The following is a 114,571-nucleotide window of genomic DNA, read 5'->3' as shown; positions in this document are numbered from 1 at the left end:
AAGCTGGGCGCGTCACTACCAGCAGATCGCCCGTGAAGAGAAAGAGGCAGAACTGGCAGACGACATGGAAAAAGGCCTGCCCCAGCACCTGTTTGAATCGCTATGCATCGATCATTTGCAACGCCACGGGGCCAGCAAAAAAGCCATTACCCGTGCGTTTGATGACGATGTTGAGTTTCAGGAGCGCATGGCAGAACACATCCGGTACATGGTTGAAACCATTGCTCACCATCAGGTTGATATTGATTCAGAGGTATAAAACGGATGAGTACAGCACTCGCAACGCTGGCAGGGAAGCTGGCTGAACGTGTCGGCATGGATTCTGTCGACCCACAGGAACTGATCACCACTCTTCGCCAGACAGCATTTAAAGGCGATGCCAGCGATGCGCAGTTCATCGCATTGCTGATCGTCGCCAACCAATACGGCCTTAATCCGTGGACGAAAGAAATTTACGCCTTCCCTGATAAGCAGAACGGCATCGTTCCGGTGGTGGGCGTTGATGGCTGGTCCCGCATCATCAACGAAAACCAGCAGTTTGACGGCATGGACTTTGAACAGGACAATGAATCCTGTACATGCCGGATTTACCGCAAGGACCGTAATCATCCGATCTGCGTTACCGAATGGATGGATGAATGCCGCCGCGAACCATTCAAAACTCGCGAAGGCAGAGAAATCACGGGGCCGTGGCAGTCGCATCCCAAACGAATGTTACGGCATAAAGCCATGATTCAGTGTGCCCGTCTGGCCTTCGGATTTGCTGGTATCTATGACAAGGATGAAGCCGAGCGCATTGTCGAAAATACTGCATACACTGCAGAACGCCAGCCGGAACGCGACATCACTCCGGTTAACGATGAAACCATGCAGGAGATTAACACTCTGCTGATCGCCCTGGATAAAACATGGGATGACGACTTATTGCCACTCTGTTCCCAGATATTTCGCCGCGACATTCGCGCATCGTCAGAACTGACACAGGCAGAAGCAATGAAAGCTCTTGGATTCCTGAAACAGAAAGCCTCTGAACAGAAGGTGGCTGCATGACACCGGACATTATCCTGCAGCGTACCGGGATCGACGTGAGAGCTGTCGAACAGGGGGATGATGCGTGGCACAAATTACGGCTCGGCGTCATCACCGCTTCAGAAGTTCACAATGTGATAGCAAAACCCCGCTCCGGAAAGAAATGGCCTGACATGAAAATGTCCTACTTCCACACCCTGCTTGCCGAGGTTTGCACCGGTGTGGCTCCGGAAGTTAACGCTAAGGCGCTGGCCTGGGGAAAACAGTACGAGAACGACGCCAGAGCCCTCTTTGAGTTCACTTCCGGCGTGAATGTTACTGAATCCCCGATCATCTATCGCGACGAAAGTATGCGCACCGCCTGCTCTCCCGATGGTTTATGCAGTGACGGCAACGGCCTTGAACTGAAATGCCCGTTTACCTCCCGGGATTTCATGAAATTCCGGCTCGGTGGTTTCGAGGCAATAAAATCGGCTTACATGGCCCAGGTGCAGTACAGCATGTGGGTGACGCGAAAAGATGCCTGGTACTTTGCCAACTATGACCCGCGCATGAAGCGTGAAGGCCTGCATTATGTCGTGGTTGAGCGGAATGAAAAGTACATGGCGAGTTTTGACGAGATGGTGCCGGAGTTCATCGAAAAAATGGACGAGGCACTGGCTGAAATTGGTTTTGTATATGGGGAGCAATGGCAATGAAGCATCCTCACGATAATATCCGGGTAGGCGCGATCACTTTCGTCTACTCCGTTACAAAGCGAGGCTGGGTATTTCCCGGCCTTTCTGTTATCCGAAATCCGCTGAAAGCCCAGCGGCTGGCTGAGGAGATAAATAATAAACGGGAGAGTGTATGATTCATTTTCACGGTGGTCCAATAACTCCCGATACCTGTGCGTTGAAAGCCTGGAAAGGCAGACACGCATTCATCAGTTTTGCTAATCCAGCTCAGATTGATCTGGCTTCCGAAGTCACCCAATCATTTGCTCTTGATAATGGTGCATTCACATTCTGGACAAAAAACAAGGCCATAGACTGGAATGAATATTACAGATTTGTTGAACGCTGGGGTAATCACCCTCGTTTCTCATTCGCGGTTATCCCGGATGTTATCGGCGGAACCAGTGAAGAGAATGACGCCCTGATTGCGGCATGGCCTCACGGTAAATTTATTGGTGCTCCGGTGTGGCACATGAACGAACCGGATGAGCGATTTATTCGTCTGTGCCATGAGTTTCCCCGCGTCTGCATCGGCTCGATGGGGGAATACGATGCAAAACGACCGAGAGCGTGTCGGGCTAAACTACGCGATCTTATACGTCATGTTGTAGATCAGTACGGCTACCCAATCACCAAGATTCATGGGTTACGGATGTTAAATAAAGACATTTTTACTCATGTACCGCTTTCGTCTGCAGACAGCACGAACGTCGCAAGAAATATAGGCATCGACAAATCCTGGGTAGGTTCGCCATATGCTCCCGCAAGTAAAGAAACCCGTACGCAAGTTCTTGTGGAACGCATTGAATCATTCAACAGTGCCAGTTCACTTAATTACAACGCTGAACGGGACGTCTTTACCCCTCAACTGGCATTCGAAGTGTGAGGCCAATATGACAATAGAACATAATAACGCCCTTCGCAGCATTGCCCGTCAGGCTAATTATGAAATCAAAAAAGCCAGACAGCAGTTTCCGGATAAAAACGTCAATGACATTTGCCGTAGCGTACTAAAGAAGCACCGCGAAACGGTAACGCTGATGGGATTCACACCGACTCATTTAAGCCTGGCGATCGGCATGTTAAACGGCGTCTTTAAGGAACGGTGAACATGAAAAACAAAATCATCATGGAGCTACAGGCTCCTTTTTTATTATTCGCATTCACCCTCAAGCGTATTAACCAACAATTCAGGGATTAATGAAAGATGGCAGACATCATTGATTCAGCATCAGAAATTGAAGAATTACAGCGCAACACAGCAATAAAAATGCGCCGCCTGAACCACCAGGCTATATCTGCCACTCATTGTTGTGAGTGTGGCGATCCGATAGATGAACGAAGACGCCTGGCCGTTCAGGGTTGTCGGACTTGTGCAAGTTGCCAGGAGGAGATCGAACTTAAGAACAAACAATGGGGACTGTGATGGCCTCAAAGCAGCAAATTTTAACATCGTCCAATTGAGGTGTAAAAATGTTCAGAATCATTTTTCCTAACACCTGGTACGTCGATCACCACGGCACTCCCTGCAAAATCCTGCGTTCTACCCACAACAAAGTTCACTACATCCGAAAAGGCAGAACATGTATCGCCAGCATGTTCCGCTTTAATCATGACTTTGAACCTGTGAATAAAGCTGATGCAGATCGGATAGCAGAAGAGATCGAAACGGCAGAACACATTAAGAAGTTACGTGCCATACGCAGGAAATAGAAAAATTGATAAATTCAATACTGCATTTCTCAGCATTAAATTTATCTCTATGACCAGTCAAGAGATGTACCTGCCATAAGCTTAATATCATGTCAGATATATCGGTCACAAACTCCCTCAGCAGCTAAGAGGAGGACAAATGTCTCGACTAATCACTTTACAGGACTGGGCTAAAGAAGAATTTGGGGACTTAGCACCAAGTGAGCGAGTTCTGAAAAAATACGCGCAAGGGAAAATGATGGCCCCACCCGCTATAAAAGTTGGTCGCTACTGGATGATTGACCGAAATTCCCGTTTTGTAGGAACGCTTGCAGAACCGCAACTCCCAATCAACGCAAACCCAAAACTCCAACGGATAATCGCTGATGGCTGCTAGACCCCGATCTCACAAAATCTCTATACCCAATTTATATTGCAAATTAGATAAGCGAACCGGAAAGGTATATTGGCAATACAAACATCCACTATCCGGTCGTTTTCATAGTTTAGGAACTGATGAGAATGAAGCAAAACAGGTTGCTACTGAAGCAAATACCATTATTGCTGAACAACGTACCCGACAAATATTAAGCGTCAATGAGCGTCTGGAAAGAATGAAAGGCAGGCGCTCAGACATTACGGTGACAGAATGGCTTGATAAATATATTTCTATCCAGGAGGACAGGCTGCAACATAATGAACTAAGACCCAACTCCTATCGGCAAAAAGGCAAACCCATTCGTCTCTTCCGTGAGCATTGTGGAATGCAACACCTCAAGGATATTACCGCACTTGATATTGCCGAAATAATTGATGCTGTAAAGGCTGAAGGTCATAACAGGATGGCGCAAGTCGTGAGAATGGTGTTGATCGACGTCTTCAAAGAAGCACAACACGCAGGACATGTTCCGCCAGGATTTAACCCAGCGCAGGCAACAAAACAACCGCGAAATCGAGTAAACCGCCAAAGATTATCACTGTCCGAATGGCAGGCAATATTTGACAGCGTAAGCAGACGGCAGCCCTATTTAAAATGCGGGATGCTACTTGCTCTTGTCACTGGACAACGTTTAGGCGATATCTGCAATTTGAAATTCTCTGATATATGGGACGACATGTTGCACATTACTCAGGAAAAAACCGGTTCAAAACTTGCTATTCCGCTTAGCCTGAAATGCGATGCTCTGAATATTACCCTTCGTGAAGTTATATCTCAGTGCAGGGATGCTGTTGTTAGTAAATATCTGGTCCATTACCGTCACACTACCTCTCAAGCAAACAGAGGAGACCAGGTTTCTGCAAATACTCTTACAACGGCTTTTAAAAAGGCCAGGGAAAAATGTGGCATAAAATGGGAGCCAGGAACTGCGCCCACATTTCATGAGCAGCGATCTCTGTCAGAACGGTTATATCGGGAACAGGGGCTGGATACGCAAAAGTTGTTAGGTCATAAATCCAGAAAAATGACCGACCGATACAATGATGATCGTGGTAAAGACTGGATTATCGTAGATATCAAAACAGCATAGAAAATAGCCAGTTTTGGGGAAGGGTTTTGGGGAAAGTTTTGGGGAAGATTTTACATCATCATAAAACAACGGGCGTGTTATACGCCCGTTTCAATATTTAACACATGTAGTGATTACATATTCTTGATGATCGCGTCACCAAACTCTGAACATTTCAGCAGTTTAGCGCCTTCCATCAGACGTTCGAAGTCATAGGTTACAGTCTTGGCGTTGATCGCGCCTTCCATACCTTTAACAATCAGGTCAGCAGCTTCAGTCCAGCCCATATGGCGCAGCATCATCTCCGCGGAGAGAATGATAGAGCCTGGGTTTACTTTGTCCTGACCGGCATATTTCGGTGCTGTACCGTGGGTGGCTTCAAACAGTGCGCATTCGTCACCGATGTTTGCACCAGGGGCGATACCGATACCGCCAACCTGTGCTGCCAGTGCGTCAGAAATGTAGTCACCGTTGAGGTTCATACAGGCGATAACGTCGTATTCAGCCGGACGCAGCAGGATCTGTTGCAGGAATGCGTCAGCAATCACGTCTTTAATGACGATCTCTTTGCCGGTGTTCGGGTTTTTGACTTTCAGCCACGGGCCGCCGTCGATCAGTTCACCGCCAAACTCTTCACGCGCCAACTGGTAACCCCAGTCTTTAAACGCGCCTTCGGTGAACTTCATGATATTGCCTTTGTGCACCAGGGTCACTGAGTCACGGTCGTTGGCAATTGCGTATTCGATTGCTGCACGTACCAGACGTTTGGTGCCTTCTTCAGAACACGGCTTAATGCCGATACCGCAATGTTCCGGGAAGCGAATTTTCTTCACCCCCATCTCTTCACGCAGGAATTTGATCACTTTCTCAGCGTCAGCAGAGTCAGCTTTCCATTCGATACCTGCATAAATGTCTTCCGAGTTTTCACGGAAGATGACCATATCAGTCAATTCAGGGTGTTTAACCGGGCTTGGAGTGCCCTGGTAGTAACGAACCGGGCGCAGGCAGATGTAGAGATCCAGTTCCTGGCGCAGTGCTACGTTCAGAGAACGAATACCGCCACCAACCGGAGTAGTCAGCGGGCCTTTGATGGCAACGCGATATTCACGAATCAGATCAAGGGTTTCAGCAGGTAGCCAGACGTCCTGACCATAAACCTGGGTGGATTTTTCACCGGTGTAAATTTCCATCCAGGAGATTTTACGCTCGCCTTTATAGGCTTTCTCGACTGCAGCGTCGACCACTTTCAGCATGGCTGGGGTTACATCTACACCGATTCCATCACCTTCAATGTAAGGGATAATCGGATTTTCAGGAACGTTGAGTTTGCCGTTTTGCAGGGTGATCTTCTTGCCTTGTGCCGGAACAACTACTTTACTTTCCATTCACCTCTCCTTCGAGCGCTTCTGGTTTGCTCGTCTGCCACCACGTTGCACATGCGTTTGCGTCCTGCCACACGGATGCATTAGAGCAATTTTTTGTTAATGATTTGTAATTGGCTTGTCAATACTACCCTATTGTTTGTCGTCATGAAAGATGCGCGTTATTAGGCTATAATGCGGCAATTCATAAACCCTGAAAATACCATGCAAAAAACTTCTTTTAGAAATCACCAGGTTAAGCGATTCAGCTCGCAACGTTCCACCAGGCGCAAACCTGAAAACCAGCCCACGCGCGTGATCCTGTTCAATAAACCCTACGATGTTCTTCCGCAGTTCACCGATGAAGCCGGGCGCAAAACATTAAAAGAATTCATCCCTGTTCAGGGCGTTTATGCGGCAGGTCGTCTCGACAGAGATAGCGAAGGGTTACTGGTGCTGACGAATAATGGCGCGTTACAGGCGCGTTTAACCCAGCCGGGCAAACGCACCGGAAAAATCTATTATGTGCAGGTGGAAGGCATTCCCACGCAAGACGCACTTGAAGCCTTGCGCAATGGCGTAACCTTAAATGATGGCCCTACCCTGCCCGCAGGTGTGGAACTGGTTGAAGAACCGGAGTGGTTATGGCCACGTAATCCACCAATTCGTGAGCGTAAAAGTATTCCTACCTCCTGGCTTAAGATCACCTTATATGAAGGACGTAATCGCCAGGTGCGCCGCATGACCGCCCATGTTGGTTTCCCCACGCTGCGACTGATTCGCTATGCGATGGGTAATTACACGCTGGATAATCTTGCCAATGGCGAATGGCGAGAAGCGACAGAATAAGGACGCAAAATGTTTAAACCGCACGTTACCGTTGCCTGCGTGGTGCACGCAGAAGGCAAATTTTTAGTCGTTGAAGAGACGATTAATGGTAAAGCGTTATGGAACCAACCCGCCGGGCATCTGGAGGCGGATGAAACATTAACAGAAGCAGCGGCGCGTGAGCTGTGGGAAGAAACCGGCATCAGCGCGCAACCGCAATATTTCATCCGTATGCATCAGTGGATTGCGCCGGATAAGACGCCATTTTTGCGCTTCCTGTTTGCCATTGAGCTTGAGCAAATATGCCCAACACACCCTCATGACAGTGATATCGACTGTTGCCGTTGGGTCAGTGCAGAAGAGATTTTACAGGCACCAAATCTGCGCTCGCCATTAGTGGCAGAAAGTATTCGTTGTTATCAAAGCGGGCAACATTATCCGCTGGAGATGATTGGCGAGTTTAACTGGCCTTTTACAAAGGGTGTCATCTAAAAGGCTGCGTGATAGAATACGCCGCCTTGAAGTTCAATGTCGTGAGTAATCCAATGTCTGAAACCGCAAAAAAAGTGATCGTCGGCATGTCCGGCGGCGTCGATTCCTCCGTTTCTGCCTGGCTGTTGCAACAACAGGGATATCAGGTCGAAGGCCTGTTTATGAAGAACTGGGAAGAAGACGACGGTGAGGAATATTGCACGGCGGCAGCGGATCTGGCTGATGCCCAGGCTGTCTGCGATAAGCTCGGCATTGAACTGCACACTGTCAACTTTGCAGCCGAGTACTGGGACAACGTCTTTGAACTGTTCCTTGCTGAATATAAAGCGGGTCGCACGCCGAACCCGGATATTCTGTGCAACAAAGAGATCAAATTTAAAGCCTTCCTCGAATTTGCCGCCGAAGATTTAGGTGCCGATTATATTGCTACCGGCCATTACGTTCGTCGTGCAGATGTCAATGGCAAGAGCCGCCTGCTGCGTGGTCTGGACAGCAACAAAGACCAGAGCTACTTCCTTTATACACTTAGCCATGAGCAGATAGCGCAAAGCCTGTTCCCGGTTGGCGAACTGGAAAAACCGCAGGTACGTAAGATTGCGGAAGATCTCGGTCTGGTCACCGCGAAGAAAAAAGATTCTACCGGGATCTGCTTTATCGGTGAACGTAAATTCCGCGAGTTTCTTGGCCGTTATCTCCCGGCGCAACCGGGAAAAATCATTACTGTCGATGGTGATGAGATTGGCGAGCACCAGGGGCTGATGTATCACACCCTCGGACAGCGTAAAGGCCTGGGCATCGGTGGCACCAAAGACGGCACTGAAGAGCCGTGGTACGTGGTGGATAAAGACGTCGAGAACAACATTCTGATTGTTGCGCAGGGTCATGAACACCCACGTCTGATGTCTGTCGGATTGATTGCCCAGCAACTGCACTGGGTCGATCGCGAACCTTTCACCGGCACTATGCGTTGCACGGTGAAAACCCGCTACCGCCAGACTGACATTCCATGCACCGTCAAGGCGCTGGATGATGATCGCATTGAAGTGATTTTCGATGAGCCGGTTGCGGCCGTCACTCCAGGTCAATCCGCCGTCTTCTATAACGGTGAAGTGTGCCTCGGCGGCGGCATCATTGAGCAGCGTCTGCCGCTGCCAGTCTGATTATTTTCTTACTTAAAACAAGGAAGCAGTGAACGTGGCAAAGAATTACTATGACATCACCCTCGCCCTGGCCGGTATTTGTCAGGCGGCACGCCTGGTACAACAGCTTGCTCACCAGGGGCATTGTGATGCCGATGCGTTACACGTCTCACTCAACAGTATTATCGATGTGAACCCCAGCTCCACGCTGGCGGTTTTTGGCGGCAGCGAAGCCAACCTGCGCGTCGGGCTGGAAACCCTGCTCGGCGTGCTCAATGCCAGCAGTCGCCAGGGTTTAAACGCTGAGTTAACCCGCTACACCCTTAGCCTGATGGTGCTTGAGCGCAAACTCTCGTCTGCCAAAGGTGCGCTCGACACTCTGGGTAACCGGATTAACGGCCTGCAACGCCAGCTCGAACATTTCGATTTACAGTCGGAAACGCTGATGAGCGCAATGGCTGCTATTTATGTTGATGTTATCAGCCCACTTGGCCCACGTATTCAGGTCACCGGTTCCCCTGCCGTACTGCAAAGCCCACAGGTGCAGGCGAAAGTTCGCGCTACCCTGCTGGCAGGCATTCGCGCCGCCGTGCTCTGGCACCAGGTTGGCGGCGGACGTCTACAACTGATGTTTTCTCGTAATCGCCTGACCACTCAGGCAAAACAAATTCTTGCTCATTTAACCCCGGAGTTGTGATCTATGGAATTATCCTCACTGACCGCCGTTTCCCCTGTCGACGGACGCTACGGCGATAAAGTCAGCGCGCTGCGCGGGATTTTCAGCGAATATGGTTTGCTGAAATTCCGTGTACAAGTTGAAGTACGTTGGCTGCAAAAACTGGCCGCGCACGCAGCGATCAAGGAAGTTCCTGCTTTTGCTGCCGACGCAATCGGTTACCTTGATGCAATCGTCGCTAATTTCAGTGAAGAAGATGCGGCGCGAATCAAAACCATTGAGCGTACCACTAACCACGACGTTAAAGCGGTTGAGTATTTCCTGAAAGAAAAAGTGGCTGAGATCCCAGAACTGCACGCAGTTTCTGAATTTATTCACTTTGCCTGCACCTCAGAAGACATCAACAACCTCTCCCACGCATTGATGCTGAAAACCGCGCGTGATGAAGTGATCCTGCCGTACTGGCGTCAACTGATTGACGGCATTAAAGATCTGGCTGTTCAGTATCGCGATATTCCGCTGCTATCCCGTACCCACGGTCAGCCAGCGACACCGTCAACCATCGGTAAAGAGATGGCTAACGTCGCTTATCGTATGGAGCGCCAGTTCCGCCAGCTTAATCAGGTGGAAATCCTCGGCAAAATCAACGGCGCGGTCGGTAACTATAATGCCCACATCGCCGCGTATCCGGAAGTTGACTGGCATCAGTTCAGTGAAGAGTTTGTCACCTCACTGGGTATTCAGTGGAACCCGTACACCACCCAGATTGAACCACACGACTACATTGCCGAACTGTTTGATTGCATCGCGCGCTTTAACACCATTCTGATCGACTTTGACCGTGACGTCTGGGGTTATATCGCCCTTAACCATTTCAAACAGAAAACCATCGCCGGTGAGATTGGTTCTTCCACCATGCCGCACAAGGTTAACCCAATCGACTTCGAAAACTCCGAAGGTAACCTGGGGCTTTCCAACGCGGTGTTGCAGCACCTGGCCAGCAAACTGCCGGTTTCCCGTTGGCAGCGTGACCTGACCGACTCTACTGTGCTACGTAACCTCGGAGTGGGCATCGGTTATGCGCTAATTGCTTACCAGTCCACCCTGAAAGGCGTGAGCAAACTGGAAGTGAACCGTGACCATCTGCTGGATGAACTGGATCACAACTGGGAAGTGCTGGCTGAGCCGATCCAGACAGTTATGCGTCGCTACGGCATCGAAAAACCGTACGAGAAGCTGAAAGAACTGACTCGCGGTAAACGCGTTGACGCCGAAGGCATGAAGCAATTTATCGACGGTCTGGCGCTGCCGGAAGAAGAGAAAGCGCGCCTGAAAGCGATGACCCCTGCTAACTACATTGGTCGCGCCATCACAATGGTGGATGAGCTGAAATAACACCCATATCAATGCCGGATGGCGATGCTGTCCGGCCTGCTTCTTAAGCTGATCTTTTCCCGTATTATCTCCCCTACCCGCTGGTTTAATTAATGTTTACTCCCATAAACACATAATCGCGTTACACTATTTTAATAATTAAGACAGGGAGAAATAAAAATGCGCGTACTGGTTGTCGAAGACAATGCGTTGTTACGTCACCATCTTAAAGTTCAGATTCAGGACGCTGGTCATCAGGTCGATGACGCAGAAGATGCCAAAGAAGCAGATTATTATCTCAATGAACATTTGCCAGATATTGCAATTGTCGATCTCGGTTTGCCTGACGAAGACGGTCTGTCACTGATCCGCCGCTGGCGCAGCAATGATGTTTCACTACCGATTCTGGTATTAACCGCCCGTGAAAGCTGGCAGGACAAAGTCGAAGTATTAAGCGCCGGCGCTGACGATTACGTGACTAAACCGTTTCATATTGAAGAGGTGATGGCGCGGATGCAGGCATTAATGCGTCGTAATAGTGGTCTGGCTTCACAGGTTATTTCGCTGCCACCGTTTCAGGTTGATCTTTCCCGCCGTGAACTGTCGATTAATGACGAAGTGATCAAACTGACCGCGTTTGAATACACCATTATGGAAACGTTGATTCGTAATAATGGCAAAGTGGTCAGCAAAGATTCGTTGATGTTACAACTCTACCCGGACGCCGAATTGCGGGAAAGCCATACCATTGATGTACTCATGGGGCGTCTGCGCAAAAAAATTCAGGCGCAATATCCGCAAGAAGTGATTACCACCGTTCGCGGCCAGGGTTATTTGTTCGAATTGCGCTGATGAAAAAATTACTGCGTCTTTTTTTCCCGCTTTCGCTGCGGGTACGTTTTCTGTTAGCGACGGCGGCGGTAGTACTGGTGCTTTCGCTGGCCTACGGAATGGTCGCGCTGATCGGTTATAGCGTCAGTTTCGATAAAACCACGTTTCGCCTGTTACGCGGCGAGAGCAATTTGTTCTATACCCTCGCAAAGTGGGAAAACAATAAGTTGCATGTCGAGTTACCAGAAAATATCGACAAGCAAAGCCCCACCATGACGCTAATTTATGATGAGAACGGGCAACTTTTATGGGCGCAGCGTGACGTTCCCTGGCTGATGAAAATGATCCAGCCTGACTGGCTGAAATCAAATGGCTTCCATGAAATCGAAGCGGATGTTAACGACACCAGCATCTTGCTGAGTGAAGATCATTCGATACAGCAACAGTTACAGGAAGTACGAGAAGATGACGACGACGCAGAGATGACCCACTCGGTGGCGGTGAACATCTACCCGGCAACGTCGCGGATGCCGAAGTTAACCATTGTGGTGGTGGATACTATTCCGGTGGAGCTTAAAAGTTCCTATATGGTGTGGAGCTGGTTTGTCTACGTGCTCTCAGCCAACCTGCTGTTAGTGATCCCTCTGTTATGGGTCGCCGCCTGGTGGAGTTTACGCCCCATCGAAGCCCTGGCAAAAGAAGTCCGCGAACTGGAAGAACATAACCGCGAATTGCTCAACCCAGCCACGACACGAGAACTGACCAGTCTGGTGCGTAACCTGAACCGGCTATTAAAGAGTGAGCGTGAACGTTACGACAAATACCGCACAACGCTCACCGACCTGACGCACAGCCTGAAAACACCACTGGCGGTACTGCAAAGTACGCTGCGTTCTTTGCGTAGTGAAAAGATGAGCGTCAGTGATGCTGAGCCGGTAATGCTGGAACAAATCAGCCGTATTTCACAACAAATCGGCTACTACCTGCATCGCGCCAGTATGCGCGGTGGAACGCTGCTTAGCCGCGAACTGCATCCCGTTGCCCCGTTACTGGACAATCTCACCTCGGCGCTGAACAAAGTGTATCAGCGTAAAGGGGTCAATATTTCTCTCGATATTTCGCCAGAAATCAGTTTTGTTGGCGAGCAGAATGACTTTGTCGAAGTGATGGGCAACGTACTGGATAACGCCTGTAAATACTGTCTTGAGTTCGTGGAAATTTCAGCGAGGCAAACCGAAGATCATCTCTATATTGTGGTCGAGGATGACGGCCCGGGAATTCCATTAAGCAAGCGTGAAGTCATTTTCGACCGCGGCCAACGTATAGATACTTTGCGTCCCGGACAAGGTGTTGGTCTGGCTGTCGCCCGTGAAATTACCGAGCAATACGACGGAAAAATCATCGCCGGAGAGAGTATGCTCGGCGGCGCACGAATGGAGGTCATTTTTGGTCGCCAGCATTCTGCACCAAAGGGTGAATAAATATGCCCTTTCTTCACGCATTACGTTAAGCATCCGTTATAATCGGTTGCAGATACCCGCCTATGGACGCTTAATATGGAATACCAACTTACCCTTAACTGGCCCGATTTTCTTAAACGCCACTGGCAGAAACGTCCGGTGGTGTTAAAACGCGGCTTTAATAATTTTATTGACCCGATCTCTCCAGACGAGCTGGCAGGTCTGGCAATGGAAACGGAAGTCGACAGTCGGCTGGTCAGTCATCAGGATGGCAAATGGCAGGTCAGCCACGGTCCATTCGAAAGCTACGATCATCTCGGTGAGACCAACTGGTCATTGCTGGTGCAGGCAGTGAATCACTGGCATGAGCCAACCGCCGCGCTGATGCGTCCGTTCCGTGAATTACCAGACTGGCGCATTGACGACCTGATGATCTCATTTTCCGTACCTGGCGGCGGCGTCGGTCCACATCTCGATCAGTACGACGTTTTTATTATTCAGGGCACCGGTCGTCGTCGTTGGCGGGTGGGTGAAAAGCTGCAGATGAAGCAACACTGCCCGCATCCGGATCTGCTACAGGTCGAGCCGTTTGAAGCAATTATCGACGAAGAACTGGAGCCAGGCGATATTCTTTATATTCCGCCAGGATTCCCGCACGAAGGCTACGCGCTGGAAAATGCGATGAACTATTCTGTCGGTTTTCGTGCACCGAATACGCGGGAGCTGATCAGCGGTTTTGCCGATTATGTTCTGCAACGTGAGCTGGGCGGTAATTATTACAGTGATCCGGATATCCCTCCTCGCGCCCATCCGGCGGACGTTCTGCCGCAGGAGATGGATAAACTGCGTGAGATGATGCTTGAATTGATCAACCAGCCAGAACACTTTAAACAGTGGTTTGGCGAGTTTATCTCCCAGTCACGGCATGAACTGGATATCGCTCCGCCAGAACCGCCTTATCAACCGGATGAAATATACGACGCGCTGAAACAAGGTGATGTACTGGTACGTCTGGGTGGTCTACGCGTGTTGCGTATTGGTGATGAAGTATATGCTAATGGTGAAAAGATCGATTCTCCACACCGTCCGGCGCTGGAGGCACTCGCCAGCAATATTGCTCTGACCGCCGAGAATTTTGGCGATGCGCTGGAAGATCCCTCGTTCCTCGCGATGCTCGCGGCGCTGGTCAATAGCGGGTATTGGTTCTTCGAAGGATAAGTTTGAATCTAAGCCGGATGCGGCATCACATGCCGCATCCCTTTTCGCTTACTTCCGTTGCGCCGTTAACTCGGCAATACGCACGATCACCTGCACCGCTTTTTCCATTCCTTCCAGGGTCACAAACTCATGTTTACCATGATAGTTATAACCGCCGGTAAACAGGTTCGGGCACGGCAATCCCATAAATGACAACTGTGCACCGTCGGTGCCGCCACGGATCGGTTTCAGATCCGGTTCAATATCGCAATCGCGCATCGCCTGCTGGGCGATATCAAGAATATGTGGATGCTCAACGATTTTCTCGCGCATATTGTAGTAGCTGTCTTCAATCACCAGTTCAATGTAGCAGTCAGGGTGTAGCCCTTTGCCCACTTTCTTGGCAATTTCCATCATCTTACGTTTACGCGCTTCAAACTGTTTACGGTCGAAATCACGAATGATGTAGTGCATATCGGCACGCTCAACGGTGCCTTTCATGCTCGTCAGGTGATAAAAACCTTCATAACCTTCGGTAGTTTCCGGGGTTTCATCCGCCGGAACTTCCGCATGAATGCGTGCTGCCAGTGACAGCGCATTAACCATCACGCCTTTTGCCGAGCCAGGGTGAACGTTGTTGCCGACTATTTTGATATTCACCGATGCGGCATTAAAGTTTTCAAACTCCAGTTCACCTACGCCACCGCCATCAACGGTATAAGCCCAACGAGCATCAAAGGCTTCAACATCAAAGTGTTTTGCCCCTTTGCCCACCTCTTCATCTGGCGTAAAGGCGATGCGAATATCGCCGTGTGGAATGTTTTTCTGCTGCAATACTGCCAGCGCGGTCATGATTTCTGCGATACCCGCTTTATCATCTGCACCTAACAAGGTTTTACCATCGGTGGTGATCAACGTCTGCCCCAATAGTTGATGCAGAACCGGGAACATCACCGGTGATAAGACTTCATCACCGATACCCAGCGCGATGTCACCACCGCGATAGTTTTCAACAATTTGCGGATTTACATTTTTACCGCTGCAATCCGGAGAGGTATCCACATGAGAAATAAAGCCAATCGCCGGAATATCGCCTGGAACGTTAGCCGGTAACGTCGCCATCAATGTGCCCTTCTCACTTAAGGTCACATTGATAAGCCCCATCTCTTCAAGCTGATCTTTCAACAGATGCAATAACTTCCACTGGCCTTCCGTGCTGGGAACCTGTCTCACCCCCGCTTTTGATTGGGTATCCAGAGACACGTAGTTCAAAAAACGCTCAAGTAGTTTATCCATGTAGTCACCCTCACTTTTCGTGACAACATTATTAAGAAGCAAGAAAAGACAAATATTGCGTCAGGTCACTTTTACCCCTGCAAGCGGGAATATTTATCAACATTACCTTAATCAATATAAAGCTAAGCCAGTAATTCACAACAAGGATTGGCGATTACGATGGTTTGCCGTAGAATTACCGCCCTCATTAAGAGTCACCAAGGTGGTTAACCACAAACCCCGCATCGGTAAGCCATCCGTTGCGTTTACATGGGACAGAGTAAAAAATTGAATAAACAACCGAGTTCGCTTTCACCGCTGGTGCAATTGGCGGGAATTCGCAAATGCTTTGATGGTAAAGAAGTCATTCCCCAGTTGGATCTGACTATCAACAATGGCGAGTTCCTTACGCTGCTTGGCCCTTCTGGCTGCGGTAAAACAACCGTTCTTCGCCTGATTGCAGGTCTGGAAACTGTTGATTCTGGACGCATCATGCTGGATAACGAGGACATCACCCACGTTCCGGCGGAAAACCGCTATGTGAACACCGTTTTCCAAAGCTACGCGCTATTCCCCCACATGACCGTGTTCGAAAATGTGGCCTTTGGCTTGCGTATGCAAAAAACTCCCGCTGCTGAAATTACGCCTCGCGTGATGGAGGCTCTGCGGATGGTGCAACTGGAGACCTTCGCTCAACGCAAACCTCATCAACTCTCTGGCGGTCAACAGCAACGCGTAGCCATTGCCCGCGCGGTGGTTAACAAGCCTCGCCTGTTGCTGCTGGATGAATCGCTCTCCGCGCTGGATTACAAACTGCGTAAACAGATGCAGAACGAGCTGAAAGCTTTACAGCGTAAGCTTGGCATTACTTTCGTTTTCGTCACCCACGATCAGGAAGAAGCGCTCACCATGTCGGACAGAATTGTGGTGATGCGCGATGGTCGCATTGAACAAGACGGCACGCCGCGTGAAATTTACGAAGAGCCGAAAAACTTGTTTGTTGCCGGATTCATTGGCGAAATCAATATGTTCAACGCCACGGTGATCGAGCGTCTTGACGAACAACGCGTACGAGCCAACGTTGAAGGCCGCGAATGTAATATCTACGTTAACTTCGCTGTTGTACCAGGGCAAAAGTTGCATGTTTTGCTGCGCCCGGAAGACTTACGCGTTGACGAAATCAACGATGACAACCACGTCGAAGGGCTGATTGGCTACGTTCGCGAACGCAACTACAAAGGTATGACGCTGGAATCAGTTGTCGAACTGGAAAATGGCAAGATGGTGATGGTCAGCGAATTCTTTAATGAAGACGATCCTGACTTTGACCACTCTCTCGACCAGAAAATGGCCATTAATTGGGTAGAAAGCTGGGAGGTTGTACTGGCTGATGAAGAACACAAGTAAGTTCCAGAATGTAGTGATTGTCACTATTGTCGGTTGGCTTGTGTTGTTTGTCTTTCTGCCCAACCTGATGATCATTGGCACCAGCTTTTTGACCCGCGACGACGCCAGTTTCGTCAAAATGGTTTTTACGCTGGAGAACTACGCCCGTCTGCTCGATCCGCTCTATTTTGAAGTGCTGCTGCACTCACTGAATATGGCGCTGATCGCGACTATAGCCTGCCTGGTGCTGGGCTACCCGTTTGCCTGGTTTCTGGCTAAACTGCCACACAAGGTGCGTCCGCTGTTACTGTTTCTGTTGATTGTGCCGTTCTGGACCAACTCACTGATTCGTATCTATGGCCTGAAAATTTTCCTCAGCACCAAAGGCTATCTCAACGAGTTCTTGCTGTGGCTGGGCGTTATTGATACCCCAATTCGCATCATGTTCACCCCCAGCGCGGTGATTATCGGTCTGGTATATATCCTGTTGCCGTTTATGGTGATGCCACTTTATTCCAGTATTGAAAAGCTGGATAAACCATTGCTGGAAGCGGCTCGCGATCTCGGTGCCAGCAAGTTGCAGACTTTTATCCGCATCATCATCCCACTGACCATGCCGGGGATTATTGCCGGATGTCTGTTGGTGATGCTGCCAGCAATGGGCCTGTTCTATGTTTCTGACCTGATGGGCGGTGCGAAAAACCTGCTGATCGGTAACGTCATCAAAGTGCAGTTCCTCAACATTCGCGACTGGCCGTTTGGTGCCGCGACCAGTATTACCCTGACTATCGTAATGGGTCTGATGCTGCTGGTTTACTGGCGCGCTTCTCGTTTGCTGAACAAGAAGGTGGAACTCGAATGATCGGTCGACTGCTCCGCGGCGGTTTTATGACCGCTATCTATGCGTACCTGTATATTCCAATCATCATTTTGATTGTGAACTCCTTTAACAGCTCGCGCTTTGGCATCAACTGGCAGGGTTTTACCACCAAATGGTATAGCCTGCTGATGAACAACGATAGTCTGTTACAAGCAGCGCAACATTCACTGACGATGGCGGTGTTTTCAGCGACATTCGCTACGCTTATTGGCTCACTGACGGCTGTTGCGCTGTACCGCTATCGCTTCCGCGGTAAGCCGTTCGTTAGCGGGATGCTGTTTGTGGTAATGATGTCGCCAGATATCGTAATGGCGATTTCCCTGCTGGTGCTGTTTATGCTGCTGGGTATTCAGCTTGGCTTCTGGTCGCTGCTGTTCTCACACATTACCTTCTGCCTGCCATTTGTAGTGGTGACGGTGTATTCGCGTCTGAAAGGCTTTGATGTGCGGATGCTGGAAGCAGCGAAAGATCTCGGTGCCAGCGAGTTCACCATTCTGCGGAAAATCATTCTGCCACTGGCAATGCCAGCGGTGGCGGCGGGTTGGGTGTTAAGCTTTACCCTGTCCATGGACGATGTGGTAGTTTCGTCGTTTGTCACCGGGCCGAGCTATGAAATTCTGCCGTTAAAAATTTATTCGATGGTCAAAGTCGGCGTATCGCCGGAAGTTAACGCGCTGGCAACCATTTTACTGGTGCTGTCGCTGGTGATGGTGATTGCCAGCCAGCTTATTGCTCGTGATAAAACGAAAGGTAACACAGGGGACGTTAAATGAAAAAATGGTCACGCCACCTGCTCGCGGCGGGTGCTCTGGCACTGGGCATGAGCGCCGCTCACGCCGATGACAACAACACGCTGTATTTCTACAACTGGACCGAGTACGTACCGCCAGGACTGCTGGAACAGTTCACTAAAGAAACCGGCATTAAAGTTATCTATTCGACTTATGAGTCGAATGAAACCATGTACGCCAAGCTGAAAACGTACAAAGACGGTGCTTATGACCTGGTGGTTCCTTCAACCTATTACGTCGATAAAATGCGTAAAGAAGGGATGATCCAGAAGATCGACAAGTCGAAGTTAACGAACTTCAGCAACCTCGATCCAGAAATGCTCAACAAGCCATTTGACCCGAATAACGATTACTCCATTCCGTATATCTGGGGCGCGACGGCGATTGGCGTTAACGGTGATGCGGTTGATCCGAAATCCGTGACGAGCTGGGCCGATTTGTGGAAACCTGAATACAAAGGCAGCCTGCTGCTGACCGACGACGCCCGTGAAGTGTTCCAGATGGCACTGCGTAAGCTGGGTTATTCTGGCAACACCACCGATCCGAAAGAGATTGAAGCCGCGTATAACGAGCTGAAAAAGCTGATGCCAAACGTAGCGGCGTTTAACTCCGATAACCCGGCTAACCCGTACATGGAAGGCGAAGTTAACCTCGGCATGATCTGGAACGGTTCTGCTTTCGTTGCCCGTCAGGCAGGCACGCCAATTGACGTGGTCTGGCCGAAAGAAGGCGGCATTTTCTGGATGGACAGCCTGGCTATTCCGGCAAATGCCAAAAACAAAGAAGGCGCGCTGAAACTGATCAACTTCCTGCTACGTCCGGATGTGGCAAAACAGGTTGCGGAAACTATTGGTTATCCAACACCAAACCTCGCCGCACGTAAACTGTTAAGCCCGGAAGTGGCGAACGACAAGACCCTCTACCCGGATGCCGAAACCATCAAAAATGGCGAATGGCAGAGTGACGTTGGCTCAGCCAGCAGCATTTATGAAGAGTATTATCAGAAGCTGAAAGCAGGACGTTAATTCAGCAAGCGGGCGGAGTTATTACCGCCCGCTTTTTTATTAAGCAAGGATGTTGCTTATGAGTCAGGACAATCAAATTTTATCCCGCGTTTTCCCTGGAGTCGGTCTGATACTCCTCCTTATTTCTATTGTTATCTTTTATAACCAGTTCACCTACAGCAAAAATACTGTACATACCGAAGGGATCATTGTTGATACCGTCTGGCACAATTCACGCCAGATCGGTAATGATGGTTCATGGCATCCTGTTGTCGCATTTCGTCCTACGCCAGACTACACGCTCATTTTCAATTCGAGTATCGGTAGTACTTTTTATGAAGACAGCGAAGGCGATAAAGTTAATGTTTATTATCCTCCAGGACATCCTGAAAAGGCTGAAATAAATAACCCGTGGGTTAATTTTTTCAAATGGGGATTTATCGGCATGATGGGCGTTATTTTTATCGCCGTCGGTTTATTAATCAGTATGCCCTCCTCTAAAAAGACGCGCAGGAAAAGGAAATCCCGCCAATGAAAAAGTTATTTATATTGCTTTACTTACTGATTTTTCTGCCACTGGCGGGAATAAGCCAGCCTGTAATACCCGTAATGAAAACATTCTTTACGGATACCACTGGCACCGTTCCCGATGGCGAGGATATCGCGCGTAAAGCGGAGATCTTTCGTCAACAAACCGGGATTGCGCCATTTATCGTGGTTGTTCCTGACATTAATGAAACCAGTCTCAGGAAAAATGGCAAAGCGATGCTGGTGCATGCGTCATCTTCATTGACTGATGTAAAAGGGAGTGTTCTGTTAATCTTTACTACCCGGGAGCCACGGTTAATTGTGATAACCAACGGCCAGGTTGAAAGCAGTATGGACGATAAACATCTGGGACGGCTGATAGAAAATTACACACTGGCTTATTTAAATGCTGATCTCTGGTATCAGGGTATGAATAATGTACTGGATATTTTACAAGCACAGATATTAAAACAACCGACGCCGCCACTGACATATTATCCGCATCCCGAACAAAAGCATGAGAGTGATCCGCCAGGCAGCACCTCGACATTAGGTTTTATCTCCTGGGCTGCAGCGTTTGTCTTATTTTCCAGGATCTTTTACTACACGACACGTTTTATTTATGCGCTAAAATTTGCAGTAGCTATGACTGTTGCCAATATGGGCTATCAGGCTTTATGCCTGTGTATCGATAATAGCTTTACGATTGCCAGAATATCGCCGCTCTGGGCGGTGCTGATTGGTGTCTGTACGTTTTTTGCCGCGCTGTTATGGCCGAGTAAAAGTTAAAAGAGGTCGGTAAAATGCGCGTGTATTATGCCGGATGCGGCGTGAACGCCTTATCCGGCCTACAAAACCCACAAATTCAATTAATTGTGCCCTTTTATAGGCCTGATAAGCGTAGCGCATCAGGCAATGACTTCTGCTTTATAAGCCCTTCAGCAACTTCTCAACAAACTCTGGCACGACCTGACTTGCCGGGCCGTAATATTTCTCGGCAAACTCATTGCCAACCTGGCTCGGTTCAAGGTTCAGTTCAACCGTATGCGCGCCATGCAGCTTCGCTTCGTGGACAAATCCTGCTGCCGGATAAACATGCCCGGACGTGCCAATAGCAATGAAAATATCCGCCATCGATAACGCCATATAGATTTCATCCATACCGAACGGCATTTCACCAAACCACACCACGTGTGGGCGCAGCGGTGCCGGAAACTGGCAGCAATGGCATTTATCTTCTGCCGTGACATCGCCCGTCCAGTCGAGCACCTGCCCGCTTTGCGTACAGCGTACTTTCAGCAATTCCCCATGCATATGAATCACATTGGTATTGCCCGCGCGTTCATGCAGGTTATCGATATTCTGCGTCACCAGCAAAAAGTGATCGCCCAGGGCGTCTTGCAGTTTTGCCAATGCAAGATGCGCAGCGTTAGGTTGAATTTCTGGCTGCTGTAGTTGACGGCGACGGGCGTTATAAAATGCCTGTACCAGTTCAGGATCGCGGTTAAAGCCTTCTGGCGTCGCGACATCTTCTACACGATGTTCTTCCCACAGGCCGTCTGCAGCGCGAAAGGTACGAATACCTGATTCCGCAGAAATGCCTGCCCCTGTCAGTACGAGTACTCTTGGTTTTTCCATTGCTTCCGGCACCACTTTATCTCTGAAAAAAATACGCTGACGCAAACGCTCGTGCAGGCGGCGTTTGTTTTTACGAAAACGACTTAACCGATGACCCCGACGCGACAGCATAGCAACCTCTATTGATTAATCGGTAAGATGTAAGAAGGCAGCTCCACGCATTCCTCCTGCATTCCCGTGACGCGCACGCTCAATGCGTGGGACACGAGCTACAGGTAAGAGATGACGAGGCAACCTGTCCGTTAGTTGCGTTGTGATTGCCGGGAAATTGGATAACCCGCCACCAATGACCAGCAAATCAGGGTCAATGATAGTCAGGATATTTCCCAGACAAACCGCTAATAAATCCAGATAACGCTCAACGTGCGCCCTTGCCTGCTCATCGCCTTGATCGTAAAGCGCAATAATCTCTGGAGCCTGCAACGGTTGATGATAATAATGTTGATACAGCCACGCAAAACCGCGACCAGAAAGATAATTCTCGATACAGCCATGCTGGCCACAACCGCAACGGCGTAACGGGAAATCCAGTCCCATCATGGTTAACGCATCGACCGGCAGACGCATATGCCCAAACTCGCCGGTAATATAGCGTTTTCCCGTCACCGGTTTACCGTTGAATACCAGCCCGCCACCAACGCCAGTACCAAGAATTAACCCCATCACCAACGGATATTGGGTAAATTCCTCATCCCAGGCTTCAGAAAGGACAAAACAGTTGGCATCGTTATTAAGGCGCACATCGCGATCAAGACGTGCGCTCAGGTCGGCACGCAGCGGTTTACCGCTGGCAGCAGGAACATTGACGGCATACAAAGTGCCATCTTCCGTTTCCGGCATTCCAGGAATGCCAATGCCAACAGAACCTTTACAGCCAAAACGCAGGTCAGCTTCGGTCACCAACTCGCACACCGCATCTAAAAATGCGTCATAGCTGTCACGCGGCGTCGACACCCGCTTTTCCCATTGCAGTTGCCGATTGTTATCAAACACGCCAAGCGCAATTTTCGTCCCACCAATATCAAACCCGTAATACATTGCCACTCCTTGTTTTAATGTACTGCCTTACTGGCCGCTAAGGACTCGCGCAGGGTCAATATTACTGGCGCGCCGCGCCGGATACCAACTTGCCAAAAGACTCAGCAACAATGCTGTGACCAGTACGTAGAAGACGTCCAGCCAGTGTAATTCCGATGGCAGAAAGTCAATAAAATAGATGTCACTGGAGAGGAACTGATGACCGATCAGACCTTCAATCCACTCAATAATCGGAGTAAGTTGCAGCGAAACCACCACGCCGATAACCACGCCACACAGGCTGCCAAACAGCCCCGCCAGTAGTCCATACCAGACGAAAATAGCGCGAATTAAACCGTCTTTAGCACCCAGCGTTCTCAATACTGCGATATCGCCGCTCTTGTCTTTCACCGCCATCACCAAGGTGGAGACGATGTTGAAACAGGCTACGCCAATCACCAGTACCATTGCCAGATACATAATGGCGCGGATCATCTGGATATCCCGATACATATAGCCGTAAGTACCGATCCAGCTCTTGATATAGACATAGCTGTTGGTCACTTCACCCGCATCGCGTACCAACTTGTTGGCGTTAAAAACATCCGTCATTTTAAGGGCAATACCTGACACACTGGAACCCATATCAAGATATTGTTGAGCGTCCGTCAGCGGGATCATGGCAAAACTGTGATCAAGTTGACCGCTTAGCTGCAAAATTCCGGTAATTTGCAAGCGCACACGTTTCGGCTGCATCAGCTTATGCTCAGGGTTTGAGTTCGGGATCATGATCGACACCCAATCGCCCTGCTTCACTTTCAACGCATCCGCCACGCCTTTGCCGATAATAATCTGCTGTTCACCGGCTTTAAAATTGTTCCAGGCATCTCCCTGGACAAACGATGGCAGCGCGCTCAGTCGCTGTTCCTGCTGTGGGTCAACACCTTTTACCTGCAGAGCGCGCAAATTTGCACCGCTCTCCACCAGCCCCGTGAAATTGATATATGGCGCAGCGGCGGCAATACCCGGCACTTTCTGCACTTTATCCAGTGCTTCTTGCCAGTTCGTCCACGGCTGATTCACCGCTTCAATTTCACCATGCGGCACCACTGCCAGAATGCGGTTGTTCAGTTCACGTTCGAAGCCGTTCATCGCACTTAAACCGACAATCAATACTGCCACGCCCAGGGCAATGCCAATGGTAGAAATAACGGAGATCAGCGACACCATGCCGCCGCGTCGCCGTCCGCGACTAAAACGCAAGCCAATTAATAACGATAAAGGCATCGCCATTACTCCGCCCCCATCAGGCTCAGTTCCGCCGTCAGACGACCATCACGCATTTCCAGTTGACGGCTCATACGTTTCGCCAGTTGCAGATCGTGAGTAACCACCAGAAAGGCAGTGCCCTGCAAGCGATTCAATTCTCCGAGCAACTGGAAGATGCTGTCAGCGTTACGCGCATCGAGGTTACCAGTAGGTTCATCCGCCAGCACCAGACGCGGGTTATTAACCAGCGCCCGGGCAATCGCCACACGCTGACGCTCACCGCCAGAAAGTTCTGACGGGCGGTGATTCGCCCGGTGCTCCAGCCCCACAGCTTTTAACATTTCCAGCGCCCGACTGTTAATTTCAGCAGGCTTTTTCTTGCCAATCAGCAGCGGCATAGCGACGTTTTCCAGCGCGGTAAAGTCCGGCAGCAGGTGGTGGAACTGATAAATAAAGCCCAACTTCTGGTTGCGCAGTTCCGCTTTCGCCGCCGACGACAGTTTGCTCATCGGCTGACCGCTAAAAATCACATCACCGGAGGTTGGCGTATCCAGCCCGCCCAGTAAATGCAGCAAGGTACTTTTGCCAGAACCGGAGCTACCGACAATGGCCATCATTTCGCCTTCGCCCACGCTGAAACTGACATTGTGCAGCACGTCGGTTTGCACACTGCCTTCCTGATAGCGTTTGCACAGGTTGTCGCATTGCAACAGGATCTTATTCATAACGTAAAGCCTCAGCGGGTTGAGTGGCGGCAGCGCGCCAGGAAGGGTAAAGCGTAGAAAGCAGCGCGATAGCCATCGCCACCAGCGCAATAACAATGACCTGTAAAGGTTCGATAGCGACCGGTAACGCTGCGCCATCAAGCAGGACGCCGATTATCGGCATCAGATTATTTAACTGGCTGGCAAGCAGTGCACCAAGCGCAGCGCCCAGGATCGCACCGATAACGCCAGCGCTGGCTCCTTGTACCATAAAGACCATCATGATTTGTCGTGGAGTTAAGCCTTGTGTCTGTAGGATCGCCACTTCGCCCTGCTTCTCCATTACCATCAGCCCCAGCGATGTAATAATGTTAAACGCTGCAACGGCGACAATCAGACTCAGCAGCAGACCCATCATATTTTTTTCCATGCGCACGGCCTGGAACAACTCGCCTTTACGATCGCGCCAGTCCTGCCACTTGCTGCCTTCTGGCAGTTTTTGCTGGCTTAAAGAGTCGACTTTCAGCGGCTCATCCAGCCACAGACGCCAGCCGGTGATATTACCCGCCGGATAACGCATCAGACGCGAGGCATCCTCAATATTCACCAGCATTTCATAGCCGTCGACTTCACTGTTGGCAGCAAAAGTGCCAATCACATTGAACAGACGCTGACTTGGAATACGCCCCATCGGCGTAAACTGGCTGGCAGACGGCACCATCACACGGATTTGATCGCCGCGATTGACACCTAACTGTGAGGCAAGTTGTTCACCGAGGATGACATTATATTTCCCCGGTTCGAGGTCGGCTTGCTTCACATTGACCAGATACGGGGTTAGCGGATCTTTTTGCGCCGGGTCGATACCCAGCATCACCCCGACCGCCACGCTGCGCGCGCTTTGCAGCACCACATCACCTGTAGTGAGAGGCGCAATACGATTTACGCCGTCAAGTTTGACCGCAGTCTCCGGGAGTTGTTGCGGGTTAAGGGAGCCATGCTCCGAAGAGAGAATTGCCTGTGGCATCAGGCCAAGGATGTTGTTTTGCAGTTCGCGCTCAAAACCGTTCATCACTGACAATACCGTGACCAGCGCCATCACCCCGAGGGTAATGCCGATGGTAGAAAGCCAGGAGACGAAACGACCGAAGCGATCCGCTGCACGCCCACGCATGTAACGCAGGCCAATAAATAGAGCGACAGGTTGGTACATGAAATCCGTCTGGTTGCTGTTAGCAAAGACACGAGTATATAAGCGAAAGCAGGATGGGTAAACGCCTGAACTGTAAGTGATCGTCAGGGCTAATCTGAAAAGTATCAGTAAATCAATCGGCTAAAGTGTCTCGTTTTCTCATCTGCCTTGTAACCTGATCTTTATCTGAAAAATAACCAAATACAGACAGATACGCATTACACCACGCCGCTCACCCCGCAGGATCAACGGCATGTTAAATTTTATGAGCGCGTTGTCCTGATGAAACAAAAAGAGCTATGGATTAATCAGATCAAAGGGTTATGTATTTGCCTGGTGGTGGTTTATCACTCGGTTGTTACCTTTTATCCGCATCTGACCACTTTCCAGCATCCGTTATCGGAAGTCTTGAGCAAATGCTGGATCTATTTCAATCTTTACCTTGCACCCTTTCGGATGCCGGTCTTTTTCTTTATATCCGGCTATTTGATTCGCCGCTACATCGACAGCGTGCCGTGGGGTAATTGTGTCGATAAACGCATCTGGAGCATCTTTTGGGTGCTGGCGCTTTGGGGCATTGTCCAGTGGCTGGCGTTGAGCGCGCTCAACCAATGGCTGGCACCAGAGCGCGATTTAAACAATACCGCCAATGCTGCTTATGCCGATTCCACCGGCGAGTTCCTGCATGGGATGGCCACCGCCAGCACCAGCTTGTGGTATCTGTATGCCTTAATCGTCTATTTCGTGGTGTGTAAAGCTTTTAACCGCCAGGCTCTGCCGTTATTCGCCCTGTTTGTACTGATGAGCGTGGCTGTTAATTTCGTTCCCACACCGTGGTGGGGGATGAACAGTGTGATCCGCAATTTGCCTTATTACAGTCTTGGCGCATGGTTTGGCTCAACGTTGATGACCTACGTTAAAGAGGTGCCGCTACGTCGCCATCTGTTGATAGCAGTGCTGCTGGCTGTTCTGGCGATCGGAGCCTGGTTGTTGAACGTGTCGCTACTACTGTCGCTGGTGTCGATTGTGGTGATTATGAAGCTGTTTTATCAGTTCGAGCAGCGCTTCGGTATGCGTTCCCTCAGCCTGTTGAATGTGATTGGTTCCAACACCATCGCCATCTACACCACCCATCGCATTCTGGTAGAGATATTCAGCTTAAGTCTGATTCCGCAAATAAACGCGGCGCGCTGGTCGCCGCCAATCGAACTGGCGCTCCTGCTGGTTTATCCCTTTGTCAGTTTGTTGATTTGCACACTGGCTGGCTTGCTGGTGCGAAAATTTTCACAACGCGCATTCAACGATCTGTTGTTCTCCCCGCCTTCTCTGCCTGCAACCAGTTACTCTCGCTAAGCCATCGCCCCAGCCGGGGCGATTCAATTTGCTAAACCATGTCGATTCCGGATAATGAACAGCATTGCTTATCAGAGATATGCCCCCATATGTTGAGGCATATCCTAACGAGACTCTGACAACTGTTATGCCTGAACAATATCGTTATACGCTGCCCGTCAAAGCGGGTGAGCAGCGTCTGCTGGGCGAGTTAACCGGAGCTGCCTGCGCGACGCTGGTAGCCGAAATTGCCGAACGTCACGCCGGACCGGTGGTGCTTATTGCACCAGATATGCAAAATGCCCTGCGTTTGCACGATGAAATCAGCCAGTTCACCGACCAGATGGTGATGAACCTGGCGGACTGGGAAACCCTCCCCTACGACAGTTTTTCGCCTCATCAGGACATTATCTCCTCGCGTCTTTCCACCCTTTACCAGTTACCATCAATGCAGCGTGGCGTACTGATTGTTCCGGTGAATACGCTTATGCAGCGCGTTTGCCCGCACAGTTTTCTCCACGGCCATGCGCTGGTAATGAAAAAAGGTCAGCGGTTATCGCGCGATGCATTGCGTACCCAACTGGACAGCGCCGGTTATCGCCATGTTGATCAGGTGATGGAGCACGGCGAATACGCCACGCGTGGTGCGTTGCTGGATCTTTTTCCAATGGGCAGCGAACTGCCTTATCGTCTTGATTTTTTTGATGATGAAATCGACAGCCTGCGGGTATTTGACGTCGACAGCCAGCGCACGCTGGAAGAAGTGGAAGCCATCAACCTGCTGCCCGCACATGAATTTCCGACCGATAAAGCGGCGATTGAGCTGTTCCGCAGTCAGTGGCGCGATACTTTTGAGGTGAAACGCGATCCGGAACATATTTACCAGCAAGTGAGTAAAGGCACGCTGCCTGCCGGGATCGAATACTGGCAGCCGCTGTTCTTCAGCGAACCGCTGCCGCCACTGTTCAGTTATTTCCCGGCCAATACGTTACTGGTGAATACCGGCGATCTGGAAAACAGTGCCGAACGTTTCCAGGCCGATACGCTGGCGCGTTTTGAAAGTCGCGGCGTCGATCCGATGCGACCGCTATTGCCGCCACAATCGCTCTGGCTGCGAGTGGATGAACTTTTCTCGGCGTTAAAAAACTGGCCTCGCGTGCAGCTTAAAACCGAGCATTTACCGACGAAAGCAGCGAATGCCAATTTAGGTTTTCAGAAACTGCCAGACCTGGCCATTCAGGCGCAACAAAAAGCGCCGCTGGATGCGCTGCGTAAATTTCTCGAATCCTTCGATGGCCCGGTGGTGTTCTCGGTAGAAAGTGAAGGCCGCCGCGAAGCACTCGGGGAACTGCTCGCCCGAATCAAAATTGCCCCGCAACGCATTATGCGTCTCGATGAGGCCAGCGAGCGTGGGCGTTATCTGATGATCGGTGCTGCCGAACATGGTTTTATCGATACAGTACGTCATCTGGCGCTGATTTGTGAAAGCGATCTGCTCGGTGAACGTGTTGCCCGTCGTCGTCAGGACTCTCGTCGCGCCATCAACCCAGACACGCTGATCCGCAACCTCGCGGAGCTGCATATCGGCCAGCCGGTTGTTCACCTGGAACATGGCGTCGGGCGCTATGCCGGAATGACCACGCTGGAGGCTGGCGGCATTACGGGCGAGTATCTGATGCTCACCTACGCCAACGACGCCAAACTGTATGTTCCGGTGTCATCGCTGCACCTGATTAGCCGTTACGCCGGTGGCGCAGAAGAAAACGCTCCGCTGCATAAACTTGGCGGAGATGTGTGGTCACGGGCGCGGCAGAAAGCGGCGGAAAAAGTGCGTGATGTGGCAGCGGAACTACTGGATATCTACGCCCAACGCGCTGCCAAAGAAGGCTTCGCGTTTAAACACGATCGCGAACAATATCAATTGTTCTGCGACAGCTTCCCGTTCGAAACCACGCCGGATCAGGCGCAGGCCATCAACGCAGTTCTTAGCGACATGTGTCGGCCACTGGCAATGGATCGTCTGGTGTGCGGTGACGTTGGCTTTGGTAAAACGGAAGTGGCGATGCGTGCCGCTTTCCTGGCGGTGGAAAACCACAAGCAGGTGGCAGTGCTGGTGCCAACCACCCTCCTCGCCCAACAACACTACGACAACTTCCGCGACCGTTTTGCTAACTGGCCGGTGCGCATCGAAATGATCTCCCGTTTCCGCAGCGCCAAAGAACAGGCGCAAATCCTTACGGAAGTGGCGGAAGGGAAAATCGATATTTTGATCGGCACGCACAAACTGCTGCAAAACGACGTCAAGTTTAAAGATTTGGGCTTGCTGATTGTCGATGAAGAACACCGCTTTGGTGTCCGTCATAAAGAACGCATTAAAGCGATGCGCGCGAACGTCGACATACTGACGCTCACCGCGACACCAATTCCGCGCACGCTGAACATGGCAATGAGTGGAATGCGCGATCTGTCAATTATCGCCACACCGCCCGCCCGTCGTCTGGCGGTCAAAACGTTTGTCCGCGAGTACGACAGCCTGGTCGTCCGGGAGGCCGTCCTGCGTGAAATTTTGCGTGGGGGACAGGTTTATTATCTCTACAATGACGTGGAAAACATCCAGAAAGCCGCCGAACGGCTGGCGGAACTGGTGCCAGAAGCACGAATTGCCATCGGTCACGGGCAGATGCGTGAGCGCGAACTGGAACGGGTGATGAATGATTTCCATCACCAGCGTTTCAACGTGCTGGTTTGTACCACAATTATCGAAACTGGGATCGACATTCCTACCGCCAACACCATTATCATTGAACGCGCGGATCATTTCGGTCTGGCGCAGTTGCACCAGTTGCGCGGTCGCGTCGGACGCTCACACCATCAGGCGTATGCGTGGCTGCTGACGCCACATCCGAAAGCGATGACTCCCGATGCGCAAAAACGTCTCGAGGCGATTGCGTCTCTGGAAGACCTTGGCGCGGGCTTTGCGCTGGCAACTCACGATCTGGAGATTCGCGGTGCGGGTGAACTGCTCGGTGAAGAACAAAGTGGTTCGATGGAAACCATCGGTTTCTCGCTGTATATGGAGTTGCTGGAAAACGCCGTTGATGCGCTGAAAGCCGGACGCGAGCCGTCGCTGGAAGATCTCACCAGCCAGCAAACGGAAGTCGAACTGCGAATGCCGTCGCTACTGCCGGACGATTTCATCCCTGACGTGAATACACGTCTGTCGTTCTATAAACGCATTGCCAGCGCCAAAACGGAAAATGAACTGGAAGAGATCAAAGTAGAGCTTATCGATCGCTTCGGCCTGCTGCCGGATCCGGCACGTACTCTGCTGGAGATTGCCCGCCTGCGCCAGCAAGCGCAGAAGCTGGGGATCCGGAAGCTGGAGGGGAATGAGAAAGGCGGCGTGATCGAATTTGCCGAGAAGAATCACGTGAATCCAGCCTGGTTGATTGGTTTGCTGCAAAAACAGCCGCAGCACTATCGTCTCGATGGCCCGACGCGCCTGAAGTTTATTCAGGATTTGAGCGAGCGGAAACAACGTATCGACTGGGTGCGCCAGTTTATGCGTGAGCTGGAAGAGAACGCCATCGCGTAGTAATAAATCGGGGGGCGGTTATGCCCCCTTTAGACACAAAGCATAAACAAAATTTGCTACGCTTATCAGGCCTACCGTGTATTGAATTTGCAGGCGGATAAGGCGTTCACGCCGCATCAGGCATGAACCAGCATCTCTCCTAATATTTACAAATTCTTTGCACTTCCCTGCACTACCCGACACTGCCACCATTCATAATTCATACTTATCTTTTTATTACAATAACCTTATATTTTTTATGGATTTTTGGTGATGATCAAAACGCGTTTTTCTCGCTGGCTGACGTATTTTACGTTCGCCGCAGCCGTAGCACTGGCGCTACCGGCAAAAGCCAATACCTGGCCGCTGCCGCCTGCGGGTAGTCGTCTGGTTGGTGAAAACAAATTTCATGTGGTGGAGAATGACGGTGGTTCGCTGGAAGCCATCGCCAAAAAATATAACGTCGGTTTCCTGGCGCTGTTACAGGCCAACCCTGGCGTTGATCCGTATGTACCACGAGCCGGAAGCGTGTTAACGATTCCGTTGCAAACGCTGCTGCCGGATGCGCCACGTGAAGGCATTGTGATCAATATTGCAGAGTTACGTCTCTATTATTATCCACCGGGTAAAAATTCGGTGACCGTATATCCGATCGGCATTGGCCAGTTAGGCGGAGACACATTGACGCCAACAATGGTAACTACCGTTTCGGACAAGCGAGCTAACCCAACATGGACACCTACCGCAAACATCCGCGCCCGTTATAAAGCCCAGGGCATCGAACTTCCGGCTGTTGTTCCGGCAGGACCGGATAATCCGATGGGGCATCATGCGATCCGTCTGGCGGCCTATGGCGGCGTTTATTTACTTCACGGTACAAACGCCGATTTCGGCATTGGTATGCGGGTAAGTTCCGGCTGTATTCGTCTGCGCGATGACGATATCAAAACACTTTTCAGCCAGGTCACCCCTGGCACCAAAGTGAACATTATCAACACACCGATTAAAGTCTCTGCCGAGCCAAATGGCGCACGCCTGGTAGAAGTGCATCAGCCTCTGTCAGAGAAGATTGATGACAATCCGCAATTGTTGCCGATTACGCTCAATAGTGCGATGCAGGCATTTAAAAATGCAGCGCAAACTGACGCCGAAGTAATGCAGCATGTGATGGATGTACGTTCAGGAATGCCGGTGGATGTACGCCGTCATCAAGTGAACCAACAAGCGTTGTAAATACCGGATAAAAAAATCCCCGCGGCACGGCATGTCGCGGGGAAAAAAAGCAGCAGTAGCGGGCATTAATGAGGGTTAATGCTTATTTATAAATTACTGCCGTTCCATGAAGGGTATTCGGGCCGGTTACTGAAGTAATACGGAAAGATTTTGCGCCCATCTCATCCGCTTTTTGTGCCAGTTGTTCTTCCAGCGATCCCAGATTTGTCCCCGCGTTAGCACTGATAGTACCCACTTTTTGTTGACCTTCTGGTGTTGCCTGAACTTCGACAGCCGCAAAGCTGGCAAATGACATGGAGCTTAAAATCGCCGCAGTGATGAGGGTTTTTACGTTTTTCATAATAGTGACCTTATGCAGATGAATGGCGTCGCAAGCAATTACTTAACGATCGATAACTAAATGATAGATGTGATCTGGATCACATACAAGATATTTTTTATAACATTCATTAATTAAATTAAAATTCTTTAAATTTCAGTTAAATAGAGAGCAATTATTTTTCTGCTCTCTGGACTGGTGAACGGTGGTGATTATTTTTATAATAATCATTCATTCACAGCTACAAGGTACAACGGCATCATGGCAACTGACTCAGCACATTGTGTAAAAAAAAGCCGTGGCCGCCCCAAAATGTTCGACAGGGAAGCCGCGCTTGATAAGGCTATGAAACTGTTCTGGCTGCACGGTTATGAAGCAACTTCCCTTGCCGATCTCGTCGAAGCGACCGGAGCCAAAGCGCCGACGCTGTATGCGGAATTCACCAACAAAGAGGGATTATTCCGCGCCGTACTTGACCGCTATATCGACCGTTTTGCCGCAAAGCACGAAGCGCAATTGTTTTGTGAAGAGAAAAGCGTGGAGTCTGCACTGGCAGACTATTTCGCCGCCATCGCGAGCTGTTTTACCAGTAAAGACACCCCTGCAGGTTGCTTTATGATTAACAACTGCGCCACGCTCTCCCCGGATTCTGGAGATATCGCCCATACCGTAAAGTCACGCCACGCGATGCAGGAACGCACCTTGCAACAGTTTTTATGTCAACGCCAGGCTCGCGGGGAAATTCCTGCCCACTGTGACGTAACGCATCTTGCGGAATTTCTTAATTGTATAATTCAGGGGATGTCGATCAGTGCCCGGGAAGGCGCATCGCTGGAAAAACTAATGCAGATTTCGCGGACAACATTGCGCTTATGGCCAGCGCTGGTGAAATAAGACGCAAAAAAAGCCCCTCAGCCTGAGCGAATGAGGGGCTAAATTGCAGAGTACAGCTTTTTTATACTTTGTTATTCAGAACCAGTTGTCCGTTGTTATCCAATGGGATTTGTGTGCCCGGATCGCTACCCATGCGGATTTTGCCCTGCTGATCGCCAATCTTATAGGTCACGTCATATCCCAGCATTTTTTCTGACTTGTCATATACCGTTTTACAACGCTGTTGGGTGGTCGTGTAAGTATCGCTTTCCTGGAGAGAGCCCTGAATCTGATTACCGGCATACCCACCACCAAGCGCCCCCACAACGGTGGCAACATCTTTACCGCGCCCACCGCCAAACTGATGCCCTATAACCCCGCCCGCCACAGCGCCCAGAACCGAACCGGCGATGCGATTTTCATCCTGCACCGGTCGGCGGTGAGTCACCGTGACGTTGCGGCACTCCTGGCGCGGTGTTTTAACTGTTTCCTTGATTGGGATTGCAGAAACAACCTGAGCGTATTGCGGGCCACGTTCAAACACGTTCAGACTGGCTACTGCCGCTACGCCGAGCGCAGCCGCGACACCAATCCCGATACCCGCCAACATTGATTTATTCACGGGAACACCTCCTTCTTTGCAGTTATGCCAATCATGCAAGCGAAGAGGAAAAGCCGCTATCAGACAGAAGATGAAAAACGCGGGAATAGCAGGAAATACTGAATGATTCAGATGAGTCTGAAGGGATGCCTGATGCGACACTTAACGCGTCTTATCAGGCTCACAAATCGTCCTCTTCCTGTAAGGGCGGATGAGGCGTTCACACCACATCCGCCAGTACAAGCCAATTAATGCAGTTTCAGACGCGGACGGATCACGCGGTTAATGCTACCTACCAGCATCATCAGCCCCGTTTTAAAGTAGCCATGCAGCGCAATCTGATGCATGCGGTACAGCGAAACGTACACAAAACGCGCAATACGTCCTTCAATCATCATCGAACCTCGGGTCAGGTTACCCATCAGGCTACCAACGGTAGAGAAGTTCGACAGTGATACCAGCGAACCGTGATCCTTATACTGATAATTTTTTAGTGGTTTACCGTTCATCTGCGCCAGAATATTGTTCATTGCGCAGGTAGCCATCTGATGTGCGGCCTGGGCGCGCGGCGGTACAAAGCCCCCTTCCGGACGCGGACACGACGCACAGTCGCCAATGGCATAAATGTCTGGATCGCGCGTGGTTTGCAGCGTCGGTTCCACCACCAGTTGGTTGATACGGTTGGTTTCCAGCCCACCAATATCTTTCAGGAAATCCGGCGCTTTAATTCCGGCAGCCCACACCATCAGATCGGCCTGAATATATTCGCCATCTTTAGTGTGCAAACCGCCTTCATCGGCACTGGTCACCATCGTTTGCGTCAGTACGCGAACGCCCAGTTTCGTTAACTCACTGTGAGCCGCAGCAGAGATACGTGGCGGCAATGCTGGCAAAATTCGCTCGCCCGCTTCCACCAGCGTTACATTCAGGGCTTCGTTGGTCAGCCCTTTGTAACCGTAACTATGTAGTTGTTTCACCGCATTGTGCAGTTCGGCAGAGAGTTCCACGCCAGTAGCGCCGCCGCCGACAATCGCAATGTTCACTTTGCCATTGGCGCCCAAATTAGCAGAGTACTTCAGGAACAGATTCAGCATCTCCTGGTGGAAACGACGCGCCTGGTGCGGGTTATCGAGGAAAATGCAGTTCTCTTTTACACCCGGCGTATTGAAATCGTTGGAGGTGCTGCCCAATGCCATTACCAGCGTGTCATAGGCAATTTTGCGTTCAGGCACCAGCAGTTCGCCTTTTTCGTCGCGCAGTTCAGCAATGGTGATTGTTTTCGCTTCACGATCGATATCAACCACAGAACCTAACTGGAACTGGAAACCATGATTACGTGCATGGGCCAGATAGCTCAGCGCATCAACGCCTTCATCGAGCGATCCAGTCGCCACTTCGTGCAGCAGCGGTTTCCACAGATGGCTGTGGTTACGATCTACCAGCGTAATTTTGGCTTTTTTCTTGCGCCCCAACTTATGTCCAAGCTGTGTCGCCATTTCCAGCCCACCAGCACCGCCGCCGACAATCACAATCTTTTTCAATGGCGTAGTCAACGTGACCCCCTTAAATTTATTAACCAATTGTTAATTAATGGTTATGATCATAGCCCTTAATTAACAGCAGGTTACAGTGATGAAAATGTTCTTCGCTATTGAGAATAACATGAATGGTGCATTGGTCATACCAAAATTGATGTGAATCAAGTTTTGTTGCTGAAAAGATAATCGGATTTACCGGATGAGATCAAAAAACACAGTGCTTTGTTTATTGTTCAAGCAGCTTCGGGAGAGTGAAACAGGGTGAGGTGTTAGGCCTGATAAGATGCACATCAGACATTGGTGCACGGCTGTCGGATGCGGCGTGGACGCCTTATCCGACCTACAGAATCCGGGGCGCATCAGATAGCGGCAAGGTTACCTGATGCGACCGATGATAGCTTTTAACCGAGGGTTTTGAACGCTTTAATACGCTGCAAATGCGGGGAGATGTTTTTGAACTTGTGCGTCTGCTCTTCGTCCCAGACAATCTCGTAATAATGATGCAACTCTTCAGATGTCCGCTGGCTATTAAGCGCTTCATCGTGACGCGACAAGATCACCAGGCAACGATCGCGATTCTTCTCGCGGAAGTTGGTCACACACTTAGTAGCAATATCAGCGTACTCTTCCGGGCGATCAATCTTCCCTTCCATGTTTTCATAAGGGAACAGATTAGGGTTGAAGATCACCTGGCGGATATCACAGAGAAAACCAATCCGCTCCGCCCAGTAACCCCCCAGCCCAACACCGCAAATTAACGGGCGCTCGTCAACATTCAGTTGCAGCATTTTGTCCACTTCTTTGAGCAGATGCTGCATATCGTGTTTCGGGTGCAGAGTGCTGTAGCTTATCAGCCGTACATCGGGATCAATAAACTGCAATTGTAAGACTTTTTCGTGGTTACCCGGACTGTTAGAGTCAAAACCGTGTAAATAGATAATCATCGCTTCCTCACATAAGCCAGGGTTAGTGACTTGCTTTCTCTTCCTGCCAGCGTTCATGTAACTGATTCAGACGGGCGCTGATCTCTTTCCAGCGAGCCAAGTCCATCAGTTCCTGTCGCGAAAATGAACCTTTATGATACAAACGTGTAACACGTTCTGCCTTGATCGGTGACAGATTATCTAACACGCTGACGGCCCCTTTACGATTATTGCAGACCAGGATCATATCGCAACCCGCATCCAGTGATGCCTGCCCACGTTCAGCATAACTGCCCATAATCGCTGCGCCTTCCATCGATAAATCGTCAGAGAAAATCACACCGTCAAAACCCAGTTCCTGACGTAAAACGGTCTTAAGCCAGTGGGGAGATCCGCTCGCCGGACGCGGATCAACATCACTGTAGATCACATGCGCAGGCATAATGGCGTCGAGTTTATTTTCGCGAATTAACGTGCTGAAGACTGACATATCTTTGGCACGAATTTCCGCTTGCGGACGCGGATCACACGGCGTCTCTTTATGTGAGTCAGCAGTTACTGCGCCGTGACCAGGAAAGTGTTTACCGGTGGTTTTCATTCCGGCTTCATGCATACCATCAATAAATCGGCTGGCGATTGCGAGGGCTTTTTCTGGATCAGCATGATAAGAACGCTCACCAATCGCCGCGCTGATATGCCCTACGTCCAGCACTGGCGCAAAGCTGATATCAATATCCATAGCGATCATTTCGCTGGCCATTAACCAACCCGCCTCTTGCGCCAGTTTGCCACCCTCTTCCATTCCCAGCAGTGCAGCGAATGATTGCGCCGCCGGTAAGCAGGTAAAACCCTCACGAAAACGCTGCACACGCCCACCTTCCTGATCCACCGCCACCACCAGGTGATTGCGCGAAGCTGCTCGGATCTGACGCACCAGTTCGCGTAACTGCTCTGGATCGTGATAGTTACGCGTAAAGAGAATCAGCCCTCCGACCAGCGGATGCGCGAGAATCTCACGCTCTTCCGCGTCCAGTTCGTAACCTTCAACATCCAACATTACTGGACCCACACTGCTCTCCTTATTGTTTTATTGATAGCTGCCGCCAGGTGTCATTGGCCAGCCTGATAAATTGTTGATCGCCGGTTTGTTGCCAGCGGTACTCAAACCACCCTGCTTTCAGCATCAGCAACCAGGGAAACCAGCGCCTGACCTGACGCCACAATTGCGCCGGATTAATCTTCGCCCGCACGGCATAATCATTAACCAACCGTCGGTGCTGGTCAGTATTTTCCACCCACACCGCCGCCAGTTCCAGCGCGATATCGCCATCACCGGCATACTCCCAGTCGATGAGTTTTAACCCTGACGCGCTATGCACCAGGTTTCCGGCATGAACATCCATATGCAACGGACTCAGGCGTAGTGGCTGTGGTTCCCGCGCTTTGCGCAGACGTTTCAACATTCGCAGCCACCCCGTTGTTCGCCGCGCAGGATCGCTTTGCTGCCAGTACAGTTCCAGTAGCGGCAACAACGTTACTCGCCAGCCAAAACGCGGTTGTTGATGCAAATAATACAGCAAGCCAGCCAGTTCGTCGGTATCTGGCAATTGCGTTTTTACCTCGCCGGGTAAATAGTCAACCACCATCCAGCCACGAAGATATAAATGCGGCTTTGGCGCAAGGTATGCAGGTAATTGTGATAACACCCGATACTGACGTAAAAACGCGGACTGCGACGCATCAGGATCGTGCGGCTGACGCACAACAAAACGCTGATCCTTATATTCAATGAGAAAACTCCCGCCGCTAAGCCCATGATTAAACGTCGCGACGGGATGATACTGCGGAAAATAGCGCGACAGTAATTCGTCGCGCGTGATGGGATTATTGCTGCTGAACGGCACCTTTACCTGACCAAATAATTTCGCCCGTCTGCACCAACATCAGTTGCATTTGTAGGGTCGGTGCATTGACGTTGCCAGAGGCACTGGAGTAAAGCACGTAATGAGCTCCGACATTGCGAGCAATGCCTATGGCTTTACTACGCGTACCTAAACTGTCCTGCGGCGACAAACCAAGCTGCTGCTTAGCCATAGAAAGCTGCTGAGCGGAAACAAGGGTAAATTTACCGTTATTGGCCAGCGCATTACGCAGCGTTTCAGTCGCTTCTCCGGTATTCAGCGAACCGTTAGTACGGTTGTTAACGCTATCAACCAGCAGAACGCTCCCCGCAGTCACGCCATCAGCCCCAAGCATCTTACTGACCATTGGTTGCATTGCGCCATTCCAGTCATAATGACGAATATGCGGTGCAGGAGGCGCGGTTTGATCTTCGTGCTCAATTGGCCCTGGCTGCTGCGGGATCGTCGGCACCGATGGCACCGTGGGTACTGGCTGTTGCGGCTCGGCAGGTTGCTCCGGCGCAGGTTTCACCTCTTCTACCGGTGCGGGTTCACGTGGCCCCACACACCCGGCGAGAAACATCGCCAGCGCGGTGATTAAGGCGTAGCGACTCATTTTTGTCATCAAGATTCACCCCTTACAAATAAATATAAAGTCTGACTTTGTGCGCCCCAAGATAATTGGCGCTGCCGTACAGAGTCACCGCTGAACGCGCGGGAATCGTGACACTGCGTGGCGTTTCCAGAGGATGCATCTCCAGCCCTCTGGCGTCATACCAATAAAAACGATAATGAACGGTAACGGGTTCTTGCCTTTCGTTATAGAGCGTCGAGGATGCTGAAGACTGAATGTCAGACATTGAAAAAACAGGCTTTTCTGCGCTGATACCAGCAGCCAGAAGTGATGACTCCATCACCAGAGATTGTTCATCATTCACCGGAATTTCCGGATGTGAGCGACAACCCACCAGCAATAACAGCGCCAGAGACACCAGCCCAAAGCATCCTTTTCTCATCGTTACAGACCTTTATGCGCCAGCATTGGCCCCAACGGACGACCACCCAGCAGGTGCATATGGATGTGGTACACCTCTTGTCCACCATAACGGTTGGTATTCATGATCAAACGGTAACCATCTTCGGCAATCCCTTCCTGCTCAGCGATTTTTGCCGCCACGGTGATCATGCGCCCCAGCGCCTGCTCATGCTCGGTTGACACGTCATTCACGGTAGGAATGAGGATATTAGGAATGATCAGAATATGTGTTGGCGCTTGCGGCGAAATATCGCGAAACGCCGTTACCAGATCATCCTGGTAAACGATATCGGAGGGGATCTCACGACGAATAATTTTGCTGAAAATAGTTTCTTCTGCCACGACATTTTCCTTTTTCATAATAGCCATGCGTTGCGCCATGCTACGCCGCGCCACACTGCGAGTATAGAGTATGGTCGAGTTAAACCCGCTCTTTCAACCTTAACTCACAATTTATTAAGCAAAAAATCGCTTTACTGCCGCATACATCGCTATTATTCCCATTTCCGCCTGCTAATGAACCGAAAACATGATTTCTCTTTAGTTTATATATTAAACAGGGATACACAGCCGCCATTGTTACCCGCCTGTATTGCGTTGGCATTATTCTTTCGCGCCGAAAACGACAGTTGATCTGTTCACCCGTTATCAGGTGACAAAAAACTTCTCGTTACAGGGGAACGTCAATAACCTGTTCGATAAAACCTATGATACCAACGTAGAAGGTTCTATCGTCTACAGCACACCGCGTAATTTCAGCATTACCGGAACGTACCCGTTCTGATTGACGCCAGTAAAAAAGGCAGCCATTCGGCTGCCTTAGTCTCCCCAACATCTTACGGATTAGTGGTTACGGATGTACTCATCCATTTCAGTTTTCAGGTTATCGGATTTAGTACCGAAAATCGCCTGAACACCAGAACCAGCAACCACTACGCCCGCTGCGCCCAGTTTTTTCAGGCCAGCCTGATCCACTTTGGACACATCAGCAACGCTGACGCGCAAACGGGTAATACATGCGTCGAGGTTAGTGATGTTTTCTTTACCGCCAAATGCGGCAACCAGAGCCGGTGCCATTTCGCTAGTACCGGTTGCTTTCGCATCTTCAGTTGCGTCTTCACGGCCCGGCGTTTTCAGATCCAGAGCTTTAATCAGCACGCGGAAGATAGTGTAGTAAACAATCGCATAACCGATACCGACAATCGGGAACAGCCACAGGTTGCTGCTGTTACCAGACAGTACGATAAAGTCAATCAGACCGTGCGAGAACGAAGTACCGTCACGCATCCCCAGCAGAATACAGATTGGGAATGCCAGACCTGCCAAAATCGCGTGGATGATGTACAGGATCGGCGCAACGAACATGAAGGAGAACTCGATCGGCTCGGTGATACCGGTCAGGAACGAGGTCAGTGCCGCGGAGATCATGATACCGCCCACTTTAGCGCGGTTTTCTGGTTTAGCAGAGTGCCAGATAGCAATCGCGGCAGCCGGCAGACCGTACATTTTGAACAGGAAGCCGCCAGACAGTTTACCCGCAGTCGGGTCACCCGCCATATAACGCGGAATATCGCCGTGGAACACCTGACCTGCGGCATTGGTGTATTCACCAATCTGCATCTGGAAAGGTACGTTCCAGATGTGGTGCAGACCAAACGGTACCAGGCAGCGTTCGATGAAGCCGTAGATACCAAACGCAACTACCGGGTTCTGGTAAGCAGCCCACTGGGAGAAGGTCTGGATTGCGGAACCAATTGGCGGCCAAATGAAGGACAGCACAACGCCAGTAAAGATGGCAGCCAGGCCAGAAATGATCGGCACAAAGCGTTTACCGGCAAAGAAGCCAAGATACTCAGGCAGCTTAATACGGTAGAAACGGTTAAACATGTACGCTGCAATCGCACCGGAGATGATCCCCCCGAGTACGCCTGTATCCGCCAGATGTTTAGCGGCAATTTCTTCAGCAGGTAAATGCAGTACCAGCGGCGCAACCACGGCCATGGTTTTTACCATGATGCCATAGGCAACAACTGCGGCCAGCGCAGATACGCCATCGTTATTGGTAAAGCCGAGGGCAACACCAATCGCAAAAATCAGTGGCATGTTTGCAAAGACGGAACCGCCTGCTTCTGCCATAACATGCGATACAACGGCGGGTAGCCAGCTGAAATTCGCGGAACCGACGCCCAGCAGAATACCTGCGATAGGCAGTACGGATACCGGCAGCATCAGCGATTTACCGACCTTTTGCAGGTTAGCAAATGCATTCTTAAACATAATTGAGAGTGCTCCTGAGTATGGGTGCTTTTTTAACGTTCTCACGCGTGGCAAGGGGGGAGAGCCTTACCGTATACAGGGCATCTAAGCGCCCCTTATTTATTACACAGAGTAAAATAATTCAATGTTGATTTGTTTGACGGTTATCACGTTTCAACTTCTGGTCATGAGAGAAGTTGCACATTTTGACAAAACATATGTCAAGATATTTCAAACGTGGTTATCCACCGCCCAATTTGCGGCGGTGAACTTTACTCGTTTTACCCATTAATTACGAGCTTAAAAAAAATTCATTCAACAGATGGATTGAAGGCGGGAAGCGTCGATGTGAAACAGACGGGCGAAGTTATCGGTGGTTACCTGCGCCAGTTCTTCAACGGCAACACCTTTCAACACAGCCATGTATTCTGCAACGTCACGAACCATCGCAGGTTGATTCTCTTTTCCTCGATGCGGTACGGGTGCCAGATAAGGTGAGTCAGTTTCGACCAACAACCGATCCAGAGGCACATAGCGCGCGGCATCGCGTAGTTGTTCCGCATTTCGGAAGGTCACAATGCCGGAGAAGGAGATGTAAAATCCGAGATCCAGTAACTTGCCCGCTGTTTCTCTGTCCTCTGTAAAACAGTGTAGTACGCCACCGCAATCCGTCACTCTTTCTTCGCGCAGAATTGCCAGCGTATCGGCACGGGCATCGCGCGTATGAACGATAACCGGTTTGTTCAGTTCGCGGCCAATCTGGATATGGTGAATAAAGGACTCTTGCTGACGCACTTTAGTTTCCGGCGTGTAATAATAATCCAGCCCGGTTTCACCCAGCGCAACAACCCCCTCTTCTGCCGCCAGGCGGCGTAAATCTTCCACATCGTAGGGATCGTTCTGGTTGAGCGGATGTACACCGCAAGAAAATGCAACGTTGTCACGTTCGCCTACCAGATCTCGCATATGCAAGTAACCCGGTAATGTCGTGGCAACCGCCAGACAAAATTTCACATCGCGCGCGGCGGCTTTCGCCAGAACGTCATCCACGTCCTTATGCAAAGATTCATAATTCAGACCATCAAGATGGCAGTGTGAGTCGACTAAAAACATAATGTCTCTCTTAAAGATGAGGAACCGGTAACACAACGCCCGGTTGCAGGTAATGCTCAATACGCAGTAAAAGATCGGTGATGAGAAGCTCGCGGTTTACGCCTGTGACAGAAATTAACTGTTCACGACTTTGGCAAACATCCCCCAGTATAGCCTGCAGGCGAGAGGGAGAAAGCTGGTTTGCCAGCGCGGTGACAACGCCAGGAACATCAACATTGGTGACGTGTGAGGCGTCATAATGGCGTTTGAGCGCATCCATCAACAAAGTTGCCAGCCAATGTAAACGCGCCGGAGCTTGTTCGTGATTAAGTGCCGACAACATCGAATACCAGTCGCCAGATTGCACGCTATGTGCCAACGCCTGACAAAGAGTCTCACGTGCCTGCCAGGTATCTCCCTGAAACAACACCAACGCCGCACCAGGCGAACCGGCGCTCAGGCGCAATGCGGTGAGTATGGCCTCTGGTGACATTGTCACTTCACGCGCAAGCCAGCTCACCGCGTACTGTTCTGGCGGTGGTGCAAGGTAATGCAAGCGACAACGGCTGCGCAGTGTGGCCAGTAAGCGTTCAATTTCTCGTGTAGCGAGGAAAAACCAGGTTTCCGCTGGCGGCTCTTCCAGAGTTTTCAGCAAGGCATTAGCAGCAGCATCAGTCAGCAAGGCGGCATCGGTGACCCAGACAACTTTTGCACCGCCTAAGCGTGCGTGCTCATTCAATTTTTCAGTGACTTCACGCACAGCATCAATGCCCAGCGCGTTCTTTCCTTTTTCAGGTGCAAGAGTGTAATAATCGGGATGTGTCCCCGCCTGCATCAACTGGCATCCACGACAGTGACCACAGCTTTTGTGGCCCTGCGGTTGTTGGCAAAGTAAATAACGGCTCAGAGCATAGATTAAGGCATCATCGCCCATACCGGGTAACGCCTGAATCAGTAGCGCATGGTGACCCCTTCCGGCCTGATAGCTGGCTACCAGTTTTTCGAAATCAGGTCGTAACCATGGATACCATCTCATGCGTCCTGCTCCTTAACCCAGTGAGTCACGGTGGTGCGAATCGCGTCCATAACGGCTTCCAGCGGCTGGGTAGCATCAATGGTATGAATGCTTTTATCTTGTGCGGCCAGTTCCAGGTAGCGGGCGCGGGTACGATTAAAGAAATCAAAAGACTCTTGCTCAATGCGATCCAGCTCGCCACGCGCACGTGCGCGCTTAAGGCCGACTTCTGGGGTAACATCGAGATAGAGCGTTAAGTCAGGGCGAAAATCCCCAAGAACGGCACCACGTAACGTTGCCAGCATATGCTGGTCAATACCACGGCCACCGCCCTGATACGCCTGAGTGGAGAGATCGTGGCGATCGCCAATCACCCAGGTTCCATTAGCCAGCGCGGGTTTGATGACAGTCTCGACCAACTGAACGCGCGCGGCATAAAACATCAGCACTTCGGCTTTATCGGTAATGACTTCATCGCCTACCGATTTGATATCCAGCACCAGGCTTCTTAACTTTTCGGCAAGTTGCGTGCCGCCAGGTTCCCGAGTGAAAACCATGTCACGGATACCCAGTTGCTCAAGCGTCTCGACCACCACGTTACGCGCGGTAGTTTTGCCTGCACCTTCCAGCCCTTCAATGACGATATACTTACTGCGCATTTTTTTCCTTAAGCACTTTCAGATAATCCTGCACAGACTTGTTATGACTGGCAAGATTGGTATTAAACGTGTGACCGCCTTTACCATCGGCCACAAAATAGAGATACGGCGTTTTTGCCGGATGCGCAGCAGCCTTCAGCGAATCCGCCCCCGGTGTTGCAATTGCGCCTGGCGGCAGACCGGTAATGGTATAAGTGTTATACGCTGTTGGTGCTTCCAGATCTGCACGGGAAAGCTTGCCATTATAACGCTCTCCCATCCCGTAAATCACCGTCGGGTCGGTCTGCAGACGCATGCCAATACGTAAACGGTTGATAAATACCGAGGCAACCTGATCGCGTTCACTGGCAACGGCCGTTTCTTTTTCGATAATCGACGCCATGGTCACCAGTTGGTTTTTATCTTTATAGGGCAGCCCATCTGCACGACCTTCCCAGGCGCTATCGACCGCTTTCACCATTTTCTTGTGCGCTCGTTTGAGTAACGCGACATCAGTGGTATTGGCGGTATACATCCAGGTATCTGGCCAGAACCAGCCTTCAATCCACTCCGGGTTTTCCAGCTCCAGCGCCTGTGCCACGGTGGCGTATTTATCGTCGCTCAGCGTGTGCTTAACATACGGTGCCTCACGCAATTGTTTGAGGTAATCGCTCAGACGCATCCCTTCCACCAGGCGTAGCGGGAACTGCGCTTCTTTACCGCTTTCCAGCAATTTCAGCATCTCGCGCACGGTCATCTGTGGTGTAAAACGGTAAGTACCGGCTTTGAAATGAGAAAGATCCGGCTCGATACGCAGCAACCATTGAAATACACGTGGGCGATTGATGATCTTATCGGCATAAAGTTGTTCACCGAGCCCCCGTCGCCCGGTCCCCGGTTTCAAGGTAAATATAGTCTCTTCTTTAATAAGTAATTTGCTGTCAGCAAGGTGGCGAACTTTCCAGACGCCCACACCAGCGGCGATACCCAGTACCACCAGCAATAACAAGACAATCAATAACACTTTTTTCATGACTAATTCGGGTGCTCACAAAGTGGGGCTAAATATTCATATAGCGTTGTTGACGAAAAGGAGACATCGTCACAAGCGCGTACAGGGATAATCGGCATTAGCGCATTACAAACTATCATCTCATCCGCCTGCATCACTTCTTCCAGTGTGGCTTGCACTTCGACAACCTGATAAGAGGATTGTGCCAGTAAACGAATACAGAATTGTCGCATAATGCCGTTGACACCAGCCTGATCCAGACGCGGCGTATAAACTACGTTGTTCTTGCGCCAGAACAAATTAGCCGCACAGCATTCCGTAACCCACCCTTCGCTGTCAAGAACCAGCGCCTCATCAGCGTTTGTCTGCTCAAGATGAGAGCGGATCAGTACTTGCTCAAGGCGATTCAGATGTTTAATACCTGCAAGATGAGGATTGCGCCCCAGCCGCACCGGGCTTAGCGCCAGCGTCATCCCCTCGTTACGCAAACGGTCGTAATGTGCTGGATAAGCCGTAACTGAAAGCATCCGCGTTGCCGGGCCACTGTTCAATGCGCTGTACCCTCGCCCGCCACTGCCGCGACTGATCACCACTTTCAGCACACCATTCTGCTGCTCTGCCGCCAGAATTTTCATCTCTTGCTCAAGCTGGCACCAGAAGTCACAGGTGATCATTAAGCGCTGACAGGCTTCCTGTAGCCTCGTGATGTGAGCGGATAATAAGCTGACTTTTCTGTCGATAATTCTGGCTGTGGTGAAACAGCCATCGCCAAATTGCGTAGCCCGATCGCTCGCTGCCAGCGAATCCTGTTTATGACCGTTAATTAAGAACATACCGGCTCCTTATCAGAGGATTGTTAGTGTGGCAGCATGTTCTCTACGGAACAAGTCTGAATAAAACCTAAGAAAAAAGGCCCGCAAGCGGACCTTTTATAATGGTGAAAAATGGCAGATTAGATCTTTTTAAAGATCAAAGAGCCATTGGTGCCACCGAAGCCGAAGGAGTTACACAAGGTGTACTCCATTCCGCTTACCTGGCGCGCTTCATGCGGCACAAAATCCAGGTCGCAGCCTTCATCCGGGTTATCCAGATTGATAGTCGGCGGAACAGCCTGATCGCGCAGGGCCAGGATGGAGTAGATAGACTCTACTGCACCCGCTGCACCTAACAGGTGACCAGTCATGGATTTCGTGGAACTTACCAGCACACGGCTTGCAGCTTCACCGAAGATGGTTTTCACTGCCTGCGCTTCGGCCTTATCGCCTGCTGGCGTTGAAGTACCGTGCGCGTTAACGTAGCCAATCTGGCTCGCTTCAATGCCTGCATCACGCAAAGCATTCGCCATTGCCAGTGCTGCGCCTGCGCCATTTTCCGGCGGCGACGTCATATGGTAGGCATCGCTGCTCATACCAAAGCCGACAAGTTCAGCGTAAATTTTCGCACCGCGTTTTTTTGCGTGTTCGTACTCTTCGAGCACCAGCATACCGGCGCCATCGCCCAGTACGAAACCATCACGCTCTTTATCCCACGGGCGGCTGGCCGCTTGCGGGTTATCATTGCGGGTAGATAATGCACGTGCCGCGCCGAAACCACCAACGCCCAGCGGCGTACTGGCTTTCTCTGCGCCACCTGCAACCATCACGTCAGCATCGCCATACGCGATAATACGCGCAGCATGGCCAATGTTATGCACGCCAGACGTACAGGCGGTCGCGATAGAGATGCTTGGGCCACGCAGGCCATACATGATAGTCAGGTGACCTGCCACCATGTTCACAATCGTTGACGGAACGAAGAATGGGCTGATCTTACGTGGACCACCGTTCATCAGAGATGTGTGGTTTTCTTCGATCAGTCCGAGGCCGCCAATCCCGGAGCCAATTGCGGCACCAATGCGGGTTGCGTTCTCTTCCGTTATTTCAAGGCCAGAATCCTGCATGGCCTGAACGCCAGCGACAATTCCATATTGAATGAAGGCATCCATCTTGCGCTGTTCTTTGCGCGAGATAATGTCCTCACAGTTAAAATCCTTTACTAAGCCAGCAAATTTCGTTGCATAGGCGCTAGTATCGAAATGGTCGATTAGGCTGATGCCACTCTGACCGGCAAGCAGAGCTTTCCAGGTAGACTCTACGGTATTGCCGACAGGAGACAACATGCCCAGTCCGGTCACAACTACACGACGCTTAGACACGTTTGTCCTCCAGGGAGGGAAAAAAATGATTCTAGTGGGACAAAAAGATAAAACTCAGGCGGTCGAACGACCGCCTGGAGATGTTCACTTACGCCTGGTGGCCGTTGATGTAATCAATGGCAGCCTGAACGGTGGTGATTTTCTCAGCTTCTTCGTCCGGAATCTCAGTATCAAACTCTTCTTCCAGAGCCATTACCAGCTCAACGGTGTCAAGAGAATCCGCGCCCAGGTCTTCAACGAAAGAAGCATTGTTGGTAACTTCTTCCTGCTTAACGCCCAGCTGTTCGCCGATAATTTTCTTAACGCGTTCTTCGATAGTGCTCATACTCTTAAATTTCCTATCAAAACTCGCTTTCGCGATGGTTTTCGTAGTGTATAAAATGTTGAAAAATTTGCAACTAAATCCCGGCAGGTCTTACCACGATTTTACGCTATTTTGAGGCCATACCCCCCAACAACGCAAATCATTTTGCACTAATTATTACTCATAACCACGCAGACTGCGCGCAACATGAGCATTTTGTGCAATTCGCGGTCAGACCATGTACATCCCGCCGTTCACATGCAAAGTTTCACCCGTGATGTAAGCTGCTTCGTCGGATGCCAGGAATGCAACCGCGTTGGCGATTTCCTGTGCGCCGCCAAGGCGACCCGCAGGAACCTGCGCCAGGATACCCGCACGCTGGTCATCGCTCAGCGCACGTGTCATGTCCGTTTCAATAAAGCCCGGAGCAACAACGTTTACAGTAATACCGCGTGACGCAACTTCGCGCGCCAGTGATTTACTGAAGCCGATCAAGCCCGCTTTCGCCGCAGCGTAGTTGGCCTGACCGCCATTTCCCATGGTACCAACCACAGAACCGATAGTGATAATACGACCATGACGCTTTTTCATCATAGCGCGCATTACCGCTTTTGACAGACGGAAAACAGATGAAAGGTTGGTTTCGATAATATCGTTCCACTCATCATCTTTCATTCGCATTAACAGGTTATCACGAGTGATACCGGCATTATTGACCAGGATATCGACTTCACCAAATTCTGCGCGAATTTTTTCCAGAACAGATTCGATAGATGCCGGGTCGGTCACATTCAACATCAGACCTTTACCGTTAGCACCTAAATAATCACTGATCGCCTGAGCGCCGCTTTCACTGGTCGCAGTGCCGATAACTTTCGCACCACGGGCTGCGAGCGTTTCAGCAATTGCGCGGCCAATCCCACGGCTTGCACCGGTTACCAGTGCGATTTTTCCTTCAAAATTCATGATTTTCCTCTTTTAAAGCTCGAGCGCCGCTGCCATCGCTGAAGGTTCATTCAGCGCCGAGGCGGTCAGGGTGTCGACAATGCGTTTTGTCAGGCCAGTAAGCACTTTGCCCGGGCCGACTTCATAAAGATGTTCTACGCCTTGCGTTGCCATGTATTCAACGGACTTCGTCCACTGAACTGGGTTATAAAGCTGGCGCACCAGGGCATCACGGATGGCATCACCATTGGTTTCGCATTTCACATCAACGTTGTTCACAACCGGAACGGTTGGGGCGTTAAAAGTGATTTTTGCTAATTCAACAGCCAGCTTGTCGGCAGCCGGTTTCATCAACGCACAATGAGACGGAACGCTCACTGGCAACGGCAACGCACGTTTTGCGCCAGCAGCTTTACAGGCAGCACCTGCACGCTCAACCGCTTCTTTATGACCGGCAATAACCACCTGGCCCGGAGAGTTGAAGTTTACCGGAGAAACCACCTGGCCTTCCGCTGCTTCTTCACAAGCCTTAGCAATAGACGCATCATCCAGACCGATGATTGCCGCCATTGCGCCAGTCCCTTCCGGTACAGCTTCCTGCATGAACTTGCCGCGCATCTCAACCAGACGCACCGCATCAGCAAAATCAATCACACCAGCACAAACCAGCGCGGAGTATTCGCCCAGGCTGTGACCAGCCATCATTGCTGGAGCTTTGCCGCCTTGCTGCTGCCATACGCGATACAGCGCAACAGATGCAGCTAACAGTGCTGGCTGGGTTTGCCAGGTTTTATTCAGTTCTTCGGCTGGCCCCTGCTGGGTCAGCGCCCACAGGTCGTAGCCCAGCGCTGCAGAAGCTTCAGCAAACGTTTCTTCAACAATGGGATAGCTCGCCGCCATATCAGCCAGCATTCCAACGGTTTGAGAACCCTGTCCAGGGAACACAAATGCAAATTGCGTCATCTTTAAATCCTTATCCTAGAAACGAACCAGCGCGGAGCCCCAGGTAAACCCACCGCCAAAGGCTTCAAGCAGGACCAACTGACCAGGCTTAATACGCCCATCGCGTACCGCTTCATCAAGTGCACAAGGCACAGAAGCAGCAGAGGTATTACCGTGGCGATCCAGGGTCACGACGACATTGTCCATCGACATGCCGAGTTTTTTCGCCGTTGCGCTGATAATACGCAGGTTCGCCTGATGCGGAACCAGCCAGTCCAGTTGAGAACGGTCAAGATTATTCGCCGCCAGCGTCTCATCAACGATGTGCGCAAGCTCAGTTACCGCGACCTTGAAGACTTCGTTGCCTGCCATAGTCAGATGAATTGAATTCTCTGGATTCACACGGTCAGCGTTAGGCAGCGTCAGCAATTCACCATAGCTGCCGTCGGCATGCAGATGGGTGGAGATAATTCCTGGCTCTTCAGAGGCGGCCAGCACCGCAGCGCCCGCACCATCACCAAAAATGATAATGGTTCCGCGATCTGTTGGATCGCAGGTGCGCGCCAGTACATCGGAACCGACGACCAGAGCATACTTCACCGCACCAGATTTCACATATTGATCAGCTACGCTCAGGGCGTAGGTGAAACCTGCACAGGCTGCGGCAACGTCAAACGCCGGGCAACCTTTAATGCCCAACATGCTTTGAATCTGACATGCTGCGCTCGGGAAGGCGTGCGTGGCAGAAGTCGTTGCCACAACAATCAGGCCAATCTGGTCTTTGTCGATCCCCGCCATTTCAATTGCACGTGTCGCCGCTTCGAAGCCCATGGTAGAAACGGTTTCGTTTGGTGCAGCAATATGACGTTCACGGATGCCAGTACGAGTAACAATCCACTCGTCAGAGGTATCCACCATTTTTTCCAGATCGGCGTTTGTCCGCACTTGTTCGGGCAGATAGCTGCCAGTACCAATAATCTTCGTATACATGTACGCTCAGTCACTTTTCGGTTATATACCGTCACTTGCAAACTGCGAGTTCGCTGGCAGCGTCCTGCTACCGCAGAGTTCCGCTTTTGCCACCGTCCAGCAGCTCAAAACCAGCTGGGTATACAGATTTCAGGCGAGCGGCAATTCGCTGAGGAACTTGTCGCTGCACCGCCTGCACTGCCTGTTCAATCGCGACCGCAAAAGCTCGCTGATTGGCCGCACCATGACTTTTTATCACCGTGCCGCGCAATCCTAACAGACAGGCGCCGTTATACTGGTCGGGGTTGAGGTGACTGAATCGCCTCGTCAGGCTCTTTTGTAGCCAACGCTTTAATAACAGTAGCCACCACGACCGTTTTTTCCCTTCTCCCTGGGATTTCAGCAGAGAAAGGAACATCCTGACAACACCTTCCATCGTCTTTAATGTGACATTTCCTGTAAAACCGTCACAGACCAACACATCTGTCTTGCCAGTTAATAACTCATTGGCTTCAAGATAGCCGATATAATTGACAGAAGGGATTGTTTTAAGCACAGCTGAGGCGTCCCGAATACTGTCGAGACCCTTTACTTCTTCTTCACCAATATTGAGCAACGCCACGCGAGGGTTAGGGATTTCCACCACCTCTTCTGCCAAAACAGAGCCCATAATGGCGAATTGCACCAACATTGTGCTATCACAATCGACGTTGGCCCCTAAATCGAGAACCACCGTTTTGCCCTTTTGCTGATGCGGTAACACCGTCACCAACGCCGGACGCTCAATCCCCTCCAGGGGTTTGAGCAATAATTTTGCCAGTCCCATCAGCGCCCCGGTATTACCGGCACTGACACAGGCCTGCGCTCGTCCCTCTTTCACCAGTTCCAAAGCCACGCGCATTGAGCTACCACGACTGCCGCGGATAGCTTGCGAAGGCCGGGCATCACTGGCGATAACTGACTGCGCAGGGATAATCTGCAAACGCGAACGTTGTTCGAAGTCAGCTTTAGCAAGTAATGGCGTGATGGCGTCGGGATTACCGACTAAAAGAAGAGTGAGTTGCGAATTAGAGTTCAGTGCCTGCAAAGCTGCAGGCACTGTCACAGAAGGGCCAAAATCGCCCCCCATGACATCTAACGCCAGGGTTAGACGTGTCAAGGTATCGTCGCCGCCCGGTTTGGTCTTTCCCCAGTTACCTGGGGAAAATCCTCACTAAGCTTCATCACGCAGACGCGTGATTACTTAGCGATGACCTTGCGGCCGCGGTAGTAACCGTCGGCAGTGATGTGGTGACGCAGGTGTTTTTCACCAGAAGTTTTGTCTACAGACAGGCTGGTGACTGCGGTCAGCGCGTCATGGGAACGACGCATGCCACGTTTGGAACGGGTTGGTTTATTCTGTTGTACGGCCATGGACCTTACTCCTCAATTACGGTTTATCCCCGATCCAACGGGGAGCACCAATTACTTACGCTTTAAGCTGGCTAATACGGCAAATGGGTTTGGTTTTTGCGCTTCATCAGGCAATTCACCAAAGACCATGTCCGCTTCGGACACTTCACAGTGTTCAGAATCATGCACCGGAACTACCGGCAAGGCGAGGATGATTTCATCTTCAACCATTGCAAGCAGATCGATTTCACCGAATTCGTTAACCTCAATCGGTTCATACGTTTCCGGCAGTGCTTCAGCCTGTTCGTCTGAACGCACAGGACTAAAACAATACGTTGTGTAGACCTGATGAGAAAACGGCTTCCCGCAACGCTGACACTCGAGCGTTACCGTCACCTTCGCATCGCCGTTTAACACTGCGAGACGTTGGTTATCGATAGCGAACGACATGGAGCATTCCACATCACTGTCCACACTGACTACAGATTCAGCGACGCGCTCAACCTGATCAGGAGTATAAATACCCTGGTAATCAAGGCGTTTTTGAGCCGTACGAACCGGATCGAGAGTCAGGGGTAATTTTACCTTTTGCATAGGGCGCGCATATTAACTTTGTAACGTCATAGAGTCAAAGAAAAAGGCAGCCTGTGGTTGCCTTTTGCCAATAATTCGCACACATTGCGGGTTACTGCTTTATTTTCGTTCAGTGCTGACAACGAACATCAACCTGCAAAACGAAGCGCATAGTTTAAAATGGCTATCATCAATACGCTATATCTGATGGAAAAAAATATGTCTAAACTTATTTTAGCCTCCACCTCGCCCTGGCGCCGCGCTCTACTTGAAAAACTGCAAATCTCTTTCGAATGTGCCGCGCCGGAGGTCGACGAAACCCCGCATAGCGATGAATCACCTCGCCAACTGGTGCTTCGACTGGCGCAAGAAAAAGCGCAATCCTTAGCATCACGTTATCCAGACCATTTAATTATTGGTTCTGACCAGGTGTGTGTTCTTGACGGTGAAATCACCGGTAAACCGTTAACGGAAGAAAATGCGCGCCTGCAATTACGCAAAGCCAGCGGCAATATTGTCACCTTTTATACCGGGCTGGCATTGTATAATTCCGCCAACGGACATCTGCAAACAGAAGTGGAACCATTTGACGTCCATTTCCGTCATCTGAGCGAGGCGGAGATTGATAATTACGTGCGTAAGGAGCATCCCCTGCACTGTGCAGGTAGCTTTAAGAGTGAAGGCTTTGGCATTACGCTATTCGAGCGTTTAGAAGGGCGTGACCCTAACACGCTGGTTGGTTTGCCGCTTATTGCGCTCTGTCAGATGTTACGTCGGGAAGGGAAAAACCCGCTGATGGGATAATTTTATGGGCCGGACGCGTTTACGCCGCATCCGGCAATTGGTGCTGACTGCCTGATGCGGCGTAAACGCCTTATCAGGCCTACCGCCTACTATCTGATTTATATGCTCGCATTAACGCGTATTACGCAGTTTCTGCAAACAACGCTTCAAACCATCATCCATCGGCGCTTCGATACGCATCACCTCACCCGTTCCCGGATGGGTAAACTTCAACGCCGCGGCGTGCAGGAATAAACGATTTAATCCCGTTCCCGCTTCAGTGAGTTGTTTATCAAATTCGCGGTCGCCGTAACGATCATCAAAGGCAATCGGATGACCAGCGTATTGCGTATGCACACGGATCTGGTGTGTACGACCGGTCACCGGGCTACAACGCACCAGCGTGGCAAACGCATAGCGTTCTTCCACTTTGAAGCGCGTTTCTGACGGCTTACCCTCCTGGCTCACACGCACAATACGCTCGCCGCTTTGCAGAATGTTTTTCAGCAACGGCGCTTGCACGCTTTTCACGTGTGACTGCCACTGACCGCGCACCAGCGCCAGGTAATCTTTTTGCATACCTTTTTCACGTAATTGCTCATGTAGAGAACGTAACGCCGAGCGTTTTTTCGCTACCAGCAGCACACCAGAGGTGTCCCGGTCGAGCCGATGCACCAGTTCAAGGAACCGCGCTTCCGGGCGCAACGCCCTCAGTCCTTCAATAACGCCGAAACTTAAACCACTGCCGCCATGTACTGCTGTGCCAGACGGTTTATTCAACACCAGGATATGATCATCTTCATATAAGATGACATCCGCCAGCGCAGCGACTTTTTGCAGATGCGGCGAAACCGCGTCTTCTTCCCGTTCAGCAACGCGAACCGGCGGAATACGCACTTCATCGCCAGCTTCGAGTTTATATTCAGGCTTAATACGTTTTTTGTTCACCCGTACTTCGCCTTTACGCAAAATACGGTAGATCATACTTTTTGGTACGCCTTTCAATTGGGTACGCAAAAAGTTGTCGATACGTTGCCCCGCTTCATCAGCGGTAATAGCAACAATTTTTACGGATGGAGTCTCTGTTTTCATGGTGGGCGATTCTAAATAGCCAGCAGGATTCGCGCCACTCATTTTTCTATGCTTATATTTAGTTCTGCACCTTATTACTTCCCAGCGCAATCACTTAATTGCTGGTTATTAAACCAATCACCAGCAAGAAGTGAAAAAACTGTGAGTAAGTGGGTGATAAATGGTAAAAGTCATCTTGCTATAACAAGGCTTGCAGTGGAATAATGAGAACGTTTCCGTGTCCAACCTTGTTAAAACAAGAAATTTTACGGAATAACCCATTTTGCCCGACCGATCATCAACGCAGCAATGGCGTAAGACGTATTGATCTTTCAGGCAGTTAGCGGGCTGCGGGTTGCAGTCCTTACCGGTAGATGGAAATATTTCTGGAGAGTAATACCCAGTCTGTTTCTCTGATAATTGCGCTGTTTTTCCGCATGAAAAACGGGCAACCGACACTCTGCGCCTCTTTGAGCTGACGATAACCGTGAGGTTGGCGACGCGACTAGACACGAGGCCATCGGTTCACACCCGGAAAGGCGTTACTTTGCCCGCAGCTTAGTCGTCAATGTAAGAATAATGAGTAAGTTACGATGAAAAGAATGTTAATCAACGCAACTCAGCAGGAAGAGTTGCGCGTTGCCCTTGTAGATGGGCAGCGTCTGTATGATCTGGATATCGAAAGTCCAGGGCATGAACAGAAAAAGGCGAACATCTACAAAGGTAAAATCACCCGCATTGAACCGAGTCTGGAAGCTGCTTTTGTTGATTACGGCGCTGAACGTCACGGTTTCCTCCCACTAAAAGAAATTGCCCGCGAATATTTCCCTGCTAACTACAGTGCTCATGGCCGCCCCAACATTAAAGATGTGTTGCGTGAAGGTCAGGAGGTCATTGTTCAGATCGATAAAGAAGAGCGCGGTAACAAAGGCGCAGCACTGACCACCTTTATCAGCCTGGCGGGTAGCTATCTGGTTCTGATGCCGAACAACCCGCGCGCGGGTGGCATTTCTCGCCGTATCGAAGGCGACGACCGTACCGAATTAAAAGAAGCACTGGCAAGCCTTGAACTGCCTGAAGGCATGGGACTTATCGTGCGTACTGCTGGCGTCGGCAAATCTGCCGAGGCGCTCCAGTGGGATCTGAGCTTCCGTCTGAAACACTGGGAAGCGATCAAAAAAGCCGCTGAAAGCCGCCCTGCTCCGTTCCTGATTCACCAGGAAAGCAACGTTATCGTTCGCGCTTTCCGCGACTACCTGCGTCAGGACATAGGTGAAATCCTTATTGATAACCCGAAAGTGCTCGAACTGGCGCGTCAGCATATCGCCGCGTTGGGCCGCCCGGATTTCAGCAGCAAAATCAAACTGTACACGGGTGAAATTCCACTGTTCAGCCACTACCAGATTGAATCGCAGATCGAGTCCGCTTTCCAGCGTGAAGTTCGTCTGCCGTCCGGTGGTTCTATTGTTATCGACAGCACCGAAGCGTTAACCGCCATCGACATCAACTCCGCACGCGCAACCCGCGGCGGTGATATCGAAGAAACCGCGTTTAACACTAACCTGGAAGCTGCTGATGAGATTGCTCGTCAGTTGCGTCTGCGTGACCTCGGCGGCCTGATTGTTATCGACTTTATTGACATGACGCCAGTACGCCACCAGCGTGCGGTAGAAAACCGTCTGCGTGAAGCGGTGCGTCAGGATCGTGCGCGTATTCAAATCAGCCATATTTCTCGCTTCGGCCTGCTCGAGATGTCCCGTCAGCGCCTTAGCCCATCGCTGGGTGAATCCAGCCATCACGTCTGCCCGCGTTGCTCCGGTACTGGCACCGTGCGTGACAACGAATCCCTGTCGCTCTCTATTCTGCGTCTGATTGAAGAAGAAGCCCTGAAAGAGAACACTCAGGAAGTCCACGCTATTGTTCCTGTCCCCATTGCTTCTTACCTGCTGAACGAAAAACGTTCTGCGGTGAATGCAATTGAAACCCGTCAGGACGGCGTGCGCTGCGTGATTGTACCAAACGATCAGATGGAAACTCCGCACTACCACGTGCTGCGCGTGCGTAAAGGAGAAGAGACGCCGACCTTAAGCTACATGCTGCCAAAACTGCATGAAGAAGCGATGGCATTACCTTCTGAGGAAGAATTCCCTGAACGTAAACGCCCGGAACAACCTGCACTGGCAACCTTCGCCATGCCGGATGTTCCACCAGCGCCAACCCCGGCTGAAACTGTAGCACCGGCAGCAGCCCCAGCACCGAAAGCTGCGCCGACAACGCCTGCTGCTCCAGCACAACCAGGCCTGTTGAGCCGTCTTTTCAACGCACTGAAATCGTTGTTCAGCGGCGGCGAAGAAACCAAACCGGCCGAGCAACCCGCGTCGAAAGCAGAAGCAAAACCGGAGCGCCAACAGGATCGCCGTAAGCCTCGCCAGAACAACCGCCGTGACCGTAATGAACGCCGCGATACACGTAGTGAGCGTACAGAGGGCAGCGATAATCGCGAAGAAAACCGTCGTAATCGTCGCCAGGCACAGCAGCAGACTGCCGAGGCTCGTGAGAACCGTCAGCAGACCGATGTAACTGAAAAAGCACGCACCACTGACGAGCAGCAAGCACCGCGTCGTGAACGTAGCCGTCGCCGTAACGACGATAAACGTCAGGTGCAACAAGAAGCTAAAGCGCTGAATGTTGAAGAGCCATCTGTTCAGGAAACCGACCAGGAAGAACGTGTACGTCCGGTTCAACCACGTCGTAAACAGCGTCAACTGAACCAAAAAGTGCGTTACGAGCAAAGCGTTGCTGAAGAAGTTGTAGTCGCACCGGTGGTTGAAGAAACCGTCGCTGCCGAGCCTGTTATGCAGGAAACGCCTGCCCAGCGAACTGAACTGGTAAAAGTTCCGCTGCCTGTGGTTGCGCAAACTGCGCCGGAACAGCAAGAAGAGAACAATGCCGATAACCGTGACAACGGTGGCATGCCACGTCGTTCTCGTCGTTCGCCTCGTCACCTGCGCGTAAGTGGCCAGCGTCGTCGCCGCTATCGTGACGAGCGTTATCCGGTTCAGTCACCAATGCCGTTAACTGTAGCGTGCGCATCTCCGGAACTGGCCTCTGGCAAAGTCTGGATCCGCTACCCGGTTGTACGTCCGCAAGATGTACAGGTTGAAGAACAACGCGAGCAGGAAGAAGTACAGGTTCAGCCGATGGTGACTGAAGTCCCTGTCGCCGCCGCTGTGGAGCCAGTCATTGCCGCGCCGGTTGTTGAAGAAGTAACTGAAGTCGTAGAAGCACCTGTTCAGGTTGCCGAACCGCAAGTGGTTGAAACGACGCATCCTGAAGTGATTGCCGCTGCAGTAACTGAACAGCCGCAGGTGATTGCCGAAGCTGATGTTGCCGTAGCGCAGGAAGTTGCAGAGCACGCAGAACCAGTGGTTGAACCGCAGGAAGAGACGGCTGATATTGAAGAAGTTGCCGAAACTGCCGAGGTTGTGATTGCCGAACCTGAAGTCGTTGCTCAACCTGCCGCGCCTGTGGTCGCTGAAGTTGCAGCAGAGGTTGAAACAGTAGCCCCTGTTGAAGCCGAGGTAGTCGTAGAGCATAACCACGCTACCGCGCCGATGACACGTGCTCCGGCACCGGAATATGTTCCGGAAGCGCCGCGCCACAGTGATTGGCAGCGTCCAGCCTTTGCCTTCGAAGGTAAAGGTGCCGCAGGTGGTCATACGGCGACGCATCATGCCTCTGCCGCCCCTGCGCGTCCGCAACCTGTTGAGTAATCATTAACTCAAAGCGATCAAGCCCTGGCAACCGCCGGGGCTTTTTTTATTTCAGTTATGAATCAATATATTCAACTTCACCCAATGGTATTCTTGCCAGCCACACTCAAAAATAAGGCAAAAAAATGCCCGCTCAGGCGATCCCAGAGCGGGCAGACAAAACATACCCAGTTTCATGATATGTTTGAAAAGTGCTTATTTATTGAGCTGAAAAAGCGATAATCCTTGCATATCAGTAAACGCTTTGTACGACGCCTGCAACGCCGTTTGCTGCATGATGTAAGATGAAATCGTCGCGTTCCAGTCCACATCAACCAAATCACTCATCTGCTGCGTCTGACCTAAAGCGCGATCGCTACCTAATGAATCCAGCGACTCCAGTTCGTTCAACTGTGTGCCTAATTCCGCACGTACGGTGAGCACATTATTCAGCGAGTTTTTCAGGCCACGGTTAGTTTTATCTAATGCCGCAGCAGCGGTTTCTTTATCCGCTTCACTATCTGCAACCGGTGTTTTCAGCGCAGCGATGGCGCTATCCAGCATAGCAAAAAGGCTGGTTTCAGAATCGCTACCATCTGGTTCCGCTACCGCATTACTGGTAATGCTATTAAAAATTTTGTCGCCGGTATGCCCTATCACCATCGAACGCGAAGCATCAACCTGTTGCTTAATACTTTCAGTTCCGCCGACATATTCACCTTTCGCTTCGCTAAACGGTGCGGATTCGGTTTTATAACCAGCAAAAATGTAGCGCCCGTTACCGTCAGTGGTATTCGCCAGATTCAACAACTGGTCGCGGAGTCCCTGAATATCCGTGGCTAACGATGCCCGATCATCGTCACTTAACGTGCCGTTGCTGGCGTAGACAATTTTTTCCTGGGCGTTCTGGATTGCCGTAGTAACCTGGCTAAGCACACTCTCTTCCAGCGACACTTTTTGCGTCGCGAAAGCACGCGCCAGCGTGTACTGACTGTTTTGCGCCTGCGCTTGTGAGAGCACGACAGCTTGTGATGCAGCAATGGGATCGTCAGAAGGGTTAACAACTCGCTTACCCGTCGACATCTGTTCGCCATACTTCATCCATTCCGCCTGGGAACTGGTGATACCGCGCATATTTTGCTGGTACATCATCTGGGTACTGAAACGCATTTTTTCTCTCCCTTAGCGAATGTTAATAAGCGCATCGAAAATGGCGTTCGCCGTCTGCAGAACCTGCGCATTCGCCAGGTAGTACTGCTGAAAACGTTGCAAGTTGCCGTACTCTTCATCAAGGTTGACGCCGGAAATAGATTGCTGCTGATTAGAGAGTTGCGTCACCACATTACCTTGCGTCGTACTGCTGGTTTTCAACGTAGCAGTTTTATTGCCGATATCACTCACTAACGAGGCATAGGCGTCGTTGAAGGATTTCGCCCCGCCCACCGTTTTACTGTTGCTTTGCAAATCCAGTAGCGCCTGACCATTACGGTTATCGCTCTCACCAGCGGTTTTATCGCTCGCCATGGCGATTTTCGCTTCGTCGGTGATTAAAACGTCCATGTTGACGATGGCATCGCTTACCGGTTTCAACGTGAAGCTGTCATTAGCATCTGGTGTGCCGATAAACGTCAACTCCAGACCGTCAAACGAAACTTTACCGTCGGCATCTGGCGTCACCGTAAAAGTAGTATTGCTGGCAAGGCGGGTGACCTGCCACTGATTATTGTTGAAAGAGATTTTGTAATCTGTTGCCAGCACCGCGGAGCCGTCGGTCACCGTGGCGCTGATCGCGCTACTACCCTGGTTTTTAGTATTCTCCAGCACAGCCGGTTTCCCGATGGCAAAAAAATCTTTCCCTGTATCGCCATTGGCATCAAACCCGTCTTTGTGTTGAGTATTGAAAGCCCCGGCAAATGCCAGCGCCAGTTGTCCGAGCGTATTGCGCGTCTGGTCGAGATCCTGAGAACGGAACGTCAGAAGGCCGCCCAGCGACCCGGTATTCAGTAATTTCTCCGGGATCTCGATATTGCCCACAGTACTATCAACATAAGCGACTGTCGTGCGGGAAGGATCGGCGCTGGACGGTACTGCCGCCAACTGACGCGCCGTGCTGCCCTGAACCAGTGAGTAACCATTGGCCATCGTGATGTTGTAAGTGCCGCCATCCTGAACGCTGACTTCTACACCAACGATCTGGTTTAATTCGCTCACCAGTTGATCACGTTGATCCAGCAGCTCGTTAGGTGACGCCCCTGCCCCCACACCTGTCAGGCGTGAGATTTGATCGTTCAGACTGGCGATTTGTTTAGCATAATTGTTGATCTGGTCAACGCTGGCACCTATCGCGATATTGACCTGTTTATCCTGGTCGCGCAGATACTGATCGGTGGTTTTAAACTGGTTTACCAGCCCTTCTGCTTTACCGATCAGCGCCTGACGTGCCGCCGGATCTTCCGCGTTACTGACCAGTGTTTGCAGACTGGTGAAGAAATCCTGCATCTGTGTTGCCAGCGAGGTCGTGCTGCCAGAGAGCATATTGTCGATTTTCGACATCTGTTCATAGCGGGAAGTCAGACCGCTACTCTGGGTTTGCGCCGCACGTAACTGGTTGGTAATAAACGCATCATACTCACGTTGCACACCGGATACGTAGACACCATTGCCAACCCAACCACCTGCACCCAGAGTGCTGTTGGCCTGCGCCATAATGGTGGTTTGGCGGGTATATCCGGCAACGTTATAGCTGGAAATATTATTACTCGCCGTATTTAACGCTGCCTGCGCCGCGTTAAGTCCGCTCATGGCGTTATTGATCAAGCTGGACATGGAGGTTCCTTATAAGCCTTCAATTACAGAGCATTATCGGCAGACACCCGCCGGACTTGAGTTCTTCAGAACAGATTATCGATACTCATGTTGTAAGTTTTGCTCACTTTGTCGCTTACCGATTTCATCTGCTGAATCATATGGGTTAGTTTGCGGGCATAATGAGGATCGGTCGCATATCCCGCGTCCTGTAATGCCTGCGCCCCCTGCTCAGCGCTTTTGGCATTCGTCACGGCGGCGTAACGCGGGTTACGTGTTAATAGACCGACATAATCTGAAAGCGCTTCAAGATATGAGCTGTAAACCCGGAACTTCGCCTTTACTTTCTTCGCTTCGCCATTTTCATATTCGGTGGTGGTAATTTCAGTGATCGGCCCTTTCCAATTGCCGGAGGCTTTGACGCCAAACAGGTTATAGCTTGGCTCACCATTTTCACGACGGATTTGCCGTTGTCCCCAGCCTGATTCCAGCGCCGCCTGGGCAAGGATCAGATGATGCGGCACACCACTTTGCTGGCTTGCCCGTTGGGCGGGAAGCGAGAGTTGCGCGAGGAACGCTTTGCTGTCACCAGGTAGCGAATCATCGTAGTTACGTGGTACGGCTTTTTGCACCAGTTGCGAGAGCGCCTGGTTTTGGTAACGCATCACAGTTTCAAGCGGGAATTTCATCGGTGCCGCTGGCGTTGCTTCATCTGGCAACGGCTGCTCTGGTGTCATCTGTTTAACCATCATCTCCGCCAGCCCCAGACCTTTGCCTGCTGTCATCTGTTGGGCAATCTGCTGGTCATACATACTGGTGTAGAGTCGGGTATGCTCGCTGCTGAACAGGCCATCTTTCGGTAAGGCTTCACGCATACTTTTCAGCATCATCTGCACGAACATCCCTTCTACCTGACGAGCCACCGGGCGAATATTTGCCGCCGGATCTTCACCCACTTTCGCTTTCAGGTCATTAAGCGATTGTGCATCCCAGGCGGCACTGGCCAGCAGTTTGCTGTCGCTAATCATCAAATGATTTCCAGTTTTGCCCGCAGACATCCCGCGCTTTGCATCGATTGCAGTATGGACATCAGATCCATCGGCGTAGCCCCCAATGCATTGAGCGCGCGCACTACGTTATTGAGGCTGGCGCTTGAACGCACGCTTTGCAGCGAACCACCGCTCTGACGTAAGTCGATCTGCGTTTGTGGGGTTACCACGGTTTCTCCACCACCAAACGGCGTATCTGGCTGGCTGACATTCACCTGCCGATTCACCGTAACCGAGAGGTTGCCCTGTGCCACCGCGCAGCTATCGAGGGTCACTTCACGATTCATCACCACTGAACCGGTACGCGAGTTAATAATCACTTTGGCGTCCTGCGGAGTGACATTGACCTGCATGTTCTGGATATCGGCAAGGAAACGCACCTGGGAACTGTTGCCACTCGGCACGCGTACCTGAATAGTTCGCGCATCTAACGCCGTCGCGTTGCCGTATCCGCGTGTGCGGTTGATGGTATCGGCAATTTCCTGCGCCAGGGTGAAATCTTCCTCATTTAGCTGCAAATTGAAGGTATTGCCAGCACCAAACTGGCTGGGCAATTCGCGCTCAATAATTGCACCATTGGTGATCCGTCCGCCATTCAATTGGTTAACCTGAACACTGCTGCCCCCCGCCGATGCGCCTGCGCCGCCGACCAGAATATTGCCCTGCGCCAGCGCATACACCTGGCTATCGACACCCTTAAGCGGTGTCATCAGCAACGTACCGCCACGCAGACTTTTGGCGTTACCCATCGACGACACCACGACATCAATGGTTTGCCCCTGGCGTCCAAAAGGCGGAAGTGACGCCGTCACCATTACCGCAGCGACGTTTTTTAACTGCATATTGGTGCCTGTCGGAACGGTAATTCCCAACTGCGAGAGCATGTTATTTAGCGTTTGCGTGGTAAACGGCGTCTGGGTCGTCTGGTCACCCGTACCATCCAGGCCAACTACCAACCCATAACCAATCAGCGAGTTTTGCCGTACGCCCTGAACGCTGGTGAGATCGCGAATACGGTCGGCCTGCGCCACGACCGCAACCAGCAGAAGAATGAATGCAGAGAGAAATTTAATCACCACAGCCTCACTTACATTGGCGACAGGTTAAGGAAGAAACGCTGTAACCAGCCCATATTTTGTGCTTCGTTAATGTAGCTATTGCCAACGTACTCAATGCGCGCATCCGCCACCTGGGTAGACGGTACGGTGTTGCTACCACTGATAGTGCGTGGATTGACCACGCCGGAGAAGCGAATAAATTCGGTGCCCTGATTAATGGCGATCTGTTTTTCACCCACCACATGCAGGTTACCGTTTACCAGCACTTGATCGACCGTCACCGTCAACGTGCCGCTGAAGGTATTGCTGGCATTGGCTCCACCTTTCCCGTTGAAGCTATTGCCGCCAGAGGCATCGACATCAGCGCGGGCATTACCAAACAGCCCCTGCAAATAGCGCGGCACAGTATCAAAGCCAAAATTGGTTTTACCGTCGCGGCTGGCATTAGCGGAAGAACTCTTGCTGGCACTGACGTTTTCCTGCAACACAATGGTCAGCGTATCGCCAATATTACGTGGGCGGCGATCTTCAAACAGCGGTTGATAGCCATAGTTAATCGGCTGAGCAGACTGGAATATGGAACCGTTGGCGACGGGTGTCGGGCCAGGAACCGGCTGTGCAGTAGTCGCCCCCTGTACCAACGGCGTGGAGGGTATCCAGGCACAGCCGGTCAGTGAAAACACCAACAAGCTGGAAATGGCGTAAATGCGCGCAGCGTTTTTTTGCATGGCTATCATCTTTAAAAATCAGTAAACCGGTGAACCAGCCACCGGTTATGCCTTAGAGTTGCGTCAGTTTTTGCAGCATCTGATCGGTGGTAGATACCGCTTTACTGTTGATTTCGTAGGCACGTTGTACCTGAATCATGTTGACCAGTTCTTCCGCCACGTTGACGTTAGATGTTTCAACATACCCTTGATACAGCAGCCCCGCGCCGTTCAGACCCGGTGTACTTTCGTTCGGTGCGCCGGAGGATTGCGTTTCGGTGTAGAGGTTTTCGCCAATGCTCTCCAGCCCAGTGTCGTTCATAAAGGTAGTGAGATTAAGCTGCCCAACCTGAACCGGAGCCGCCTGGCCTTGCTGGGTTACGCTGACCACGCCATCACGACCGATGGTGATGCTTAACGCATTCGCTGGAATGGTGATCGCAGGCTGTACCTGAAAACCACCCGCCGTCACCAACTGCCCGTTCTGATCCACCTGGAAAGAGCCGTCGCGGGTGTAGGCCGATGAGCCATCCGGCAGCATGATCTGGAAAAAGCCCTGCCCTTTAATCGCCACATCTTTGCTGTTATTGGTTTGCGACAGGTTGCCCTGACTGTGTAGGCGTTCAGTGGCAACCGGACGCACACCAGTACCGATTTGTAACCCGGACGGCAAGGTGGTTTGTTCGGAAGACTGCGCTCCAGGCTGGCGAATGGTTTGATAAAGCAGATCTTCAAACACCGCCCGCTGACGCTTGAAACCGTTGGTACTGACGTTTGCCAGGTTGTTGGCAATGACGTCCATATTGGTTTGCTGGGCGTCGAGGCCGGTTTTGGCGATCCATAATGAACTGATCATAAAATGTCCTGTAGTGGAGTGCTGACCACGTGCATATGTCTTTTTACCGGATGCGGCGTAAACGCCTTATCCGGCCTACAAGATCTCGCAAATTCAATACATTGCGATGCAACTCGTAAGCCCGATAAAATTGCGCATCAGGTAACTTATGCTTGTCACTTATCCTTTCAATTAACTCATCGAAAGCAGTTGATTGGCACGGCCTGCGTTATCATCAACGCTGCTGATAACCTTCATCTGCATTTCAAAACGCCGCGCGCTGGCAATCATGTCGCTCATCGCCGCAACAGCATTGACATTACTGCCTTCCAGCACGCCCGACATCACCCGTAACGTCGGGTCTGCCTGAAGTTCCGCTCCACGTGTGGCCTGACTTTCAGCAGTCAAACGAAAAATGCCGTCATCGCCGCGCTGCACTTCACTGCCCGTAGCTTTCACCAGTTTCAGCCGCCCGACTGGAGCGACGGTATTTGCCGGATCGCCAGAATTCAGCGCCGAGATAGTACCATCGGCAGCAATAGTGATTTCCGCCCCTTCCGGCACAGCAATCGGCCCCGCTTCACCAATCACCGGATGCCCCTGAATCGTCAGTTGCCCGGTGGGATCAACCTGAATGCTGCCATTACGCGTATATCCTTCGCTACCGTCAGCGGTCTGCACGGCCAGCCAGCCGTCTTGCTGTAACGCAACATCCAGCGGACGTGAGGTGTAATCCATCTTGCCGGGCGTCATGTCTGCCCCTGGCGTAGATGCCGTCACCAGCGTGCGTGTAGGCAGCGAAAGTCCCTCTACCGGCACTGCACGTAAGGCGTTTATCTGCGCGCGAAAACCAGGTGTAGATGCATTCGCCAGATTACTGGCAGTTACCGCTTGCTGATTCAGCGTCTGGCTGGCGGCCCCCATCGCGGTATAGATTGCGTGATCCATTGAGCTATCCCGTCAGCGATTAGCGTAAGTTAACCAGCGTGTTGAGGATCTGGTCCTGGGTTTTGATAGTCTGGGCGTTGGACTGATAGTTACGCTGGGCGACAATCATATTGACCAGTTCTTTGCTGAGATCGACATTGGACGCTTCCAGCGCACCATTGGTCAGCGTGCCAAAATTGCCTGTTCCGGCAGTCCCCAACAGCGCCACGCCAGAAGATTGCGTCGCAGACCAGACATTATCGCCTTCGGACGCCAGTCCTTCGTTGTTAGCGAAGTTAGCCAGCACAATCTGCCCCAACAGTTGGGTTTGTTCGTTGGAATAGTTGCCGACTACCGTACCGTCATCGTTGATTTGGTAACTCACCAGATCGCCCGGTTTGTAGCCGTTCTGGGTGGTTGCCACGATGTTGTTCGCACCGGTGTTTTGTTGCATGGAGTTGAGGAAACTTAACGAGAATGAGGCGGGATCTGCACCGTTAATTGCACCGGTGGCAACTAACGCAGAAGCACCAGATGTCAGAGTTCCATTCGCATCAAACGCCAGTGTTGTTACTTGCTTAGCGATACTGGCTGCATCACTACTATCCTGGGTGTAAACATCCCAGTTATTATCCCCGGTCTTCACAAAGTAGACGCTCATGTCATGAGCATTCCCCTGGCTGTCAAATACCGTTACCGAACCTTTTTTGTTATAGCTATCCGCATCGCTGGCATCGAAAGTTTTGACTGTCGGAAGAGGATCACTGGAGTTAAGGTTGATCTGCATTGACGCCGTTGTCGTCGTTTTCGCCGCCATCAGGGTATTCGGAATCGAAATATTGCCTGGATTCGCCCCCTGCTGAATAGTCGGTGGTGTGCCGGTTGCCGGATAACCCGTTAACTGTAAACCTTGCATATTCACCAGATTACGGTTTTCATCGAGTTTAAATTGCCCGTTACGGCTGTAAAACACTGAGCCGTTACTGTCTACGAGGCGGAAGAAACCGTTCTGGCTGATGGCAACGTCAAGGCCACGTCCTGTATTCGTGGTCGTTCCATCGGTAAAATCCTGGGTAATGCCAGCAACTTTTACCCCCAGCCCCACTTTAGAACCCGCGAACATATCAGCAAAAGAAGCCGTACCGGATTTAAAACCATAGGTGGCGGAGTTGGCGATATTGTTGCCAATAACATCGAGGTTGGTGGCGGCTGCGTTTAATCCGCTAACCGCTTGAGAAAAGGCCATGACTGACTCCTGAAATGTGAAGGCTTAAATTATCTGCCGTACTTCGTCGAGAGTGGTGGTGCCGTAAGTGCCGAGATCCAGCGTATTACCGTTGTTACCGCGGATCACGCCCTGCACCAGAGCAAACTGCAGCGGTTGCGCAACTAACTGCGTACCACCGTTACTGGCGCTAATCGCCACGTTATAAGAACCATTCGGTGCGGTTGTGCCGTCAGTTAATGTGCCGTCCCAGGTGAAACTGTGGACTCCGGCGGTCAGTTCACCGATATCAATCGTGCGTACAACCGCGCCATTTTTATCAGTGATCGTGGCGGTGACTTTGTCTGCCGCCTGTTGCAGTTCAACACCAAACGGCGTGGTCGTGGTTACCGCCCCTTCTTCACTGCCAGTACCGGCAAGAATGGTGGTGCCGGGGATCATCACACCATGACCAATCAGGTTACTGGCCTGTAGCGACTGACTGTTGTCTATCTGTCCGGAAATCGAACCGAGTGTAGTATTGAGTTTTTCAATCCCGCTAACCGTGCTGATTTGCGCCAGTTGCGATGTCAACTCGTTGTTCTCCATCGGATTGGTCGGATCCTGATTTTTCAGTTGCGCCACCAGCAACGTCAGAAAACTGCTTTGTAAATCTGCAGCGTTACTGCCAGTGAGCGAACTACTGCTGGTAGTACTGACACCAGTATTTGTCGGATCGGTGGTGGTTACCGCAATGGACATGGTTTTCTCCTTTATTGACCGAGCGTGAGGGTCTTCAGCATCATGCTTTTCACCGTGTTGAGGACTTCAACGTTGGCCTGATAACTGCGTGATGCCGACATGGTGTTAACCATCTCCCCAACCACATCCACGTTTGGCATTTTCACGTAACCCTTCGCGTCCGCCAGTGGATTTCCCGGCTCATATACCAGTTTGTCTGGCGCCTGGCTTTCAATCACGTCAGCCACTTTCACCCCACCTGTCGCGGTTCCCGGCGCGGCGTTCACCTGAAACACCACCTGTTTTGCCCGATAAGGTTGTCCGTCTGGCCCTGTCACGCTATCGGCATTCGCCAGATTACTGGCCGCTACGTTCAGACGCTGGGACTGGGCAGTTAACGCCGACCCGGCGATCTCAAAAATATTCAGCAGTGCCATCCGTTAATTTCCGCTCTGTAAAACGTTCATCATGCCTTTGATTTGCCCACTCAACGCGCTAAGGCTCATCTGATATTGCAGGCTGTTATCGGCAAACTGGGTGCGTTCGCGATCCATATCGACGGTATTGCCGTCCAGCGAAGGCTGATCCGGAATACGGTATTGCAGTTCTGCGGAAGGAGGCATCAGCACCTGCGCCGGAATGTGTTGCGTTGAGGTCATGGTCAGGGCCACCACACTGGTTTCATCCCGTCCACGCAGTATTACTTTTTTAAGTTCACTGGCAAAATCTATATCGCGCGCCTGATAACCAGGGGTATCGGCGTTGGCGATGTTTGCCGCCAGCACTTCCTGACGATGGGCGCGCAGATTGAGCGCCTCTTGTTGAAAACGTAAGGCGGCGTCGAGCTTATCGAGCATATCTCCTCCGCAGATATCAAAATTCTGCCGTCAGCTTAAAGGCTTTAGGCGCGCGTTATCGGCGGAATAAACGCAAAATGGGTCGCTATTTATGCCGTTGATGGTCACGCCGCGCGGGTACAATTTAGCCTGTAGAAATGGCTGGGGGCGGAAATGCAAATAATGAAGCATGGCGTGGTACTCATCGCGATACTGTTCAGCCCGCTGAGTACGGCTGGCGATTTCACATCACAATTGAAAACCTTTTTTGTGGTACAACTGGCGGGGTTGAGTGATGAGGTTCGTATCTCTATTCGCACGCCCCCCCATTTACTGCCTGCGTGTGAACAGCCATTGTTTTCCATCACCAGTAATTCCCGCCTGTGGGGCAATGTGAATGTGCTGGCACGCTGCGGCAACGACAAACGATATGTGCAAGTCAATGTGCAGGCCACCGGGAGTTATGTCGTTGCCGCGATGCCCATTGTGCGGGGAGGAAAACTGGAATCTGCCAGCGTCAAACTGAAACGCGGACGGCTGGATACCTTACCGCCACGTACTGTACTGGATGTTAATCAACTGGTTGATGCAGTCAGTCTGCGCGATCTGACGCCCGGGCAGCCAATACAACTAACCATGCTGCGCCAGGCATGGCGAGTAAAAGCCGGACAGCGTGTCAACGTGATCGCCAGTGGCGATGGTTTCAGCGCTAATGCTGAAGGTCAGGCGCTGAACAACGCGGCGGTTGCGCAAAATGCTCGTGTCCGCATGGTGTCGGGTCAGGTGGTCAGTGGTGTGGTGGATGCGGATGGGAATATTCTTATAAACCTGTAATCTGTTAAAGATTGACCGACTATTGCCGATAAATAAGCAACAAATGATAAAAGCGCCCTCAATGAGGAATAAACCATGAGTATTGACCGCACCGCTCCCCTGAAGCCCATAAGCACCGTTCAGCCACGCGAAACCAGTGACACTCCGGTAGCCAATACCCGCTCGACAAAAACGACCGCCGCCGCCAGTACCAGTGTGACATTAAGCGATGCACAAGCAAAGCTGATGCAACCAGGCAGCAGTGATATCAATCTTGAGCGCGTAGAAGCGTTGAAACTGGCGATTCGTAACGGTGAACTAAAGATAGATGTCGGCAAAATTGCCGATGCACTGATCAGCGAAGTGCAACAAGACTTACTGAGTAAATAAACGTATGACGCGTCTTGCAGAGATCCTCGACCAGATGTCCGCAGTGCTTAACGATCTTAAAACGGTGATGGAGCAAGAGCTGCAACATCTCTCTATGGGGCAGATCAACGGCAGTCAGTTACAACGGATTACAGAACAAAAAAGCTCACTGCTGGCGACGCTGGATTACCTCGAGCAGTTACGTCGGCAAATACCGGATGCCGCAAACAGCAACGATATCGCACAATGCTGGCAGGAAATTACCGTAAAAACGCAGCAACTGCGTCAGTTAAATCAACATAACGGCTGGCTACTGGAAGGACAGATTGAGCGCAATCAACAGGCGCTGGAAATGCTGAAACCACATCAGGAGCCGACGCTGTACGGGGCCAACGGTCAAACCTCAACGCCCCATCGCGGCGGTAAAAAGATATCTATCTGAAGATTTTCTCCGGCCTGCAATGCAGGCCGGGATTGGTTATTAAGCCGTCCGACGGGCAAACTCTTTGACTTTGAAGCCCAGCACCGCCAGCGCGGCAAAGTACGCCGCAATTCCCGCGACAACTACCGCCATCAAACGTAGTAAGCGCCAGGGCATAGTACCCAATGACCAGTCCGGCATGATGTGCAACATACCTAAAAGTACGCCAGACATCACCAGCACTGCCACCACCAGACGCAGCAGAAACGCAGTCCAACCGGGTTGCGGGGTAAAGATTTTCTGCTTACGCAACTGCCAGTAAAGCAGCGAGGCATTCAGGCAAGCTGCCAGACCAATGGAAAGCGACAGTCCGGCATGTTTCAACGGGCCGATAAACGCCAGGTTCATCAACTGCGTCAAAATCAGCGTGACGATGGCAATTTTCACCGGTGTTTTAATATCCTGGCGGGAATAAAAACCCGGAGCCAGCACTTTCACCACAATCAGGCCGATCAACCCCACTGAATAGGCAATCAATGCCCGCTGAGTCATCAGCGCATCAAAGGCGGTAAATTTACCGTACTGGAACAGAGAAACAGTTAATGGACCAGAGAGAATACCCAACGCTACCGCGCTCGGCAGCGCCAGCAGGAAACAAAGACGCAGGCCCCAGTCCATCAAGCGGTTGTATTCATCATGATTACCGCTGGCAAAACTTTTCGACAGCGACGGCAGCAAAATAGTCCCCAGCGCCACGCCCAGTACGCCAGACGGAAACTCCATTAAACGGTCGGCGTAGTACATCCACGACACGGAACCTGAGGCAAGAAACGAAGCAAAAATGGTGTTGATGATCAAGGAGATCTGACTAACAGAAACACCAAGGATCGCCGGGCCCATTTGTTTCACCACGCGCATTGCTCCTGCATCGTGAAAGTTAATGCGCGGCAGAACCAACATGCCGATCTTCTTCAGGTGCGGTAGCTGATACACCAGTTGCAGTATACCGCCCACCGTAACAGCCCACGCCAGCGCCAGCACCGGCGGATTAAAGTACGGTGCAGCAAACAGCGCAAAACCAATCATGCTGATGTTAAGTAACGTCGGGGCAAATGCCGGAATCGAGAAACGGTTCCAGGTATTCAAAATAGCCCCCACCAGCGATGCCAGGGAGATCAGCAAAATATAGGGAAAAGTGATCTGCAATAGCTGAGTGGTCAGCGCGAATTTGTCGGCGGTGTCAGCAAAGCCCGGCGCAGTCACCATTATCACCCACGGTGCGGCGAGCATCCCGGCAACGGTCACAACCGCCAGTGCCAGCGTCAGCAGGCCCGAGACATAAGAGACAAAGACCCGAGTTGCATCTTCACCTTGCTTGCTTTTATATTCCGCCAGAATCGGCACGAATGCCTGGGAGAATGCCCCTTCGGCAAAGATACGGCGCAACAAGTTAGGAAGTTTGAAAGCGACGAAAAAAGCGTCGGTTGCCATCCCTGCGCCAAAAATTCTGGCGACAATAGCGTCACGTGCAAAGCCAAGCACACGCGAAAACATGGTCATCGAGCTGACGGCGGCCAGCGATTTTAATAAATTCATTGGTGTTCTAATCCAGACCCACGAACAAAACGCCTGCAACGCAGGCGCTGAAAGAGGCGAATAGTCTACCTGGATTATGGTGAATTGCTACCGCCAGATGTTACAGGGTTTATTCACTCATCGCGTCTCGCCAGAGTTTGTCAACGATGCGCTGCGCCAGTACTGCCTGCTCACCAGCAGTTTGTGGAACTGTCTGATTTTGCACGCATTCGATGAAATGATGCGCGCAGCCAACAAATCCACGCTGCTCGAGGGTACTTTGCCAGCCGGGAATCGGTTTGTGCACCACGCCCTGCCCGCGCTCCTCGCGCCATTCACGCATATCCGTAATGTCGATGAGCGCGCCGTCGGTCACGGCCTGCACCGTTTCACGCTGGCTACCAGCACGGCGATGCATGCAGGTGGTGATTTGCAAAGGCCCCACCGAAAAATGGTGCTCGGCAAACAACATTTCGCCAGACTCGTTAGTCAACAGCGAACCACCGTCAAGGGAGGCTTTGCCGCCAGACAGCCACAGAGCAGTGTCAACCACATGCAGATAATCATCCAGCAACGTGAAATAAAGATCGTGTGGCCCGACGCTATGAGTACGATGTTTATCCATTCTCAGCGACGCTGCGGTGGCAAGTTGCGTTTTTAGCTCACTGTAGAGCGGTGCAAAGCGACGGTTAAAACCAACCATCAACGTCAGTTTTTTCCGCGCCGCCAGTTCCACCAGCCGCTCGGCATCGCGCAGATTTTCTGCCAGGGGTTTATCGACACAGACATGAACGCCAGCGTTTAATAACGCACTGACCACTTCAAAATGACTGGCGGTGCTGGAGTGGACAAAAACTGCATCGCAACTGGCAGCAAGGTTAGATAACGAATCGGCATAAGGAATGCGCCAGCTTTCACAAATGGGTAGAGCTTTCTCGCGCGTTGGCGACCATGCCCCCTGTAACGTCCAGTCAGACGCTGCCGCCAGCACCGGTAACCACGCTTTTTGCGCGATCCCTCCTAACCCCACTACGCCGATACGTAATTTTTTCACTTTAATCTCCCAGATGGGCCAGCAACGAATCAAGACGCTGTTTCAGTTCTGCCACTTCGATTTCCAGTGCTTCGACACGGGCCTGTAAATCACCTTCAACCGCCTTCGACGGTTCCGTTACCACAGGTTGCTCATCTATCTCACCACTGAAAAGATGCATATAGCGACTTTCGCGTTTACCCGGTTCGCGAGCCAGACGCACCACAAAAGGGCCATCTTCGCGATTCGCCAGTTGTTCCAGCGTCGACTCCACTTCCGCCATATCGCTAAATTCATACATTCGCGCCGCGCGGCTGCGCAGTTCACCCGGCGTCTGGGCACCACGCAATAACAACGTGGTGATTAACGCCACTTCTGCGGCGCTCAGTTTCAGATCGCCAAATTCTGAATTACAAAAGCGTTGCTCATATTTGGTGACCCGATTACCAAAACCGCTCACCGTGCGTAAATAATGACGTTTTACCAGATTATCCAACTGCTCCTGCACTTCAGATTCGCTTAAGTTCATTACCGGTTCACGGTTCGTTTTCTGATTACAGGCCGTGACTACGCTATTCACGGAGAGCGGGTATTGCTCCGGCGTCGTCACCTGTTTTTCCAGTAAACAGCCAATCACGCGGGCTTCCAGTGCGGTAAGTTGATACTTCATAACATTCTCCTTAGCGGCCGGGCGTCCAGTCCGGGGTGGTTAATGCCGTCAGCACGTGATCGCGCCATTGTCCATCAATCAACAGATAATCTTTCGCATAACCTTCTTTTTCAAAACCCAGTCGCGCCAGCAAATCACCGCTACGTTTATTGTGCGGCATATAGTTGGCCATAATGCGATGAATGTGTTGAGTACGCTGCATATAACGAATAGCGGCGGTCAGGGCTTCAAACATTAGCCCCTTGCCCTGCCATTTTTGTCCGATTGAATAACCGAGATAGCAGGCATGGAAAGATCCTCGCACCACATTAGAAAAATTGGCAACGCCAATAATCTCTTTCTCATCCGGGTCGAACAACCCAAAATAGAATGCAGAACCTTGTTTATGAAATTCATTAATCATGCTTAACCTGGCCTGCCAGCCTGAAGGGTAGCAGTGGCTTTCGTCGCGCACTGGTTCCCAGGGCTTGAGGAAATGGCGATTTTCTGCGTAATAGTCCGCCAGCCGCCAGGCATCACGTTCATGCACCAGACGCACGACCAGTCGGTCTGTGGTTAAGCGCACTTTTGGCACGTTACTACGATAGCCAAACATTCTATACCTACTCCTTCCCGTAACGTCTTTAATACGCTGTAAGTATTACTATACCTGCGCAACCAGAACCTGTGAAAAGTCCAAAATGCCATTTCCTGCATTATTCACATATTTGATAAAAACTCTCTATCAAAGAGGACTTTCGATAAAAAAATATTGTCCCGGGAAATATGGGAAAAGTATTAGCGACCATGCAGAATAGAAAGTGCTCATCTTTTATTTCCCGGGAGGGGAAATGTCGCGCGTTTCACAGGCCAGGAACCTGGGTAAATATTTCCTGCTCATCGATAATATGCTGGTCGTGCTGGGGTTCTTTGTTGTCTTCCCTCTGATCTCTATCCGCTTCGTTGATCAAATGGGCTGGGCAGCCGTGATGGTCGGTATTGCTCTCGGTCTGCGTCAGTTCATTCAGCAAGGTTTAGGCATTTTTGGCGGCGCAATTGCCGACCGCTTTGGCGCAAAACCGATGATCGTCACCGGAATGCTGATGCGCGCCGCGGGATTTGCCACTATGGGGATCGCCCACGAGCCATGGATGCTGTGGTTTTCCTGCCTTCTCTCAGGTCTTGGCGGTACTCTGTTCGATCCGCCGCGTTCGGCACTGGTGGTCAAATTGATCCGCCCGCAACAGCGTGGACGTTTTTTCTCCCTGTTGATGATGCAGGACAGTGCTGGTGCGGTCATTGGCGCATTATTAGGTAGCTGGCTGTTGCAATACGATTTCCGCCTGGTCTGCGCGACGGGGGCAATTTTGTTTGTGCTGTGTGCGGCATTTAATGCCTGGTTGTTACCGGCATGGAAACTTTCTACCGTGCGTACGCCAGTCCGCGAAGGCATGGCCCGCGTGATGCGCGATAAACGTTTTGTCACCTATGTTCTGACGCTGGCAGGCTACTACATGCTGGCCGTTCAGGTAATGCTGATGCTGCCGATTATGGTCAACGATATCGCCGGAGCGCCCTCTGCCGTTAAATGGATGTATGCCATTGAAGCGTGTCTCTCCTTAACGTTGCTTTACCCTATCGCCCGCTGGAGCGAAAGACGTTTTCGTCTGGAACACCGATTGATGGCTGGGCTATTGGTCATGTCGTTAAGCATGATACCGGTTGGAATGGTCAGCAATCTGCAACAACTCTTCACCCTGATTTGTCTATTTTATATCGGTTCAATCATTGCCGAACCTGCGCGTGAAACCCTAAGCGCCTCGCTGGCAGATGCACGAGCGCGCGGCAGCTATATGGGGTTTAGTCGTCTGGGCCTGGCGATTGGCGGTGCTATCGGTTATGTCGGTGGCGGCTGGCTGTTTGACCTGGGTAAATCGGCGCAGCAACCAGAACTACCGTGGATAATGTTGGGCATTATTGGCATCATCACCTTCGTTGCGATGGGGTGGCAATTTAGCCAGAAACGCGCTACGCGTTGGTTGCTGGAACGCGACGCCTGAAAATGCCATGCTTTCTGTTACCATTGTTCGCCCAGTCAATCTACTCGCCGCAGCAACCTGTTATTACCTGTCGCCGCTGTTTTCAGTTTTTTCTGCTGGCGGGTTTAACGCTGGTGACACATGCTGCGTTGTGTCAGGATATTGACGCAGATTTCATGTCGAGGACTACCATGAACAAGTTTTTATTTGCCGCTGCATTGATCATCAGCGGCCTGCTCGTTGGCTGTAATCAACTCACCCAGTACACGATTAGCGAACAAGAAATTAACCAGTCGCTTGCGAAACATAATAATTTCTCAAAAGATATCGGTTTGCCCGGTGTGGCTGATGCCCATATCGTTCTGACAAATCTGGCCAGTCAAATTGGCCGCGAAGAGCCAAATAAGATCACCTTAACCGGTGATGCCAATCTGGATATGAACTCTCTTTTCGGCAGCCAGAAAGCAACCATGAAACTGAAGCTGAAGGCGCTGCCGGTGTTTGATAAAGAAAAAGGCGCGATCTTCCTGAAAGAGATGGAAGTGGTCGACGCAACGGTGCAGCCAGAAAAAATGCAAACGGTAATGCAAACATTGCTTCCCTATTTGAACCAGGCACTACGCAATTACTTCAACCAGCAACCGGCTTACATTCTGCGCGAAGATGGTAGTCAGGGTGAAGCAATGGCGAAAAAACTGGCGAAAGGTATTGAGGTGAAACCTGGCGAAATTGTCATTCCGTTTACTGATTAAACACGAAGGGCGCATTCGCGCCCTTTATTTTTCGTGCAAAGGAAAACGTTTCCGCTTATCCTTTGTGTCCGGCAAAAACATCCCTTCAGCCGGAGCATAGAGATTAATGACTGCACCATCCCAGGTATTAAAGATCCGCCGCCCAGACGACTGGCACCTTCACCTCCGCGATGGCGACATGTTAAAAACTGTCGTGCCGTATACCAGCAAAACTTATGGCCGGGCCATCGTTATGCCCAATCTGGCTCCGCCCATAACGACCGTCGAAGCTGCCGTAGCGTATCGCCAGCGTATTCTTGACGCCGTACCTGCCGGACACGATTTCACCCCGCTGATGACCTGTTATTTAACAGATTCGCTGGCCCCCAATGAATTGGAGCGTGGATTTAACGAAGGCGTGTTCACCGCGGCAAAACTTTACCCGGCAAACGCTACCACCAACTCCAGCCACGGTGTGACGTCGGTTGACACTATCATGCCGGTACTTGAGCGAATGGAAAAAATTGGCATGCCGCTGCTGGTGCACGGAGAAGTTACACACGCCGATATCGACATTTTTGACCGTGAAGCCCGCTTTATTGAAACGGTTATGGAGCCACTGCGCCAGCGCCTGACTGCGCTGAAAGTGGTTTTTGAGCACATCACCACTAAAGATGCTGCCGAATATGTTCGTGACGGTAATGAATTGCTGGCCGCTACTATTACCCCCCAGCATCTGATGTTTAATCGTAACCATATGCTGGTTGGCGGTGTACGTCCGCACCTGTACTGCCTGCCCATTCTCAAACGTAATGTGCATCAACAGGCACTGCGTGAGCTGGTCGCCAGTGGCTTTAATCGCGTTTTTCTCGGGACTGACTCCGCACCACATGCACGTCATCGCAAAGAGAGTAGCTGCGGTTGTGCAGGTTGTTTTAATGCACCAACGGCGCTGGGCAGTTACGCCACTGTATTTGAAGAAATGGATGCGTTGCAGCACTTTGAAGCGTTCTGTTCTTTAAACGGCCCGCAGTTCTATGGTTTACCGGTCAACGAATCGTTTATTGAACTGGTACGCGAAGAGCAACAAGTTGCTGAAAGCATCGCTCTGACCGACGACACGCTGGTGCCATTCCTGGCCGGAGAAACGGTTCGCTGGACAGTTAAACAATAAAAAAACGTAGCACCCTGTTGTCATTAGGTTATTTTACCTGTATAAATAACCAGTATATTTAACAGGGGGCTATTATGAGAATTGAAGTCACCATCGCGAAAACTTCTCCATTACCTGCCGGGGCTATTGACGCTCTGGCAGGTGAACTTTCCCGCCGTATTCAGTATGCGTTTCCTGATAACGAAAGCCATGTGTCTGTTCGTTATGCTTCAGCCAATAATTTATCGGTTATTGGCGCGACAAAAGAAGATAAACAACGTATTAGCGAAATTCTGCAAGAAACATGGGAAAGCGCAGATGACTGGTTCGTTAGCGAATAATATGCAGTAATGTTTGTTTTGCCGGGTCGCCCCGGCTTTTTTATTTTGCGTACAAATCTTCTACACTTCCTCAAAATAATTGCACAATATGCTAAAAAAATATGAATGACATGCTGTTTTATTGTTCATATAAATCTTAAAACCAAAAAAATATCTCTTTCCCCCTTTAAAAATTCGGTGAACACCCTTACTTATTGGTATACTGAAGTTGCTTCAGATAAAAACGCATTGAACCTCGAATAACGTTGTCTAGTAACACGAATTAGGGGGCCATGATGGAAAAAAACAATGAAGTCATTCAGACTCATCCGCTCGTAGGGTGGGACATCAGCACCGTTGATAGCTATGATGCGCTGATGTTGCGTTTGCACTACCAGACCCCAAATAAGTCCGAGCAGGAAGGGACTGAAGTTGGTCAGACACTCTGGTTAACTACTGATGTTGCCAGACAATTTATTTCGATATTAGAAGCAGGAATCGCCAAAATTGAATCTGGTGATTTCCATGTAAATGAGTATCGGCGTCATTAACATGACATGACCATCCACCCAAAAGGCACCTGACCGGTGCCTTTACCATTTCTGGGTTGTATATCTGCATTCACTTAATTACTCTGCTTGTACCATGAGAGCAGAGAGAAAAAAATGAAATACGATCTCATCATTATTGGCAGCGGTTCCGTAGGTGCTGCAGCCGGGTATTATGCCACCCAGGCCGGTTTGAAAGTGCTGATGACCGACGCCCATATGCCACCACATCAACACGGCAGTCACCACGGTGATACGCGATTAATTCGCCATGCTTATGGTGAAGGCGAAAAATATGTTCCGTTAGTGCTTCGCGCGCAAACGTTGTGGGATGAACTCTCCCATTACAACGAAGAAGACCCTATTTTTGTGCGCTCTGGCGTCATCAACCTTGGTCCTTCTGACTCCAAATTCCTCACCAACGTTGCCCACAGTGCGGAACAGTGGCAACTCAACGTCGAAAAACTGGATGCGCAAGCGATTATGGCCCGCTGGCCGGAAATACGCGTCCCGGACAACTACATCGGCTTATTTGAAGCTGATTCCGGCTTTTTGCGCAGTGAACTGGCGATTAAAACCTGGATCAAACTGGCGAATGAAGCTGGCTGCGCGCAACTGTTTAATTGCCCGGTCACCGCTATTCACCATGATGACAACGGCGTAACCATTACAACGGCTGATGGCGAGTATCAGGCAAAGAAAGTGATCGTCTGCGCGGGAACCTGGGTAAAAGACCTGCTACCAGAACTCCCGATTCAGCCAGTACGCAAAGTATTTGCCTGGTATCAGGCAGATGGTCGTTATAGCGTTAAAAATAAATTTCCGGCGTTTACTGGCGAACTGCCCAATGGCGATCAATATTACGGTTTTCCTGCCGAAAATGACGCTCTGAAGATTGGTAAACATAACGGTGGTCAGGTGATTCATTCCGCGGATGAACGAGTTCCATTTGCGGAAATTACCAGCGACGGTTCTGAAGCCTTCCCATTCTTGCGCCAGGTGTTGCCAGGTATTGGCTGCTGCCTGTACGGCGCTTCCTGCACCTATGATAATTCGCCTGACGAAGATTTTATTATCGATACCCTGCCCGATCACGATAATACGCTGCTGATTACCGGCCTGAGTGGGCACGGCTTTAAATTTGCGTCGGTTTTAGGGGAAATAGCCGCTGACTTTGCACAAGACAAAAAAAGCAATTTTGATTTGACGCCATTCAGACTTTCCCGCTTCCAATAATCATCATTACGGCCTCCAAAATGAGGCCGTTTTTACAGGAGTTTTTTAATGCGTCGTTTGGTGAACTATCTCATCAATAATATTCGCGAACACTTCATGCTTTATCTTGTTCTTTGGTCACTGCTGGCGATTATGGATCTCATCTATGTATTTTATTTCTAACCCGTAATCACTGACATAAATTGACAAATATTTAATATCTCTTTCATTTGGTGTGAAAATTTGAATAAGCTTATTCCTGCAATAACCGCATTCACCAGATTTCACTCATCCTGAAACAACTAAACTTATGAAGATCTCTTCATTATTAAATCAAAATTATTGAAATAAAAATAAATATCATTCGAATTGTTATTTTTAAGTTGCAATTCATTCTCCGACACGCCATTTTCATTCTCTCGCAAATATGTTTCGGATGCCCTTATGCCACTTACAAATACCCCTGAACGCTATGGCGTTATATCAACAGCCTTTCATTGGCTAAGTGCAATCATTGTCTATGGCATGTTTGCTTTGGGTCTGTGGATGGTAACGCTCAGTTATTACGATGGCTGGTATCACAAAGCACCAGAACTGCATAAAAGCATCGGTATTCTGTTAATGATGGGGCTGGTTGTTCGTATTCTGTGGCGTGTCATATCCCCACCGCCAGGTCCGTTGCAAAATTATTCGCTTATGACTCGTCTTGGTGCAAAGACTGGACATCTTGCGCTATACCTCTTGCTCTTCGCCATTGGCATCAGTGGCTATCTGATCTCTACCGCCGATGGCAAACCGATCAGCGTTTTTGGCTGGTTTGACGTTCCCGCAACCCTTGCCGATACTGGCGCGCAGGCTGACTTAGCCGGTGCCCTGCATTTTTGGCTGGCGTGGAGCGTGGTCGTTCTGTCCGTTATGCACGGATTTATGGCTCTGAAGCATCATTTCATCGATAAAGACGACCCCCTGAGGCGCATGCTGGGAAAATCGTCATCTGACTATGGAGTTTAAAAAATGAAAAAAAGCCTGCTTGGTTTAACCTTCGCTTCACTGATGTTCTCTGCCGGTTCAGCTATCGCCGCCGATTATAAAATTGACAAAGAAGGCCAGCACGCCTTTGTCAATTTCCGCATCCAGCATCTGGGTTACAGTTGGTTGTACGGCACATTTAAAGATTTCGACGGTACATTTACGTTTGATGAAAAGGATCCTGCAGCCGATAAAGTGAATGTGACTATTAACACCACCAGTGTTGATACCAATCACGCCGAGCGCGATAAACATCTCCGCAGCGCGGATTTCCTTAATACAGCAAAATATCCGCAGGCAACCTTCTCCTCCACCAGCGTGAAGAAAAACGGTGACGAGCTGGATATTACTGGTGATCTGACGCTGAATGGCGTGACCAAACCAGTAACGCTGGAAGCGAAATTGATTGGCCAGGGCGACGATCCGTGGGGCGGTAAACGTGCGGGTTTTGAGGCTGAAGGGAAAATTAAGCTAAAAGACTTCAATATCAAGACAGATTTAGGCGCGGCTTCGCAGGAAGTTGATCTGATTATTTCGGTTGAAGGCATACAACAGAAGTAGTGCTGAGATGTTGCCGGATGACACGCATCCGGCACGAATGTTTATTCTGTTGGATCAGGAATAACCAGTGTCGTGTTCAGGCGTCCACGTGATTTATTAAAGATCTTATTGCCATTTTCCCGCCCGGCACGGAGACGTCGCTGTTCTTCTGGCGGTAACGCGCTTTCTTCACAGCAAATCTCACTACAACAGCCTTTGAATTTCTCGGCGCACGCCGGACACTGAATGAACAGCAGGTGGCAACCATCATTTTTGCAGTTGGTATGGCTGTCGCACGGTGTGCCACATTGATGACAATGCGCGATAATTTCATCAGAGATGCGCTCCCCCATCCGCTCATCAAAAACGAAATTTTTACCAATAAAGCGGACCGGCAGACCTTGTTCCCGCGCTTTGCGGGCGTATTCAATAATACCGCCTTCGATATGCCAGACTTTATTGAATCCGCTATGTTTCATCCAGGCACTGGCCTTTTCGCAACGAATACCTCCGGTGCAGTACATCACGATTTTTTTATCTTTATGCGCCTGCATCATCTCAACCGCTTTCGGCAGTTGCTCACGGAAGGTATCAGCCGGAATTTCGAGCGCGTTTTCAAAATGCCCCACTTCGTATTCATAGTGGTTGCGCATGTCGATAAACAGCGTATCTGGATCGTCAAGCATGGCGTTCACTTCCGCCGCTTGTAGATATTCCCCGACGTTACTGGCGTCAAATTGAGGATCGTCAATACCATCGGCAACAATTCGTTCGCGGACTTTCATGCGCAGCACCCAGAAGGATTTCCCGTCATCATCCAGCGCAATATTCAGACGTAATCCGTTTAAAGCAGGGTCAAAAGCATAAAGCTGTGCGCGAAATGTCTCTACGTTGCTCGCCGGTACGCTGATTTGTGCGTTGATCCCTTCACGTGCCAGATAGACCCGCCCAAAGACATTCAACGCAGTAAATAGCTGATATAAAGCATCGCGGGTCGCCCTGGGATCGGCAATTTGGAAATATTTATAGAACGACATGGTGGTGCGTGGTTCGCTCTCGGTCAGCATTTTGGCTTTCAGCGCGTCATTAGAAATGCGGTTGTGTAACACTGGCATGGTGTACGGTTCCTGCGGGTGGGTAAGTAAAAATCCGCGGCATCATATAGCAATTATCGATAATTAACATCCACACATTTTACGCTACATTTGCACATTAAAAATTAATAATGATTTACATGCGCGGCAATTTCACCCAATCCCCGGTCACAAATTTTGGTTGCGGACGAAAAAATGCGACAATACATACAATTGCCCGTATAGGTTGAAAGACAGGATTGATATGACGAATCTACCCAAGTTCTCCACCGCACTGCTTCATCCGCGTTATTGGTTAACCTGGTTGGGTATTGGCGTACTTTGGTTGGTCGTTCAGTTACCCTACCCAATTATCTACCGCCTCGGCATCGCGGCGGGACGACTGGCGTTACGTTTTATGAAACGACGCGCCAAAATTGTGCACCGCAACCTGGAACTGTGCTTCCCGGAGATGAGTGAACAGGAACGCCGTGAAATGGTGGTGAAGAATTTCGAATCCGTTGGCATGGGGCTGATGGAGACTGGCATGGCATGGTTCTGGCCGGACCGTCGGGTTGCCCGTTGGACAGAAGTGATCGGCATGGAACATATCCGTGACGTGCAGGCACAAAAGCGCGGCATCCTGTTAGTTGGCATCCATTTTCTGACTCTGGAACTGGGCGCAAGGCAATTTGGTATGCAGGAACCGGGTATCGGTGTCTATCGCCCGAACGATAATCCATTGATCGACTGGCTGCAAACCTGGGGGCGTCTGCGTTCGAATAAATCGATGCTCGATCGCAAAGATTTAAAAGGAATGATTAAAGCACTGAAGAAAGGCGAAGTGGTCTGGTATGCACCAGATCACGATTACGGTCCACGCTCAAGCGTTTTTGTGCCGCTGTTTGCCGTTGAACAGGCGGCGACCACCAGCGGCACCTGGATGCTGGCCAGAATGTCTGGTGCGTGTCTGGTGCCGTTTGTTCCGCGTCGTAAGCCAGATGGCAAAGGGTATCAATTGATCATGCTGCCGCCAGAGTGTTCACCTCCGCTGGATAACGCTGAAACCACCGCTGCGTGGATGAATAAAGTGGTAGAAAAATGCATCATGATGGCGCCGGAACAGTACATGTGGCTGCATCGTCGCTTTAAAACGCGCCCGCAAGGCGTACCTTCTCGCTATTAATACATATTCACAGGCCGGATAAGATGCCTGCATCACATCCGGCCTGTCAGCATCAAATCCCCTGATTTAGCGATAAAAGCTCTCTGCGTTGCACCACCTATAAGTCAGGCGCATAATTAGTGTGCTTATTTTTTCTTCTTATGTTCACCGCGCCTGGCGCACCAACAGCGGATTGCTATGTCACCCTCTGATAATGACACCTCCATAAACTGGAAACGAAACCTGATCGTTGCCTGGCTAGGTTGTTTTCTCACCGGCGCCGCCTTCAGTCTGGTGATGCCGTTCTTACCCCTCTACGTTGAGCAACTTGGCGTCACCGGTCACAGTGAGCTGAATATGTGGTCCGGAATTGTCTTCAGTATTACCTTTTTATTTTCTGCTATCGCCTCCCCGTTTTGGGGCGGGCTTGCCGATCGCAAAGGCCGAAAAATTATGCTATTGCGCTCGGCTCTCGGGATGGGCATCGTGATGGTGTTGATGGGGTTGGCGCAAAATATCTGGCAGTTCCTGATCCTGCGGGCGCTACTGGGGCTGCTCGGTGGATTTGTTCCCAACGCCAACGCCTTAATCGCCACCCAGGTCCCACGCAACAAAAGCGGCTGGGCGCTGGGGACACTCTCTACCGGTGGGGTTAGTGGCGCGTTGCTCGGCCCAATGGCTGGCGGTCTGCTCGCGGATAGCTACGGCTTACGTCCGGTGTTCTTTATCACCGCTAGCGTGCTGCTACTCTGTTTTTTTGTCACCCTATTTTGTATCAAAGAAAAATTCCAACCGGTCAGCAAAAAAGAGATGCTGCACATGCGGGAAGTCGTAACGTCACTTAAAAACCCAAAACTGGTACTCAGCCTGTTTGTCACGACGTTAATTATCCAGATTGCCACCGGTTCAATCGCCCCAATCCTGACGCTGTATGTCCGCGAACTGGCCGGCAACGTCAGTAATATCGCGTTTATCAGCGGGATGATCGCCTCAGTCCCCGGCGTGGCAGCTCTACTTAGCGCACCACGACTCGGCAAACTTGGCGATCGAATCGGACCAGAAAAGATTCTGATAACTGCGCTGATCTTTTCTGTACTGCTGTTGATCCCAATGTCTTATGTCCAGACGCCATTGCAACTGGGGATTTTACGGTTTTTACTCGGTGCTGCAGATGGTGCTTTGCTCCCCGCCGTACAGACGCTGCTGGTTTACAATTCGACCAACCAAATCGCCGGTCGCATTTTCAGTTATAACCAGTCGTTTCGTGATATTGGCAACGTTACGGGGCCATTGATGGGGGCCGCTATCTCAGCAAACTATGGCTTCCGGGCAGTATTTCTGGTTACTGCCGGAGTCGTTCTGTTTAACGCTGTCTATTCCTGGAACAGCCTGCGTCGCCGCCGATTCCCCCAGGTATCGAACTGATTTTTCGCCTTTCATACTTGCAAAAGCGGAGAATCAGCTATTCTTTCCCTGAATACCTCATCAAATCAAAGGGAGAATCGTGATGACTATGTACGCAACGCTTGAAGAAGCCATTGATGCCGCACGCGAAGAATTTCTTGCTGACAATCCCGGCATCGACGCCGAAGAAGCGAATGTGCAACAGTTCAATGTCCAAAAATACATTCTGCAAGATGGCGACATTATGTGGCAGGTTGAGTTTTACGCCGATGAAGGCGAAGAAGGTGAATGCCTGCCAATGTTCAGTGGAGAAGCCGCACAGAGCATATTTGATGGCGATTATGATGAGATTGAAATCCGCCAGGAATGGCAGGAAGAAAATACTCTGCATGAATGGGACGAAGGCGAATTCCAGCTTGAGCCTCCGCTGGATACCGAAGAAGGGCGCACAGCAGCCGATGAGTGGGATGAACGTTAATTACTCATATGCTCCGTGGTGAATGTCGATCGGCAGCAGTAAGGTATCAAAGACTAAAGAGAATGGAAGATCAAGGATCGTGACATAGCGCCATGCGGAGTCACGCACATCCCATTGCACACCTGGATAATATTGATTGCCATGCCCCTGCCCCGGTATGGTGCGACTGATGATGCTGCCACAACCACTCAGCAAAGCAACCATGATGCCTACCAAAATGAAACGCATTCGTACCCTCTTCTGTAAAAAAATACCGGCATTACGCCGGTATTTTTATTGGCTCGTTGTTTTTGCCGGATGTGGCGTGAACGCCTTATCCGATCTACGAAACCTTGCAAATTCAATATATTGCAGGTAACTACGCTTTATTGCGAAGCCACATCCGGTTTACGTAATGCCAGTGGATTCAGCTTTATCCCTTCGTAGTAACTCACCCATGAAGAATATTTCTCCGGGGAATTCCACACACGGAAATGCAGGCGTGCCATGGTCACCGGATCGCTCAACAGCACCAGGCGGCGATCGCGATTCAGCTTCTCTGGCGTCTCGTTCAGCGCCTGTTCAACGTGGCGATCGCGGGCGATTTCCAGCACCTTACTGGCGCGGTGACGCGCGGTGGCCATTGCCATTGCCAGGGCATTAAACGACGGATTAAACACCGCGTGCATAAAGCCATCGTCGAGAGAACGTTGACGGTTCATCTCAAGGAAACGATCGGTATCGACCAGTACCTGCGGCGGTGAATACTCTTCCGGGATCAGGAACAGTTTCCAGCGTTTCGTGCGCAAACCAACGGTTGTACGGCTGGAGATCACCGAAACAAACGGTGACAGGATCAACGAGAAGACAATCGGTGCCAGCCAGAACAGAAAACGCAGATCCAGCCACGCCATACCGACCGCCCACACTAACCCCAGCAATAACTGAGAGCCGTGGCGTTTAAACGCTTCGCCCCAGGAAGTGGAGTCATCATCACGCTGCGGTGAATTCCACACCACTTCCCAACCGAGGAAGGCGCTGACCACGAATACCGTATGAAACAGCATGCGTACCGGTGCCAACAACACGGAGAACAGCACTTCTAACAACAACGATAACGTCACGCGCCAGAAGCCGCCATACTCTTTCGTCCCTTTGCACCAGATGAGCAAAATACTCAACAACTTCGGCAGGAACAGCAGCACCATGGTCGAGGCAAACAGCGCAATAGCCAGTTCAGGACGCCACTGTGGCCACACCGGGAACAACTGCCGTGGTTGCAGAAAGTATTGCGGCTCGGTCAGCGCGTGCACTACCTGCAATGCGGTAGAAAGCGCGAGGAACATAAACCACAGCGGTGCGGAAAGATAAGACATCACACCTGTCAGGAACACCGCGCGGTGTACCGGGTGCATCCCTTTCACCAGGAACAGACGGAAGTTCATCAGGTTACCGTGGCACCAGCGGCGGTCACGTTTTAGCTCATCAAGCAGATTAGGGGGCAGCTCTTCATAAGAGCCAGGAAGATCGTAAGCAATCCATACCCCCCAGCCTGCACGGCGCATCAGTGCGGCTTCCACAAAGTCATGCGAAAGAATTGAACCAGCAAATGATCCTTCACCAGGCAGCGGTGCCAGCGCACAATGCTCGATAAACGGTTTCACGCGGATTATCGCGTTATGCCCCCAGTAGTGCGACTCACCGAGTTGCCAGAAGTGCAAACCGGCAGTGAACAATGGCCCATAGACACGGGTAGCAAACTGCTGGCAGCGCGCATACAGCGTATCCATACCGGACGCTTTCGGTGAAGACTGGATAATCCCGGCATTCGGATTGGCTTCCATCAGGCGCACCAGACCACACAAGCAATCACCGGTCATCACTGAGTCGGCATCCAGCACCACCATGTAGCTGTACTGACTGCCCCAACGACGGCAGAAGTCATCGATATTACCGCTCTTACGCTTCACGCGACGACGGCGACGGCGATAGAAAATCTGACCTTCGCCACCGACTTCAGCGATCAGCTCCATCCACGCTTTTTGTTCTGCCACACAGATGTCTGGGTTGTAGCTGTCACTCAGAATATAGACATCAAAGTGTTGAGCATTGCCGGTGGCTTTTACCGATTCCCACGTTGCGCGCAAGCCTGCAAAGACGCGGTTCACATCCTCATTACAAATAGGCATGATCAATGCCGTGCGATGCTCCGGATTTAACGGCTCATCACCAACGGTTGACGCAGATATACTGTATTTATCGCGACCAATAAGTAACTGCAGGAAGCCCATCAGCGCCGTCCAGAATCCGGCAGACACCCAACAGAAAAGAACAGCGAAGAGGATCAGAATGCCGGTTTGCAGCATATAAGGCAGGAGCTGCATAAAGGAAACCCACAGATCCTGACCAACCATATCAACCGGATTAATCAACGCCCATCCCTGATACGGCAGAATCGTCTTCATGTACCAGGTGGCGACAACAGTTTGCGCCAACGTCAGGATAAGCAGGATGTAACGACGGATTGTCCCGACAGTACGCCACTTTTGCTCACTTTCCTGCTCTTCTTTGGTCAACCGGGCCAGATAGCGCGGCGTCACATCGCGCCCACGCAGACGATCCCAGAATCGCCCTACCGGATTAGTTCGCCACGGATCGGGAAACATAGAGGAGCGTTTTGCTTTCGGCATTGCCTGAAGCTGGTCGCGTCCTTCGTCGTCTTTAATTAACTGTCCATCAGCAAGCGAATCAGGCCAGGCTTGTTCCAGACGTGCCTTTACCGAGCCTTGTGGGGAGTCATCCTCCCGCGCATAGATCCGGTGTTCAGCATCCAGCGCCTGATGAACAGCGCGGATATCGGTCTTCGGCAATGCCGCTTTCTCGCTTGCAGAGATGGGCATTGCGTCAATGTACTCGGTTGTCTTATTCATTGGCAGGTAACTGGTAGCTCCAGGTTTCACTCAACGTCTGATCGGCATTCACCAGCGCAGCACGCATTTCAGTGGTTTTCTTGGCATCTTTCACTTTCACACGCATCACCAGACGCCAGCCTTTAGTAACCGGGTTATAACGCACCGTGCTTTCGACAATCTCACCATTATCGCCAATGCTGGTTTGCGCGGTGACCGGCGTATCCTCTGGCAGTTTTTTCATTTCTGCGCCGGTGAAATCGACCACAAAGGCAATAGTGCCATCAGGCTGGCGAATCAGGTTCGACTGCTTTACATCGCCCGTTGAACGACGCGTCTGCTGCACCCAGGCGTTATCAGGCGCGTGAAGTTTGTCTTCGTCACGACTGAAGGTGATGGTGTATTTAAAGTTCATCTCTTTGCCCGGCTCCGGCAACTGATCCGGTGTCCAGTAAGCGACGATGTTATCGTTGGTTTCATCGTTGGTTGGAATTTCTACCAGCTCAACGCTGCCTTTACCCCACTCCCCTTTCGGCGTTACCCAGGCGCTAGGACGCAAATCATAACGATCGTCGAGATCTTCAAAACGGGAGAAATCGCGGCCGCGTTGCAGTAGACCGAAACCTTGAGGGTTCTCCATCGAGAAACTGCTGATCGCCAGATGTTTCGGGTTGTTCAGCGGACGCCAGATCCACTCACCGTTACCAGCATGGATAGAAAGGCCGTTAGAATCGTGCAATTCCGGACGATAGTTATTCGCCGGAGATGGCTGATTCGGCCCGAACAGGAACATACTGGTTAACGGTGCAACGCCCAGTTTGCCGACTTTATCGCGCAGGTAAATTTTCGATTGCACATCAACAACCGTGTCACGTCCCGGCATAACAACGAACTTGTAAGCGCCTGTCGCACGCGGCGAATCAAGCAGCGCATAAATCGTTAAACGTTTGTCAGTCGGTTTTGGACGCTCGATCCAGAATTCTTTAAATCGCGGAAATTCTTCACCGGATGGCAAAGCGGTATCAATTGCCAGGCCACGGGCAGAAAGACCGTAAACCTGACCTGCGCCAATCACGCGAAAATAGCTGGCCCCGAGCATGCTGACGATTTCATCGTTTTTATCTTTGCTGTTGATCGGGTAAAGCACTTTAAAACCGGCGAAGCCAAGGTCTTTTACCGTGTCTTTGTCATGCTGAACATCACCGAAAGTGAAATAATCCGGACTGTATTTGATTCTTTTTACTGCCGTTGCGGTGACTTCGTTGATTTTGACCGGCGTGTCGAAGTACATACCTTGATGGTAGAACTCGAGCTTGAATGGGGTCTTCAGATTGTTCCAGTAGGCTTTGTCATGATTAAACTGGATCTGCTGATAGTCCGCGTATTTCATGTCGCGGAAAACGGAGGGCAAGTTACTTTTAGGTGCCTCATAGCCTTTCCCGGCTAAGGATTGAGCTTGCTTTGCGACATCGTCAATGCTGAAGGCCCAGCCTGGCGATGTATACAGAGTTAACATTACTGCAGCGCTCAACCAACGCATTTTCATCATTTGTAGTTTATGTTTCATAATAAGTAAGCACTTCCCCCTTTGTGTGCTTATATCGATCCGATCTATTTTAATGGATAACCAGCCATTCCGACAACAGAATCCCGGTATTATTCGGCGTACCGGCTCATGGATTAAGCACCTGATTGCAACCGTTTTCACTTTCCGTGCTTCTCCTAAAGACAGAAGGAGCGAGTTCGTGTAGGGTTTGCCAGCAAATTTATTTATCAACCGTCTTACAGGCGCTTCCATTTTGGTTCGTGGTAGCGGTTATGCCGCATAAAAACGCACTTGAAATCTGCGCCACATGTGGTCAGGTCGGTGTCGCTACGGCAAAAGCCTAAAGGCATTACCCGGTCGGGATAAGACGAAAAATCCGAGATTAGTTAACCATATATGAATCCAGTACCCGCGCAGCGTGAATATTTCCTCGACTCCATCCGCGCATGGTTGATGTTGTTAGGGATCCCTTTTCATATTTCTTTAATTTATTCAAGCCACACCTGGCATGTGAATAGCGCAGAACCATCATGGTGGCTGACGCTTTTTAACGATTTTATCCACGCCTTCCGTATGCAGGTATTTTTCGTTATTTCCGGGTATTTTTCCTACATGCTGTTTTTGCGCTACCCATTGAAAAAATGGTGGAAAGTGCGCGTTGAGCGCGTAGGTATCCCGATGTTAACGGCAATTCCCCTGCTCACCTTGCCGCAATTCATTATGCTGCAATATGTCAAAGGCAAAGCGGAAAGCTGGCCTGGGCTATCATTGTATGACAAATATAATACTCTGGCCTGGGAATTAGTCTCGCATCTGTGGTTTTTACTGGTGCTGGTCGTTATGACGACACTGTGCGTGTGGATATTTAAGCGCATCAGAAATAATTTAGAAAATTCAGATAAGGCGAATAAATCTTTCTCGATGGTTAAGCTATCGATATTATTTTTCTGTCTGGGTGTTGGCTATGCAGCAATAAGAAGAACACTATTTATCATTTATCCGCCCATTTTAAGCGATGGCATGTTCAATTTTATTTTCATGCAGACGCTGTTTTATATGCCGTTCTTTATTCTCGGTGCACTGGCTTTCATTTTTCCTAACCTTAAAGCTTTGTTTACCACCCCATCTCGCGGCTGTACCCTCGCGGCAGCACTGGCATTTATGGCTTATTTGCTCAATCAACGTTACGGCAGTGGCGATGCTTGGATGTATGAAACTGAGTCGGTGATCACGATGGTGCTCGGACTGTGGATGGTTAATGTGGTCTTCTCCTTCGGCCACCGCCTGCTTAATTTTCAGTCGGCACGGGTAACTTATTTTGTCAACGCGTCACTGTTTATCTACCTGGTTCACCACCCGTTAACGCTCTTTTTCGGCGCATACATCACCCCGCATATCACCTCAAATTGGCTTGGTTTTCTCTGCGGTCTGATATTTGTGATAGGGATTGCGATAATTCTGTACGAAATTCATTTACGCATTCCGTTGCTGAAGTTTTTATTCTCTGGCAAACCGAACGTGAAGCGTGAGAATGATAAAGCGCCAGCCCGTTAAGCCACGTTTATAATAACCATTCTACGGGCAATATTGACGCCAGTCTGACCATAACCCGCTTCCAGAAACTGGTTGCGGGTTCTTTTTTGAGGATAATATCTTCCTTCCCATGACGATCGACCCAGTTGATCCTTCCCCAACGATCCAAACGGAGCTGCCAGGCCGCATCATACTGACTCTGCATAAAGCGTTTATCGATTAATTGCGCCAGCGTTTCACTCTCTATCACCAGGCCCATTTCAGTATTGAGCAGCGTTGAACGCGGATCGAAATTGAATGAGCCAATAAACACAATTTTGCCATCGACACTAAACGTTTTGGCATGCAGACTTGCGCCAGAATTCCCGGTTATACCGCGATCGTGCAGCGTTCCGCTCTGTTCCCGCGTCGGCTTCAGTTCATATAATTCAACGCCATAGCGGAGCAATTTTTTGCGCCAGCGGGCATACCCGGCATGAACGACAGCGACATCGTTAGCGGCAAGTGAATTGGTTAAGATAGCTATCTTGACCCCTTTTCTCACCATTCGTAAAAGCTGCGCCACTCCCGCGCGCGTTGGCACAAAATAGGAAGAGATAATATCAATACGTTCGCTGGGTGAGCCCATGATATCGAACAGACGTTGCGGCAGCAGTGAATGGCGTTTTGCCTTGCCCTCCCCTTTCGCGGGATCATCACTTAATAAACGCGTTCTTGCCCAGATTAGCGGCAATGTCCCGTCAACCAGTTGATTTATAAAAGGACTTAACTCCATTTGGCGCAAATAGCGATGTGTCCCGCTGTCGTTGTACCAGGACGCAGGTAGCTCAATGCGGTCAGCCATTTCGCCATCGGGAACATCCAGCACCTGCTGCAACGGTGAAACCGATTTGCAATACCAGTAGCGGGCGAAATCATCGGCAACGTCCTCAACAACTGGCCCGATTGCCATGACATCTAAATCAGAAAAAAGCGGCTCTTCCCCCGCACCAAAATAAGCGTCGCCAATGTTTCGCCCGCCCACCAGCGTTACCACACCATCAACGGTAAAACTTTTATTATGCATACGGCGATTGAGGCGGGAAAAATCGGTGATATAGCCAAGCGGGCGCAACAAACGAAACGAGAAAGGATTGAAAAGCCGGACTTCAATACGCGGGTGACTATCGAGCAAGCGTAAAATGTCATCAAGCCCGGGGGTATTGTTGTCATCGAGCAACAACCGGACGCGAACGCCACGCTTCGCTGCGGCTAACAGGGCGGAAAACAGCAACCGCCCCGACATATCGTCCTGCCAAATGTAGTACTGAACATCCAGCGTATGTTCCGCCATTTCCGCCAGATAATATCTTGCGGCAAACGCATCCAGGCTTTTATCAAGAGGGAAAATGCCGCATTTTCCAGGATGTTGCGAGCACAACGGCAGCACCGCGCTCGCCAGCCGGGGCAAATCATTCATCTCCTTGTTGGGTAAGGAGTCTTTCGTAGAGGTGGGCGTTTTCTGCATCATAACAGACAAAGTATACTTGCTCAGGTAAAGCGTGACGGGTAATAAATTCCGAAACGGTTTTTACAGCTATTTCAGCCGCAGCAGCACGCGGGTAACCATATACACCAGTGCTAATGGCAGGAAAAGCCACTGACGAATAACCGTTCGCAGCCACCAGTCGCAGACTATTGAGATAGGCATCCTGCAATAACTGGTCTTCATTTTGTTCGCCCCCGCGCCAGACTGGCCCAACGGTATGCACAACTGCTTTGGCAGGAAGATCGCCTGCAAGAGTAATGACTGCATGTCCCGTAGGGCAATCGCCCTGTTGCTGACGAACTTTTAAACAAGCATCCAGCAAGGCCGGACCAGCAGCGCGATGAATAGCGCCATCAACACCGCCGCCCCCCATTAATGATGGATTTGCCGCATTAACAATAACATCAACGGCCAGTTTGGTAATATCACCCTGCACAACATGAATACGCGATTTCATAACGCCTCCTTACACCATCTTGTTCCTTAAGTGTACAGCAGGGCTTTTAGGGAAATCGCATTTTTGTTGTCAGCAACGTGAGTTGCTCAGAAACTTAGTTATATTCGATGTTCATCACAGCCAGCTTTTTCTGCTCATCAAGGTACTGCACTTTTACTGAGGCAATTTGCGGATTTTTGACGTTACCGCTCATCAACTCTTTGCTGGAATAGGTTTTGTCCGGAACCGAACCATTCTGCATACAGGTCATTTCTGGTGGTGCCTGAAGAGTACTGACATCACATGTCGGTTCTACAATTTGACCACGAAAATAGATCACGCCACCTTGTGCATTACTGCCTGCGATGGCAATAAAAGGGTAAACCAGACTGCCGAGCATAAGAGAGTTTAAAAATGGTCTGAACATTTATTCTATTTCCTCAATGATTAATCATCCTTGAGGGTTGCTGTTATCCATACTGTCAGGTTGGCCGATTCGCATCAGACCATTCTCTCCCGATTCATTTTATGCTCAATATATCAACGCATTAAGACTTTCCTGAAGATGGCGGCCATTGTTGTGATAAATGCAGTGACTGTCCATCAGAAACAGTAACAACTATTTTCACTCGATCGTCCGGGGAAATATTTAAGCTCAATTTTGTCAAAGCAATGGGTTGATTAGCGGGCACTGAGAGGGTCTTTTCTTGCTTCGTCTGGCTTTGCCCAGAACTGCCTTCGCGCAGAGACAATATTTGTACCCGACACAGGCAAGATTGTGTCAGGGTGACTTCAGGGATAATGGTGTACATGTCGCCTTGCTGGGTCGTATTAAAGGTTATCTGGCTGGAAAGCGCCGCGAGAAGTAATAACGCGTTCATACTATTCTCCCGAAAAAAAACAGGGCTTACGCCCTGTTTCTGTCATACAAATTCTGTATTAGTACTGATGAGCGGTCGCGTTGTTACCAAAGCCAACCTGAGTTACGTTGACGCTGGAGTTAGATGCAGTCTGGTCAACAGCAGCACCGTTACCACCACCGAACTGTTTAACGGTCATAGTAGAATCTTTACCATTCCACTGATCGAGAGTAGCGCTGTTACCGAAACCACGCTGAGTCAGATCGATTGAGCTGTCATCAGAACCTTGTCCAACATCAGCGCCGTTACCGCCGCCATGCTGGGTAATAGTCAGATCGGAGTTGCGGGCATCAGCCTGCAATGCAACAGCAGAGTTACCGCCGCCGTACTGGTAAATATTCAGCTCTGAATTCGGGCCGCTGTTATTGCCGCCACCACCGTGGTTGCCGCCGCCACCGCCGCCGTACTGAGGAATAGCACCTGCCAGAGCACTACCAGAGAATACGATTGCTGCAATTGCTGCTACTTTTAAAAGTTTCATGTAAAACCCCCATCGGATTGATTTAAAAGTCGTATGGAAATTAACGTTGTGTCACGCGAATAGCCATTTGCGACTGTCTCTGCACTACAATTGCCGTTTTTTGAGTACCATACTGAGTAATATTTGCTTTATTACCAGAACCTTTCTGGATAATCATTGCAGTATTACCATATGCGCCTTGCGATATACTGGCATCGTTGGCATTGCCCGTCTGGTCAATATACGCAAGGTTATAATCTCCTTTCTGGTCAATCCTGGCTCGGTTACTATTACCTTCTTGCGAAATAACCGACAAAAGTTTAGAGCCTCCCTGCCGTAACTGCGCGCTATTATTAGCGCCAGTTTGACCAATTATGGCTGCCTGATTAAATGAAGACTTACTCAATTCATTTACCGCAAAGTTATATTCTGAATTAGCCAAATCATAACCTGCCGCGGCTGCAATCCCAGGCGCACCCAGTACTGTTAACATCATAAATAACAATCTGTTTTTCATGTTGTCACCCTGGACCTGGTCGTACATTAAAGAAATTTAAATCACTTCAACTTGGTTGTTAACGCAAACCGCTTTTTGTTAACGCTGCGTTACGATGGAAAGTATGTCTGTAGAAATATTTTTAATAACTCACCCACGCGTTGTATTTTTCTTTTTTTGTTCATACCAAAGTATTAAAACTCGCGTAAATACGCTGTTATTTACGTAAAAAATATTTTGTTTACTTTTAAATTGCTATTTTTTGACCGCAAAAATTCAACGGACGGCCTCTCTGCACAAGTCGAGAAGATTACGTCGATATGTCTGTTCAACAAGCCGTGACAAACATCGTCTTTTTGCAGCAAAAATTTGTCCAGGGAGAACCTCCGAAAAATTAAGAAATTTCCGCGCAACAAAAGGACTATGTGGGAATAAATTTTATATGCATAATTATGGACTTAGCGTTATTTGTATGACTTTTTAAAATTGTGCAATAAAAGCTATATGTACAACTTTTCTATCATTTCTAAACTTAATCACCCCGCAGCGTTAACATTTTTAAATGCCAGATTACATTCTGTTACACGTTTAACACTTGCTTTAAGATTTGTAATAGCTAGATTGAAATCAGATGTAATCCATTAGTTTTATATTTTACCCATTTAGGGTTGATTTATTACTACACACAGCAGTGCAACATCTGTCAGTACTTCTGGTGCCTCTATTTTTAGAGGTAGCTGTCAGGTGTGCGATTAATAAAAAAAAGCGGGGTTTCATCATGTTTAATGAAGTCCATAGTGTTCATGGTCATACTTTACTGTTGATCACTAAACCTTCCTTGCAGGCGACAGCGTTATTGCAGCATTTAAAACAATCGCTGGCAATCACAGGAAAACTGCATAATATTCAACGTTCTCTGGACGATATATCTTCTGGCTGCATTATTCTGTTGGATATGATGGAAGCAGATAAAAAGCTCATTCATTACTGGCAGGATACATTAAGCAGAAAACACAACAACATTAAAACAATGTTGTTAAATACCCCAGATGATTATCCGTACCGCGACATTGAAAACTGGCCACATATCAATGGTGTTTTTTACGCCATGGAGGATCAAGAACGCGTAGTCAATGGGTTGCAAGGCGTCTTACGTGGTGAATGCTACTTTACGCAAAAGCTTGCCAGTTACCTGATTACACATTCCGGTAACTATCGTTATAACAGCACGGAATCTGCCCTCCTTACTCATAGGGAAAAAGAGATCCTTAATAAGCTGCGTATCGGCGCCTCCAATAACGAGATTGCTCGTTCGCTGTTCATCAGCGAAAATACGGTTAAAACGCATCTTTATAATCTTTTCAAGAAGATAGCTGTAAAAAACCGAACACAAGCGGTCTCATGGGCAAACGATAACCTCAGGCGATAAAGCCATGAAACGTTATTTATGCTGGATTGTAGCAGCAGAACTTCTCTTCGCTGCGGGCAATGTTCACGCCGTTGAGGTAGAAGTACCGGGATTGTTAACTGACCATACTGTTTCATCTATTGGGCACGATTTTTACCGTGCCTTTAGTGATAAATGGGAAAGTGACTACACCGGTAATTTAACGATTAATGAAAGACCCAGTGCACGATGGGGAAGCTGGATCACAATAACGGTGAATCAGGACGTTATTTTCCAGACATTTTTATTCCCGTTGAAAAGAGACTTCGAGAAAACTGTCGTCTTTGCACTGATACAAACTGAAGAAGCACTAAATCGTCGCCAGATAAATCAGGCGTTATTGGGTACGGGCGATTTGGCGCATGATGAATTCTAAATAAAAAATTTGTCAGGAGGCTGCAATGCGTGTCAAACATGCAGTAGTTCTACTCATGCTTATTTCTCCATTAAGTTGGGCTGGAACTATGACCTTTCAGTTCCGCAACCCAAACTTTGGTGGCAACCCGAATAACGGCGCTTTTTTATTAAATAGCGCCCAGGCACAGAACTCATATAAAGATCCCAGCTATAACGATGACTTTGGTATTGAAACACCATCGGCGCTGGATAACTTCACCCAGGCTATTCAGTCACAAATTTTAGGTGGCCTGCTGTCGAATATTAACACTGGCAAACCGGGCCGAATGGTGACTAACGAATATATTATCGATATTGCCAACCGCGATGGTCAATTGCAGTTGAACGTGACAGATCGTAAAACCGGACAAACTTCGACTATTGAAGTGTCGGGTTTACAAAATAACTCAACCGATTTTTAAGCCCCAGCTTCATAAGGAAATTAATCATGCAGCGCTTATTTGTTTTGGTTGCCGTCATGTTGCTGAGCGGATGCTTAACCGCCCCACCAAAAGAAGCCGCCAAGCCAACATTAATGCCTCGAGCCCAGAGCTATAAAGATTTGACCCATTTACCTGCACCAACGGGTAAGATCTTTGTTTCGGTATACAACATTCAGGACGAAACCGGGCAATTTAAAGCCTACCCGGCGAGTAACTTCTCCACTGCTGTTCCGCAAAGCGCCACCGCGATGCTGGTCACGGCATTGAAAGATTCTCGCTGGTTTATACCGCTGGAGCGTCAGGGCCTACAAAACCTGCTCAACGAACGCAAGATTATTCGTGCAGCACAGGAAAACGGTACTGTAGCGGTAAACAACCGAATCCCGCTTCAATCGCTGACCGCAGCCAATATCATGGTTGAAGGCTCAATTATTGGTTATGAAAGCAACGTCAAATCGGGCGGTGTTGGGGCGAGATACTTTGGTATTGGTGCAGACACGCAATACCAACTTGATCAGATCGCCGTGAACCTGCGCGTCGTCAATGTGAGTACCGGCGAGATCCTTTCTTCGGTGAACACCAGTAAGACAATCCTTTCCTATGAAGTCCAGGCGGGTGTCTTCCGCTTTATTGACTACCAACGGTTACTGGAAGGGGAAGTGGGTTATACCTCTAACGAGCCGGTTATGCTGTGCCTGATGTCAGCCATCGAAACAGGCGTTATCTTCCTGATTAACGACGGTATCGACCGTGGCCTGTGGGATTTGCAGAATAAAGCAGAACGGCAGAATGACATTCTGGTGAAATACCGCCACTTATCAGTACCGCCGGAATCCTGATACATAAAAAAGCTGGCTCTTTACTATTCAATCTAAAGCGTGAGTGCTCCTCACGCTTTATTTTTGACTTGTTGCTCTCGCTGAGCGGACTTAGCACCGCGCGCTGCCAGCCAAAGACCGCTGTTTTTCATCGCGTAGCCAAACACCAACCCAAGCGCCAGAGAGGGTAAAACCAGCTTCCAGTTCCCCTGCCCGGCAAACGTCGCACATGCGCCGATAAATGTACCAGGGACAAACGACAACAACAGATGTTTAGCCTGAATACACATCAGAAAAGCCACAATCCCCGTTATGACATAACCGAGAATTTCCAGATGTGGTGCCAGCGCACTACCGTGAATAATAACCATCGCCCACACCATGCCACTCAGCAACGTTGCAGCGGAGATTGCCAGTCCTTTCAAACCACCCTGTGGACAGGCAAAGTAGGCCGTGCAGCCCAGGAAACCCGCCCAGCTAAGTAAGCCAAGAGAAACAGCCACCCATCCCCAGATACCGGAGAGAATGCCTGTTGTGATTGCAATAGAGAGAAGTATGTTCATGCCGCGCATAATAGCAGAAAACGCGAAATTGAATGAGATCGAGCACACATTTTATGCAACGGCAAATTATAGATTGCAGTTATAAGTGACGTGAGTCACATTTATTCTTCTGACTGTTCCTCAAGTTCATCCCACATTGCGCTAATGGCATCGCGGGTCAGCGGTGCCATAGTACGCCAGAACGGCGTGGTCGCATGGGCCTCAACTTTACCGAGAAATGCGCCGCACCAGGGCAACAGATACTCGCTGAACAGTGTTTCCAGCGCTTCGCTTTCATCTTCTGTTGACTGATCTTCCAACCAGGAAGCTGCCAGCAATAAAGTACCGATATGATCCGCTGGCGTATCCGCTAACGGCATCCCGCGTTCGGAAAGAAAAGCACGCACTTCTGCTTCAGTGGCACCCTCAACCCAGGCGCTGCGATAAGGCGAAACTGCGCATTCATCTCCGACAAATAGTGCATTGTAATCGGCAGATACTTGCGCCATATCACAGCTTTTCTGCAAGCGCGCCAGTAATTCATCCTGTTCCAGCGGCCAGTTCGCCGCCAGTTTTCCTTCACGAATCAAGGTAAACAGCGGAACCAGTAAAGGGTCCTGCGGTTGGCGGTAATAGAGCGAACCCAGTACACGACACAGGATAGAAAACTCGTTCATTAATTTATTTCCGTTAATAACAATTAAAGATCAGCAAATTCTGCAATTGGTGCCATACCGCGAGATTCAAGGAAGTTCAGTAAGCGGCGCGGTGAAACATTCAGAATACGCTCTTGCGGAAAATCAACCGCGTCGAGGATTTTACGACACTCTGCAAAGTCCCCCATGGTAAACGCGGTGTGAGAATCCGATCCTAACGCGACCCAGCCACCGGCATCGCGCACCGCCGCAGCCACTGCACGGCAGTTTTCTTCACTGCCCTTACGCGAATGTAAGAATGAGGAATTATTAATTTCCAGCGCCACCTGATATTTAGCCGCTGCTTCGGCAACAGCGTTAAAATCTATGGAATATTTGGGGTTCCCCGGATGGCTTATAATATGCACATTACCACTGGCAATAGTCGCGATCATCGCTTGCGTGTTAGTGGCTTTATCATGTGGTGCAAAAACTGGTTCATGAAAACCAGCAATGATCAAATCCAGCGACTCAAACATTTTGCCGCTGCAGTCAATTTCACCATCAACGTTTTTGATGTTGGCTTCGATTCCACGCAGGATCCCTACCCCATCGACCACTCGCGGCCAGATACGCATATTAATGAAGTGCCAATGGTGCGGTGCATCTTCCATATCCGGGCCATGATCGGTGATCGCAAAAAGTTTAATGCCCTTCTGCTTGGCCTGGGCAATGTAATCACTTAATGTGCTATATGCATGCGTACTGGCAACGGTATGCATATGAAGGTCGACGGGATACATAACTCTCTCCTGTATTCAATTACCGCCAAGGATAGCAGGAATCCGGAAGCTTTATTAGTAGCCTCGAGCGCGATCGACCTGCCCGCTAGCCGTCTCCCCTCGTTCAAGTTGCGTAATGGTGCGTGCAATATACTCCACCGCTTCAGCAGGTCGGGTAATGGCTGCAACATGTGGTGTTATTGTCACACGTGGATGTTGCCAGAGCCGACTTTCCGACGGTAAGGGTTCACGATTAAAAACATCCAGCATCGCCGCTTTAACCTTACCGCTATCCAGCGCCGCGAGCAGGTCATCTTCTACTACATGAACGCCACGCGCCAGATTCAGGAGATACGCGCCATCCGGTAATTTTTCTAATAATTGTTGATTAATAATGCCGGCCGTTTCGGGGGTATTCGGTAGAAGATTAATCAATACGCGGCATTGGCTCAGAAATGCGTGCAACTCTTCGCTTCCGGCAAAGCTTTGAACACCAGGCCAGGATTTACGAGTGCGACTCCAACAACGCAATGGAAAGCGCCAGGTTCGCAAACTCTGTGCGACTTTACTGCCCAATACACCAGCACCCAGAATGCCGATAGTAAAATCTTCCCGGTGATATTCAGGCAGTGGTTGCCAAAGCGAAGCATTTTGTTGCTCGCGATAATCGTCAAAGCGCCGAAACCAGTGCAACACCTGGCTCACTGCGTACTCCTGCATTTGCTCGCCCATACCGGTATCTTCCAGGCGAAAAAGCGGAATAGACGGTTTCAGCATTTCAGGGTGTGTCTGTAATTTACTCAAAATCGAATCAACACCAGCACCCAACGCGAACACCGCCTTAAGGTCACGCCCTGCCAGCATCCCGACCGGAGGATGCCAGACCAAAGCATAATCCGCAGGATGATTATCGCCGGTTTCCCATGCTCTGACTCTTGCATGTGGAAGCGATTTCCCCAGCGCATCAATCCACCATTGGGTATCAAACGTTGGGTGATAAAAGATGATATCCATACTGACTCCCGAAAAATCTGAGCAAAATTTATTCGCACTTATCGTTATGATCTACAAAGACCACCAGCATAACAAATCAGCGGTCGGTGGCAAAAAAAGCAGATTTCGCTTATTAAAACTGCATATTGATTGAAGTTTGAATAAACGCGCGATTTTTTTAAAAAGTTTGTTGACCTCAGGCCATGATTTCCCTAAATTAGCGCCCGTTCCAGCAAGACAGGAACAACAATTTGGTGAGGTGTCCGAGTGGCTGAAGGAGCACGCCTGGAAAGTGTGTATACGGCAACGTATCGGGGGTTCGAATCCCCCCCTCACCGCCATATTTTAAGAAGAGCTCGTACGAAAGTACGGGCTTTTTTTTCGCATATTACATACACCGGGGGGGATGAGAAGCCCCGACCGGGGTTCTCAGATTGTTGACACTGTGCGCTTTGTTCATGCCGGATGTGGCATGAACGTCTTATCCGCCCCACAAAATCTCGCAAATTCAATACATTGTGATTATCTTGTAGGTCTGATAAGCGTAGCGCATCAGGCATCTTACGTTTGTCATCAATCTCAAAGCCCGGCTCGCCCGGGCTTTGAACCAATAATACACTTAGCTGTAAGCATGTAGCGTTCGTTGGCAAAGTGCCGAACGTACGCAATCATCTTTGCCGAATCGGACAATCCCGATCATCTCATCTTCTTCAAAACGTTCCAGAGCGTCACTTAATCCGGATCGCACGCCGCGAGGTAAATCGCATTGCGTGATATCACCGTTGACGATAACCGTCACGTTTTCCCCGAGGCGGGTTAAGAACATTTTCATTTGCGCGGCAGTCACATTCTGCGCCTCGTCAAGAATGACAACTGCATTTTCAAAGGTACGTCCACGCATGTAGGCGAACGGCGCGATTTCCACCTTCCCTATTTCCGGTCGCAGGCAATACTGCATAAAGGAAGCCCCCAGGCGCCGGACAAGCACGTCATAGACCGGGCGAAAATAAGGAGCAAACTTTTCTGCAATATCTCCAGGTAAGAAGCCAAGATCTTCATCGGCCTGCAATACTGGACGGGTGACGATAATCCTGTCGACATCCTTATGAATCAGAGCCTCTGCCGCTTTTGCAGCACTGATCCAGGTTTTGCCGCACCCGGCTTCGCCAGTGGCAAATATAAGCTGCTTACTCTCAATAGCCTTCAGATAGTGCAATTGCGCTTCATTTCGCGCGGCGATTGGCGAAGTATCACGACTGTCGCGAGCCATGCCAATGGCTTCTACGCCGCTCATCTGCACAAGCGAGGTGACCGATTCTTCTTCACGCTGTTTATGGCTACGCGAATCCCGTCTCAGCACACGTTTTGCCTCGCGACGAGCTTTGATCACTGCTTTTTGTCTTCCCATGGAGAGCACCTTGAGTTGTTTGTATTCATCACACGCGCCGTTGGCAGCGCGATTATGCGCACGAACATCAGAGGGTTGGCTTCCTTGTAAGCCATAGTTTGCTTTTGGAAATAACACCGAAAACGGCTACGCGCACCGTTAAAGGCGTCGGTAACACGAATAAAGAAAGGAAGTGGATGAGAATGTAGAGTGACGCAGTTGCTACCGGAGGAGAAGTCTCCGCGTTTGGTCGAGCGTTGATTGTCAAAAACATGTCCAGTACAGGACGTTACCATCCGCGATCTCCATAGTGACTGACTATCACTGCCGGGAACTACCGCTGTTACATAATAAGTACAACAGATCTCTTATTCATTGCAACAATATATTTACTTATATTTAACTATAAACCACCATTTTGATGACATTAGCTTGTATCGCAAAGATGACAGTGTGATGACAAAAACGAGCAATTTGGGTCGATATTAGTGTGCTCTGTACCCTAACCGTAGGCATGATAAGACGCGCAAGCGTCGCATCAGGCATCAGAGCACGAACGCCAGATGCGGCGTAAACAAACATTAAACCCGCAATAACGCGCTTCCCAGGTAATCGTTCGCATTCTTCACCCCCGGCAGCGCAAAAAAATACCCCCCGCCGATGGGTTTGACATATTCCTCCAGAGCCTCACCATTCAGCCTTTTTTGAACTGTCAGGAAGCCTTTTTCCAGATCGTGTTGGTAGCAGACAAACAAAAGCCCCATATCAAGTTGCCCGGAGTTGGTGACACCCAACGAATAACTGTAGCCGCGACGCAGCATCAGGCTGGACTCACTCTCTGGCGTGCGGGGATTCGCCAGCCGGATATGGCTGTCCAGCGCAATCACCTTCCCTTCAGGGTCACTGGCGTAATCCGGTACATCATGCTCATGCTGCATACCCAGCGGTGCACCGGTTTGTTTATCTCGACCAAAAATCGTCTGCTGCTCTTTCAGTGGTGTTCTGTCCCAAAACTCCACCCGAAACTGAATTAAACGCACGGCTTGGTAGCTGCCACCAATAGTCCAGGCTGGCTCCTGCTGATCTGCCGTTACCCACACCACTTTTTGCATCAGTTTCGTATTCTGGCTGTCGGGATTGGCGGTGCCATCTTTGAAGCCCAGCAAATTAATCGGCGTCTCTTTGCCTTTGCTACGCGCCGCATGATCGGAAATAAACCCTTCCCGTTTCCAGCGAACGCTGAGTAAATCTGGCGTGTGTTTAATGATATCGCGCAGCGCATGGATCACCGTGTCCTGGGTGTTAGCGCAAATCTGCAACAGCACATCACCATGACACAATGCTGCATCCAGCGAGTCGTTAGGGAAACGCGTCATCTTCTGCAACTTTTTCGGCATCTGCAACGCAAGGCCAAACCGCTCATCAAACAACGAATGCCCCACAGACAGTGTAATAGTGAGATTATCAGGCGCAATGTATCCGCCGAGAATGCCGGAATCGAGTGGCGGCAAGCGAGGATTGGGCGTTTCTGGTGCCACTCCGCCCTGAGTCAGAAAAGCAAACCGCTGAGTCAGCAAACGAAACAGCCGCTCAAGATCGGCTTTATCGCTGGCCAGCACATCAAACGCCACCAGCATCATTGCAGCTTGCTGTGGTGTCAGAATGCCCGCCTGATGCTCACCATAAAAAGGTTGTTTCTCATTGCGCGCTTCTGGCGAAAGCGTACCCGGCGCACTTTGCACTTTTTGCGCATGAGCGACCGGGCAACTCCCTGCCAGCGCCAGCGCGCCAATCCCTTTCAGTAAACGTCGGCGTGACGGTTCATTCACGCCGTTTTCATTTTTGTACTGCATAACGCTTAATCCAGTCCCAGCACACCGCGAAGTTGCGCCAGATCTTCTGCCAGCGCAGTAATCGGCCCTTTCAGCGCGTTACGGTCGGCATCGGTCAGCTTATCGTAGGTTTCAAAACCGTCTTTAGTTCGATATTTCGCCAGAATGGTATCGACTTTTTTGAAGTTGGCGTCAACTTTCGCCAGCAGTTCTGGATTAGCTTTTTGTAATTGTGGACGCAGCAGATCGACAATTTTCTGAGAGCCTTCAATGTTTGCCTGGAAGTCCCACAGATCGGTATGGCTGTAGCGATCTTCTTCACCACTGATTTTGCTGGCTGCCACTTCTTCGATCAGCCCGGCTGCGCCACCAACGACTTTTGATGGCGGGAAAGCCAGTTCACTGATACGTTTTTGCAAATCGACCACATCGGTATAAAGCTGGTCAGCGTACTTATCCATCCCTTTGGTGGTGTTGTCGCCAAACAGCGCTTTTTCCAGACGGTGGAAACCGGTGAATTTCGGGTCAGCCGCTTTTTGTTCGTAATCATCCTCACGCGCGTCAATGCTGCCATCCAGATCAGAGAACAGTTCAGCGATTGGTTCAATGCGCTCATAGTGCTGGCGCGTCGGGGCATACAGTGCTTTGGCTTTTTCGATATCGCCTGCTTTGATGGCGTCGGTAAAGGCTTTGGTATCGGTAACCAGTTGCGCGGTTTCCGCCATGACATACGCTTTATATTCGGTAATTGCACCGCCAAGACTTAACAGCGCATCGCTTTGCGCCGCATCCGCCGTCGCCTCGCCTTTGACGATCAACTTCCCTTTCGGGTTAGTCAGCAGACCGCAGGTCATATCGTATTCACCTGGCTGTAAATTCGCCGTCATTTTCTGGCTAAAACCAGGGGCGATATTTTCCCGCTCTTCCACCACCATCACACCTTTGAGGATCTCCCACTCCAGTGCCTTCTGGCTGTGATTCTGAATAATGAACTGCGTTTTACCGGCGTTGACCGTAATGGTCATCGGTTCGCACTGTTTATCCGTCACAGTCACTTTGACCTGCGGAACCTCAGCAGCGTTAGCCATAAAAGCGGTGGAGAAAAGCGCAGCCACGCTCAGGTACAGTGCGCTACGGCGGAAGTTAATGGTCATGACGAGACTATCCCTTTAAAGTATGTTGTAACTAAGTAAGAGTTTGCGTCGTATTCGTTACACGGAGCGAGACGCTGTCGTACCGGTACGTGGCGGCAGAGCAAACGCCACCAGCGCCGGGATGAGATAAATAAACCAGACGGCCACTTCGCTGACGCTGGGCGCTTCCTGATAACCAAAAATACCTTCCATCAGCGTACCGAACAGAGAGTGAGTTGAGAGCACCGCGCTCATATCGAAGGCGATTTCCTGGAAGTGGTTCCACAGTCCGGCTTCATGAAATGCGCGAATGGCACCAGCGGCCAGCCCTGCGGCGACGAAGAGAATAAACAGGCTCGTCCATTTGAAAAATGCGCCAAGATTCAGGTGAATCCCCCCCCAGTAGAGCAAGAAACCGAGCACTACGGCAGTAGCGAGACCAAGCATTGCGCCCAGCGGCGGCCAAATCCCGACATCCTGTTGAAATGCCGCCAGCAAGAAAAAGACCGACTCCAGCCCTTCCCTTGCAACGGCAAAAAAGACCATCATCACCAGCGCCCAGCCGTGATGGTTTCCGCGCTGCAATGCGCTATCGACCGCCTGTTCCAGTTGCACTTTGACGTTGCGCGACACTTTGCGCATCCAGAAAACCATCCAGGTGAGGATCACCACGGCAATCACCGCCACGATACCTTCAAACAGTTCTTGTTCTTTTTGTGGGAATTCGCCGGTGGTTTCATTAATGAAGATGCCCAGTCCCAGGCACAACGCGGCGGCAAGCAACACGCCAATCCACATCACACCAATCCATCGGCCCCGCTGGGTACGCTTAAGATAGCTGGCAATCAAACTAACAATCAGCGCGGCTTCAAGTCCTTCGCGCAACATAATGAGAAACGGAACAAACATGCCACCCACCCTTAAACGTTTTTCTGAGTCAATCTATGCAAAGAAAAGTAAATCGCAGTGATAGCGATTATCATTACGGCGAAGGAAAACACAAGCGAAATGTAGTGATAATGATGATGAAATGTAAAAATACTTTGAAAGAAAACACAGAGGGCAATCACTGATTGCCCTCTGCCTGCTGCCTGTTATGTTTCGGTAAAACGCCTTCCCTTAGCTTTCCTGCAACCGTGACGGCGGCGCCGAATGATAATGCGCATCCGCTTCAGCAAAACGTTTTTGCATCGCCGCTGACGGTGCTTTACCCAGCAAACTGAACACCACAATCCCAATGCTGCCGAAGATAAAGCCCGGAATAATTTCGTACAGCCCCAGCCAGCCGAACTGTTTCCAGACGATAACCGTAAGCGCGCCAATAATCATCCCCGCCAGCGCACCGTTGCGCGTCATGCGTGACCACATTACCGAGAACAGCACGACCGGACCAAACGCCGCACCAAAACCTGCCCACGCGTAGCTCACCAGACCCAGCACGCGGTTTTCCGGGTTTGCCGCCAACGCAATGGCCACCAGCGCCACCACCAGCACCATCACGCGCCCAACCCACACCAGTTCTTTCTGGCTGGCATGTTTACGCAGAAACGCTTTGTACAGATCTTCGGTAATCGCACTGGAACATACCAGCAACTGACAGCTTAATGTTGACATCACCGCTGCCAGAATCGCTGACAACAGAATTCCGGCAATCCACGGATTAAACAGAATTTGCGCCAGTTCGATAAATACGCGTTCAGCATTCTGGTTTACCGCACCCGCTACCGCCGGATGATCATTAAAGTAAGCAATACCAAAGAAGCCGACAGCCACCGCTCCGGCCAGGCAGAGGATCATCCAGGTCATGCTGATACGACGCGCATGGACGATGCTATGGTGGGAATCCGCTGCCATAAAACGCGCCAGAATATGCGGCTGCCCGAAGTAGCCCAGCCCCCACCCCATCAGCGAGATAATGGCGACAAAGTTCAGGCCTTTGAGCATATCAACGTTTTCAATGCTCTTTTGTTTGATCACTTCCAGCGAGTCACCAAAACCACCGACGCTGATAATCACGATCACCGGAGTGAGGATCAGCGCAAAAATCATCAGGCTGGCCTGCACGGTATCGGTCCAGCTCACCGCGAGGAAACCGCCAATAAAGGTATAAAGGATGGTCGCCGCCGCACCTGCCCACAGAGCCGTTTCGTAGCTCATGCCGAAGGTGCTTTCAAACAGACGTGCGCCAGCCACAATGCCCGAAGCACAATAAATAGTGAAAAACAGTAAAATAACCAGCGCGGAGATAATACGCAAAATACGGCTTTTATCTTCAAAGCGCCCGGTGAAATAGTCCGGCAGAGTTAAGGCGTTATTGTTGTATTCGGTATGAACACGCAACCGCCCGGCCACCAGTTTCCAGTTGATCCACGCACCTAATGTCAGGCCAATGGCGATCCAGCTTTCTGAAATCCCGGAAAGAAATACCGCGCCCGGCAACCCCATTAATAACCAGCCGCTCATATCCGACGCACCCGCCGATAATGCCGTTACAAATGGGCCAAGACTGCGGCCACCCAAAATATAATCGTCAAAGTTTTTGGTTGATCGCCAGGCGATAAACCCAATCAATATCATGCCAAAGATATAGACACAAAACGTCACCAACATCGGTGTGCTAATAGCCATCTAAAGTCTCCAAAAAATATTATCGGCAATGTCGAAACTTGCCGTTATATCTGCCACCGGAACGGGGTAACAGAGTTTATGTTTACCAGGGCGACCGTATCCTGCCGTAAGCGCTGGTTATTCACAATCGATTTAACACATCATTTACATCAATTTTTATTACCCAGCGATACTATTTTTCATCAGGTTGCACTCCCTCACATTTTTTGCGGTTGCACCTTTCAAAAATGTTAACTGCCGCAGAGAAAAAGTCTGCGTTACTTTTTTAATTCCTGTCATAACGATTACTTTTATTAACATTTCATTCATTTTTAAGCTTGCTACGCAGGTCACATTTAACGCAGTTGCACAAAGTTGCAACATAATGGATATTTCACGATAACGTTAAGTTGCACCTTTCAGAACAACAGGAGTAATGGCATGGGAACCACCACTATGGGGGTTAAGCTGGACGACGCGACGCGTGAGCGTATTAAGTCTGCCGCGACACGTATCGATCGCACACCACACTGGTTAATTAAGCAGGCGATTTTTTCTTATCTCGAACAACTTGAAAACAGCGATACCTTGCCGGAGCTACCTGCGCTGCTTTCTGGCGCGGCCAATGAGAGCGATGAAGCACCGAATCCGGCAGATGAACCACACCAGCCTTTCCTCGATTTTGCCGAGCAAATTTTGCCGCAGTCGGTTTCCCGCGCCGCCATCACTGCCGCGTATCGCCGCCCGGAAACAGAAGCTGTTTCCATGTTACTGGAACAAGCTCGTCTGCCACAGCCGGTTGCTGAACAGGCGCATAAACTGGCATATCAACTGGCGGATAAACTGCGTAACCAAAAAAACGCCAGTGGTCGCGCAGGCATGGTTCAGGGACTATTGCAGGAGTTTTCGCTGTCATCACAGGAAGGTGTAGCGCTGATGTGTCTGGCAGAAGCGTTACTGCGTATCCCCGATAAAGCCACCCGTGACGCCTTAATTCGCGACAAAATCAGCAATGGTAACTGGCAGTCACATATTGGTCGTAGCCCGTCGCTGTTTGTTAATGCCGCCACCTGGGGGCTACTTTTTACCGGTAAACTGGTTTCTACCCATAACGAAGCCAGCCTCTCCCGTTCGCTGAACCGCATTATCGGTAAGAGCGGTGAACCACTGATCCGCAAAGGTGTGGATATGGCGATGCGTCTGATGGGTGAACAGTTCGTCACCGGCGAAACCATCGCGGAGGCGTTAGCCAATGCCCGTAAGCTAGAAGAGAAAGGTTTCCGTTACTCATACGATATGCTGGGCGAAGCCGCGCTAACCGCAGCGGACGCGCAGGCGTATATGGTCTCTTATCAGCAGGCTATCCACGCGATTGGTAAAGCCTCTAACGGACGCGGTATCTACGAAGGCCCGGGGATCTCAATTAAGCTCTCCGCCCTACACCCGCGTTACAGCCGCGCGCAGTATGACCGCGTGATGGACGAACTTTACCCGCGCCTGAAATCCCTGACGCTGCTGGCATGCCAGTACGATATTGGTATTAACATCGATGCCGAAGAGGCCGATCGTCTGGAGATCTCCCTCGATCTGCTGGAAAAACTCTGTTTCGAGCCAGAACTGGCAGGCTGGAACGGCATCGGTTTTGTTATTCAGGCTTATCAGAAACGCTGCCCGATGGTAATTGATTACCTGATTGATCTGGCGACCCGTAGCCGTCGCCGCCTGATGATTCGTCTGGTGAAAGGCGCGTACTGGGACAGTGAAATCAAGCGAGCACAGATGGACGGCCTTGAAGGCTATCCGGTTTATACCCGCAAGGTGTACACCGATGTTTCTTATCTCGCCTGTGCGAAAAAGCTGCTGGCGGTGCCGAATTTAATCTACCCACAGTTCGCGACACACAACGCCCACACGCTGGCGGCGATTTATCAACTGGCGGGACAGAACTACTATCCGGGTCAGTATGAGTTCCAGTGCCTGCATGGTATGGGCGAGCCGCTGTATGAGCAGGTCACCGGGAAAGTTGCCGACGGCAAACTTAACCGTCCGTGTCGTATTTATGCGCCGGTTGGCACACATGAGACGCTGCTGGCGTATCTGGTGCGTCGTCTGCTGGAAAACGGTGCTAACACCTCGTTCGTTAACCGCATTGCCGACACCTCTCTGCCACTGGATGAACTGGTTGCCGATCCGGTCGCTGCCGTAGAAAAAATAGCGCAGCAGGAAGGGCAAAGCGGATTACCGCATCCGAAAATTCCCCTGCCGCGCGATCTCTACGGTCACGGGCGCGACAACTCGGCAGGGTTAGATCTCGCCAACGAACACCGTCTGGCGTCACTCTCCTCTGCTCTGCTCAACAGTGCGCTGCAAAAGTGGCAGGCCTTGCCAATGCTGGAACAACCGGTTGCGGCAGGCGAAATGTCGCCCGTTATCAACCCGGCGGAACCGAAAGATATTGTGGGCTATGTGCGTGAAGCCACGCCACGTGAAGTGGACCAGGCACTGGAAAATGCCGTCAACAATGCGCCTATCTGGTTTGCCACCCCTCCGGCTGAACGCGCAGCGATTTTGCATCGCGCTGCCGTGCTAATGGAAAGTCAGATGCAGCAACTGATTGGTATTCTGGTGCGTGAAGCCGGAAAAACGTTCAGTAACGCCATTGCCGAAGTGCGTGAAGCCGTTGATTTTCTCCACTACTACGCCGGACAGGTACGTGATGATTTCGCTAACGAAACGCATCGTCCTTTAGGCCCCGTGGTATGTATCAGCCCGTGGAACTTCCCGCTGGCCATTTTCACCGGGCAAATTGCTGCCGCGCTGGCGGCAGGTAACAGCGTACTGGCAAAACCGGCGGAGCAAACGCCGCTGATTGCAGCGCAAGGGATCGCCATTTTGCTGGAAGCGGGTGTGCCGCCAGGCGTAGTACAATTGCTGCCAGGTCAGGGTGAAACCGTGGGCGCACAACTGACGGGTGATGATCGTGTGCGCGGGGTGATGTTCACCGGTTCAACCGAAGTCGCTACCTTGCTACAACGCAATATCGCCAGCCGTCTGGACGCTCAGGGTCGCCCTATTCCGCTTATCGCTGAAACCGGTGGGATGAACGCGATGATTGTCGATTCTTCAGCACTGACTGAACAAGTAGTAATAGATGTACTGGCCTCGGCGTTCGACAGCGCTGGCCAGCGTTGTTCGGCGCTACGCGTGCTGTGTTTGCAAGATGAGATTGCCGATCACACGTTGAAAATGCTGCGCGGCGCAATGGCCGAGTGCCGAATGGGCAATCCGGGTCGCCTGACCACCGATATCGGGCCGGTGATCGATAGCGAAGCGAAAGCGAATATTGAGCGTCATATTCAGACCATGCGCAGCAAAGGCCGTCCGGTGTTTCAGACAGTGCGGGAAAACAGTGAAGATGCCCGTGAATGGCAAAGCGGCACTTTTGTCGCGCCGACGCTGATCGAACTGGATAGCTTTGCTGAATTGCAAAAAGAAGTCTTTGGCCCGGTGCTACATGTAGTGCGCTACAACCGTAATCAATTACCGGAGCTGATCGAGCAGATTAACGCTTCCGGCTATGGCCTGACGCTCGGTGTCCATACGCGTATTGATGAAACTATCGCCCAGGTCACTGGCTCGGCACATGTCGGCAACCTTTATGTTAACCGTAATATGGTTGGCGCAGTAGTTGGTGTGCAGCCGTTCGGCGGCGAAGGGTTGTCCGGTACAGGCCCGAAAGCGGGTGGTCCGCTCTATCTCTACCGTCTGCTGGCGAATCGCCCGGAAAGTGCACTGGCGGTGACGCTCGCACGTCAGGATGCAGAGTATCCGGTTGATGCCCAACTGAAAGCAGCATTAATTCAGCCACTGAATGCGCTGCGGGAATGGGCATCAAACCGAACAGAATTGCAGGCGTTATGTACGCAATATGGCGAGCTGGCACAGGCAGGAACACAGAGATTACTGCCAGGACCGACGGGTGAACGTAATACCTGGACGCTGCTGCCGCGTGAGCGCGTGCTGTGTATTGCGGATGATGAACAGGATGCATTAACCCAGCTTGCCGCCGTGCTGGCTGTGGGCAGCCAGGTGCTGTGGCCGGATGACGCGCTGCATCGTCAGTTAGTGAAGGCATTGCCATCGGCAGTCAGCGAACGTATTCAACTGGCGAAAGCGGAAAATATTACCGCTCAACCGTTTGATGCGGTGATCTTCCACGGTGATTCGGATCAGCTTCGGGCGTTGTGTGAAGCGGTTGCCGCACGGGACGGTGCGATTGTTTCGGTGCAGGGGTTTGCCCGTGGCGAAAGCAATATCCTGCTGGAACGGCTGTATATTGAACGCTCGCTGAGTGTGAATACCGCTGCCGCCGGAGGTAACGCCAGTTTGATGACGATCGGTTAAACAGGTAGTCGGAGGATGTCGCAACCTCCTCCGGCATCATTAACGTGGTCGGATCCCTTCAATAATAATCCGCTGCACGTTTTCAACCGTTTGATTGAAAAACACCTCATCGCGCAATGTCGCGCCCGTTACCGCCTCCACCTGGGGAGCGAAATCAGCGTAATGTTGGGTGGAAGCCCAAATCATAAAAATCAGATGCTGCGGGTCAATCGGCGCGAGTTTGCCGCTTTTGACCCAACCGGCAATCAGCGCCGATTTCTCATCAATTAACGCCTTCAGGTCGCCGGTCAGTTCATCCATCAACAGCGGCGCGCCAGCCAGCATCTCCATACAGAACAGGCGCGAAGCCTGCGGATAATCACGGGAAACTTCCAGCTTCAGCCGGATGTACTCTTTGATCGCCGCCAGCGGAGCGAAATCTTCACGAAACGCCTTTAACGGTGCCAGCCAGATATCCAGAATTTGCCGCAGCACGGCAATATACAGTGCCTCTTTCGACGGGAAGTAATACAGCAGATTGGTTTTTGAAACGCCCGCCAACTCTGCAATTTGCTCCAGTCTTGTGCCGTGAAAACCGAATTGTGAAAAAGTGTCCAGTGCCGCGCTAAGAATCGCTTTTTTCTTCGCGCTCACTGCGCGCGAACGTTTACCCGTTGTTTTCACTGCGCCTTGCGTCATGCGCTCTCCCCTCTTGTCGATGGGCAACAGGATAGCAAAATCAGCACAATGCCTCGACCATCAACATTCGCAATATGAATGGAATAAGCGAGAAGGTATTAACGTGAGGATATAAAGGAGAACACCAGAACGAAAAAACCGCCGGGGTTTCCGGCGGTGGTGGCTAATGACGCGCGTCAGACAAAAACGCATTCGTCATTGATTAAGCCCGGCTATTTGTCGCTTTTGCCGTGACTGCTTTTACCACCTTTTTTTCCTGCTTCAGATGCGCGCTGCGGGTCATTTTTGAAATTCCCCCCGCTGTGCTGTCCACCTTTTTTACCTGCTTCTGATGCTCTTTCGCGGTCTTCTGCAAAATTGCCGGAACCGCCTCGATGGTTTGCCATTACTGACCTCCGTCATCATAGTGCCCAGGATTAACGCGGCGTATGGCGGATGCCATATTTTCGCTACGTGGGACTAAGCTTAGTGAACTGACGCGGGTAAGCCTGCGTTTGGTAATATCCTGCAACAGCTTCTTAGCGAGAATAGATATCATTTCTGATAATCAGCCATAAGCCGCTCTTATGATTAAAAAAACGCTATGAGATAAAAATGTATCATTTTGCGACAAAATTACAGGCTTGTGAAAGTTGTTATAAATCAAATAAGTGGTTGTGAAATTTGCACTCTGAAAAGGACGTCTTATCTTTAAATGAGTGGTAGCGAATCGCTACGGAATAGAGATAACACGAGGAGTGGTTAGAAATGGCTAAAGTTCTGGTGCTTTATTATTCCATGTACGGACATATTGAAACGATGGCGCGTGCAGTCGCAGAAGGCGCAAGCAAAGTCGATGGCGCAGAAGTTGTCGTTAAGCGTGTACCGGAAACCATGCAGCCGCAATTATTCGAAAAAGCAGGCGGTAAACCGCAAACTGCGCCCGTTGCAACCCCGCAAGAACTGGCCGATTACGACGCCATCATTTTTGGTACGCCGACCCGCTTTGGCAATATGTCAGGGCAGATGCGTACCTTCCTGGATCAGACTGGCGGCCTGTGGGCTTCCGGTGCGCTGTACGGCAAACTGGCGAGCGTCTTTAGCTCTACCGGAACTGGCGGCGGTCAGGAACAAACCATTACTTCCACCTGGACGACCCTTGCGCATCACGGCATGGTGATTGTCCCCATTGGCTACGCAGCGCAGGAATTATTTGACGTCTCGCAGGTTCGCGGCGGAACGCCTTACGGCGCTACCACCATTGCAGGCGGTGACGGTTCGCGCCAGCCCAGCCAGGAAGAGTTGTCTATCGCACGTTACCAGGGGGAATATGTTGCTGGTCTGGCAGTCAAACTTAATGGCTAATCTTCAACAGGAGGATACGCATGCCAACTCAAGAAGCGAAAGCCCATCACGTGGGTGAATGGGCATCTCTGCGCAATACGTCGCCGGAAATAGCCGAGGCCATTTTTGAAGTCGCCGGGTATGACGAAAAAATGGCGGAAAAAATTTGGGAAGAAGGTAGCGATGAAGTGTTAGTCAAAGCCTTTGCCAAAACCGATAAAGATTCGCTTTTTTGGGGCGAACAGACCATCGAACGTAAAAACGTTTAATCCACAATTCCCCCGCTTCTCGCGGGGGAGCTTTCAAATTGTTGACAAAGTGCGCTTTGTTCATGTCGGATGCGGCGTGAACGCCTTATCCGACCTACATGAT

The 114,571-nt window shown here is 50.5% G+C and carries 121 protein-coding genes, 1 tRNA gene and 1 pseudogene (1 of these 123 only partly in view); 55 read left to right on the top strand and 68 right to left on the bottom strand.

Annotated elements, in window-relative coordinates; translation table 11 throughout:
* The 10 genes from A1WG_RS03770 to A1WG_RS03815 form a co-directional block, all read left to right on the top strand.
* Nucleotides 1-259, top strand: partial view of a host-nuclease inhibitor Gam family protein gene (locus tag A1WG_RS03770; RefSeq protein ID WP_000995439.1) — the 3' portion only. The gene continues 38 nt to the left of window position 1, outside the view; the window shows 259 of its 297 coding nt (coding positions 39-297); its start codon lies off the left edge, out of view; the stop codon is at nt 257-259.
* A gap of 5 nt (nt 260-264) precedes the next feature.
* Complete coding sequence (bet, locus tag A1WG_RS03775) at nt 265-1,050, top strand: phage recombination protein Bet (RefSeq protein ID WP_001454457.1); 786 nt, start codon at nt 265-267, stop codon at nt 1,048-1,050.
* On the top strand, nt 1,047-1,727 hold the full coding sequence (locus tag A1WG_RS03780) for a lambda exonuclease family protein (protein WP_001516212.1): 681 nt from the start codon (nt 1,047-1,049) through the stop codon (nt 1,725-1,727). Before bet ends, A1WG_RS03780 begins: the two co-directional genes overlap by 4 nt.
* Nucleotides 1,724-1,882, top strand: a complete 159-nt coding sequence (locus A1WG_RS03785; protein ID WP_000682303.1) for a DUF1317 family protein — start codon at nt 1,724-1,726, stop codon at nt 1,880-1,882. Before A1WG_RS03780 ends, A1WG_RS03785 begins: the two co-directional genes overlap by 4 nt.
* Nucleotides 1,879-2,631, top strand: coding sequence for a hypothetical protein (locus tag A1WG_RS03790; protein WP_000581108.1), 753 nt, complete (start codon nt 1,879-1,881; stop codon nt 2,629-2,631). Before A1WG_RS03785 ends, A1WG_RS03790 begins: the two co-directional genes overlap by 4 nt.
* Before the next feature lie 7 nt (nt 2,632-2,638).
* Nucleotides 2,639-2,854, top strand: a complete 216-nt coding sequence (locus A1WG_RS03795; RefSeq protein WP_001492860.1) for a hypothetical protein — start codon at nt 2,639-2,641, stop codon at nt 2,852-2,854.
* A gap of 98 nt (nt 2,855-2,952) precedes the next feature.
* On the top strand, nt 2,953-3,171 hold the full coding sequence (locus A1WG_RS03800; RefSeq protein ID WP_000763364.1) for a TraR/DksA family transcriptional regulator: 219 nt from the start codon (nt 2,953-2,955) through the stop codon (nt 3,169-3,171).
* 47 nt (nt 3,172-3,218) lie between these two features.
* A complete protein-coding gene (locus tag A1WG_RS03805; protein WP_000488406.1) occupies nt 3,219-3,458 on the top strand; it encodes a DUF4222 domain-containing protein in 240 nt (79 codons plus the stop codon).
* 139 nt (nt 3,459-3,597) lie between these two features.
* Nucleotides 3,598-3,834 (top strand): excisionase, encoded by a 237-nt coding sequence (locus A1WG_RS03810; RefSeq protein WP_000088653.1) that lies wholly within the window; start codon nt 3,598-3,600, stop codon nt 3,832-3,834.
* Nucleotides 3,824-4,966 carry a site-specific integrase gene (locus A1WG_RS03815; protein ID WP_001516211.1) on the top strand — a complete coding sequence of 381 codons (1,143 nt, stop codon included), beginning with the start codon at nt 3,824-3,826 and terminating at the stop codon, nt 4,964-4,966. Before A1WG_RS03810 ends, A1WG_RS03815 begins: the two co-directional genes overlap by 11 nt.
* A gap of 113 nt (nt 4,967-5,079) precedes the next feature.
* On the opposite strand, the gene icd is transcribed toward A1WG_RS03815, so the two are convergent.
* Complete coding sequence (icd, locus tag A1WG_RS03820; protein ID WP_000444487.1) at nt 5,080-6,330, bottom strand: NADP-dependent isocitrate dehydrogenase; 1,251 nt, start codon at nt 6,328-6,330, stop codon at nt 5,080-5,082.
* Between the two features lie 171 nt (nt 6,331-6,501).
* Here icd and rluE point away from each other — a divergent pair, with 171 nt between their 5' ends.
* From rluE to roxA, 8 genes are all read left to right on the top strand, one after another.
* Entirely contained in the window at nt 6,502-7,155 is a 654-nt protein-coding gene (gene rluE / locus A1WG_RS03825) for a 23S rRNA pseudouridine(2457) synthase RluE (RefSeq protein WP_001516210.1), read from the top strand.
* 9 nt (nt 7,156-7,164) lie between these two features.
* Entirely contained in the window at nt 7,165-7,626 is a 462-nt protein-coding gene (gene nudJ, locus A1WG_RS03830; RefSeq protein ID WP_000476079.1) for a phosphatase NudJ, read from the top strand.
* A gap of 53 nt (nt 7,627-7,679) precedes the next feature.
* Nucleotides 7,680-8,786, top strand: a complete 1,107-nt coding sequence (mnmA, locus tag A1WG_RS03835) for a tRNA 2-thiouridine(34) synthase MnmA (protein WP_001516209.1) — start codon at nt 7,680-7,682, stop codon at nt 8,784-8,786.
* A gap of 34 nt (nt 8,787-8,820) precedes the next feature.
* The gene (hflD, locus tag A1WG_RS03840; protein ID WP_001516208.1) at nt 8,821-9,462 is read left to right on the top strand and encodes a high frequency lysogenization protein HflD; all 642 of its coding nucleotides are present in this window, start codon (nt 8,821-8,823) and stop codon (nt 9,460-9,462) included.
* Nucleotides 9,463-9,465: 3 nt separating this feature from the next.
* Nucleotides 9,466-10,836 (top strand): adenylosuccinate lyase, encoded by a 1,371-nt coding sequence (purB, locus tag A1WG_RS03845; protein WP_000423722.1) that lies wholly within the window; start codon nt 9,466-9,468, stop codon nt 10,834-10,836.
* Nucleotides 10,837-10,995: 159 nt separating this feature from the next.
* Complete coding sequence (phoP, locus tag A1WG_RS03850) at nt 10,996-11,667, top strand: two-component system response regulator PhoP (RefSeq protein ID WP_001265481.1); 672 nt, start codon at nt 10,996-10,998, stop codon at nt 11,665-11,667.
* Nucleotides 11,667-13,127 (top strand): two-component system sensor histidine kinase PhoQ, encoded by a 1,461-nt coding sequence (gene phoQ / locus A1WG_RS03855; protein WP_001516207.1) that lies wholly within the window; start codon nt 11,667-11,669, stop codon nt 13,125-13,127. Before phoP ends, phoQ begins: the two co-directional genes overlap by 1 nt.
* Before the next feature lie 75 nt (nt 13,128-13,202).
* Nucleotides 13,203-14,324 carry a [50S ribosomal protein L16]-arginine 3-hydroxylase gene (gene roxA / locus A1WG_RS03860; RefSeq protein WP_000456528.1) on the top strand — a complete coding sequence of 374 codons (1,122 nt, stop codon included), beginning with the start codon at nt 13,203-13,205 and terminating at the stop codon, nt 14,322-14,324.
* Between the two features lie 48 nt (nt 14,325-14,372).
* On the opposite strand, the gene pepT is transcribed toward roxA, so the two are convergent.
* Nucleotides 14,373-15,599 (bottom strand): peptidase T, encoded by a 1,227-nt coding sequence (gene pepT / locus A1WG_RS03865; protein ID WP_001516206.1) that lies wholly within the window; start codon nt 15,597-15,599, stop codon nt 14,373-14,375.
* Between the two features lie 249 nt (nt 15,600-15,848).
* Here pepT and potA point away from each other — a divergent pair, with 249 nt between their 5' ends.
* The 6 genes from potA to A1WG_RS03895 are packed head-to-tail and all read left to right on the top strand — an operon-like array spanning nt 15,849 to nt 20,956.
* The gene (potA, locus tag A1WG_RS03870; protein ID WP_001516205.1) at nt 15,849-16,985 is read left to right on the top strand and encodes a spermidine/putrescine ABC transporter ATP-binding protein PotA; all 1,137 of its coding nucleotides are present in this window, start codon (nt 15,849-15,851) and stop codon (nt 16,983-16,985) included.
* A complete protein-coding gene (gene potB, locus A1WG_RS03875) occupies nt 16,969-17,826 on the top strand; it encodes a spermidine/putrescine ABC transporter permease PotB (RefSeq protein ID WP_000799418.1) in 858 nt (285 codons plus the stop codon). The genes potA and potB overlap by 17 nt, the downstream gene beginning before the upstream one ends.
* Complete coding sequence (potC, locus tag A1WG_RS03880; RefSeq protein WP_000580316.1) at nt 17,823-18,617, top strand: spermidine/putrescine ABC transporter permease PotC; 795 nt, start codon at nt 17,823-17,825, stop codon at nt 18,615-18,617. The genes potB and potC overlap by 4 nt, the downstream gene beginning before the upstream one ends.
* Nucleotides 18,614-19,660: a spermidine/putrescine ABC transporter substrate-binding protein PotD gene (gene potD, locus A1WG_RS03885; protein WP_000759322.1), complete on the top strand. Its 1,047-nt coding sequence runs from the start codon at nt 18,614-18,616 to the stop codon at nt 19,658-19,660. Before potC ends, potD begins: the two co-directional genes overlap by 4 nt.
* Before the next feature lie 58 nt (nt 19,661-19,718).
* Nucleotides 19,719-20,174 (top strand): DUF3592 domain-containing protein, encoded by a 456-nt coding sequence (locus A1WG_RS03890; protein WP_001516204.1) that lies wholly within the window; start codon nt 19,719-19,721, stop codon nt 20,172-20,174.
* Nucleotides 20,171-20,956: a TPM domain-containing protein gene (locus tag A1WG_RS03895; protein WP_001516203.1), complete on the top strand. Its 786-nt coding sequence runs from the start codon at nt 20,171-20,173 to the stop codon at nt 20,954-20,956. Before A1WG_RS03890 ends, A1WG_RS03895 begins: the two co-directional genes overlap by 4 nt.
* Before the next feature lie 138 nt (nt 20,957-21,094).
* Here the strand turns inward: A1WG_RS03895 and cobB are convergent, their stop codons facing one another.
* Genes cobB through lolC form a run of 5 tightly spaced genes read right to left on the bottom strand, consistent with a single transcriptional unit; the run spans nt 21,095 to nt 26,008 of the window.
* Nucleotides 21,095-21,916, bottom strand: a complete 822-nt coding sequence (gene cobB / locus A1WG_RS03900) for a Sir2 family NAD+-dependent deacetylase (RefSeq protein ID WP_001516202.1) — start codon at nt 21,914-21,916, stop codon at nt 21,095-21,097.
* Between the two features lie 15 nt (nt 21,917-21,931).
* Complete coding sequence (nagK, locus tag A1WG_RS03905; protein ID WP_001516201.1) at nt 21,932-22,843, bottom strand: N-acetylglucosamine kinase; 912 nt, start codon at nt 22,841-22,843, stop codon at nt 21,932-21,934.
* A gap of 27 nt (nt 22,844-22,870) precedes the next feature.
* Nucleotides 22,871-24,115, bottom strand: a complete 1,245-nt coding sequence (lolE, locus tag A1WG_RS03910; protein WP_001251382.1) for a lipoprotein-releasing ABC transporter permease subunit LolE — start codon at nt 24,113-24,115, stop codon at nt 22,871-22,873.
* Complete coding sequence (gene lolD, locus A1WG_RS03915) at nt 24,115-24,816, bottom strand: lipoprotein-releasing ABC transporter ATP-binding protein LolD (RefSeq protein WP_001033706.1); 702 nt, start codon at nt 24,814-24,816, stop codon at nt 24,115-24,117. Before lolD ends, lolE begins: the two co-directional genes overlap by 1 nt.
* Nucleotides 24,809-26,008 (bottom strand): lipoprotein-releasing ABC transporter permease subunit LolC, encoded by a 1,200-nt coding sequence (gene lolC, locus A1WG_RS03920; protein ID WP_000284703.1) that lies wholly within the window; start codon nt 26,006-26,008, stop codon nt 24,809-24,811. The genes lolD and lolC overlap by 8 nt, the downstream gene beginning before the upstream one ends.
* 261 nt (nt 26,009-26,269) lie before the next feature.
* Here lolC and A1WG_RS03925 point away from each other — a divergent pair, with 261 nt between their 5' ends.
* The 3 genes from A1WG_RS03925 to ldtC all read left to right on the top strand — a co-directional run bounded on the left by A1WG_RS03925 (nt 26,270) and on the right by ldtC (nt 32,126).
* Complete coding sequence (locus tag A1WG_RS03925) at nt 26,270-27,340, top strand: acyltransferase family protein (protein ID WP_001516199.1); 1,071 nt, start codon at nt 26,270-26,272, stop codon at nt 27,338-27,340.
* A 127-nt stretch (nt 27,341-27,467) separates the two neighbouring features.
* Nucleotides 27,468-30,914, top strand: a complete 3,447-nt coding sequence (gene mfd / locus A1WG_RS03930) for a transcription-repair coupling factor (RefSeq protein WP_024196607.1) — start codon at nt 27,468-27,470, stop codon at nt 30,912-30,914.
* A 249-nt stretch (nt 30,915-31,163) separates the two neighbouring features.
* Entirely contained in the window at nt 31,164-32,126 is a 963-nt protein-coding gene (gene ldtC / locus A1WG_RS03935) for a L,D-transpeptidase LdtC (protein ID WP_077633343.1), read from the top strand.
* A gap of 82 nt (nt 32,127-32,208) precedes the next feature.
* Here the strand turns inward: ldtC and bhsA are convergent, their stop codons facing one another.
* Nucleotides 32,209-32,466, bottom strand: coding sequence for a multiple stress resistance protein BhsA (gene bhsA / locus A1WG_RS03940; protein ID WP_001516196.1), 258 nt, complete (start codon nt 32,464-32,466; stop codon nt 32,209-32,211).
* Nucleotides 32,467-32,706: 240 nt separating this feature from the next.
* Between bhsA and comR the strand changes: the two genes are divergently transcribed.
* The gene (gene comR, locus A1WG_RS03945; protein WP_000179798.1) at nt 32,707-33,339 is read left to right on the top strand and encodes a TetR family copper-responsive transcriptional repressor ComR; all 633 of its coding nucleotides are present in this window, start codon (nt 32,707-32,709) and stop codon (nt 33,337-33,339) included.
* Nucleotides 33,340-33,400: 61 nt separating this feature from the next.
* Here the strand turns inward: comR and A1WG_RS03950 are convergent, their stop codons facing one another.
* From A1WG_RS03950 to hinT, 8 genes are all read right to left on the bottom strand, one after another.
* Nucleotides 33,401-33,940, bottom strand: a complete 540-nt coding sequence (locus tag A1WG_RS03950; RefSeq protein WP_001516195.1) for a glycine zipper 2TM domain-containing protein — start codon at nt 33,938-33,940, stop codon at nt 33,401-33,403.
* Nucleotides 33,941-34,167: 227 nt separating this feature from the next.
* The gene (gene ndh / locus A1WG_RS03955; protein ID WP_001516194.1) at nt 34,168-35,472 is read right to left on the bottom strand and encodes an NADH-quinone dehydrogenase; all 1,305 of its coding nucleotides are present in this window, start codon (nt 35,470-35,472) and stop codon (nt 34,168-34,170) included.
* Nucleotides 35,473-35,858: 386 nt separating this feature from the next.
* Nucleotides 35,859-36,401 (bottom strand): alpha/beta hydrolase YcfP, encoded by a 543-nt coding sequence (ycfP, locus tag A1WG_RS03960; protein ID WP_000587920.1) that lies wholly within the window; start codon nt 36,399-36,401, stop codon nt 35,859-35,861.
* Between the two features lie 22 nt (nt 36,402-36,423).
* Complete coding sequence (nagZ, locus tag A1WG_RS03965) at nt 36,424-37,449, bottom strand: beta-N-acetylhexosaminidase (RefSeq protein WP_000529327.1); 1,026 nt, start codon at nt 37,447-37,449, stop codon at nt 36,424-36,426.
* 10 nt (nt 37,450-37,459) lie between these two features.
* Complete coding sequence (gene thiK, locus A1WG_RS03970; RefSeq protein WP_001516193.1) at nt 37,460-38,284, bottom strand: thiamine kinase; 825 nt, start codon at nt 38,282-38,284, stop codon at nt 37,460-37,462.
* A complete protein-coding gene (gene lpoB, locus A1WG_RS03975) occupies nt 38,265-38,906 on the bottom strand; it encodes a penicillin-binding protein activator LpoB (RefSeq protein ID WP_001516192.1) in 642 nt (213 codons plus the stop codon). The genes thiK and lpoB overlap by 20 nt, the downstream gene beginning before the upstream one ends.
* A 13-nt stretch (nt 38,907-38,919) precedes the next feature.
* Entirely contained in the window at nt 38,920-39,297 is a 378-nt protein-coding gene (locus A1WG_RS03980) for a YcfL family putative periplasmic lipoprotein (RefSeq protein ID WP_001225274.1), read from the bottom strand.
* A gap of 2 nt (nt 39,298-39,299) precedes the next feature.
* Nucleotides 39,300-39,659 carry a purine nucleoside phosphoramidase gene (hinT, locus tag A1WG_RS03985; RefSeq protein ID WP_024191861.1) on the bottom strand — a complete coding sequence of 120 codons (360 nt, stop codon included), beginning with the start codon at nt 39,657-39,659 and terminating at the stop codon, nt 39,300-39,302.
* A gap of 286 nt (nt 39,660-39,945) precedes the next feature.
* Here hinT and A1WG_RS0122295 point away from each other — a divergent pair.
* Nucleotides 39,946-40,101: pseudogene (locus A1WG_RS0122295) on the top strand (TonB-dependent siderophore receptor); the annotation flags it as partial.
* Nucleotides 40,102-40,160: 59 nt separating this feature from the next.
* Here A1WG_RS0122295 and ptsG read toward each other — a convergent pair.
* The 14 genes from ptsG to yceD form a co-directional block, all read right to left on the bottom strand.
* Nucleotides 40,161-41,594, bottom strand: a complete 1,434-nt coding sequence (gene ptsG / locus A1WG_RS03990; protein WP_000475699.1) for a PTS glucose transporter subunit IIBC — start codon at nt 41,592-41,594, stop codon at nt 40,161-40,163.
* 294 nt (nt 41,595-41,888) lie between these two features.
* Nucleotides 41,889-42,686, bottom strand: a complete 798-nt coding sequence (locus tag A1WG_RS03995; protein ID WP_000480281.1) for a metal-dependent hydrolase — start codon at nt 42,684-42,686, stop codon at nt 41,889-41,891.
* Between the two features lie 10 nt (nt 42,687-42,696).
* The gene (gene holB, locus A1WG_RS04000) at nt 42,697-43,701 is read right to left on the bottom strand and encodes a DNA polymerase III subunit delta' (protein ID WP_001516190.1); all 1,005 of its coding nucleotides are present in this window, start codon (nt 43,699-43,701) and stop codon (nt 42,697-42,699) included.
* A complete protein-coding gene (tmk, locus tag A1WG_RS04005) occupies nt 43,698-44,339 on the bottom strand; it encodes a dTMP kinase (RefSeq protein ID WP_001516189.1) in 642 nt (213 codons plus the stop codon). The genes holB and tmk overlap by 4 nt, the downstream gene beginning before the upstream one ends.
* A complete protein-coding gene (gene yceG / locus A1WG_RS04010) occupies nt 44,329-45,351 on the bottom strand; it encodes a cell division protein YceG (protein ID WP_000756887.1) in 1,023 nt (340 codons plus the stop codon). The genes tmk and yceG overlap by 11 nt, the downstream gene beginning before the upstream one ends.
* Before the next feature lie 2 nt (nt 45,352-45,353).
* A complete protein-coding gene (gene pabC, locus A1WG_RS04015; RefSeq protein WP_001516188.1) occupies nt 45,354-46,163 on the bottom strand; it encodes an aminodeoxychorismate lyase in 810 nt (269 codons plus the stop codon).
* A 119-nt stretch (nt 46,164-46,282) separates the two neighbouring features.
* Nucleotides 46,283-47,524 carry a beta-ketoacyl-ACP synthase II gene (gene fabF, locus A1WG_RS04020; protein ID WP_000044679.1) on the bottom strand — a complete coding sequence of 414 codons (1,242 nt, stop codon included), beginning with the start codon at nt 47,522-47,524 and terminating at the stop codon, nt 46,283-46,285.
* A gap of 88 nt (nt 47,525-47,612) precedes the next feature.
* Complete coding sequence (gene acpP / locus A1WG_RS04025) at nt 47,613-47,849, bottom strand: acyl carrier protein (protein WP_000103754.1); 237 nt, start codon at nt 47,847-47,849, stop codon at nt 47,613-47,615.
* 210 nt (nt 47,850-48,059) lie between these two features.
* Nucleotides 48,060-48,794 carry a 3-oxoacyl-ACP reductase FabG gene (gene fabG / locus A1WG_RS04030; protein ID WP_001008542.1) on the bottom strand — a complete coding sequence of 245 codons (735 nt, stop codon included), beginning with the start codon at nt 48,792-48,794 and terminating at the stop codon, nt 48,060-48,062.
* Nucleotides 48,795-48,806: 12 nt separating this feature from the next.
* The gene (fabD, locus tag A1WG_RS04035; RefSeq protein ID WP_001516187.1) at nt 48,807-49,736 is read right to left on the bottom strand and encodes an ACP S-malonyltransferase; all 930 of its coding nucleotides are present in this window, start codon (nt 49,734-49,736) and stop codon (nt 48,807-48,809) included.
* Between the two features lie 15 nt (nt 49,737-49,751).
* Nucleotides 49,752-50,705 (bottom strand): beta-ketoacyl-ACP synthase III, encoded by a 954-nt coding sequence (gene fabH, locus A1WG_RS04040; RefSeq protein WP_000288127.1) that lies wholly within the window; start codon nt 50,703-50,705, stop codon nt 49,752-49,754.
* A gap of 67 nt (nt 50,706-50,772) precedes the next feature.
* On the bottom strand, nt 50,773-51,843 hold the full coding sequence (gene plsX / locus A1WG_RS04045) for a phosphate acyltransferase PlsX (RefSeq protein WP_000197582.1): 1,071 nt from the start codon (nt 51,841-51,843) through the stop codon (nt 50,773-50,775).
* Nucleotides 51,844-51,923: 80 nt separating this feature from the next.
* On the bottom strand, nt 51,924-52,097 hold the full coding sequence (gene rpmF / locus A1WG_RS04050) for a 50S ribosomal protein L32 (protein ID WP_000290727.1): 174 nt from the start codon (nt 52,095-52,097) through the stop codon (nt 51,924-51,926).
* A 51-nt stretch (nt 52,098-52,148) separates the two neighbouring features.
* Complete coding sequence (gene yceD, locus A1WG_RS04055) at nt 52,149-52,670, bottom strand: 23S rRNA accumulation protein YceD (protein ID WP_001174477.1); 522 nt, start codon at nt 52,668-52,670, stop codon at nt 52,149-52,151.
* A gap of 198 nt (nt 52,671-52,868) precedes the next feature.
* Here yceD and yceF point away from each other — a divergent pair, with 198 nt between their 5' ends.
* Nucleotides 52,869-53,453, top strand: a complete 585-nt coding sequence (gene yceF / locus A1WG_RS04060) for a 7-methyl-GTP pyrophosphatase (RefSeq protein WP_001516185.1) — start codon at nt 52,869-52,871, stop codon at nt 53,451-53,453.
* Nucleotides 53,454-53,564: 111 nt separating this feature from the next.
* Here yceF and rluC read toward each other — a convergent pair whose 3' ends face one another.
* Entirely contained in the window at nt 53,565-54,524 is a 960-nt protein-coding gene (rluC, locus tag A1WG_RS04065) for a 23S rRNA pseudouridine(955/2504/2580) synthase RluC (protein WP_024191859.1), read from the bottom strand.
* Nucleotides 54,525-55,096: 572 nt separating this feature from the next.
* Between rluC and rne the strand changes: the two genes are divergently transcribed.
* Nucleotides 55,097-58,276: a ribonuclease E gene (rne, locus tag A1WG_RS04070; RefSeq protein WP_001516183.1), complete on the top strand. Its 3,180-nt coding sequence runs from the start codon at nt 55,097-55,099 to the stop codon at nt 58,274-58,276.
* Nucleotides 58,277-58,471: 195 nt separating this feature from the next.
* On the opposite strand, the gene flgL is transcribed toward rne, so the two are convergent.
* From flgL to flgB, 11 genes are all read right to left on the bottom strand, one after another.
* Nucleotides 58,472-59,425 (bottom strand): flagellar hook-associated protein FlgL, encoded by a 954-nt coding sequence (gene flgL, locus A1WG_RS04075; protein WP_001516182.1) that lies wholly within the window; start codon nt 59,423-59,425, stop codon nt 58,472-58,474.
* Between the two features lie 12 nt (nt 59,426-59,437).
* On the bottom strand, nt 59,438-61,081 hold the full coding sequence (flgK, locus tag A1WG_RS04080; protein ID WP_016242625.1) for a flagellar hook-associated protein FlgK: 1,644 nt from the start codon (nt 61,079-61,081) through the stop codon (nt 59,438-59,440).
* Between the two features lie 65 nt (nt 61,082-61,146).
* On the bottom strand, nt 61,147-62,088 hold the full coding sequence (flgJ, locus tag A1WG_RS04085) for a flagellar assembly peptidoglycan hydrolase FlgJ (RefSeq protein ID WP_001516180.1): 942 nt from the start codon (nt 62,086-62,088) through the stop codon (nt 61,147-61,149).
* Nucleotides 62,088-63,185, bottom strand: a complete 1,098-nt coding sequence (gene flgI / locus A1WG_RS04090; RefSeq protein ID WP_001516179.1) for a flagellar basal body P-ring protein FlgI — start codon at nt 63,183-63,185, stop codon at nt 62,088-62,090. Before flgI ends, flgJ begins: the two co-directional genes overlap by 1 nt.
* Before the next feature lie 11 nt (nt 63,186-63,196).
* Nucleotides 63,197-63,895 carry a flagellar basal body L-ring protein FlgH gene (locus A1WG_RS04095; RefSeq protein WP_001516178.1) on the bottom strand — a complete coding sequence of 233 codons (699 nt, stop codon included), beginning with the start codon at nt 63,893-63,895 and terminating at the stop codon, nt 63,197-63,199.
* A gap of 52 nt (nt 63,896-63,947) precedes the next feature.
* Nucleotides 63,948-64,730 carry a flagellar basal-body rod protein FlgG gene (flgG, locus tag A1WG_RS04100; protein WP_000625823.1) on the bottom strand — a complete coding sequence of 261 codons (783 nt, stop codon included), beginning with the start codon at nt 64,728-64,730 and terminating at the stop codon, nt 63,948-63,950.
* A gap of 171 nt (nt 64,731-64,901) precedes the next feature.
* Nucleotides 64,902-65,657, bottom strand: coding sequence for a flagellar basal-body rod protein FlgF (gene flgF / locus A1WG_RS04105; protein WP_000349270.1), 756 nt, complete (start codon nt 65,655-65,657; stop codon nt 64,902-64,904).
* A 19-nt stretch (nt 65,658-65,676) separates the two neighbouring features.
* Nucleotides 65,677-66,882, bottom strand: a complete 1,206-nt coding sequence (flgE, locus tag A1WG_RS04110; RefSeq protein ID WP_000885838.1) for a flagellar hook protein FlgE — start codon at nt 66,880-66,882, stop codon at nt 65,677-65,679.
* A 24-nt stretch (nt 66,883-66,906) separates the two neighbouring features.
* Entirely contained in the window at nt 66,907-67,602 is a 696-nt protein-coding gene (gene flgD / locus A1WG_RS04115) for a flagellar hook assembly protein FlgD (RefSeq protein ID WP_000020468.1), read from the bottom strand.
* An 11-nt stretch (nt 67,603-67,613) separates the two neighbouring features.
* A complete protein-coding gene (gene flgC, locus A1WG_RS04120; protein WP_001196470.1) occupies nt 67,614-68,018 on the bottom strand; it encodes a flagellar basal body rod protein FlgC in 405 nt (134 codons plus the stop codon).
* 3 nt (nt 68,019-68,021) lie between these two features.
* The gene (flgB, locus tag A1WG_RS04125) at nt 68,022-68,438 is read right to left on the bottom strand and encodes a flagellar basal body rod protein FlgB (RefSeq protein WP_001516177.1); all 417 of its coding nucleotides are present in this window, start codon (nt 68,436-68,438) and stop codon (nt 68,022-68,024) included.
* Between the two features lie 153 nt (nt 68,439-68,591).
* Between flgB and flgA the strand changes: the two genes are divergently transcribed.
* The 3 genes from flgA (at nt 68,592) to flgN (ending at nt 70,041) form a co-directional block, all read left to right on the top strand.
* Nucleotides 68,592-69,251, top strand: coding sequence for a flagellar basal body P-ring formation chaperone FlgA (flgA, locus tag A1WG_RS04130; RefSeq protein WP_024191858.1), 660 nt, complete (start codon nt 68,592-68,594; stop codon nt 69,249-69,251).
* A 75-nt stretch (nt 69,252-69,326) separates the two neighbouring features.
* On the top strand, nt 69,327-69,620 hold the full coding sequence (gene flgM, locus A1WG_RS04135) for a flagellar biosynthesis anti-sigma factor FlgM (RefSeq protein ID WP_000020864.1): 294 nt from the start codon (nt 69,327-69,329) through the stop codon (nt 69,618-69,620).
* 4 nt (nt 69,621-69,624) lie between these two features.
* Nucleotides 69,625-70,041: a flagella biosynthesis chaperone FlgN gene (gene flgN, locus A1WG_RS04140; RefSeq protein ID WP_001516175.1), complete on the top strand. Its 417-nt coding sequence runs from the start codon at nt 69,625-69,627 to the stop codon at nt 70,039-70,041.
* A 39-nt stretch (nt 70,042-70,080) separates the two neighbouring features.
* On the opposite strand, the gene murJ is transcribed toward flgN, so the two are convergent.
* From murJ to rimJ, 4 genes are all read right to left on the bottom strand, one after another.
* On the bottom strand, nt 70,081-71,616 hold the full coding sequence (gene murJ / locus A1WG_RS04145; RefSeq protein ID WP_001050690.1) for a murein biosynthesis integral membrane protein MurJ: 1,536 nt from the start codon (nt 71,614-71,616) through the stop codon (nt 70,081-70,083).
* 109 nt (nt 71,617-71,725) lie between these two features.
* On the bottom strand, nt 71,726-72,649 hold the full coding sequence (locus tag A1WG_RS04150; protein WP_000736170.1) for a Gfo/Idh/MocA family protein: 924 nt from the start codon (nt 72,647-72,649) through the stop codon (nt 71,726-71,728).
* 1 nt (nt 72,650) lies between these two features.
* Entirely contained in the window at nt 72,651-73,298 is a 648-nt protein-coding gene (locus A1WG_RS04155; RefSeq protein WP_000877132.1) for a YceH family protein, read from the bottom strand.
* A 10-nt stretch (nt 73,299-73,308) separates the two neighbouring features.
* Nucleotides 73,309-73,893, bottom strand: coding sequence for a ribosomal protein S5-alanine N-acetyltransferase (rimJ, locus tag A1WG_RS04160; protein WP_000468210.1), 585 nt, complete (start codon nt 73,891-73,893; stop codon nt 73,309-73,311).
* 235 nt (nt 73,894-74,128) lie between these two features.
* Between rimJ and mdtH the strand changes: the two genes are divergently transcribed.
* From mdtH to A1WG_RS04200, 9 genes are all read left to right on the top strand, one after another.
* Nucleotides 74,129-75,337, top strand: a complete 1,209-nt coding sequence (mdtH, locus tag A1WG_RS04165) for a multidrug efflux MFS transporter MdtH (protein WP_001516174.1) — start codon at nt 74,129-74,131, stop codon at nt 75,335-75,337.
* 170 nt (nt 75,338-75,507) lie between these two features.
* A complete protein-coding gene (locus tag A1WG_RS04170) occupies nt 75,508-76,068 on the top strand; it encodes a lipoprotein (RefSeq protein WP_001516173.1) in 561 nt (186 codons plus the stop codon).
* 106 nt (nt 76,069-76,174) lie between these two features.
* Complete coding sequence (pyrC, locus tag A1WG_RS04175) at nt 76,175-77,221, top strand: dihydroorotase (protein ID WP_000126569.1); 1,047 nt, start codon at nt 76,175-76,177, stop codon at nt 77,219-77,221.
* 74 nt (nt 77,222-77,295) lie between these two features.
* Nucleotides 77,296-77,541: a DNA damage-inducible protein I gene (gene dinI / locus A1WG_RS04180; protein ID WP_001217758.1), complete on the top strand. Its 246-nt coding sequence runs from the start codon at nt 77,296-77,298 to the stop codon at nt 77,539-77,541.
* A gap of 275 nt (nt 77,542-77,816) precedes the next feature.
* Nucleotides 77,817-78,071, top strand: a complete 255-nt coding sequence (gene bssS, locus A1WG_RS04185) for a biofilm formation regulator BssS (protein ID WP_000414435.1) — start codon at nt 77,817-77,819, stop codon at nt 78,069-78,071.
* Nucleotides 78,072-78,185: 114 nt separating this feature from the next.
* The gene (solA, locus tag A1WG_RS04190; RefSeq protein ID WP_000872747.1) at nt 78,186-79,304 is read left to right on the top strand and encodes an N-methyl-L-tryptophan oxidase; all 1,119 of its coding nucleotides are present in this window, start codon (nt 78,186-78,188) and stop codon (nt 79,302-79,304) included.
* A 48-nt stretch (nt 79,305-79,352) separates the two neighbouring features.
* Complete coding sequence (locus A1WG_RS23740; RefSeq protein WP_001253738.1) at nt 79,353-79,466, top strand: YceO family protein; 114 nt, start codon at nt 79,353-79,355, stop codon at nt 79,464-79,466.
* 261 nt (nt 79,467-79,727) lie between these two features.
* Entirely contained in the window at nt 79,728-80,294 is a 567-nt protein-coding gene (locus tag A1WG_RS04195; RefSeq protein WP_001516172.1) for a cytochrome b, read from the top strand.
* A gap of 3 nt (nt 80,295-80,297) precedes the next feature.
* The gene (locus tag A1WG_RS04200; protein ID WP_000749251.1) at nt 80,298-80,873 is read left to right on the top strand and encodes a YceI family protein; all 576 of its coding nucleotides are present in this window, start codon (nt 80,298-80,300) and stop codon (nt 80,871-80,873) included.
* A gap of 41 nt (nt 80,874-80,914) precedes the next feature.
* Here A1WG_RS04200 and A1WG_RS04205 read toward each other — a convergent pair whose 3' ends face one another.
* Entirely contained in the window at nt 80,915-81,967 is a 1,053-nt protein-coding gene (locus A1WG_RS04205; protein WP_001516171.1) for an oxygen-dependent tRNA uridine(34) hydroxylase TrhO, read from the bottom strand.
* 223 nt (nt 81,968-82,190) lie between these two features.
* On the opposite strand from A1WG_RS04205, the gene lpxL reads away from it, so the two are divergent.
* The 3 genes from lpxL to A1WG_RS04220 all read left to right on the top strand — a co-directional run bounded on the left by lpxL (nt 82,191) and on the right by A1WG_RS04220 (nt 84,972).
* On the top strand, nt 82,191-83,111 hold the full coding sequence (lpxL, locus tag A1WG_RS04210; protein WP_001516170.1) for a kdo(2)-lipid IV(A) lauroyltransferase: 921 nt from the start codon (nt 82,191-82,193) through the stop codon (nt 83,109-83,111).
* Nucleotides 83,112-83,288: 177 nt separating this feature from the next.
* A complete protein-coding gene (mdtG, locus tag A1WG_RS04215) occupies nt 83,289-84,515 on the top strand; it encodes a multidrug efflux MFS transporter MdtG (RefSeq protein WP_000075038.1) in 1,227 nt (408 codons plus the stop codon).
* A gap of 82 nt (nt 84,516-84,597) precedes the next feature.
* Nucleotides 84,598-84,972: a MysB family protein gene (locus A1WG_RS04220; protein ID WP_001516169.1), complete on the top strand. Its 375-nt coding sequence runs from the start codon at nt 84,598-84,600 to the stop codon at nt 84,970-84,972.
* Here A1WG_RS04220 and A1WG_RS04225 read toward each other — a convergent pair whose 3' ends face one another.
* The 3 genes from A1WG_RS04225 to mdoG form a co-directional block, all read right to left on the bottom strand.
* A complete protein-coding gene (locus A1WG_RS04225) occupies nt 84,973-85,200 on the bottom strand; it encodes a YceK/YidQ family lipoprotein (RefSeq protein ID WP_001211026.1) in 228 nt (75 codons plus the stop codon).
* A 137-nt stretch (nt 85,201-85,337) separates the two neighbouring features.
* The gene (gene mdoH / locus A1WG_RS04230; RefSeq protein ID WP_010377224.1) at nt 85,338-87,881 is read right to left on the bottom strand and encodes a glucans biosynthesis glucosyltransferase MdoH; all 2,544 of its coding nucleotides are present in this window, start codon (nt 87,879-87,881) and stop codon (nt 85,338-85,340) included.
* Entirely contained in the window at nt 87,874-89,409 is a 1,536-nt protein-coding gene (gene mdoG, locus A1WG_RS04235; RefSeq protein WP_010377222.1) for a glucans biosynthesis protein MdoG, read from the bottom strand. Before mdoG ends, mdoH begins: the two co-directional genes overlap by 8 nt.
* Nucleotides 89,410-89,802: 393 nt before the next feature.
* Between mdoG and mdoC the strand changes: the two genes are divergently transcribed.
* Entirely contained in the window at nt 89,803-90,960 is a 1,158-nt protein-coding gene (mdoC, locus tag A1WG_RS04240) for a glucans biosynthesis protein MdoC (protein ID WP_001516166.1), read from the top strand.
* A gap of 7 nt (nt 90,961-90,967) precedes the next feature.
* On the opposite strand, the gene clsC is transcribed toward mdoC, so the two are convergent.
* The 6 genes from clsC to csgB form a co-directional block, all read right to left on the bottom strand.
* Entirely contained in the window at nt 90,968-92,449 is a 1,482-nt protein-coding gene (gene clsC / locus A1WG_RS04245) for a cardiolipin synthase ClsC (protein ID WP_001516165.1), read from the bottom strand.
* Nucleotides 92,391-92,924: an O-acetyl-ADP-ribose deacetylase gene (gene ymdB / locus A1WG_RS04250; protein ID WP_000842235.1), complete on the bottom strand. Its 534-nt coding sequence runs from the start codon at nt 92,922-92,924 to the stop codon at nt 92,391-92,393. Before ymdB ends, clsC begins: the two co-directional genes overlap by 59 nt.
* A gap of 94 nt (nt 92,925-93,018) precedes the next feature.
* The gene (locus tag A1WG_RS04255; RefSeq protein WP_000489594.1) at nt 93,019-93,330 is read right to left on the bottom strand and encodes a type 1 fimbrial protein; all 312 of its coding nucleotides are present in this window, start codon (nt 93,328-93,330) and stop codon (nt 93,019-93,021) included.
* A 121-nt stretch (nt 93,331-93,451) separates the two neighbouring features.
* Entirely contained in the window at nt 93,452-93,784 is a 333-nt protein-coding gene (gene csgC, locus A1WG_RS04260; protein ID WP_000992824.1) for a curli assembly chaperone CsgC, read from the bottom strand.
* A gap of 58 nt (nt 93,785-93,842) precedes the next feature.
* Nucleotides 93,843-94,304: a curli major subunit CsgA gene (csgA, locus tag A1WG_RS04265; protein ID WP_000771420.1), complete on the bottom strand. Its 462-nt coding sequence runs from the start codon at nt 94,302-94,304 to the stop codon at nt 93,843-93,845.
* A gap of 40 nt (nt 94,305-94,344) precedes the next feature.
* Nucleotides 94,345-94,800, bottom strand: coding sequence for a curli minor subunit CsgB (gene csgB, locus A1WG_RS04270; RefSeq protein WP_001516164.1), 456 nt, complete (start codon nt 94,798-94,800; stop codon nt 94,345-94,347).
* A 757-nt stretch (nt 94,801-95,557) separates the two neighbouring features.
* Here csgB and csgD point away from each other — a divergent pair.
* The 4 genes from csgD to csgG are packed head-to-tail and all read left to right on the top strand — an operon-like array spanning nt 95,558 to nt 97,904.
* On the top strand, nt 95,558-96,208 hold the full coding sequence (csgD, locus tag A1WG_RS04275; protein WP_000481523.1) for a biofilm master transcriptional regulator CsgD: 651 nt from the start codon (nt 95,558-95,560) through the stop codon (nt 96,206-96,208).
* 4 nt (nt 96,209-96,212) lie between these two features.
* Nucleotides 96,213-96,602: a curli production assembly/transport protein CsgE gene (gene csgE, locus A1WG_RS04280; protein ID WP_000833232.1), complete on the top strand. Its 390-nt coding sequence runs from the start codon at nt 96,213-96,215 to the stop codon at nt 96,600-96,602.
* A 25-nt stretch (nt 96,603-96,627) separates the two neighbouring features.
* Entirely contained in the window at nt 96,628-97,044 is a 417-nt protein-coding gene (gene csgF, locus A1WG_RS04285; protein WP_001264092.1) for a curli production assembly/transport protein CsgF, read from the top strand.
* Between the two features lie 26 nt (nt 97,045-97,070).
* Nucleotides 97,071-97,904 carry a curli production assembly/transport protein CsgG gene (gene csgG / locus A1WG_RS04290; RefSeq protein ID WP_001189334.1) on the top strand — a complete coding sequence of 278 codons (834 nt, stop codon included), beginning with the start codon at nt 97,071-97,073 and terminating at the stop codon, nt 97,902-97,904.
* Nucleotides 97,905-97,954: 50 nt separating this feature from the next.
* Here csgG and A1WG_RS04295 read toward each other — a convergent pair whose 3' ends face one another.
* The 4 genes from A1WG_RS04295 to ghrA all read right to left on the bottom strand — a co-directional run bounded on the left by A1WG_RS04295 (nt 97,955) and on the right by ghrA (nt 100,856).
* Entirely contained in the window at nt 97,955-98,446 is a 492-nt protein-coding gene (locus A1WG_RS04295) for a DUF1097 domain-containing protein (protein ID WP_010377210.1), read from the bottom strand.
* A 101-nt stretch (nt 98,447-98,547) separates the two neighbouring features.
* Nucleotides 98,548-99,102 carry a molecular chaperone YcdY gene (gene ycdY / locus A1WG_RS04300; protein WP_001516162.1) on the bottom strand — a complete coding sequence of 185 codons (555 nt, stop codon included), beginning with the start codon at nt 99,100-99,102 and terminating at the stop codon, nt 98,548-98,550.
* 23 nt (nt 99,103-99,125) lie between these two features.
* A complete protein-coding gene (gene ycdX, locus A1WG_RS04305) occupies nt 99,126-99,863 on the bottom strand; it encodes a zinc-binding phosphatase (protein WP_000283676.1) in 738 nt (245 codons plus the stop codon).
* 54 nt (nt 99,864-99,917) lie between these two features.
* Nucleotides 99,918-100,856: a glyoxylate/hydroxypyruvate reductase GhrA gene (gene ghrA, locus A1WG_RS04310; RefSeq protein WP_000351274.1), complete on the bottom strand. Its 939-nt coding sequence runs from the start codon at nt 100,854-100,856 to the stop codon at nt 99,918-99,920.
* Nucleotides 100,857-101,088: 232 nt separating this feature from the next.
* Between ghrA and A1WG_RS04315 the strand changes: the two genes are divergently transcribed.
* Nucleotides 101,089-101,176, top strand: a tRNA-Ser gene (locus A1WG_RS04315).
* 278 nt (nt 101,177-101,454) lie between these two features.
* Here A1WG_RS04315 and phoH read toward each other — a convergent pair.
* From phoH to A1WG_RS0122260, 6 genes are all read right to left on the bottom strand, one after another.
* The gene (gene phoH / locus A1WG_RS04320; protein ID WP_000533531.1) at nt 101,455-102,243 is read right to left on the bottom strand and encodes a phosphate starvation-inducible protein PhoH; all 789 of its coding nucleotides are present in this window, start codon (nt 102,241-102,243) and stop codon (nt 101,455-101,457) included.
* A gap of 560 nt (nt 102,244-102,803) precedes the next feature.
* Nucleotides 102,804-104,075 (bottom strand): iron uptake transporter deferrochelatase/peroxidase subunit, encoded by a 1,272-nt coding sequence (efeB, locus tag A1WG_RS04325; protein ID WP_001516159.1) that lies wholly within the window; start codon nt 104,073-104,075, stop codon nt 102,804-102,806.
* Between the two features lie 5 nt (nt 104,076-104,080).
* Nucleotides 104,081-105,208, bottom strand: a complete 1,128-nt coding sequence (gene efeO / locus A1WG_RS04330; protein WP_001516158.1) for an iron uptake system protein EfeO — start codon at nt 105,206-105,208, stop codon at nt 104,081-104,083.
* Nucleotides 105,209-105,265: 57 nt separating this feature from the next.
* The gene (efeU, locus tag A1WG_RS04335; RefSeq protein ID WP_001516157.1) at nt 105,266-106,096 is read right to left on the bottom strand and encodes an iron uptake transporter permease EfeU; all 831 of its coding nucleotides are present in this window, start codon (nt 106,094-106,096) and stop codon (nt 105,266-105,268) included.
* A gap of 210 nt (nt 106,097-106,306) precedes the next feature.
* Entirely contained in the window at nt 106,307-107,815 is a 1,509-nt protein-coding gene (putP, locus tag A1WG_RS04340) for a sodium/proline symporter PutP (RefSeq protein ID WP_001018482.1), read from the bottom strand.
* 159 nt (nt 107,816-107,974) lie between these two features.
* Nucleotides 107,975-108,178 (bottom strand): hypothetical protein, encoded by a 204-nt coding sequence (locus A1WG_RS0122260; protein ID WP_148717687.1) that lies wholly within the window; start codon nt 108,176-108,178, stop codon nt 107,975-107,977.
* A gap of 57 nt (nt 108,179-108,235) precedes the next feature.
* On the opposite strand from A1WG_RS0122260, the gene putA reads away from it, so the two are divergent.
* Entirely contained in the window at nt 108,236-112,198 is a 3,963-nt protein-coding gene (gene putA, locus A1WG_RS04345; RefSeq protein ID WP_001516156.1) for a trifunctional transcriptional regulator/proline dehydrogenase/L-glutamate gamma-semialdehyde dehydrogenase, read from the top strand.
* 39 nt (nt 112,199-112,237) lie between these two features.
* Here putA and rutR read toward each other — a convergent pair whose 3' ends face one another.
* Entirely contained in the window at nt 112,238-112,876 is a 639-nt protein-coding gene (gene rutR, locus A1WG_RS04350) for an HTH-type transcriptional regulator RutR (RefSeq protein WP_000191701.1), read from the bottom strand.
* A 212-nt stretch (nt 112,877-113,088) separates the two neighbouring features.
* Nucleotides 113,089-113,262, bottom strand: a complete 174-nt coding sequence (locus A1WG_RS04355; protein WP_001273657.1) for a con-10 family general stress protein — start codon at nt 113,260-113,262, stop codon at nt 113,089-113,091.
* A gap of 361 nt (nt 113,263-113,623) precedes the next feature.
* Here A1WG_RS04355 and wrbA point away from each other — a divergent pair, with 361 nt between their 5' ends.
* Together wrbA and A1WG_RS04365 are read left to right on the top strand one after the other, a co-directional pair.
* Entirely contained in the window at nt 113,624-114,220 is a 597-nt protein-coding gene (wrbA, locus tag A1WG_RS04360; RefSeq protein WP_001151439.1) for an NAD(P)H:quinone oxidoreductase, read from the top strand.
* Nucleotides 114,221-114,240: 20 nt separating this feature from the next.
* Nucleotides 114,241-114,468: a YccJ family protein gene (locus A1WG_RS04365; RefSeq protein ID WP_001143120.1), complete on the top strand. Its 228-nt coding sequence runs from the start codon at nt 114,241-114,243 to the stop codon at nt 114,466-114,468.
* Nucleotides 114,469-114,571 lie beyond the last annotated feature (103 nt).

Source organism: Escherichia sp. KTE96 (assembly GCF_000408525.1).
Classification (GTDB): domain Bacteria; phylum Pseudomonadota; class Gammaproteobacteria; order Enterobacterales; family Enterobacteriaceae; genus Escherichia; species Escherichia marmotae.
Note: the sequence above shows the minus strand (reverse complement) of the source record. Positions and strands in the feature narration are given on the sequence as shown.

Excerpts from the sequence above, each read along its gene's own strand:
- A1WG_RS04195 (WP_001516172.1), top strand. The coding sequence starts at position 79,728 with ATGCCACTTACAAATACCCCTGAACGCTATGGCGTTATATCAACAGCC.
- potC (WP_000580316.1), top strand. The coding sequence starts at position 17,823 with ATGATCGGTCGACTGCTCCGCGGCGGTTTTATGACCGCTATCTATGCG.
- lolE (WP_001251382.1), bottom strand. The coding sequence starts at position 24,115 with ATGGCGATGCCTTTATCGTTATTAATTGGCTTGCGTTTTAGTCGCGGA.
- A1WG_RS03795 (WP_001492860.1), top strand. The coding sequence starts at position 2,639 with ATGACAATAGAACATAATAACGCCCTTCGCAGCATTGCCCGTCAGGCT.
- A1WG_RS03995 (WP_000480281.1), bottom strand. The coding sequence starts at position 42,686 with ATGTTTTTAGTCGACTCACACTGCCATCTTGATGGTCTGAATTATGAA.
- icd (WP_000444487.1), bottom strand. The coding sequence starts at position 6,330 with ATGGAAAGTAAAGTAGTTGTTCCGGCACAAGGCAAGAAGATCACCCTG.
- flgG (WP_000625823.1), bottom strand. The coding sequence starts at position 64,730 with ATGATCAGTTCATTATGGATCGCCAAAACCGGCCTCGACGCCCAGCAA.
- tmk (WP_001516189.1), bottom strand. The coding sequence starts at position 44,339 with ATGCGCAGTAAGTATATCGTCATTGAAGGGCTGGAAGGTGCAGGCAAA.
- A1WG_RS23740 (WP_001253738.1), top strand. The coding sequence starts at position 79,353 with ATGCGTCGTTTGGTGAACTATCTCATCAATAATATTCGCGAACACTTC.
- lpoB (WP_001516192.1), bottom strand. The coding sequence starts at position 38,906 with ATGACAAAAATGAGTCGCTACGCCTTAATCACCGCGCTGGCGATGTTT.
- flgA (WP_024191858.1), top strand. The coding sequence starts at position 68,592 with ATGCAAATAATGAAGCATGGCGTGGTACTCATCGCGATACTGTTCAGC.
- dinI (WP_001217758.1), top strand. The coding sequence starts at position 77,296 with ATGAGAATTGAAGTCACCATCGCGAAAACTTCTCCATTACCTGCCGGG.
- flgF (WP_000349270.1), bottom strand. The coding sequence starts at position 65,657 with ATGGATCACGCAATCTATACCGCGATGGGGGCCGCCAGCCAGACGCTG.
- ptsG (WP_000475699.1), bottom strand. The coding sequence starts at position 41,594 with ATGTTTAAGAATGCATTTGCTAACCTGCAAAAGGTCGGTAAATCGCTG.
- roxA (WP_000456528.1), top strand. The coding sequence starts at position 13,203 with ATGGAATACCAACTTACCCTTAACTGGCCCGATTTTCTTAAACGCCAC.
- A1WG_RS03890 (WP_001516204.1), top strand. The coding sequence starts at position 19,719 with ATGAGTCAGGACAATCAAATTTTATCCCGCGTTTTCCCTGGAGTCGGT.
- rluC (WP_024191859.1), bottom strand. The coding sequence starts at position 54,524 with ATGAAAACAGAGACTCCATCCGTAAAAATTGTTGCTATTACCGCTGAT.
- A1WG_RS04355 (WP_001273657.1), bottom strand. The coding sequence starts at position 113,262 with ATGGCAAACCATCGAGGCGGTTCCGGCAATTTTGCAGAAGACCGCGAA.
- comR (WP_000179798.1), top strand. The coding sequence starts at position 32,707 with ATGGCAACTGACTCAGCACATTGTGTAAAAAAAAGCCGTGGCCGCCCC.
- rutR (WP_000191701.1), bottom strand. The coding sequence starts at position 112,876 with ATGACGCAAGGCGCAGTGAAAACAACGGGTAAACGTTCGCGCGCAGTG.
- A1WG_RS03805 (WP_000488406.1), top strand. The coding sequence starts at position 3,219 with ATGTTCAGAATCATTTTTCCTAACACCTGGTACGTCGATCACCACGGC.
- mdoC (WP_001516166.1), top strand. The coding sequence starts at position 89,803 with ATGAATCCAGTACCCGCGCAGCGTGAATATTTCCTCGACTCCATCCGC.
- A1WG_RS03925 (WP_001516199.1), top strand. The coding sequence starts at position 26,270 with ATGAAACAAAAAGAGCTATGGATTAATCAGATCAAAGGGTTATGTATT.
- ycdY (WP_001516162.1), bottom strand. The coding sequence starts at position 99,102 with ATGAACGAGTTTTCTATCCTGTGTCGTGTACTGGGTTCGCTCTATTAC.
- pabC (WP_001516188.1), bottom strand. The coding sequence starts at position 46,163 with ATGTTCTTAATTAACGGTCATAAACAGGATTCGCTGGCAGCGAGCGAT.
- A1WG_RS04205 (WP_001516171.1), bottom strand. The coding sequence starts at position 81,967 with ATGCCAGTGTTACACAACCGCATTTCTAATGACGCGCTGAAAGCCAAA.
- fabG (WP_001008542.1), bottom strand. The coding sequence starts at position 48,794 with ATGAATTTTGAAGGAAAAATCGCACTGGTAACCGGTGCAAGCCGTGGG.
- lolC (WP_000284703.1), bottom strand. The coding sequence starts at position 26,008 with ATGTACCAACCTGTCGCTCTATTTATTGGCCTGCGTTACATGCGTGGG.
- phoP (WP_001265481.1), top strand. The coding sequence starts at position 10,996 with ATGCGCGTACTGGTTGTCGAAGACAATGCGTTGTTACGTCACCATCTT.
- csgC (WP_000992824.1), bottom strand. The coding sequence starts at position 93,784 with ATGAACGCGTTATTACTTCTCGCGGCGCTTTCCAGCCAGATAACCTTT.
- pyrC (WP_000126569.1), top strand. The coding sequence starts at position 76,175 with ATGACTGCACCATCCCAGGTATTAAAGATCCGCCGCCCAGACGACTGG.
- A1WG_RS03780 (WP_001516212.1), top strand. The coding sequence starts at position 1,047 with ATGACACCGGACATTATCCTGCAGCGTACCGGGATCGACGTGAGAGCT.
- bet (WP_001454457.1), top strand. The coding sequence starts at position 265 with ATGAGTACAGCACTCGCAACGCTGGCAGGGAAGCTGGCTGAACGTGTC.
- A1WG_RS03895 (WP_001516203.1), top strand. The coding sequence starts at position 20,171 with ATGAAAAAGTTATTTATATTGCTTTACTTACTGATTTTTCTGCCACTG.
- mdoG (WP_010377222.1), bottom strand. The coding sequence starts at position 89,409 with ATGATGAAAATGCGTTGGTTGAGCGCTGCAGTAATGTTAACTCTGTAT.
- wrbA (WP_001151439.1), top strand. The coding sequence starts at position 113,624 with ATGGCTAAAGTTCTGGTGCTTTATTATTCCATGTACGGACATATTGAA.
- csgA (WP_000771420.1), bottom strand. The coding sequence starts at position 94,304 with ATGAAACTTTTAAAAGTAGCAGCAATTGCAGCAATCGTATTCTCTGGT.
- A1WG_RS04170 (WP_001516173.1), top strand. The coding sequence starts at position 75,508 with ATGAACAAGTTTTTATTTGCCGCTGCATTGATCATCAGCGGCCTGCTC.
- potB (WP_000799418.1), top strand. The coding sequence starts at position 16,969 with ATGAAGAACACAAGTAAGTTCCAGAATGTAGTGATTGTCACTATTGTC.
- A1WG_RS04095 (WP_001516178.1), bottom strand. The coding sequence starts at position 63,895 with ATGCAAAAAAACGCTGCGCGCATTTACGCCATTTCCAGCTTGTTGGTG.
- lpxL (WP_001516170.1), top strand. The coding sequence starts at position 82,191 with ATGACGAATCTACCCAAGTTCTCCACCGCACTGCTTCATCCGCGTTAT.
- mdoH (WP_010377224.1), bottom strand. The coding sequence starts at position 87,881 with ATGAATAAGACAACCGAGTACATTGACGCAATGCCCATCTCTGCAAGC.
- putP (WP_001018482.1), bottom strand. The coding sequence starts at position 107,815 with ATGGCTATTAGCACACCGATGTTGGTGACGTTTTGTGTCTATATCTTT.
- flgN (WP_001516175.1), top strand. The coding sequence starts at position 69,625 with ATGACGCGTCTTGCAGAGATCCTCGACCAGATGTCCGCAGTGCTTAAC.
- mdtH (WP_001516174.1), top strand. The coding sequence starts at position 74,129 with ATGTCGCGCGTTTCACAGGCCAGGAACCTGGGTAAATATTTCCTGCTC.
- yceF (WP_001516185.1), top strand. The coding sequence starts at position 52,869 with ATGTCTAAACTTATTTTAGCCTCCACCTCGCCCTGGCGCCGCGCTCTA.
- flgE (WP_000885838.1), bottom strand. The coding sequence starts at position 66,882 with ATGGCCTTTTCTCAAGCGGTTAGCGGATTAAACGCAGCCGCCACCAAC.
- flgJ (WP_001516180.1), bottom strand. The coding sequence starts at position 62,088 with ATGATTAGCGACAGCAAACTGCTGGCCAGTGCCGCCTGGGATGCACAA.
- potD (WP_000759322.1), top strand. The coding sequence starts at position 18,614 with ATGAAAAAATGGTCACGCCACCTGCTCGCGGCGGGTGCTCTGGCACTG.
- A1WG_RS0122260 (WP_148717687.1), bottom strand. The coding sequence starts at position 108,178 with ATGTTGCAACTTTGTGCAACTGCGTTAAATGTGACCTGCGTAGCAAGC.
- bssS (WP_000414435.1), top strand. The coding sequence starts at position 77,817 with ATGGAAAAAAACAATGAAGTCATTCAGACTCATCCGCTCGTAGGGTGG.
- putA (WP_001516156.1), top strand. The coding sequence starts at position 108,236 with ATGGGAACCACCACTATGGGGGTTAAGCTGGACGACGCGACGCGTGAG.
- efeU (WP_001516157.1), bottom strand. The coding sequence starts at position 106,096 with ATGTTTGTTCCGTTTCTCATTATGTTGCGCGAAGGACTTGAAGCCGCG.
- pepT (WP_001516206.1), bottom strand. The coding sequence starts at position 15,599 with ATGGATAAACTACTTGAGCGTTTTTTGAACTACGTGTCTCTGGATACC.
- ghrA (WP_000351274.1), bottom strand. The coding sequence starts at position 100,856 with ATGGATATCATCTTTTATCACCCAACGTTTGATACCCAATGGTGGATT.
- A1WG_RS04295 (WP_010377210.1), bottom strand. The coding sequence starts at position 98,446 with ATGAACATACTTCTCTCTATTGCAATCACAACAGGCATTCTCTCCGGT.
- A1WG_RS03800 (WP_000763364.1), top strand. The coding sequence starts at position 2,953 with ATGGCAGACATCATTGATTCAGCATCAGAAATTGAAGAATTACAGCGC.
- solA (WP_000872747.1), top strand. The coding sequence starts at position 78,186 with ATGAAATACGATCTCATCATTATTGGCAGCGGTTCCGTAGGTGCTGCA.
- holB (WP_001516190.1), bottom strand. The coding sequence starts at position 43,701 with ATGAGATGGTATCCATGGTTACGACCTGATTTCGAAAAACTGGTAGCC.
- flgK (WP_016242625.1), bottom strand. The coding sequence starts at position 61,081 with ATGTCCAGCTTGATCAATAACGCCATGAGCGGACTTAACGCGGCGCAG.
- rne (WP_001516183.1), top strand. The coding sequence starts at position 55,097 with ATGAAAAGAATGTTAATCAACGCAACTCAGCAGGAAGAGTTGCGCGTT.
- flgB (WP_001516177.1), bottom strand. The coding sequence starts at position 68,438 with ATGCTCGATAAGCTCGACGCCGCCTTACGTTTTCAACAAGAGGCGCTC.
- nudJ (WP_000476079.1), top strand. The coding sequence starts at position 7,165 with ATGTTTAAACCGCACGTTACCGTTGCCTGCGTGGTGCACGCAGAAGGC.
- rpmF (WP_000290727.1), bottom strand. The coding sequence starts at position 52,097 with ATGGCCGTACAACAGAATAAACCAACCCGTTCCAAACGTGGCATGCGT.
- bhsA (WP_001516196.1), bottom strand. The coding sequence starts at position 32,466 with ATGAAAAACGTAAAAACCCTCATCACTGCGGCGATTTTAAGCTCCATG.
- A1WG_RS04255 (WP_000489594.1), bottom strand. The coding sequence starts at position 93,330 with ATGTTCAGACCATTTTTAAACTCTCTTATGCTCGGCAGTCTGGTTTAC.
- A1WG_RS03790 (WP_000581108.1), top strand. The coding sequence starts at position 1,879 with ATGATTCATTTTCACGGTGGTCCAATAACTCCCGATACCTGTGCGTTG.
- efeB (WP_001516159.1), bottom strand. The coding sequence starts at position 104,075 with ATGCAGTACAAAAATGAAAACGGCGTGAATGAACCGTCACGCCGACGT.
- ymdB (WP_000842235.1), bottom strand. The coding sequence starts at position 92,924 with ATGAAATCGCGTATTCATGTTGTGCAGGGTGATATTACCAAACTGGCC.
- csgD (WP_000481523.1), top strand. The coding sequence starts at position 95,558 with ATGTTTAATGAAGTCCATAGTGTTCATGGTCATACTTTACTGTTGATC.
- mfd (WP_024196607.1), top strand. The coding sequence starts at position 27,468 with ATGCCTGAACAATATCGTTATACGCTGCCCGTCAAAGCGGGTGAGCAG.
- flgM (WP_000020864.1), top strand. The coding sequence starts at position 69,327 with ATGAGTATTGACCGCACCGCTCCCCTGAAGCCCATAAGCACCGTTCAG.
- cobB (WP_001516202.1), bottom strand. The coding sequence starts at position 21,916 with ATGCTGTCGCGTCGGGGTCATCGGTTAAGTCGTTTTCGTAAAAACAAA.
- fabH (WP_000288127.1), bottom strand. The coding sequence starts at position 50,705 with ATGTATACGAAGATTATTGGTACTGGCAGCTATCTGCCCGAACAAGTG.
- csgB (WP_001516164.1), bottom strand. The coding sequence starts at position 94,800 with ATGAAAAACAGATTGTTATTTATGATGTTAACAGTACTGGGTGCGCCT.
- potA (WP_001516205.1), top strand. The coding sequence starts at position 15,849 with ATGGGACAGAGTAAAAAATTGAATAAACAACCGAGTTCGCTTTCACCG.
- A1WG_RS03815 (WP_001516211.1), top strand. The coding sequence starts at position 3,824 with ATGGCTGCTAGACCCCGATCTCACAAAATCTCTATACCCAATTTATAT.
- mnmA (WP_001516209.1), top strand. The coding sequence starts at position 7,680 with ATGTCTGAAACCGCAAAAAAAGTGATCGTCGGCATGTCCGGCGGCGTC.
- phoH (WP_000533531.1), bottom strand. The coding sequence starts at position 102,243 with ATGGGAAGACAAAAAGCAGTGATCAAAGCTCGTCGCGAGGCAAAACGT.
- yceD (WP_001174477.1), bottom strand. The coding sequence starts at position 52,670 with ATGCAAAAGGTAAAATTACCCCTGACTCTCGATCCGGTTCGTACGGCT.
- murJ (WP_001050690.1), bottom strand. The coding sequence starts at position 71,616 with ATGAATTTATTAAAATCGCTGGCCGCCGTCAGCTCGATGACCATGTTT.
- clsC (WP_001516165.1), bottom strand. The coding sequence starts at position 92,449 with ATGATGCAGAAAACGCCCACCTCTACGAAAGACTCCTTACCCAACAAG.
- A1WG_RS03980 (WP_001225274.1), bottom strand. The coding sequence starts at position 39,297 with ATGAGAAAAGGATGCTTTGGGCTGGTGTCTCTGGCGCTGTTATTGCTG.
- fabD (WP_001516187.1), bottom strand. The coding sequence starts at position 49,736 with ATGACGCAATTTGCATTTGTGTTCCCTGGACAGGGTTCTCAAACCGTT.
- yceG (WP_000756887.1), bottom strand. The coding sequence starts at position 45,351 with ATGAAAAAAGTGTTATTGATTGTCTTGTTATTGCTGGTGGTACTGGGT.
- rimJ (WP_000468210.1), bottom strand. The coding sequence starts at position 73,893 with ATGTTTGGCTATCGTAGTAACGTGCCAAAAGTGCGCTTAACCACAGAC.
- purB (WP_000423722.1), top strand. The coding sequence starts at position 9,466 with ATGGAATTATCCTCACTGACCGCCGTTTCCCCTGTCGACGGACGCTAC.
- csgE (WP_000833232.1), top strand. The coding sequence starts at position 96,213 with ATGAAACGTTATTTATGCTGGATTGTAGCAGCAGAACTTCTCTTCGCT.
- csgF (WP_001264092.1), top strand. The coding sequence starts at position 96,628 with ATGCGTGTCAAACATGCAGTAGTTCTACTCATGCTTATTTCTCCATTA.
- A1WG_RS04225 (WP_001211026.1), bottom strand. The coding sequence starts at position 85,200 with ATGCGTTTCATTTTGGTAGGCATCATGGTTGCTTTGCTGAGTGGTTGT.
- A1WG_RS03785 (WP_000682303.1), top strand. The coding sequence starts at position 1,724 with ATGAAGCATCCTCACGATAATATCCGGGTAGGCGCGATCACTTTCGTC.
- rluE (WP_001516210.1), top strand. The coding sequence starts at position 6,502 with ATGCGGCAATTCATAAACCCTGAAAATACCATGCAAAAAACTTCTTTT.
- flgD (WP_000020468.1), bottom strand. The coding sequence starts at position 67,602 with ATGTCCATTGCGGTAACCACCACCGATCCGACAAATACTGGTGTCAGT.
- A1WG_RS04220 (WP_001516169.1), top strand. The coding sequence starts at position 84,598 with ATGACTATGTACGCAACGCTTGAAGAAGCCATTGATGCCGCACGCGAA.
- flgC (WP_001196470.1), bottom strand. The coding sequence starts at position 68,018 with ATGGCACTGCTGAATATTTTTGAGATCGCCGGGTCGGCGTTAACTGCC.
- A1WG_RS03810 (WP_000088653.1), top strand. The coding sequence starts at position 3,598 with ATGTCTCGACTAATCACTTTACAGGACTGGGCTAAAGAAGAATTTGGG.
- nagK (WP_001516201.1), bottom strand. The coding sequence starts at position 22,843 with ATGTATTACGGGTTTGATATTGGTGGGACGAAAATTGCGCTTGGCGTG.
- A1WG_RS04200 (WP_000749251.1), top strand. The coding sequence starts at position 80,298 with ATGAAAAAAAGCCTGCTTGGTTTAACCTTCGCTTCACTGATGTTCTCT.
- csgG (WP_001189334.1), top strand. The coding sequence starts at position 97,071 with ATGCAGCGCTTATTTGTTTTGGTTGCCGTCATGTTGCTGAGCGGATGC.
- flgL (WP_001516182.1), bottom strand. The coding sequence starts at position 59,425 with ATGCGTTTCAGTACCCAGATGATGTACCAGCAAAATATGCGCGGTATC.
- acpP (WP_000103754.1), bottom strand. The coding sequence starts at position 47,849 with ATGAGCACTATCGAAGAACGCGTTAAGAAAATTATCGGCGAACAGCTG.
- phoQ (WP_001516207.1), top strand. The coding sequence starts at position 11,667 with ATGAAAAAATTACTGCGTCTTTTTTTCCCGCTTTCGCTGCGGGTACGT.
- mdtG (WP_000075038.1), top strand. The coding sequence starts at position 83,289 with ATGTCACCCTCTGATAATGACACCTCCATAAACTGGAAACGAAACCTG.
- lolD (WP_001033706.1), bottom strand. The coding sequence starts at position 24,816 with ATGAATAAGATCCTGTTGCAATGCGACAACCTGTGCAAACGCTATCAG.
- efeO (WP_001516158.1), bottom strand. The coding sequence starts at position 105,208 with ATGACCATTAACTTCCGCCGTAGCGCACTGTACCTGAGCGTGGCTGCG.
- A1WG_RS04155 (WP_000877132.1), bottom strand. The coding sequence starts at position 73,298 with ATGAAGTATCAACTTACCGCACTGGAAGCCCGCGTGATTGGCTGTTTA.
- A1WG_RS04365 (WP_001143120.1), top strand. The coding sequence starts at position 114,241 with ATGCCAACTCAAGAAGCGAAAGCCCATCACGTGGGTGAATGGGCATCT.
- ycdX (WP_000283676.1), bottom strand. The coding sequence starts at position 99,863 with ATGTATCCCGTCGACCTTCATATGCATACCGTTGCCAGTACGCATGCA.
- ycfP (WP_000587920.1), bottom strand. The coding sequence starts at position 36,401 with ATGATTATCTATTTACACGGTTTTGACTCTAACAGTCCGGGTAACCAC.